The organism is Cupriavidus sp. GW822-FHT06G04, from assembly GCF_058799075.1.
Genome location: NZ_JBXALD010000006.1, coordinates 57,070 through 170,563 on the forward strand (window position 1 = coordinate 57,070; position 113,494 = coordinate 170,563).

Below are 113,494 nucleotides of genomic sequence, written 5' to 3' on the forward strand. Positions count from 1 at the left end.
GCCAGTGGCCGCCGCGCACCGCATCCTCGACCCCACCGCGCTGGGCCATGCCGCACTGGCATTCCTGGCGTTCTGCCTGTGCGCGTCATCGGTCTACGTGCTCAACGACATGCTCGATGTGGAGGCCGATCGCCAGCATCCGCGCAAATCGCAGCGGCCGTTTGCCAGCGGCGCGCTGCCGTTGAAAGCCGGCTTTGCGCTGATTCCGCTGTTGTTGCTGGCCACCGCCGGCATTGCCTGGCTGCTGCCGGTACAGTTCGGCCTGACGCTCGGTGGTTACTATCTGCTGACGCTGGCCTACACGCTGGGCGTCAAGCAACTGGTGATCGTGGATGTGCTGTGCCTGGCCGGGCTGTACACCATCCGCATCGTGGCCGGTGCGGCGGCCGTGGCGGTGCCGCTGTCGCTCTGGTTGCTGCTGTTTTCGCTGTTCCTGTTCCTGAGCCTGGCGCTGGTCAAGCGCTTTGCCGAACTGCAGGTGATGCAGCGCCAGGGCAAGCTGGAAGCCGCCGGGCGCGGCTATCGGCTGGACGACCTGGCTCTGCTGGAAAGCCTCGGCACCGGCGCCGGTTATATGTGCGTGCTGGTGCTGGCGCTCTATATCAACAACCCCGTGGTGGAAACGCTGTATCGCCATCCCGAGGTGCTTTGGGCGCTGTGTCCGCTGATGCTGTATTGGATCACGCGCGTCTGGGTGGTGTCGCATCGCGGTCTGATGCACGACGATCCGGTGATGTTCGCGCTGCGCGACCGCGCCAGCCTGGTGATCGGCGTGCTTGGCGCGATCGTGATCTGGGCCGCCACGTGATATGACGCGCCAGACCGTTTTCTCGTGGGGCCGTACGGCGCCGAGCGAAAGCGATGTGCTGGCCTTGCCGAGCCGCTTCGACACGCTGCCCGCGCTGCGCCCCGATAGCCCGAGCATGCTGCCGTTCGGCAATGGCCGCAGCTACGGCGACAGTTGTCTGAATCCCGGCGGCACGCTGCTTTCCACACGCTATCTCGATCATTTCATCGCGTTCGACGCCGCAACCGGCGTGCTGCGCTGCGAAGCCGGCGTGCTGCTGTCGGACATCCTGAAACTGATCGTGCCGCAAGGCTGGTTCCTGCCTGTCACGCCGGGCACTCGCTTCGTCACCGTGGGCGGCGCGATTGCCAACGATGTGCACGGCAAGAATCACCTGAGCCACGGCACCTTTGGCCGCCATGTGCGCGCGCTTGCGCTGCGGCGTTCCGACGGCGCGACGCTGCAGTGCTCGCCGCACGAGAACGCGGACTGGTTTGCCGCCACCATCGGCGGGCTGGGGCTGACCGGTGTGGTGCTGTGGGCCGAAATCCAGATGCGGCCGATCGCCTCGCCGTGGGTCGAGGAACAGACCGAACGCTTCGCCAGCCTCGACCAGTTCTTCGCGCTGTGCCGCGCCTACGCGGACACGCACGAGTACACCGTGGCGTGGATCGACTGCTCGGCCGGCGCGCATCGCGTGGGACGCGGTCTGTTCACGCGCGCCCGCCACGCCCCTGCCGATGCGCAGCCGCCACGCCATGGCGACCGCCCGAGATCGCGCAGCATGCCGTTCACGCCGCCGTTTTCGCTGGTGAACCGCCTCAGCGTCGGCGCGTTCAACACGCTGCACTACCACCGCACCGGCCGCGCGGAGCCGCCGCGCCTGACCCACTGCGATACGTTTTTCTATCCGCTCGACCATATCCTGCAATGGCATCGCATGTATGGCCCGAAGGGTTTCTACCAGTATCAGTGCGTGGTGCCGCCCGAGGATGCGCGCGCGGCGCTACACGCGCTGCTGAGCGAAATCGGCCGTAGCGGCGCGGCATCGTTCCTTGGCGTGCTCAAGCAGTTCGGCCCGCTGGCGTCGCCCGGGCTGCTGTCGTTTCCGCGCGAGGGGTTCACGCTGGCGCTCGATTTTCCCAACGCGGGTCCGCGTCTGCATGCGTTGTTCGAGCGGCTCGACGCGATAGTGGCCGGCGCCGGCGGCCGGCTTTATCCCGCCAAGGACGGGCGCATGAGCGGCGCATGCTTCCGCGCCGGATATCCGCAATGGGAAGCGCTGACACCCTATATCGATCCGGCATTTTCGTCGGGATTCTGGCGCCGCGTGACGGATGGGGCCACCCATCGGGAGATGAGCAAATGAAGAAGGTGTTGATCGTCGGCGCGACCTCGGCCATGGCCGAAGCCACCGCGCGGCGCATGGCCCAGCGCGGCGATGCATTGTTTCTGCTCGGCCGCAGCGCGCCGCGCCTGCAGGCCATGGTCGACGACCTGCGCGCGCGCGGCGCGCCGCACGTGCATATGGCCGTGATGGACGCCAACGACTTCAGCGCGCACGACGGCATGATCGCGCTGGCCGACGCCACGCTTGGCGGCATCGACATCGTGCTGATCTCGCACGGCACGTTGTCGGACCAGTCCGCCTGCGCGCAGTCGGTGGATCTGACGCTGGCCGAATTGCGCACCAACGCGCTGTCGGTGGTCGCCATGCTGACCTTGCTGGCCAACCTTTTCGAGCGCCGTCGCGCCGGCACCATTGCGGTGATTTCGTCGGTGGCCGGCGAGCGCGGCCGCCAGAGCAACTATGTCTACGGCAGCGCCAAGGCCATGGTCACCGCGTTCATGTCCGGGCTGCGGCAGCGGCTTGCCAAGGCGGGCGTGGCCGTGGTCACCATCAAACCCGGTTTCGTCGATACGCCGATGACCGGCGCCTTCCGCAAGAACGCGCTGTGGATCGGCCCCGACGCCGCGGCGGGCCATATCCTTGCGGCCATCGACCGCGGCGCGGCCGTCGCCTATGTGCCCGGCTTCTGGCGCTACATCATGCTGATCATCCGCGCACTACCCGACGCGGTATTCCGCCGGCTGGCGCTGTGAGATGCCGGCTGGCGCATTGGCGCGGATGCCGGAAAGCCCATAGCGACATCGAAATGCTATAAATGCAAAATCAGACAAAGTCCTACAGCGCGAGGATCGCCACGGCCTTAATCTTCATCTCAGGACTTGACCCGTCCTGATAACCTCCCCTGCAAGCCCGTCAGGCCTACCGCCTGGCGGGCTCTTTTTTTTGCGGCATGCCGGCGACGTTGGCGACGCCACCTCCGCGCACCCGCTTTGTGCGATTCCGCATGTTTTGCCGTTGCCGGCTCGGGCAATCATCGCCTCATCAGCCGACAAGAGAGGAGACATCAGACATGCGCCAACCACCGGATCTGCTCCGCCAGGCGGGCACCTTTGCCAGCATCCGCGCCCTGCCCGAGGCATCGTGTCCGATCGAACCGGGATGGATGCGCAGCGGCACACCGCGCACGCGCTGCAACCAGCATTCGTCGACGCTGGACGGCTTTGCCTGGACCATGGTGTGGGACTGCACGCGCAGCACGTTCGAATGGCACTACACCATCGACGAAGTGGTGGTGGTGCTCGAAGGCAGCGTGCGCGTGACCGACTGCCATGGCGTCAGCCACACGCTGGGCGTGGGCGATGTCGGATATTTTCCCGCCGGATCGTCGTGGTTCTGGGAAGTCGACGACTACGTGCGCAAGATCGCCTTCTGCCGCGATGAGGTGCCGCGCGGCCTGCGTCTGCCGATGCGCGTCGTGCGCCGGTTGCAACGCGAATTCGGCTCGCACCGCAATGCGCTGGCCGTTGCATGGCGCCTGCTGGTTGACGGCTGCCGGCGCGTGGTTCGCCTGGGACGCGCCACGGCGACGATGATGCTGATGAGCTTTCCGCTCTAGGCGCTACGGGCCTGGGCGTTAACGCGCGGGCGCCGCAGAGCCGTTCGCGCCGCCGCCTTCCAGCGACTGAAGGATTCGGTACGCGGCCTCGACGCGCGCCGGGATCGGCAGGTTTCGATTGGCCAGCAGCACGATGCCGATGCGTCGCCCGGGCACGAACGCGGCATAGGCGCCGAAACCATTGGTCGATCCGGTCTTGTTGATCAGCACGTCTGGCGACGCCGGTTGCGGCGGTTGCAGCGCCGTCACCGGCTGCGCTTCCAGCACCATGCGCGCGGCGTTGCCGGCCAGCAGGTCTTCCAGCGCGACCGGCCACGCATAACGTTCCCAGCCAAGCGCCTGCGTCATGCCGCCGCTCTGGAAATAGCCGGTATGCGTGGCGGACAGCGCCCGGCGCAAAGCGTCGTCGCGGATCGTCGCGCCGTCCATATTCAGTTCGACAAAGCGGATCAGGTCGCCCGCCGTGGTCTTGATCCCGTAAGCCTGTGCATCGAACACGCCCGGCGTCACGCGAACCGCCGTGTCGCCGTTGGCATAGCCCCAGGCGTAATCGCTGGCGCGCGCCTGCGGCACGCGGAGCCAGGTGTGCGAAAGCCCCAACGGCGCAAGAATGCGCTGCGTCATCGCCGTCGCAAACGACTCGTGCAGCGCACGCGCCGCCAGTTCGCCAAACAGGCCGATGCTGGGATTGGAATAGCGGCGATGCGTGCCGGGCGCGTAGGTGGGCTTCCAGGTGCGCAGCCACTGGATCATCTGCGGCATGTCGGCGATCTGGTCGGGCACCTGCAGCGGCAGTCCGCCCGCGGTGTAGGTGCCGAGTTCCAGCAGGCGGATGCGATCGAACGCGCTGCCGGCAAGCGCCGGCATATAGCGGGATGCCTTGTCATCGAGCGACAGCGCGCCGCGTGCCTGGGCGTAGGCACCTAGCGTTGCAGTGAATGTCTTGCTGAGCGACCCGATCTCGAAGATCGTGGCATCGGTAACGGGCTGACCGCTAGCCTTCGACGCCACGCCAAAATTGAACACACGATGCTGCCCCCCGGCGGTAATCGCCACGGCCATGCCCGGCACCTTGTATTCGGCCATGACCGGCCGAATCGTCGCACTGACGACATCCGCAATGGCGTCCGGCGCGGCGGCTGCGCTGGCCGATATCGACATGGCCATCGCGCCGATTGCGATGCCAGCAATAGGAACAAGGCGGGAAAGACGCCCGATATGTGGGATCGACGTGCAAAGCTGCGTGTTCATGGCAATTCCTGGCAGGCCACAGGCGACGAATCACTCACTGGCGACGCGGATGGCGGCGCTCGGTGCGGCAAGAACGGGTCAGCATTGTATCCGCCCGCCCGGCACTACAATGGCAGCCTCCCACCCGCCGTCGCCGCCCCATCGTCACGTAGAGCCATGGCTTGCCGAAACCGGCTGGGCCGACCGTGCAGACGTGGCGATCCGACGGACGCGATTCTCCATGGAGCTCTCATGAAACCCCGCATCTCCGTACTGACGATTGGCGTGACCGATCTGGAGCGTGCCGTCGCGTTCTACCGCGACGGACTGGGCCTGCCCACGCCGGGCATCGTCGGCAAGGAGTTCGAGCACGGCGCCGTGGCGTTTTTCGATCTTCAGGCCGGGCTCAAGCTGGCGCTGTGGCCACGGGCCGCTCTGTCGTGGGATACCGGCTTGCCGGCCAGCGCGCCATGCCCGACCGGATTTTCGATCGGACACAACGTTGCCAGCAAGGCGGAAGTCGATCAGGTAATGGCGCAAGTGCGCGCGGCCGGCGGCCACATCGTCAAGCCTGCGCAGGACACCTTCTATGGCGGCTACGCGGGCTACTTCCAGGACCTCGACGGCAATCTCTGGGAAGCCGCGTGGAATCCGCAGATCCTGCCGGACGACGCGGCCTGAGCGCCGGCGTGACTCAGGGCGCCGGCTGGCAGAAGCAGATGCGGTTGCCGAACGGATCCTTCACATTCAGCAGCCGCCCCCAATCTGCGTCTTCCACGCCCGGTTTGGCGTACGTGTACTGGCGCGCCGTCAACTCCCCATGTAGCGCGTCGATATCGTCGACGGTCACATAGATCGCCGATCCGGGCGTGGCGTCGCCGTGATGCTCGCTCAGGTGCAAAGTCAGGCCGGAACGCGTGACCTGCGCATAGAGCGGGAAATCCTCGCCAAACCGATGCTCCCAATCGAGCGTGAAGCCGAGAAAGCCCAGGTAAAACTCCTTGGCCTTGTCGACCGAAAAGATGCGCAGTATCGGAATGGCGGGCGATAGTTGCATGGCGTTTTGACGAGTTTGGGGCCGGAGGGACCTGAATTGTGGCAGCGCCCAAGTCAATGTGGAACATTCACCACCCCTTTGCGCTACATAGATCACATTTACGCCGTCGCGCGTTTTACTTGAAATTATAGGATCCTTATAATTATTGGAATCCCATAATTCCACATAAACCATGAGCTACCTCTACCGGCGCCCTGAACTCGCCCATCAGATGGCCAGGCAGTTGCTGCATCCCAGCGTGCTGGATGAAGGGCTGCGCTCGGGCCTGTTCCTTTCCGGACTGCGTCGCATTGGCAAGACCACGTTCCTGCTCAACGACCTGATCCCGGCGCTGGAAGATCTCGGCGCCATCGTGATCTATGTGGATTTATGGAGCGATACGCAGCGCAGTCCGGCCGCGCTGATCCTGGCGGCGGTCAAGAAAGTACTGGCCGAGCTGGAATCTCCCGGTGCCAGCACCGTGCGCAAGCTCAAGCGGCTGGCAGGCGCCGATGTGGCGGCCTTTGGCTTCAAGTTCGGTTTCAAGCTCGATCACCTCGGCGAGCCGGGCGGTGCCACGCTGGCGCAGGCGCTTGGCGAGATCGTCGACCAGGCCCGCACCGACGTCGTACTGATTGTCGACGAGGTGCAGCACGCGATTACGTCCGACGAAGGCAGCCAGATGCTGCTGGCGTTGAAGGCCGCGCGCGATGCCATCAATCCGCGTCCCGACACGCCCGGCCACTTCCTGTTTGTCGGCACCGGATCGCACCGCGCGCTGGTTGGCGAACTGACGGCACGCCGCAACCAGGCGTTCACCGGCGCGACTTCGGTGTCGTATCCGGTGCTGGACAAGGCGTACGTCGCCTATCTGCTCGATCGGCTGTCGGCCGAGGGTTTCACCGCCCTGCCCTCGCTCGACGTGGCGGTGCAGGCATTCGAGACGCTGGGCCATCGGCCCGAGGAAATGATCAAGGCGCTGCGCCAGCTTCATTTCCACTTGCCGCCGGACAGCAACCCCGACGAGCACTTGCCGATGATCGCCACGACGCTGCGGTCGGCGGCGGCCGATATCGAACTGATGAAACTCGAACAGCTCGGCGGACTGGCCACGGCCATCTTCGACCGCATCGCGTCGGCCGAAGGCGACGCACGCGGACTGTTTTCCGCGGACGCCGCCGCCGCGTATTCACGGGCCATCGGACGCGAGGTCAAGGTCGAGGAAGCCCAGCCGGTGGTCAACGAACTGATGGCGACCAACCTGATCATGCGCAAGGGCCATGGCCTGTACGGCATCACCGACCCGTTCGTGCAGCAGATGTGGCGGGAACGCAAGGCGATCGAGGGCAAGCTCTAAGCGGCGGCGCACCTTCGCCCCCCCTCGACTGGCAGCTTCCGCGCCGGCATCCGCATGTCGTCCGCGCCCTTCGGCGGTCCACGCCGCCGCTGGGTTGCGCGGACGGCCGCCATAGACCGCGCAGTTGGTCGAGCTAGTGGAATTCGTTCGCCCGGAACTTCGATTCGGGCAGCAGCCGCCGCACCGCGCCGATCAGGTTGAAATGGCGCACACTTTCGGGCGGCCGATAGTGGCCGCTGTCGTTCGACCAGTAGAACAGCTCGCCGTGGAGAAAAACCAGTTCGCCGGCAAAAAGCACGTCTGCGCCGCGTGTCAGCGACGTATGCCCCCTGACGACCAGATCGCGGCGCGAGCCTCCCACCACATAGTTGCCACGCGACACCGCGCAATAGATGCGTCCCGGATCCTCGACCAGGACAACGAAGACGAAGCGGCCATGCGGTACCGGTGCCGGCAGCGTCTGCGGCGATTGCGGGATCAGGTAATAAACATTCTGTGCGACGCGCTCAAGCTGAAACACTTGCGCAGCGCGCGCCGGCCTTTGCAGCCGGGTGGTTGGCCGCATGCCGAGCGGCCGCATTTGCACTCGTTGCGCGTACAGCGCGGCAATGGATAGTCGTTGATCTGGTGTGAGCATATGTCGAGTCCTTCCAAACGGGTCCCGAGTCTAGTGACGCCTCGCCGCCTCGCACTGACGCAATGCATATCTGGGTTAGCTCATCGCATAACAAAGGGTTTACACCTAGTTTTCATATAACCAGAAAAGCGTAAGGTTGCGGCTATGCATACCCGGCCGATAACCCTGACCGAGCGCGTGATCCAGTTGCTGCGCGCGGAGATCGCCGATGGGACATTTCCCGTCGGCACACGCCTGCCCACGGGCAAGCAGTTGGCCGAGCGCTATGGCGTGAGCGCGGCCGTGATCCGCGAGGTGTCCGAGCATTTGCGCTCGCAAGGCATGATCGAAAGCCGGCAGGGGCTGGGCAGCACAGTGCGCTCGCGCGTCAGCGACAACGGATTTCGCCTGGCCAGCAGCGCCGACGCCGGCGATCTGGCCGCGATTTTCGAGTTGCGGATCGATCTGGAAAGCGCGGCAGCCGCCATGGCAGCGCGCCATCGCACCGAGCACGATGTGGCGTGCATGCGCGGCGTGCTCGACGCGCTGGCCGCGCAGCTCGACGATCCGGACCACGGCGTGGAGCCGGACATCCAGTTTCACGTCGCCATCGCCACCGCCACGCACAATCCCTATTACGTGCAGTTGCTGCAGTACATGAATCTGCAACTGCACCATGCCGTGCGCACCGCGCGGCTCAATTCGCGCCAGCAGCCGGGCCTGCCCGAGCAGGTCCACGGCGAACACGTGGCGATCTTCGACGCCATCCGCGCGCGCGATGCCGATCTGGCGCGCCGCTGCGCGACCGACCATCTGCGTAACGCCGCCGGCCGGCTTGGCCTGCCGATGCGCCCCTGAATTTCGTAATCGACCGATCGAGTTGCCATCATGTCCGACCCCCTCTTCGCCCAGCGCCTGACCGAATCTCTTGGCCCCGACGTGGTTTCGACCGCCGCCGACGCGGTGGCGCCCTGGCTATCCGACTGGCGCGGCCTGTACAAGGGCCAGGCGCAGGCGGTGATCCGTCCGCGCACCACCGCGCAGGTGGCGCAGGCACTGGCGCTATGCCAGCAGGCAGGCGTACCGGTGGTGCCGCGCGGCGGCAATACCGGACTGTGCGGCGGCGCGGCGCCCGACAGCAGCCAGGCCAACGTCGTGATCAGCCTGGACCGCATGGACAAGGTCCGCTCGGTCGATACCATCGCCAACACGATGGTGGCCGAAGCCGGCTGCATCCTGGGCAACCTGCGCCGTACCGCCGCGGAACACGACCGACTGTTCCCGCTGTCGCTGGCCGCCGAGGATTCCTGCCAGATCGGCGGCAACCTGGCCACCAATGCCGGCGGCGTCAACGTCGTGCGCTACGGCATGACGCGCGAGCTGGTGCTCGGCGTGGAGGCCGTGCTGCCCAATGGCGAGATCTTTCACGGCCTGCGTACGCTGCGCAAGGACAACACCGGCTACGATCTCAAGCAACTGCTGATCGGCTCGGAAGGCACGCTCGGCATCATTACGGCGGCGGCGCTGCGTCTGCTGCCGCGCGCCGATACGCGCGCCGTGGTGCTGGCCGCCGTCGATTCGTCGGAACAGGCGCTGCAACTGTATTCGCTACTGTTCGCGCGTTGCGGCGCGCGCTTGCAGGCCTACGAATTCTTTACCGGCGAATGCCTCGATCTGGTGCTCACGCATGCCGAAAATGTCCAGGCGCCGTTCTCCGAACGTCATCCCGCGTACGTATTGCTGGAAATCGCCGACACGGCATCCGAGGAAGTCCTGAATGCGCTGCTGGAAGCGGTGATTGGCGATGCGCTGGAACAGGGCTTGTGCCGCGACGCGGCGGTCTCCGCATCGCTGGCGCAATTGCAGGGTCTGTGGCGTCTGCGCGAGGAAATTTCGGAAGCGCAACGCGCCGACGGCCTGCACCTCAAGCACGACGTGTCGCTGCCGATCGAGCATATTCCGGCGTTCATGACGTCGATGCAGGCGCGCCTGCAGGCAAGGCACCCCGGCATCCGCCCGTTTATCTTCGGCCACTTTGGCGACGGCAACCTGCATTACAACCTGTCGCGCCCGCTTGGTGCCGATCCCAAATGGGCGCTCGGAGAGGGCAAGGCGGTCAGTGACGAGGTGATGGAAGAAGTGGCGCGCTACAACGGCAGCATCAGCGCCGAGCATGGCATCGGCCAACTGAAGCGCGACGCATTCCTGACGCTCAAGGACCCGCTCGAACTCCGGCTGATGCGCGCCATCAAGCAGGTATTCGACCCCAGCGGCATCATGAATCCCGGCAAGCTGCTGTAAGGCGCGGCCACGACGAACGCCGAACGCGGCCTCCGCACTTCGCGCGCCACCGCCGCCGATACCACGCCGTTCGTCCGATGCGGCTGCAGCAATGGGGCCCCGGACCGGCGTCCGGCCCGATGCGGTTGCCCGACAAATAACCCGACGATGGTCCGGCGGTGGTCCGGCGACGGACCCTACCCAATGCCGTAATAGCCGGGCGACAGCACGCGCTGGGGGTCCAGCGCCGTCTTGAGCCGGGCCAGCACCTTGGCGTAGTCGTCCGCAGGCGCGGCGGCTTCGTCCATGCCTTGAATTCCCTTGCGATACGGTGGGCATCCGGCGGCAATCAGTTCCGCTTCCATCGCGGCCCGGCAAGCTTCGGCGCGCTGGGCCTGGTCCTCGTCGGCACGATCGAAAAAGATCGCGGCCGTACAGGTGATCGCGCGGTCCGAACTCATGTTGTAGCCGATATTCGGCGCGAAGCCGAACCTCCGATAGCTACGTACAAGGATCGCCTGCACGGCTTCCACCTCGCAGCCCTTGAACGGCAAAATCGGCGCGACCCAGGCCAGGCCCACGCCATCGCTTGAAGGATTCGGATTCGGCCCCGGCGGCACGTCCTTGTCCGCGTAGCACATGTTGAGCCCCATTGCGGAAGGAATGCCGCGATACGGACTGTTTTCGTAGTATTCGACCATGCTGCTCACATCGACGCGCGCGAACCTGCGCAGCGGCGCCGCCAGCTTTCCGAGCAGCCGGGCGCGAAAATCGTCGATAAAGACAAGCTGGCTCGTCACCGGCCCCAGCACCGCGCGAATCCGCTTGCGCCGGGCGCGGCCGATCGCCGCCGTGGGCGACAGGATAACGTCCTCGCCCACCCACTGCGCGCCGCGCAAACGCTGGCGCTCGAACTCCTCGATATCGCTGAACGTGCAGCGCCGGTCCGGCGCGCCGCCCTGCATCATCGCCTGCATGCGCGTGCTGCTGGTCAGGCTCGACGTGGTCGAGAGCGTGCCTTCGAGCCGAAGCAGGCGCAGTGCGTCGATCGTGCAGGCCAGGCTGGCGTGACGATCAATGGTGTAGAAGAACGCCTGGAAGTGCGGCATTGCGCGATCGAGCAGGAATGTCGCCTGCGTGACGACGCCCAGGTTCGATTGCGAAAACAAGCCATCGAGCGCCGGACCGAGCCCCCACTTCGCCACGCCAGCGGCCCTGGCATGTGGGAACCTGCCAAAGCCGGTGCGGATGATTTCACCGTCCGGCAGTACCACCTCAAGGTTGCAGGCGGATCCGAAACGGTCGCCGAGCCGGCCTTTGCCGATGCCCCGCTCCAGGGCATTGCCAATCAGGCTTGCATCGGGCGAACTGCCGATCACCGGCCCGATGAACGCGGCGTTGCGCGCTTTCAGGTAGTCGTGCACCTGCCGGAAAGTGACGCCAGGTTCGACGGTCATGCAGCCCAATGCATCGTCGTAATCGACAATGCGGTTCATGCGCTCGAATGACATCACCAGCGCCGCGCCACGCGGCGGCAGGTTGCAGCCATATCCCCAGTTCTTGCCCGTGCTTTTCGGATGCACGGCCACGCCGTGGCGCGCGGCGCATTGCAGCACCGCCCGCACCGTTGGCGCACTGGCGGGCCTGACCACCGCCAGGATCTCGCTCCGGGACGGAAACGTCGACGTCCGGTACGGCGCCAGCACCGCGTCATCGGTCAATACCTCGCATTCGCCCGCGAGGCCGGCCAGCTCTGCCAGGCATGCGGCCGCGGCCTGTTGTTGTGCGATCGATGCCATGGTCATTTTCCCGCTCCCAGGTTCAGCAGCCTGGCGATGGCCGAAGCGAGTCCCTCGGCGTGTGGCGTCTCCAGGATCGAGAAGTGATCGCCGGTGACGCAGGCCGACCTGCCGATTTGCGCGCCGGCGCTTTCCCACGCGGATGCAATATCGGGCATCGCGCTTGCGGATGCCGCCACGAGGTGCACCGTCACCGACTCTGGCCGCCGTGCATCGGCACAAGCCGCCGGATCGTAGGCCATCGCGAGCTGCCCCAGCACGATATCGAAATGTCGAAGCAGCGGACCATCGATTGGATCGCCATCATTGAGGCGCTCCATCACTTCCGCCAGCAATCGCCGCCGGTTCGGATCGATCCGATGCACCAGCGGCTCCAGGTGGTCCCGCAGCAGCGAGGCGCCGCTCGCTACGCGGCCAGCGCGCAATTGCCGCGAGATCGCGCGCGCCGCATCGGCGCCAAGTACCTGCGTCCACGGCTTGCAATCGATCAGGATCACATCGACCCGTACATTGGCCTGGGCATGCAACTGTGTATCGACGGTCGACGCCGAAAGACGACGCGCCATTTCATAGGCAATCGTGCCGCCGAAGGAATGGCCGAGCAGCACGATCGGACCGCCGATCCCTGCGTTGCGCAGGTCCTGCAGATTGCGCTCGACGATCCGGTCCACATCCGCCGCGGCGTCCGTCGTATCGGCTGGCGCAGGATCCAGCGCCACCACCGAAGCCATCGGGCCCAGGGCCTCGGCCAGTGGCCCGAAGCTATCCGCCAGCGCGCCGACGCCGGGCACGCATACCAGCGTGGGAGCCGACGCACCGGATCCACCGAATCGCACCACGCGGCCTTGACTGTCCCGTGCATCATGGTCGTCGATGGCGGCCAGTACGTCCTCGAAGCGCGGATGCCGAAGAATCGTATCGACTCGCAACTCCACGCCAAACTCATCGACGATGGCGCCCGCCATCAGCATGGCTTTGAGCGAGTTGCCGCCCAAGCGCAGAAAGTCGGAGGTCATGTCGACTTGGTCGGTCTTGAGCAAGGTGCGCCAAATCGTTGCCAGTCGTCCGGCGCTGCTGGCGTCGGACACGGCCCGGGCCTCGTCGGCCGGCGTCGACCGCGGTGCTTGGGTTTGCCGCTGACGCAACTGACTCATCAGGCCGCGCTCATCGACCTTGCCGTTTGACAGCCGTGGGATGTTCGGCACGAAGCAGATCCGAGATGGCCAGACGTACGAAGGCAATGTCGCTTCGATCCAGGCCAACAGCCTGCGCTCGATCGCGCGCAAATCCGTGTCCTTGACCATATGGGCGGCCAAATCGGCGACCATATCGGCGGACAAGTCGGGCACCACGAATGCAATCAGCGTCTGGTCGTCGGCCACCGACACGGCGCACGCGCCAACCAGTCCCGAAGCTTCGATCGCGGCGGACAGTTCGCGCGGCTCGACGCGATAACCGCGGATCTTCACCTGCGAGTCTTTCCGGCCCAGGTATTCCAATGTGCCGTCGGGCAGTACGCGGCCGATGTCGCCTGTGAAATATGCGCGGTCCGATGCCGAGCCGTCGTCGTGGGGCAACTGCCGGAACGCGCACGCTTGCCCGGCGCCTTCGCCCGACGCCAGATAACCCAGCGCCAGCCCGGGGCCGCTGACGGCGATCTCTCCATGACAGCCGGTTGGCACAGTTCGCCCACGCTCGTCGACGATGCGCACGGTCATTCCCGCAACGGGCACGCCGATCGGCACACTGGGGCGCTCCGGATCGGACTGCTCAAGCACATGCATCGTGGCGCAAACGGCGGTCTCGGTGGGTCCATATGCATTGATGCAGCGCGTACCGCGCGCAAGAAAGCGGCGCAACGGATCCGCGACGGCGGGCTCCCCGGCGGAAACCAGCGTTTTCAACGCGATCCCGTACCGGTCGATGGCGCCGATCATCGAAGGCAGCAGCGAGGCGATTGCGACACGCTGTTCGCGCACCAGCGCCGCCAGCAGCGCCGGATCGCGTTGCTGCGCGCGTGATGCGATCACAAGACGTCCGCCTGCCAGAAGCGCCGTGAAGATCTCTGACACGGCGCCGTCAAAGCAGGCCGCGAAGTTGTGCAGGCAACTGTCGCCCGCCGCCACCTGGAATGCGTCGATCTGCGCCAGAACGGTATTGAGAGCAGCCGCATGGGACACCACCACGCCCTTGGGCTCCCCGGTGGATCCCGACGTGTGGATTACGTAGGCTGCCGCAGTGCCGTCAATTGCAGGCGCGCATTCGGCCGCCGGATCGGGCGATTGGGGCACTGCTTCCGGTTGGGCAAGCGCGAGCGAGCGTGGGTCAACAGCCATCACATCGACATCCGCCGCCGTCGCTTGCAGCATCGCAAGCCGATCGGCATCGGTGAGCAGCAGCGCCGGGCGACTGCGCGCGATCACGCCTCGGACCCGAGCGGCCGGCGCATCGACATCGAGCGGTGCATACGTAGCGCCAAGCCGCATCGTCGCCAGCATCGACGCCACCATCGCGACGCCGCGGTCAAGATATAGCCCGACAATATCGCCGCGCCGTACCCCGCGAGCCGCCAGGATCTCCGCCAGATGCTGGCCAAGCGCCTGCAACCCGGCGTAGGTGACGGTATGTTCGCCATCGACGATGGCAATCGCATCGGGACTGCGCTTGACGGCTGCATCGAAATGATCGTGCAGCGTCTGGCGCCCGGCAAGCGGTCGAGGCGCGGCCGCGCCTCGCAGCAACGACAGGGCCGGGCTCAAGCGCAGATCGTCCACCCTCCGCACCGTGCCGCTGACAATCTGCGAGATCAACCCGCGGTATCGGCGCAGCAACTCGCCGGCCACCTGAGCATCGTAGTGATGGCAATCGAAATGCAGGCGCAGCTGGAGTCTGTCGCCCGGAATGGCCATGATCGACAGCGGATAGCCGGTGCTTTCCTCCGTGAGATCTTGCCGGATTCGGAAACGCTGTCCCTGCCCCGGCGCCTGGGCGCTGCCCGTTTCGTAGTTCTCGAAGACGAACAGCGTGTGGAACAGATCGCGATCGCCGTCGATGTGTGCGGCGGCCTTGATCTGCCCTGTACCGCACTGCTCGTGCGGCAGCTTTTCCTGCTCCGCCGCAGCCAGTCCGCGCAAGCCGTCATCGATGCGCATCGCGCCCGCCATGGGCACGCGCACCGGTGCGGTGGCGACGAACATGCCGACCGCCTGCTGCGGATTCCCCAGACTGGCCAGTGCAATGCGCCCCGACCGCACCGCACCGAACACCACCTCGCCCGCGCGTTGATGCAAGGCGAGCAGTGCTGCCCATGCGTACTGCAGCACCACTGCGGCGGTCACATCCGTCGCCGCGCTGAAGCGATGCAGCGATGCCGTCACCTCCGCCGGCAGCCAGTCGTCTACGATCGAGAAGTCAGTCTTCGGTCGCACCGCGCCGCTGCACATTCTGGCCATCGGCAATGCGGTGGTCTCTTCCCAGCCAGCCAGATATGTGTTCCAGAACGAAGCGCTATCCTGGCGCGTTTCTGACGATACGTGCGCGCGAACGAACCTGTTGAAGGGCACCGACTCCCGCATCTCGGCAGAGGGTTCGATGCCGGCCCGGCGCGCGTCGTACAGCGCGAACAGGTGGCGCAGCACGTTCATGCTCGACCATCCGTCCAGCGCGATATGGTGGCCCGTCAACGCCACGATGGCGCAATGGTCTGCGCGCACGATCGACAGTTGCGCGAGCGATGGCGACGCCAGGTCAAAGCCCACCTCGCGTCGTGCCTCGACGATGCGCCTTGCGATGGAATCCACCGATGCATCGGGCGTGACGTCGGCAGCGTGGATGTCCACGCGAGGCCGCGCCTCGCGCAGGAAGACCTGCAATGGAGCGCCTACCTTATCCGCAGCGATAAAACAGCTGCGCAGCGCCGCGAAGTGCGCGACGGTGTCCGACCAGCATGCGCTCAGACAGTCGACATCGACGGACTCGTCGAGCTCCACCACCATCTGGCAGATGTAGGGCGGTCGCGCGCCGTTCTCCCGCGCGTACCGGTCTTCCAGCATGATGCCGAGCTGCATGCCGGTCAATGCGGTCACGTCCTCGATCTGGCTGGCATCGTGGCCGACCTGGGCAACATGGTCGATCACGCGCGACAGCGCGTCGGCGCGCAACGGCTCCACACGCGCGATTCGCGACAGCGTCTGGGCCAGATCGAATGCGTCGCCATCGTCGCTGTCGTCGCCCTCGTGCCGGGCGTTACTGGCAGGTGCGCTCCCGGCAATTGCCGCGATCGCCTGCACCGTGCGCAAGCGGAATATGTCAGGCACGCTGACTGCCAGGCCCTCGTCGCCAAGTACGCTGGACAAGCGCATGGCTTTGATCGAATCGCCGCCCAGGCGGAAGAAATCGCTTTCCAGCCCGACATCGGCAATGCCAATGATCGCGCCGAATGCTGCCGCAACCGCGCGTTCGCACGCCGTACGCGGTGGCGTCACCGGGCCAACGGTCGAAACGGCCCTGGGCAGCCGCGCGAGCGCGGCACGGTCGGTCTTGCCGCCCGGTGTCACCGGCATCGACTTCAGCACATTGAACGACTGCGGCACCATGTACGCAGGCAGCCGGTTGCGCACGAAATCTTCGACGAGATCGAGGGGGCCTTTCTGGTGCGCCGCATCTTCGCGGCCGTCACGTGCCAGGCGTTGCTCCAACGAGATCGCGCCACCGAGCAGAATATGGCCAAACGCGGGCGCGGCGCCGCCGCTGGCGGGCGAGCATTCGAACAAGCGCCGGATATGCTCGATAGGCCGGGTGCCGGTAAAGCCGGCCTGGCAGAATCCCAGTCCGTGCGTGTTCATCAGCAGCCGCTGCGCGAATCGCCCGATCTGCACGTGTCCGCGCCAGGTCGTGGCCGCCTCGTCGAAGATGGCGATCGAGAAAGCCGAGCGTTCGAAGGTGGACTGGTTGATGGCCGCAAAGCGCCGTGTCTGCGCAATTTCATCGGCAACGAACGCAAAGCCATCGTCGTCGAACCGGTACAGGCCCTTGCCGGGAAGCCCCATCACGGCGCCGTCCCGATGCACCTGAACCAGCAGGGTGGGATTTGGACGGCGCGCCGCCGCGTTGCACCGAATGCCAAGCGCGATCGTGCCGAAGCTGCAGCCGGGCAACGGCACGCTTGCCGCTTGGTTGGCGATATCGCCGCAACAGATGCCGGCGGCCTCGCATGCGGACTCCAGCAGTCCAAACATGTAGCCGGCTTCCACGGTCAGCAGCGCCGTAGACAACTCCCCGTACACCGCCCCGACCTCTTCCGGATCGGCACGCAAATGCAGCGTGACGCAGGCGTGCGCCGGATCCATGGCGCACGCGGCGGCCGGCATGGGCGGCGCCATCCATCCCAGCGTCAGGTCGTCGCGATCGAGACAATAAAACCCGTCCGGCACACCCGCCAAATTGGCGATCTCGACATAGAGCCGCATCGCGTAGATCGCGCCGGCGGACGGATAAAGGTATTTCGGCAATAACCGCGCGGCGCTGCGGAAGCGACCGAAATGGGCCAGCACATGCGCCAGCGACGCGAGCGTCACCGCTGAATCGCCGCAAACGCCCGGCGTCGCCGCGAGCGCGTCGGCCAATGTCGCATGAAGATCGTCGACGGACGCCTCCCCGCCATCGTAGAAGCGATAGGTTTTGCGCTGGAAGGCCAGTGCCATCACATCGTCAACGTGATCCGCCACCGGCAGGACGATTTCCGTACCATCGGCACCGAGTTTGACCGGCCGGTCTGCCAGCTGGTGCAGCGCCTTGCCGGTGTGCGCGGCGTATAGGTGCATCGAATCGGGCGGCAGATCCGCGCCGTCGATGCCGGCGATTTCGCTCTCGTCCACGCACAGGAAGGCGTGCAGGCCGGTGTGCCCGGTCCGTTCGTCGTCGATCGTCATGACCGCGGCTTCGGTCACCCACGGATGCATCTGTACCGTGCTCTCGATGTCGGCCAGTTCGATGCGGAATCCGCGAATCTTGACCTGATCATCGCTGCGGCCCCGGTACTCGAACTCGCCGTCGGCATTGAGCAGCGCCAGATCGCCCGTGCGATAGGTGCGGACATCGGCAGATGTGAGCGGATGTCGCATCGTCACGAAGCGCTCGCGCGTCATCGGCGCATTGTTGACGTACTCGGTCGCCAGTCCCGCGCCGCCAAGCCTCAGTTCACCGACGAAGCCAGCCGGAAGCACCGCGCCGCAACTGTCGACCACGGCAGCCAGCGTGCCGTCGAGCGGACGGCCCACCGGCACGCTGCGCCCCAGAACCGGCCCGTCGATCACGTGGTTCAACGCGGCCACCGCCGCCTCGGTGGGGCCATAGCCGTTGATACAACGGACGCCGGCCTGTCGATACTGCTCAAGGACGACGGAGTTTGCCACTTCGCCGGCACTGATCAGCGTGCGCAGCGGCAGTTCGTGAAAACCGATGACGTTCAGATACGACGGGATGAACGTCGCGACCTTGACATCGTGCCGCCGCATCAGCGCAACCAGCTCCGCCGGATCCATCAAGGTTTCCTGCGAGGTCAGCACCAGGTAGCCGCCGTTGAGCAACGTGCAGAAGATGTCCAGGATCGCGCCATCGAACGAAATCGACAGATTTTGCAGACAGCCGTAACCCACGCGGAAATCGTAGGTGCGGCGCACGCCATGCACTGTATTGCCGATGGCGCGCTGGCTGACCGCCACGCCCTTTGGCCGCCCCGTGCTGCCAGACGTGTAAACCACATAGGCCAGTTGGTCGGGCCGCGCCGCGAGGTCGGGCAGCGGCGCTGCCAACGCCGGTGCGGAAGCCTCCAGCTGGACGGCGATCTGCCGGCGCCCGCTGTCGTGGTATGGCGCGCCGCCTGCCGTGATGACCGCGACGGGATCGGCGTCGGCAAGCATCTGCTGCTTGCGCTCGGCCGGAAACTGCGGATCCACCGGTACGTACGCGGCCCCCGCGATCAGCGTGCCGAGGATGGCCACAATCAGTTCGGGCGAGCGGCTGACGCAGATCGCGACCAGTTGCCCGCTGCCGATGCCATGACCGCGTAGCTCGCCGGCAAATTGCAAGGCATGCGCGAGAAGATCGCGATAGGTGAGACGCTGCTCGCCGAAGACGACTGCGGGCGCATCGGGCATCGCGCTTGCCACATCGGCAAAGCGCTGTTGCAACGATCTGAACGGCGACTCGGCCGATGTCGCGTCAAGCAACGAGAACGGCAGCGCCAGCGGGTACGGCAACGCATCCAGTGCGGTATCGACATCGCGGACCACGCACTCGGCAAAGGCCGTCATGCATTGCGCCATCGCGTGCATCTGTGCGCCAGAAAAGGCGCCGTTATCGAACTGGAAACGACCTTCCAGCACGGGCGACGATGGATCGTAGAAATAGCCGAGGTCGTGTTGGCCCCGTCCGATGCCCGTCTGCAAGGGTGTGGCCGACACGCCGCTCAACCGCAATAGCACGGCATCGATCATGGTTTCGCCGATCATCAGGTTCAGGTCCGGGCCGGACTCGGTCGTCTGCCCGGACAAGGCGATGTCACGGATTTCGGTGAAGTCGAGAACCGGAAGTCTGGAAATGTCCTTGCGATGCGCGCGTACAACGTCGAGCAAATGCCTGAACGATGTCCGCGAGTCGATATCGAGCGCCATCGGAAAGCGCGAGATGTAGAAGCCGAGCAGGTCTGGCTGGCCACGCGGGCGTACGTTCACCGGGTAGCCAACCGTCACGCTGTCGCGCGAATGCAGTCGCGCGACCATCGCCGCAAAGAGTCCGCTCATGAAAATAAACGGCGTGATGCGCAGCGTCCGGCACAACTGCCGAACGCCCGCTGCCAGCTCCGTTGGGAAGGCGAAGTCGAATTCCTCCATCTGGCCGCTGCGCCGGCGCACGCCCAGATCCGTTGAGAGTCCGCGTCCATGCAGATGCGAACGCCACAACTGGCGCGCGTCTTCGCGCGCCTCATCGGTCACGCGCGCACAGGCATCGAGATAGCGCTGCATGTCGCTGTCGCGCATGACTTCTACGGGCGCGCCGGCCAGCGCCCTGCCGTATCCCTGCTCGATCATTGCCATGCAGCTGCGCGCCGTGGCGGCATCCATGAAAATGTGGTGGTACACGATTGTCAGCACATAGGCGGACGCACCGTATCGCGCCAGCGCAATGACGCCTGCGGCGGCCGTGATATCGAGCGTCTGCCGGTTCTGCTGGTCGATCCACGCCAGCGCCGCGTCACGCGGGCACTGGTCGCCCGAGTCGCGCAGGTCCCGGTATGCAAACCGCAGCCTGCTGAAATCCATCGGCGGCAGCACATGCTGGATTGGCTCCGACGCATCCACGATGACCGACCGGCTTGCTTCCATGTTGGCGTACGCAAATTCCAGCGCGCGCCGAAAGCAATCGTGATCGAGATCTCCCTGCAATTCATAACTGAGGAAGTTATTGAATCGATCAGACTTGTCGATGAGATAGGAAAGCCAAAGTTCGTGCTGCTGTTGCGTGAGCGGAAACTGCCGGTGGGTCAACATGGTATTGATGCGGAATACTGTGAGGGTGAAAGGCCAGACGCGCCCATTGCGCGTGGCTGGCGACAGCGCGATCACGCGCCGTAACAAAAGGTCTTTTGCAGGATCGGCCCCGATGTCAGGACATCGAAACACTGACGATGTGCGGTCGACAGATTCAGGTCGGCAACAGCTTCGGCAACGGGCAACCAGCGCCGCGGGGGCAATCCCGCTAACTCGACCGGTCGGCCCGCCGACGACGGGCGCGCGATGGCAACGCCAAGGCAGATTCCATCGGGCACCTCCGGTGCAAAGAAATCCCAAAGCCGCCCAGCGTTTTCCGGAGGAAGCCGGCATTCCGGCATCAACCGATTGAGGCGGTCGAAGGCAATCGTCTTCGGCGGCACGGAAAGCCCTGTCCCGATCGCCTTCAGATACGCCTCCTTGAGCGTCCACAGCCCTAACATATGCCGCGTATTCAGGGCGCCCGACTGCTGCCGCGGAAGTTCCTGCACTTCGCTGGTGTGGAGTTGGCCAAGCAAGGCGGTCGCCATGCCTGCATCAACATCTGTCGATTCGACATCGACGCCGATACCTTCGACACTCGCCACCGCGATGGCGACAGCCCGTTGGCAGTGCGAGATGCTGAAGTGCAATCCCACGGTGCCGGGCACTGCGTCGATACGCGGCCGACCGGTCGCTTCAATGGCAAAGCACCAGCCCAGCGGCGCAATCGACGGGTGGCAGTGCGTCAGGACGTGCCGCAACATCAGCCGGGAAAGCAGATACAGATTTGCCGGCTCGACCGCGGCGAAGCTGCGCCACCGAGAGATTTCATCGCGCGACAGCACCGTGCCGACCGCCGCCTTGGAGGCGCCGCAGGGCGCACCGGCATCGGACGTACGCACGTACCAGACGCTCGCGAAATGACCTCCATACGGCGGCAACGGCGATCCGTCCTTCCCGAGACTTCGGCCCGCGTGCGCAGCGCCCCCGCCGCCAGTCGATGCGGGAACTGACGCGGGCCTGCCCACGCACGCAGTCACGGCGCGTGGGCGTCCAGATCGTCCACCGAATGCGCGCGCTCGGCCAGGTACGCTTTCATCGCCTCGGCGCAATGCGGTGGAATATCGAGACGGCTCCCGGGCCGCAGCATGGCATTCATCTTGTTCAGCCCATGCTCGCCGTGCCTGGTGAAATAATCGTCGAGAAATGCTCTTTTCTCGGCGAGGAATACCGCGTCCAGCGCAACCATTTCCCGAATCACCAGCAACGGCAATGGCGATTGCAGGGCATGGAAGTTCGCATTCCGAATGCCGGGCTTTTCACATCCTTCGTAAAACTCGCCCAGCATCAGACCCTGCGCCACAAATACCGGCTTCATGCGTTTATGAATTTCCGCAACATCCGCCGGACGGTCGAGTCCGTCGATAATAGTGAGAATGGTTTTGTGGCGCGCCTCGTCACCATCGGTGGGAATCTGGTCCCGATAAATTCCCAGCAGCGCTTCGATGGCATTATCGACGGCCTGGGCGGTTAATCCCGCAACGTCGATCCGGGTGATCCACAACGTGTCCTGCGCAATTGCCACCGGCGTCCACGGGCAGACCACGCCCTTGCGGCCGAGCTCGGGATGGGGCCGGCACAGATATTCCATTACCCATTTCGCGATCGTGCCGACGCCGGCGGATGCGAAACGGTCGTCATCCATTGCTCGGGAAAACGGGATGAGTTCGAATTCGATTGTACTGATTGCACTTTGCATTTCGGGTATTGCCATACGAAAGCCAGACTAAACATGCCAGCGGATTGATGATTAATCCCAAAAATGCCAACGTGCACTGCCCAGCAGTGTGGAGATTACCTGACGTTTCCGGGAAGCATCGGCGATTGCCGGATCGAGATCTTAAATCGAACCGAATAGATGCTAGATGCCGAAGTCTATAGACCCGCTGTCATAGCGAGAATGGCACTTCGTCTAAATAAGGGCGTTGTTTATTCCGTTGTTTCAAATTTAAAAAGGCGATCGTCAATATCTGATCATTCGAATAAACTTCACCATTCCTGAGGTAGATGCAATCCCCGTTTGAATTGCGATTCCTGTATATTTGACGCCCATCGTCGGGAGCGAGAACTCCCGCGGCGCACTTTCGCGCTTTCCATCCGCAGGATCCCAAATTGGCCGATCAAGACCTGAGCAAGCTGAAAATCGACCGTAGCGCCATGGCGCCCGTGCAGCGGCGGCGGCGCCCGTGGCGGCGTTACGCAATCATCACCGTGGTCCTCCTGGCGCTGATCGGCGTGGGTGTCAAATTGATGGGCCCGCAGCCCGTGGAAAGCACCACCGTCACCACCGCCTACCCATCCCAGAACTACACGCTGCTCAATGCCACCGGATACGTGGTGCCGCAGCGCAAGGCGGCCGTGGCATCGAAGGCGCAGGGCCGGCTGGAATGGCTGGGCGTGCTGGAAGGGTCGCGGGTCAAGAAAGACGAGATCATCGCGCGCGTGGAAAGCCGCGACGTCGAGGCATCGGCAGCGCAGGCGCGTGCGCAGGTGGAGGTGGCCCAGGCCAACCTGCAATTGCAGCAGGCCGAACTGCGCGACGCCGAAGTCAACCTGAAACGTTCCGAAATGCTGCTGGAACCGAAGGCCATCTCCAAGCAGCAGTACGACGCCGACCTCGCCCGCTACAACAAGGCGCGCGCGTCGATCAGCAATGCCCAGGCGTCGATCGTCTCGGCCAAGGCCAATGCCCGCGCCTCGGAAGTCTCCGTCGAGCAGACGGTGATCCGCGCGCCGTTCGACGGCGTGGTGCTGATCAAGCATGCCAACGTGGGCGACAACATCACGCCGTTCTCGGCCGCCGCCGACACCAAGGGCGCCATCGTGACGATTGCCGACATGGAAACGCTGGAGGTCGAGGCCGACGTGGCCGAATCGAATATCGCCAGGATCACGGTGGACCAGCCGTGCGAAATCCTGCTCGACGCCCTGCCCGGCCTGCGCATGGCGGGGCGCGTGGCGCGCATCGTGCCGACAGTGGACCGCTCCAAGGCTACCGTATTGGTCAAGATCCGCTTCGTTGACCGCGACCAGCGCGTGCTGCCCGACATGAGCGCGAAGATCGCCTTCCTCTCAAAGCCGGTGCCGCCGCAGGACAACACGCCGCTGCCGGCCGTGCAGCCGTCCGCGGTGGTCGAGCGCGATGGCAAGCCCGTGGTGTTCGTAATCGACAACGGCAAGGTGCGGCAAACCGCCGTCACGCGCGGCGCGAAGATCGGCGAACTGCAAACCGTGCAGGGCATCAAGCCCGGCGCTACCGTGGTGCTGGCGCCGGCTGACAAGCTGGCGGATGGCGCCAGCGTGACACTGGCCAAGAAGTAAGACATGGCCGAACCCCTCGTTTCGATCCGCCATCTGGCCAAGTCTTACCAGCGCGGCGCGCAAACCGTGCCCGTGCTGTCGGACATCTCGCTCGATATCGCCGAAGGCGATTTCATTGCGCTGATGGGGCCGTCCGGGTCCGGCAAGAGCACGCTGTTGAACCTGATCGCCGGCATCGATCGTCCGGACCGTGGCGAGCTGCTGGTCGGCGGCATCGATATCTCCGGGCTGCCCGAAGCGTCGCTGGCCGACTGGCGCGCCGCGCACGTCGGCTTCATTTTCCAGTTCTACAACCTCATGCCGGTGCTGACCGCCTATGAAAACGTGGAACTGCCGCTGATGCTGACGCGACTGTCGCGCGCCGAGCGGCGCGAGCGCGTGGAACTGGTGCTGCGCATGGTCAACCTGGCCGACCGCATGGACCACTACCCCACAGAGCTGTCCGGCGGGCAGCAGCAGCGCGTGGCCATAGCGCGGGCGCTGATCACAGACCCCACACTGATCGTTGCCGACGAACCCACTGGCGACCTGGACCGCTCGTCGGCCACCGAGATCCTGGCCATGCTGCAACGGCTCAACGCCGACCTTGGCAAGACCATCATCATGGTCACCCACGACGCCCACGCGGCCGAGGCGGCAAAGTCGCTGGTTCACCTTGAAAAAGGCGAGCTGCTGCATACCGAACAGCGCCGCCCGGCGCCCCGGGACTGAAGATGTTCGTGACCAAGCTGATCGCGCGCAACGCGATGCGCCACAAGCTGCGCACGATGTTGACCGTGCTCGGGCTGGTGATCGCCGTGCTGGCTTACGGACTGCTGCAGACCGTGGTCGATGCCTGGTACGCCGGCGCGTCCGCGGCATCCAACGCGCGCCTCATCACGCGGAACGCCATCTCGCTGACGTTTGCGCTGCCCCTCAATTACGAATACCGGATCAAGGGCGTGGATGGTGTGACGCTGGTGGCGCGTTCCAATTGGTTTGCCGGCATCTATCGCGATCCCAAGAACTTTTTCGCGCAGTTTGCGGTATCGGACAACTATCTGGACCTGTATCCCGAATACATCGTCCCGGCCGAGCAACGCGCCGACTACCAGCGCGACCGGCGCGGCGCGCTGGTGGGCCGCCAGTTAGCCGATTCCTACGGCTTCAAGGTCGGCGATGTCATTCCGCTCAAGGGCACGATCTATCCGGGCACCTGGGATTTTGTCGTGCGCGGCATCATCGACGGGCGCGACGAAAGCACGATCACGCGCCACATGATCTTTCACTGGGACTACCTGAACGAATCGGTGCGCAAGAGGAACCCGCGCCAGGCCGACCAGGTGGGCGTGTTCGTGCTGGGTGTCGACAATCCCGACAATGCCGCGGGCATTTCCCGCGCGGTCGACAACGTGTTCAAGAATTCGCTGGCCGAAACGCTGACCGAAACCGAGCAGGCGTTCCAGCTTGGCTTCGTGGCGATGTCCAACCAGATCATCGCGGCAATTCGCGTGGTGTCGTATGTGGTGATCGTGATCGTGATGGCGGTGATGGCCAATGCGATGGCGATGAGCGCGCGCGAGCGGATCACCGAATACGCGACGCTCAAGGCGCTCGGGTTTCGCGCCGGCTTCCTGTCGATGCTGGTGTTCGGAGAATCGCTGATCATCAGCGCGCTGGGCGGCGCGATCGGCATGCTCCTGACGCCGCCCGCGGCGAGTTTCTTCAAGCAGGCCGTGGGCGGTGTGTTTCCGGTGTTCACGGTGTCGCATGAAACCATGGCGATGCAGGCTGGCTGCGCACTGGTGGTGGGGCTGGCTGCGGCGATCGTGCCGGCCGTGCAGGCCGCGCGCGTGCGCATCGTCGAAGGCCTGCGGGCAATCGGATAGGCGCAGATGGCGATTCCGCTCCAATACATCGCGCGCAACGTGTGGGCCCGGCGCCTGACCACGGCGCTGACCGCCGGCGGGCTGGCGCTGGTGGTATTTGTCTTCGCCACCATGCTGATGCTCGATGCTGGCCTGAAGCAGACGCTGGTGACCACCGGCGAGCGCGACAACGTCGTAGTGATCCGCAAAGGCGCCGAAACGGAAATCCAGAGTTCGATCACGCGCGACCAGGCGGCCGCGATGGAAATGCATCCGTCCGTGGCGCTCACATCGGAAGGCCGTCCGACGTCGTCGCGCGAGGCCGTGGTGCTGATCTCGCTGACCAAGGCCGGCTCTCAGACCCCGTCGAACGTGGTGATTCGCGGCGTATCGCCGCTGGGTGTATCGATGCGCCCGCAGATCCGGCTGACCGAGGGCCGGGTGTTCAAGCCGGGGTCGGCGGAAATCATCGTCGGCAGCGGCATCGCCAAGGGCTACGGCAACGTGCGCGTGGGCGATCATCTGCGCTTTGCGCAGCGCGACTGGACCGTAGTGGGCCATTTCGACGCCGGCGGCAGCGGCTTCGATTCCGAGATCTGGGGCGATGTGGACCAGTTGATGCAATCGTTCCGGCGCACCTCCTATTCGTCGATGGTGGTACGGCTGACCGAAACCGACGCCTTCGACAAGTTCCGCACCGACATCGATGTCGATCCGCGACTGGCCAACGAAGCGAAGCGCGAGCAGCAGTTCTACAGCGACCAGTCCAAGGCGCTGTCGGCATTCATCAATATCCTGGGGCTGACGCTGACCACGATCTTTTCGGTGGCGGCGATGATCGGGGCGATGATCACGATGTACGCGTCGGTGGCCAATCGCGTCGGCGAGATCGGCACGCTGCGCGCGTTGGGATTCCAGCGCAAGAGTGTGCTGATGGCATTCCTGATCGAAGCGGGATTACTGGGGCTGGTTGGCGGTGTCGCGGGGCTGCTTTGCGCGTCGCTGATGCAGTTTGCATCGTTCTCGACCACAAATTTCCAGACCTTCTCCGAGTTGTCGTTCCGCTTCCTGCTGACGCCGGCAATCGTCGCCAAGACGCTGTTGTTTTCGATGGCGATGGGCTGGATTGGCGGGTTCCTGCCGGCGTTGCGCGCGTCGCGGCTCAATATCGTCGACGCGCTGCGGGCGCGCTAGGCCTGGCCCATAACTTCCTCGCACACGGCGAGCCACGCGCGCGCCGCGTGCGATAGATAGCGCCCCGGCGACCAGATATGGGCCAGCGCCCAGTCCATGGTCGGCTCTGTCAGCCGTGCGACGGCCAGCTTGTCGCGCGTTTCCAGCCGCGACAGCAGCGGCTCGGGCAGGAACGTCGTGCCAAGCCCGGCGGCGGCCATCGATGCGAGGAAATCCCAGTGGCCGCTTTGCGCCACCACATGCGGATCGATGCGGGCCTCCATAAACGCCTGACGCAGCTTGCGCGTCAGCGAGAAATCTTCGGTCAACAGGATCAGCGGCTCGTGGCGCAGCGCTTCGAGCGTGACGGTGCGTCCACTGGCCCACGCCGCGCGATGCGGCCCGACCGCCCAGATCGGATATTTCGCAAACGCGCGCGTTTCCAGCTGCAGGCCGCTGTCGCCGGGCAATACCGTGGCGCCCACTTCCAGTTCCCCGCTTGCCACCTGCTGCTCCACCACCTGCCCGCCATGCTCGGAGAGAATCAACTGCAGATTGGGATACCGCTTGCGAAACGCGCTGACCGCTGGCGAGAAAAACAGGTTCACCATCGGCGGGATGCCGACGGTCAACTGTCCGCGCCCGAGCGACGACAGGTCAGCCACCTCGAGTGTCAGCCGATGTACCACACCCAGCGCTTCCTGGCCCCGGTCATACACCACACGGCCCACGTCGGTCAGCCGCACGGTCTTGCCTTCCCGAATCAACAGCGGTTGTCCCACCTCGTCTTCCAGTTGCTTGACCATCTTGCTGATGGTCGACTGCGTGACATAGAGCGACGCCGCGGCCTGCGTGAAGCTCTTCAGTCGAGCCGTTTCAACGAAGTAGCGAAGCGCGCGGATATCGATCGGCATGAGCGTATTCCATGAATATTCCGAATAGAAGCTGGAATTTTAAATCATGACGTGAATATTTGCAGCGGGGCTACACTTGCCGTCCTACGCCCTCCTATTCACCACAATGCCGGACCACCGGCACATCACAACCATGGCTGGCTGGCCGCATGCCCGACAGTGGCTGTTTTCGCTGAAGGCATTCGCGGCCGCGATGCTGGCGCTGTATATCGCGCTGTTTTTCGGACTGCCGCGCCCTTTCTGGGCCATGGCCACCGTCTATTTCGTCTCCAATCCGCTGACCGGCGCCACGCGCTCCAAGGCGACCTACCGCGTGCTCGGGACATTGCTGGGCGCCACCGCCGCGGTCGTCACAGTGCCGCAGCTGGTGAACATGCCGATCGTGCTGATGGGTGCGATAGCGCTATGGATCATGCTGCTGGTCTACCTGTCGCTGCTGCAGCGGTCGCCGCGCAGCTATGTGTTCTTGCTGGCAGCCTATACATTGCCGATCGTGGCGCTGCCGGCCGTGATGCACCCCGCCGACATCTTCGACATTGCCGTGGCGCGCATCGAGGAAATCGTGATCGGCATTGTCTGCGCCGCGCTGGTTGGGGCCATCGTGTTTCCCGCCAACGTGGCCAGCGCGCTGCGCGAACGCACGCAAGTCTGGCTCGATGACGCTGCGGCCTGGGCTGCCGATATCGTGCGCGCCAATCCCCGTGCGGCCGCCAGCCGCCACCGGCTGGCGGCGGACATGCTGGCGCTGGACCAGTTGATCGCGCAGATGTCATTCGACGCCGGCAGCCAGCAAACGCTGTCGCACGCGCGCGCGTTACGGGCGCGGATGTCGCGTCTGATGCCCGTGCTGTCCGGTTGGGAAAGCGTGCTGTATGCGATGCGCGGCCAGCCCGGACATAAGCTGTCGCACACGGCGCTGGCAGAGACCGCCGCCTATCTGCAAACCCGCCAGGATGCGTTGATGCAGTCTTGCATCGCCCTGCAGCGAGCCATCGGCGATCACAACGGCACGTCACGGTCCGAGTCGCTTGCGGCAAGCGGGGCCACCCAGACGGCCGAGGCCGGTGAGACCGCTGAAGCCGCTGAAGCCGCAGACGCGCAAGCGCTGTACCACGATCACGCGATGCTGTTGTTCGGCGCAGCCTCGGCTGGGCTGGCCGTGTTCTGCGCTGGGCTGCTGTGGATCTTTTCAGGCTGGGAGGATGGCGGCGGCCCGGTGGCGGTAGCGGCAATCGCCTGCTGCTTCTTTGCCACGATCGACGAACCGCGCCCGGTGGCCAGGTCATTTATCCGTTGGGCCACCGTCTGCCTGCTGATCTCGTCGTTCTATCTGTTCCTGGTTATCCCGCATGCGCAGACCTTCGAAGCGCTCACGGGCATGCTGGCCGTGCCGTACCTCGGCATCGGCATGTTGATCACGCGACCCGGCTTCAATCTGATCGCGATGCTGCTGTCGGTCAATACGGCGTCATTCGCCAATGTGCAGAGCGTCTATGACGTCAATTTCGTCGGGCTCTTCAACGCCAATCTGGCCAACGCCGCGGCAATGGTATTCGCGCCGCTGTGGGCGATGCTGGCCCGTCCGTTTGGCGCCCATGTGGCGGCCCGCCGGCTGATTCGCGCCAGTTGGCAGGACCTTGCGCGTGCGGCTACCCGGCGCGGCGCCGACACTCACACCCAGGTTGGTGCGCGCATGTTCGACCGGCTGGGGCAATTGATGCCCCGGCTCGGCGCCAGCCGGGGACGCATTGCATCGGACGGTTTCACCGAATTGCAGATCGGCTATTGCACGCTCGCGTTGCAGCGCGCGTTGCCGGCGCTGCCGCCCCACGCGCGCAAACCCGTCCGTCGCGTCCTGAGCATCGTGGCACGGCATTTCCGCGCGCGCGTGAAGTCGGGAGCGCCTCTGGTCGTGCCGCCGGCGCTGCATCCGTGGATTCAGGCGTCGTTAGCCGAAATGGCCTGCCTGCAGGATCGGAACCTGGCCGCCGACGTTGCCAGCGCGCTGACCGTGCTTGACGTCACGTTGCAGACACATGAAAAAATCGAATGAAAAATTGATTTTTAAATCATCACATGAATGATGCGGCGTGACTACACTTCGTCCCGTGCCGCACCACTCCGATGCGACATCGCCCACAAGGCGTCCAGGACGGCGCATCACCACTCCCCCACCCCCGCACGATGCGCCGTCCACCCAATCAGTTGAAGATCCACATGCACAACTACACGATCAAGACCCTGCTTGCTACCACGATGCTCTGCGCCTGCACATTGGCCTCGGCGCAAACCAGCCAGGGCATGCAAGACCGCGGCGTTCCGGCCGACCGCTACGGCTACGCGACGCACAACGGCACGCGCGACGTCTACACCGAAGGCGCCAACGCCATCGGCAAGCGCGACGTTTATATGGACGGCGCCAACGCGCTGGGCAAACGCGACGTCTATACCGATGGCGCCCACGGTACCGCGGCGATGAACCTGGCCGGCATGGACCTGCATGGCGTTTCCGCCCCGCCGGCGCACACCGCCTGACGGGCTCACGCCCTCCACGCTCGCATTACTGCTTCGTTTTCTTGAGACTTTGTGCCGCGCCCGATTTCCGGGCGCGGCTTTTTTTTCGATCGCGCGCTCAGCCCTGGCGCTTGGCCTGCGCCGTCGCCCATGCACCAAGCGCGTCGAGCAACAGGCCCGTCCCGTGTTCGCGCGATCCGGCGTCGTCATAGCCATCGAGAAACGCGCCATGCTCGGTCAGCGTAAGCTGCGTGCCTTGACCGGCCGGCTTGATCTCGAACGTGGCCAGCGACACCGAGATCTTGCGCGCGCCCATGTGCATCTCATAGCTGTAGACCAGCCGCTCGTTGGGGATCACGTCGAAATACACGGCATCGAACGTCGACACCATGCCGTTATCCCACTTGCCCTGCAGATGCTCGCGCCCGCCGGGCCGTACATCCATCGAGCGCGACACCTCTGTATAGCCTGAACCACCATGAAACCACTGGCCCTTTGCCGCCGGATCGCTCAGCGCGCGGAATACCAGCGCCGGCGGTGCGTCGTAGGTGCGCTGGATCGAGAATGTGCCGTGCGCCACGGACCGCGGCGGTGTTTCCGCGCTGATCCGCGCAACCGTCTTTTCCAGCCGGTCCAGCGTCTGTAACCAGCCTTGCTCCGCGCCGCGCGTGAAATCGCCCGCCGTGGCATCGAGCAAGGTGTATTGCTGGGTCACCGTCATTTCGGTGCCGCCGCAGATGGTTTCAAAGCCGACCGTGGTGTGAGCGTTGAACAGCGGCTTGCCCTCGGTGGTCACTACGGACATGTCGATCACCAAGCGCGCGTGCGGCATGATTTCGACGTAGTGCCCGCGAATCCAGTGCTCGGACTCGCCGCCTTGCGACCGCATGCAGAGGTCGAACTTGCCGCCGGGACGGAAATCGATCTCGCACTCAGGCACGGTGTATCCCTGCGGGCAAAACCACTGCTTCAGGTGTTCTGCGGCGCTCCATGCCTTGAACACCAGATCGCGCGGCGCATTGAAGGCGCGCGATACGGTCAGGGATGGGCTCGGGTCTTGACGCTGTTGCGCGGCTTCGCGCGTTTCAGTTGCGGTTGCCATCGGATGCTGCCTCCTTTTTCATGGTTTCCAGGTACTCGCCCAGTCGATCGAAATGGCCTTCCCATTCCGCGCGCCGCGCGGTGATCCATTGCTCGGCCTCGCTTAGCGCATGTGGCGCCATTCGGCAGGTGCGCACCCGCCCCACTTTCTGCGTGTTGACCAGCCCGGCCTGTTCCAGCACGGACAGGTGCTGCATTACGGCCGGCAGCGACATGGCCAGCGGCCGCGCCAGTTCGGTGACCGACAGCGGCCCGCGAGCCAGTTGCGCGAGCATCGTGCGCCGCGTGGTGTCTGCCAACGCCTGAAAGGTTGCATCAAGCGGATCCGGAGAAGTGGAATAGTTAAGCATGTCCTTTAGTATATAGACGCGCGATAGTTAAGCAAGAACTTTAGTAAAGTATTTACGGAGCGGTCGGAAGAATCAGGAAACGGCCGACGTGGACGCCGCCCCGGCCTGGCGCTGCATCGCGGCGATGCGCGCCAGCACATCGGGCAATTCCGGCGGCGCCTGCAACCGCCCGAGCAGCCATTGCACCGATTCGACCAGCCGGTCGCGGCTGTAGTCGGCAGCGAAGCTGTGCAGCGTGGCGCCGTGCAGGAACAACCGCAACGCCAGCACCTCGGGATCCGACTTGTCGGACGGGCCCTGGCCGAAAAGCCGCTCTGGCACCGTGGCCAGCAGCGGCCCAACGGCGTCGGCCAGGCGCTGGTCGCCGCGTGCCGCCATCCAGACTTCAAGGATTGCCACCGAGGTATGCCGCTGCCGGCGCTGCACCAGCATATGCAGCATCAGGTGCAGGCGTACGCGCGCCGACATCGGGCCCAGCGCGGCCAGGCGTCGGACCTCGGTATCAAGCAGAGCTTCGACCATCGCGGGCAGCAGGTCGTAGCGCCCTTCCGGAAACTGATGGCGCAGCGATCCGCGACTGATGCCGGCGAGCTCGCAGACGCGGGCCTCGCCAAAGGCGGCATAGCCTTGCTCGATCAGCAATGTGGTAGCGGCATCGATCAGCGCCTGACGTGTGAAGGCGCTTCGTTCGGCTTGTGTCGGCATGCGTGGATTGTAGCGATAACGTCATTGCGATGAGTTGAGCATTCAACCAATGCGCCGATGTCACAAAAGAAACATACAAGTTTGTTTATATGTCGTCCGCGCGACTTCCCGGAGCCAACGGGGACTGCGCGCTTCCAAAAACGACAAGGACTTCCACATGTTCAAGCTTCCCCGCACGCGCTGGCCGGCCGCGCTGTGCGCCCTGTCCGCCGTGGTGGCCGCATTGGCCGTCACGGCATGCGGATCCGACGACAACAAGGCGGCGGACAACACCACGCCCGCCGTTGAGACGCCCGCGCCAAAGACGATCCAGTCGATCAAGCACGTGTTTGTGATCACGCTGGAAAACGAGAATTACGCCACGACATTTTCTGCAACGTCGAAAGCGCCGTATTTGTCCAAGACACTCACGGCTCAGGGCGCACACCTGCAACAGTACTTCGGCACCACCCACGTCAGCCTGGGCAACTACATCGCCATGATCAGCGGCCAAGCCATCACCGCCGATACGCAAATGGACTGCATGGTCTACAAGGACTTCGCCTTGACCGGCATGGGCGATCATGGTCAGGCAATCGGCACCGGGTGCGTGTATCCGGCTTCGGTCAAGACCCTGCCCGACCAGCTCAAGGCCGCCAACCTGACGTGGCGCGGCTATATGGAAGACATGGGCAACGATCCGTCGCGTGAAAGCGCCACCTGCGGCCATCCGGCGCTGAATACCACGGACGGCACGCAGGCTGCGCAGGCCGCTACCAGCGGCGGTCTGCCTGCCGACCAGTACGCGACGCGCCACAACCCGTTCATGTATTTCCACTCGATCATCGATTCGCCCGATTGCGCCACCAATGTCGTCAATCTGAACAAGCTCAGCGATGATTTGAAGTCGATCGACACCACGCGGAACTTCACGTTCATCACGCCAAACCTGTGCAACGACGGCCACGACGGCGGCAGCAGCACCTGCGTGAATGGCGATCCGGGCGGTCTGGTTTCCGCCGATGCATTCCTGCAGAAATGGGTGCCGATGATCATGGCATCGCCGGCGTACCAGAAAGACGGGCTGATCATCATCAATTTCGACGAAAGCTCGTACGCCACGCAGTCGCTCGACAACTCGACCACGCCCCCGAAGCTGACCATGGCGTTCTCCGGCAACACCTGCTGCAACCAGCAGGCCGGGCCGAACGTACCGGCATCATCGTTCCCGATCTCGCAAACCTTCCCGGCATCCGTGTCGCACTACCCGTACGACATCGAATTGTTGACGCAGAACTTCGGCGGAGACCGCACCGGCGCCGTACTGCTGTCGCCGTTCATCAAGGGCGGTACGGTATCGACCACGCAGTACAACCATTACTCGATGCTCAAGACGCTGGAGGACATCTTCCAGCTTGGCGGATACCTTGGCTACGCAGGCCAGGAGGGGCTCGCCACGTTCGGCACTGACGTGTTCACCAACCTGTGACGCGCCGCCGCGGCCGGCAACGGCCCGGCGCGCCCAGCCGCCGCGGGACAGTGCGCCCCGGCGGCTTTCGCCATCATGACGTCTCATTCTTCCTTTCTGCGCTGGCTGGGCGCTGGGCTGCTGTGTCTTGGCATGCTTGCCGGATGCCAGCCCCGGCACGGCGCCAGCCATGCCACCAGTACTCCAAGCGGCACCGCCGCATCCGCACCGGGCGGCACCTCCGCAGATGCGCGGATGGCGCCCGCCGCTGCCGACCCCGACGCCGCAACGCTGGCGCGTCTGGGCAAGGCGATGTTTTTCGACCCAACGCTGTCGGCCTCGGGTCGCCAATCGTGCGCCAGCTGCCACGATCCCGATCATGGCTACGGCCCGCCAAACCGCCTGGCCGTACAACTGGGCGGCCCCCACCTCGATCGCCAGGGCAAGCGCGCCACCCCGGCGCTGGCCTATACGCTCAATGCCACGCCGATCTGGACTCATACCCAGGCGGCAAGCCTGACCGAGCGCCTGACCGAAACCGATAACCCGCCCAAGGGCGGCTTGATGTGGGATGGCCGCTTCAACAGCCTGCACGACCAGGCCGCCGGGCCACTGCTCGATCCTGACGAGATGGCCAACGAAAGCCGCGCCGCGGTGGTCGAAAAGCTTTCACGCGCCAGCTATGCCGACGCCTTCCGCGCCGCATTCGGCGCCAACGTGTTCGACCAACCGGAGCAGGCATTTGCGCTGGCGATGCGCGCGCTCGAACGCTTCGAACTGGATGACCCCAGCTTTCATCGCTTTGACAGCAAGTTCGACGCCTATCTGGATGGCAAGGCCGCACTGAGCGCCGCCGAAATGCGCGGGCTCAGGCTGTTTGCCGATCCCGAAAAAGGCAACTGCGCGGCCTGCCATTTGATCGACAAGCGCGCGGACGGCTCGCACCCGCTGCTGACCGACTACCAGTTCGCCGCATTGGGCGTGCCACGGAACCCGGAGATTGCGGCCAACGCCGATCCCGCATATTTCGATCTTGGCCTGTGCGGCCCCAAGCGCGCCGACAAGGCCGAGCGCGCCGATTACTGCGGCATGTTCAAGACCCCCTCGTTGCGCAATACCGCAAAGCGCGGCGCGTGGTTCCATAACGGACGCTTTCACCGGCTGGAAGATGTGGTTCGATTCTATGTGGAACGGGATCTCAAGCCGGGCAGATGGTATCCGGCCGCGGGCAGGAGCCCGAGCGAAGTCACGCTCTACGATGACCTGCCCATGGCGCTGCGCGGCAATGTCGACCACGTCGATCCGCCATTCGACCGCAAGCCCGGCGCCAGGCCAGCCCTGAACGATGCCGAGATCCGCGACGTGGTGGCCTTCCTGAAAACGCTCGACGACGGCTACGTCCCCGCCGCGCGCAAGCGCCTTTAAGGCGTCTTGCTGCGAGCGAACCCGGCCGTGAGGCCATTGACGACTCCGATGGCCGGCTCGACGCGGGGAACATCCAACAGCCCGCGCCCTGCCATCCCTCGCTATATATAGTGAGTGCGCTGCGCACCGTGCCCGACGCCGCGTGTGACGCGCGCGGGTCCGTCCGGCGGCAAGCCCGGGGGAAAGCCCGCTGCCTGACGTCGATCTCCCGGCCTGGCTTTGGGCGCCGCGCAATACCCGGGCGAAACCGCGGCATCAGGTCAAGCCGATGCCGCTGTGCCCCCTGCGCAACGTGCAGCGGCGAGGGAATCGGCGTATTCTGGCGAACTTGTCATTCCTGCGTCGTAGGCGTAGTGTTTCGCATCGCCACGCACCCCCGGGTGCCGCAGCCGCCCCACCTGATTGTCGACGGATGAACCAGAACGCCCCCAAATTCCCGGACGAGCCGCCCTTGCCGTCCACCTGGGATGCCCGCATTGCCCGCCATCTGGTGCGGCCCCTGAAAAATACCCGCATCACCCCGAATCACCTGACCACGCTGCGCCTGCTGATCGGCCTGGCCGGCATCGCCTGCATCGCGTGTGGCGGCTATGCCTGGACCAACTGGGGCGCGCTACTGGTGGTGATCTCGAATTTCGTCGATCACACCGACGGCGAACTGGCGCGAATTAGCGGCAAATCGAGCAAGATCGGTCATTTTTACGACCTCGCCAGCGATGCGCTGATTACCGTGCTGCTGTTCGTCAGCTTTGGCATGGCAACCGCCGCGACGGGCGCCGCCGCTGACGCCTTCGGCCCGGTTTGGCGTGGCACCGTGGCTGGCCTGGCCGTGGCGCTGATCTTCTTCCTGCGCATGCGTATAGAATCGCGGGTTGGCAAAAGTGGCACCAAGCAGGCGTCGGCCGGTGGTTTCGAAACCGAAGACGTGTTGTACCTGCTTCCGCTGGTCACGCTGACGGACGGCATCGGACCGTTCCTGGCGGCGGCTTCGATCGGCGCTCCGCTGTTTGCCGTCCTTGTCATCATCGATTACTGGCGAGTCATGCGGCGCCCCCAGCCAGTGGCCACTACCACCGATCATTGAGATAGCCCATGCGTGAGCCAGTTATCAGCGACATCGCGCTCGATCCGCCCGTATCCCCGCAAGCCGCCCGCACTGCCCCTGCCGCCCAGGCCGGCCAAGCCGCGCGCCGTCCCGATGCCGCTGTCGCCAGCGTCGTCGCCCAGCTCGACACCGCGTCGCTGCGCGCCGATTTCGAGCGCCAGGGCGCGTTCCTTTACCTGGACAAATTTCTCGCGCCGGAAGAGACCGCGCAGCTGGTTGCGCTGGCGCGCTCGCTGCAGGCCGATCTGAACCGCAACTACCTGCCCGGCCACAAGCAGGGCGGCAGTGTCAGCCGGCACACGATCGACGAGAAGGCACCGTTCATTGCCGAGCTGTACCGCTCGAAGGCGCTGATCCACTGGCTCGAACAGGTCACGGGCGACAAGCTCCAGCCCTGCCCCGATTCCGACCCGCACACCTACGCGCTCTATTACTACACGCGCCAGGGCGACCATATCGGCTGGCATTACGACACCTCGTATTACGACGGCCGCCGCTATACGCTTTTGATCGGCGTGCTCGACGAATCGTCGTGCCAGCTGGAATACGAACTGCACACCCGCAACCCCGATGTGGCCGACGAGCCCGGCGCGGTGCGCATCCCGCCGGGCGGCATCGTGCTGTTCGATGGCGACAAGCTGCGCCACCGCATCACGCCGGCCGGGCCCAACGAGATCCGCGTGTCGCTGACGTTCGAATACGTGACCGATCCGGGCATGCGCCCGTGGCTGCGTTTCATCTCGAACATGAAGGACGCGGTGGCCTATTTCGGCTTCCGGCAGGTTTTCCGGCGTTTGCTGGGCGGGAAGTCACGGACGTGAGTCGTGCAGCATTCCTTCTGTTGTCGGTAGGCGCGGCGCTGTTCGTCGGCCTGCTGGCGTGGCAGGGCTTTGGCGCGGTTACCAGCACGCTGCTGTCCGCCGGCTGGGGCCTGGCCGTAGTTGCCCTGTTCCACCTGATTCCGCTGGCGCTCGACGCCGGCGCCATTGCCGTCCTGCTCGACCGCAAGACCCGCCACGGGTCGTTCTGCAGCTCGCTGAAGGCGCGCTGGGCCGGCGAGGCGGTCAACAGCCTGCTGCCGGCTGGCCAGATCGGCGGCCCGGTGCTGATGGTGCGCTACCTTGCGCATCGCGGCGCGCGGATGCGCGATGCCGCCGCGGCCATTACCGTCAGCACCACCACGCAGGCGCTCTCGCAGATGCTGTTCGCGCTGCTCGGCATCATGGTGTTCGGCGCCAACGATGATCTGTCCGACTACCGCGCGCCGATCGTCGCTGTCACGGTGGTGCTCGGCGCTTGCGTGCTGGGGTTCTGCGTGCTGCAGCGCCGCGGCATGTTTGGCCGGGTGATGCGCATCGGCCAGAAACTGTTCGGCAAGCGCGCCGGCAATAGCGAAGGCAATGACGAAGGGGCGGCAGCCGACGCGAAGCCGGGCCGCTGGGCCGGGCTGGCGCTGCGCGCCGATGCCGTGGACGGTGCGATTCGGGAACTGTATCGCGATCGAAAAAAGGTCGCGGCCAGTTTTGGCCTTAACCTGCTGGGGTGGATCGTCGGCACGGGCGAGGTCTGGTTGATCCTGTATTTCCTTGGTCATCCCGTGGGCTGGCACGAGGCCCTGCTGCTGGAAAGCGTGGGCCAGGCGATCCGCGGCGCCGCGTTTGCCATCCCCGGTTCGCTCGGCGCGCAGGAAGGCGGCTACCTGCTGCTGGCGCCGCTGGTCGGCCTGCCGCCGGACGCCGCGCTGGCGCTGTCGCTGGCCAAGCGCGTGCGCGAACTGGCGCTGGGCATCCCCGGACTGGTGTATCTGCATTTCAGCGAGCGCAAGTTCCAGCGCCGCCGTGCCGCAACGGCCCTGTCGACCGAACGGGGCTAGCAAAACCGTCTCAATCTGCATGTGAGAACAACATAATGCGAGCAATCATTCTTGCCGCGGGCCTTGGCCTGCGACTTCAGCAACAGCCGGGCAAGCAGTTCCCGAAATGCCTGTTGCGTTTTGACGGAGTCACGCTGCTGGAGCGTCACCTGCGCATGCTCGACGCCGCCGGTGTGACCGAAGTCGTGCTGGCACTCGGCTTCGAGCCGCAGCAGGTGCAGGACGAACTGGCCCGCATGGGCCGCAACCTCGAAATCGTCATCAACCCGCGCTACGACCTCGGCAGCGTGCTGACCGTGCACACCGTGGCGGACGCCATGACGCGCGGCGGCGATGTCCTGCTGATGGACGCCGACGTGCTGTACGACGAACGCATCATGGCCAAGCTGGTGGCCGGCGACACCGTCAACCGCCTGCTGATCGACCGCGATTTCGAAGCCGGCGACGAGCCCGTGAAGCTGTGCCTCAAGGACGGCGTGCCGGTGGAACTGCGCAAGCAGTTGATGGCCGACCTGCAATACGACACCATTGGCGAATCGGTCGGCTTCTTCCGCTTCAAGGAAGACTGCGCGCGCCGCCTGGCCGAAATCGTCAAGGGCTACGTCGACAGCGGCCGCGCCAACATGCCGCACGAAGAAGCGGTGCGCGACCTGCTGCTGGAACGCTCGCACGTGTTCGATACCGCCGATGTCACCGGCGCGCCCTGGATCGAAATCGATTTTCCCGGCGACGTGGCTCGCGCCGCCGAAGAAGTCCTGCCCCAACTTCTGCCCGTAGGAATCGCACAATGAACGCCATCGACCCGAACCTGCTCGCCACCTCGCGCGCCGCCCGGCTGCGCCAGATGCTGCTGTCCAACGACCTCGAATTCATCATGGAGGCCCATAACGGGCTGTCCGCGCGCATCGTGCGCGAGGCCGGCTTCAAGGGCATCTGGGCGTCCGGGCTGGCAATCTCCGCCCAGTTCGGCGTGCGTGACAACAACGAGGCCAGCTGGACCCAGGTTGTGGATAACCTGGAGTTCATGGCCGACGCCAGCGATCTGCCGATCCTGCTCGATGGCGACACCGGCTACGGCAATTTCAACAACGTGCGCCGCCTGGTGCGCAAGCTCGAGCAGCGCGGCATTGCCGGCGTGTGCATCGAAGACAAGATCTTCCCGAAGACCAACAGCTTCATCGGTGGCGAACAGCAGCCGCTGGCCGATATCGACGAATTCTGCGGCAAGATCAAAGCGGGCAAGGATTCCCAGGCCGATGACAATTTCTCGATCGTGGCGCGCGTGGAAGCGCTGATCGCGGGCTGGGGCATGGAAGAAGCGTTGCGCCGCGCCGAAGCGTATCGCCAGGCCGGCGCCGATGCGATCCTGATCCACAGCAAGCTGTCCAAGGCCGACGAGATCGTCACGTTCGCGCGCGAATGGGCCGGCCGCGCACCGCTGGTGATCGTGCCGACCAAGTACTACAGCACGCCGACCGACGTGTTCCGCAAGGCCGGCATCAGCCTGGTGATCTGGGCCAACCACCTGATCCGCGTTGCGGCATCGGGCATGCAGGCCGTGGCCAAGGAAATCCACGACAGCGAAACGCTGATCAACGTGGAAGACCGCATCGCCACCGTCAACGAGATCTTCCGCCTGCAGGATGCCGACGAATACTCGGCCGCCGAGAAAATCTACCTGACCGGCGGGCAGGCGCCGAGCAGCGCCGTGGTGCTGGCCGCGGGCCGTGGCAAGGGCCTCGAGGCGCTGACCGAGGACAAGCCGAAGGTCATGCTGCCGGTGGCCGGCAAGCCGCTGCTGCGCTGGCTGGTCGACGGCTTCAAGAACCAGGGCATCAACGACATCACCGTGGTGGGCGGCTACAAGGCCGAGGCGATCGACGCCGCGGGCATCAATCTGGTGCGCAACGAACGCCATGCCGAAACCGGCGAACTCGCCTCGCTGGCGTGCGCGGCCGACACGCTGCAGACCGACACCGTGATCGCCTACGGCGACCTGCTGTTCCGCAGCTATATCCTGCGCGACCTGCTGGAAACCGACGCGCCGTTCAGCGTGGTGGTCGATTCGTCGGAATCGGCGCCGTCCAACCAGAGCGTGCGTGACTTCGCCTGGTGCTCGGCCGCCGATGACCGCGACCTGTTCGGCCAGAAGATCCTGTTGCGCAAGATTGCCGACGAGGTGCCCGCCGGCGACGCTCCGCATGGCCGCTGGATTGGCCTGCTGAGCGTGCGCGGCGAAGGCCGTGTGCGCCTGCAGAAGCTGCTGGGCGAACTGCGCCAGCGCGCCGATTTCGACAAGCTCGACCTGCCCGACCTGCTCAACGCACTGGTCGCCGCCGGCGAACAGGTCGAGGTCAAGTACGTGCACGGCCACTGGCGCGGTGTGAATGACCTCGAGGATTTCCGTCGCGCCGGCGATTTCGCGCATACGCAAACGCCGTACGCGCTGGGCAACAACGCTGGCGAGGCCGCTCGATGATCGAGGCGGTTCAATTCGTCCAGGCCGCGCGCGAGCGCGGTTTCGAGTGGTATGCCGGCGTGCCCTGCTCGTACCTGACGCCGTTCATCAACTACGTGGTGCAGGACCCGTCGCTGCACTACGTGTCCGCCGCCAACGAGGGCGACGCGGTGGCGTTCATCGCCGGCGTGACGCAAGGTGCGCGCAACGGCGTGCGCGGCATCACGATGATGCAGAACTCGGGGCTCGGCAACGCGGTGAGCCCGCTGACGTCGCTGACCTGGACCTTCCGGCTGCCGCAGTTGCTGATCGTGACGTGGCGCGGCCAGCCCGGCGGCGCGGCGGACGAGCCGCAGCACGCGCTGATGGGTCCGATCACGCCGCAGATGCTCGATACGATGGACATCCCGTGGGAACTGTTCCCGACCGAAGCGGATGACGTCGGCCCGGCGCTGGACCGTGCCGTGGCGCATATGGATGCCACGGGCCGCCCCTACGCGCTGATCATGCAGAAGGGCAGCGTCGCGCCCTACCCGCTGACCTCGCAGACGCCGCCCGAGGTGCGCGCCCGCGCCACGCCGCAACACGCGTTTGCCGGCGCCGCGCAGCTGCCGAGCCGCCAGCAGGCGTTGCAGCGCGTGATCGCCCATACGCCGGTCGATTCCACCGTGGTGCTCGCGTCCACTGGCTTCTGCGGGCGCGAACTCTATGCGCTCGACGACCGGCCTAACCAGCTCTATATGGTGGGCTCGATGGGCTGCCTGACGCCCTTCGCCCTGGGCCTGGCGCTCGCGCGTCCGGACCTGAAGGTCGTGGCTGTCGACGGCGACGGCGCGGCGCTGATGCGCATGGGCGTGTTTGCCACGCTGGGCGCCTACGGTCCGGCCAACCTCACGCATGTGCTGCTCGACAACAACGCGCACGACTCGACCGGCGGCCAGGCCACCGTGTCGCACAACGTGTCGTTTGCGGGCGTGGCGGCGGCGTGCGGCTATGCGTCGGCCATCGAGGGCGACAACCTCGAGATGCTCGACGAGGTGCTGGCGGGCGCGGCCACGGCCGCCTCGGGGCCACGCTTCGTCTGCCTGCGCACGCGCCCGGGATCGCCCGATGGCCTGCCGCGTCCGTCGGTGACGCCGGTGGAAGTCAGCACGCGGCTGGGCCGCCAGATCGGCGCCGATGCGGGCAACACTCGCCCCGCCTGATCACCGCATGCCGCGCCACGCAACCCACGCCACGCCTCACACGAAAAATCGCCAAGGACCACCATGCTGCTGCTGAACCCGGGCCCCGTCACGCTATCGGAGCGCGTGCGCAAGAGTCTGCTGCAAACCGACCTGTGCCATCGCGAAAGCGAATTCTTCGACCTCCAGGACGAAGCGCGCCAGCGCCTGCTGGAAATTTACGCGCTCGACCCCGCCGCGTGGTCGGCCGTGCTGATGACCGGTTCGGGCACGGCCGCGGTGGAAAGCATGATCGCCGGGCTGGTGCCCGCGCAGGGCAAGCTGCTGATCGTACAGAACGGGGTCTATGGCGAACGCATCGCGCAGATCGCGGCGCAATACGGGATCGCGCACACGCTGGTCACGCATGACTGGATGGAAGCGCCCGATCTGGCACGCATCGACGCCGCGCTGGCTGCCGATCGCGCCATCACGCACGTTGCGGTGATCCATCATGAAACCACCACGGGCCGCCTGAACGATCTGCCGGCCATCGACAAACTGTGCCAGGCGCGCGGCGTGCGGCTGCTGGTCGATGCGGTGAGCAGCTTCGGTGCCGAGGCGATCGACTTCGGCGGCAATATCGACGCCGTGGCGGCCACGGCCAACAAGTGCCTGCATGGCGTGCCTGGCGCGGCGTTCGTGATTGCGCGCCGCGATGCACTGGCCGGCGCGGCAAGCCGCACCTATTACCTCGACATCGCGCGCCACGCCAAACTGCAGGACCAGCGCAACACGCCGTTCACGCCGTCGGTTCATGCGTATTACGCGCTGGTCGAAGCGCTGCGCGAACATCGCGACGAAGGCGGCTGGCAGGCGCGCCACCAGCGCTATGCCGCATTGGCCGAAGAAGTGCGCAGCGGCCTCGCGGCACTGGGCGTCGAGGCGCTGTGGCCCGCCACGCAGTCGTCGGTGGTGCTGCGAGCCTACCGGCTGCCGGCAGGCGTCACTTACGAACAGCTGCACGATGGGCTCAAGGCGCGCGGCTTCGTCATCTATGCCGGACAGGGTGGCCTGTCGTCGCAACTGTTCCGCATCTCGACCATGGGCGCGTTGCACGCATCGGACATGCATCGCCTGATCGCGGGCTTCCGCGAAATCCTGCACCGGTAAAAGCGCGCCGCGTCGGCCGCCTTTTTTGTTTCACGATGACTCCAGCCCGACATTTCGCTGGACTGCGCTGTAGCTCGATACAGCAGGTTTATCAATAACTTACGCGCGTCCATCATATGCCGGTGCTTTCCGAAACCTGACCCGGTTTCCCCTCGCGCCGCTCCTATCTGGCTCCTGGAATCGGGTCGTTCCAAGGAGTCATCATGGCAAAGATCAAGCTCACCAAGACCGCCGTAGAGACGGCGCAACCCCAGGCCACGGCCATCGAACTGCGGGATACCGTGGTGCCCGGCTTCCTCTGCAAGATCACCCCGGCGGGCCGTCGGGTGTTCATGCTTCAGTACCGCACGAACGCCGGGGAACGCCGCAAGCCCGCCTTGGGGTTGTTCGGGGAACTGACGGTTGAACAGGCCCGCGTCATGGCGCAGGACTGGCTGGCCGAGGTTCGCCGGGGCGGCGACCCCGGCGGCGCCAAGGCCGAGGCGCGCAAAGCGCCCACGATGGCCGAGTTGTGCACGAAGTTCATGGAGGACTACTCCAAGAAGCGCAACAAGCCCAGCACGCAGGAAGGCTATCAGGGCGTCATCGACCGCTGCATCATCCCGCTGCTGGGCCGCAAGAAGGTGCAGGACGTGAAACGGCCCGATATTGCGGGCCTGATGGAGAAGCTGGCCTACAAGCCGACCGAGGCGAACAAGGCTTTCGGCGTGCTGCGCAAGATGTTCAACCTGGCCGAAGTGTGGGGCTTCCGCCCGGACGGCACGAATCCGTGCCGCCATGTTCCGATGTACCCGCCTGGCAAGGAAACCCGGCTCATCGTGGACGATGAACTGGTGCGCGTCTTCCGCCAGTTGGAGAAGCTGGAAGCGGAGGAACTGGAGAACTACGTCATCCCACTGGCGATACGCCTCCAATTCGAGTTCGCTGCGCGTCGCTCCGAAATCTGCCCACTCGAATGGACTTGGCTGGACTTCGAGAACCGCCGCGTGGTCTGGCCCGACAGCAAGACCGGCGGCATGTCCAAGCCCATGAGCGCGGAAGCCTATCGGCTGCTTTCGACGGCGCCGCGCCGTGAAGGTTGCCCCTACGTCCTGCCGTCGCCCAACGACCCGGACAAGCACCTGACCTTCGGCGAGCACTATGGCGGCTGGTGCCGGGTGCTCAAGGCCGCTGGCGTGCCGCACGTTGGCACGCACGGCATCCGCCACCGCTCGGCGACGGACATTGCCAATTCTGGTGTCCCGATCAAGGTCGGTATGGAGCTGACCCAGCACAAGACCGTCGCGCAGTTCATGCACTACGTCCACACCGAGGACAAGCCGGTGCGCGATGCGGCCGAGCTGGTGGCCAGCCGGCGCCAGGCCATCACGGGGGCGCGGCAGAGTCAGCCACAGGAGGCAACGGCATGAGCAGCAAGCAATCGTCCGCAGTGGCGGCCAAGGCTGCCGCCTTGCCTGCCGGCTACGCCGGCATCCACGGCGGCATCGTGGAACTGCTCGACGCTGCACGCCGCGCCACGGCGCGCAGCGTCAACGCGCTGATGACCGCCAGCTATTGGGAAATCGGCCGCCGCATCGTGGAGGCCGAGCAGCAGGGCAAACGCCGCGCGGGGTACGGCGAGCAGTTGATCGAGCGGCTGTCGGCAGACCTGACCACGCAGTTCGGGCGCGGGTTCAGCCGCCCGAACTTGCAGCAGATGCGGTCATTCTTCCTGACTTGGCCAATTCGCCAGACAGTGTCTAGCGAATCTTCCCTAGCGCTGTCGCAGGGGCGCCCTGGGCGGCTGGACGAACTGGCTCAGGTCTTCCCCTTGCCGTGGTCGGCCTATGTGCGGCTGCTGATGGTCAAGGACGACCATGCGCGCCAGTTCTACGAAGCCGAAGCCCTGCGCGGCGGCTGGAGCGTGCGCCAGCTTGACCGGCAGATCGGCAGCCAGTTCTACGAGCGCACGGCGCTGTCGAAGAACAAGGCGGCGATGCTGGTCAAGGGCGCCGTGCCGAAGCCGGCCGATGCCGTGACGGTCGATGATGCGATCAAAGACCCGCTCGTGCTGGAGTTCCTTGACCTCAAGGACGAGTATTCCGAATCCGACCTCGAACAAGCCTTGATTCGGCGGCTGGAGGATTTCCTGCTGGAGCTGGGCGATGGCTTCACCTTCGTCGGGCGGCAGCGTCGCTTGCGCATCGACCAGACGTGGTATCGCGTCGATCTGCTGTTTTTCCATCGGCGCTTGCGTTGCCTGGTCATCATCGACTTGAAGCTCGGCGCGTTGACGCATGCCGACGTGGGCCAGATGCACTTGTATTGCAACTATGCGAAGGAACACTGGACGTTCCCCGAGGAAAACCCGCCCGTGGGCTTGATTCTCTGCGCCGACAAGGGGTACGCCTTGGCGCGGTACGCGCTGGAAGGCTTGCCCAACAAGGTGATGGCGGCGAATTACAAGATGGTGCTGCCGGATGCCGAAGTGCTGCAACAGGAACTGGAGAACACGCGTCGGCTGATCGAATCTCGCGTGACCGCGCTTCCCAGGAAGCGCAAGCGATAACCGGGCGTCCCGGCGTGCCGCCGTCGGGCTCGCGGGCTGCGCCCCGCGCTTCGTGCCGAATCGCGGCCATCCGGCTTTGATCCCTGACGCCTCCGGCCCTCTCGGGCCTGCGCGCTGCGCTTGCCCAAAGGCGGGTGTGTGCAGTGGGCGGGGTGTGGGCGGTCTTGCTGTTCCCTTCACCGTATCACGGCGTTCTCGCCGTCAAGGGCGGCGCGCGCGAATGCGCGCTTGCGTCCTGGCGGCCGTCTGCGACCCCTGACTGCTTGCGCTGCGCCGTGCTCCCGACGGTTCCGGGCAATTCCGCCCGAGCAACCGGAGCACGATCATGTCGCAACTGTCCTTTTCCTCGTTCGATGTCTCGCTGATGGTGCGTGATGCGCAGGGCCGCTACCTGCTGGCGACGACTGACCAGATTCTGGAGGCCGCGCGCCAGGCCATCGAGCACAAGATGCAGCGCGGTGAAGCGTTCAGTTCGCCGGCGGCGGTCAAGGAGTATCTGTGCGCCAAGCTGGCCGGCTACGAGCACGAAGTCTTTGCAGTGCTGTTCCTCGACACGCAGCATCGCTTGATCGAATACGTCGAGATGTTCCGCGGCACGATCGACAGTGCATCGGTGCATCCGCGCGAGGTGGTCAAGGAGGCACTGCGGCTCAATGCGGCGGCGGTCATCGTTTCGCACAACCACCCGAGCGGCAACCCCAAGCCGAGCGCGGCCGACAAGGCGCTGACCTCACAGCTTCAGCAAGCGCTGACGCTGGTAGACGTTCGCACGCTGGATCACATCATCGTGGCTGGCTGCGCCACCACGTCTTTCGCTGAATGTGGCCTGCTCTGACCGAGGGGGCTTCGGCCCCCTTTTTGCTGCGTCCGGCAGCGCAGCTACGGCCCATGCGGGCCTGCGCGTGCTTCGCACTTGCCGGAAGCCGGGGTGCGTGGAAGTGCGAGGGTGGCGGTCTTGCTGTTCCCCCCCATCGTGCCACGGCGTGCTCGCCGTCAATGACTGCGCGTGCGGGCACGCTTGCGGCCTGGCGGCCGTCTTCGATCTTTGACTGCTTGCGCTGCGCCGTGCCCCGGAAGGGTCGGGCAATTCCGCCCGGCAACCTTTCAGGAGTTCACCATGAACCACGCATTCATCACCGACGAGCAGCGCATCGTGCTGCTGGCCAACGGCCGCGAATCCTTGGAGAACCCGGACTTCGATCCGGCGCCCGTGGTCAAGCTGTTCACGCCGGATGCCGGCGCGACTTGGCTGTTGACCGAGATTGATCCCGATGACCACGACCACGCTTTCGGTCTTTGCGACCTGGGGTTGGGTGAGCCGGAAATCGGCTGGGTCAGCCTGGGCGAGTTGGCGACGGTGCGCGGTGGGCTGGGCCTGCCGATCGAACGCGACCTGTCGTTCCGCGCCGAGAAGCGGCTGAGTGCCTATGCGCGTGATGCGCGGCTGGCCGGGCGTGTCGTTGTCTGACGTGGCCTGTGGAGCGTCGCAAGGCGCTCCTTGCGTTTTTTCAACCACCGAAGGAAATCCATGCCATGAGCAGCCATCACGACTACATCATCGAAATCACGGCGCAGCACGATGCGCTCAAACCGTTCGCGCCGGAGAACGGCCAGCCCTTGCGCTTCAAGGTCGGCGACGCGGTGATCTACACCAAAGAGTACGGCGCACAGTTCCGGTGTCGCGTCACCGGGCTCTATCAGCCCACCGGGCTTTCGGGTCTGTACGCGCGCGGTGCGCGCTATCTGCTGGACTCGTCGGCACCGTGGATGCCGGTGTCGGAATCCAGTCTGCGCCTTGACGACTCGGCGTGATGCCTTCGCGCCCCTGCGGGGCGCTACGCGCTTCGCTTGCCTCCAGGGGAAAGCCCTGCGGGCTATCCCCGCCGCGCAGGCTTGGCGCCCCTGAACACCGCCGACCCGGCTGCGCCGGATCGGCCAGACCACATTCGCAGCAGATCCACGATGCCTTGCGTGTGCAAGTTCTGATCTTGCTGTTTCTTTGGCATTGAAGGCTGGGCGTCCCCGGCCTCCTGGGAGATGGCCGGTCGCGCTGTCGTGCTGCGCATCGAACCCCCTGCGGGGTTTCGCCCCTGTCGGGCTTCCATCGTTCCCTCGCTCCGCTCGGCTGACGCCTCCGGCCCGGCTTCCAGCTTCGGGCCTGCGCGCTTCGCTTGCCGTGCGGTCGGCGTGTTGAGGGGCCGTTGCCTTGTCCAGCCGTCTCCCCTGACTTCATCACCTTGTCCGCGACTGTAGCCCGCGCCCGTGCGCCGTCAAGGCGCGCAGGGCCGTGTCCTCGCTGCGCTGCGGGCCGCACCAACCCTGCGCTTGTTTCCTTGACGGCACCCGTTCGCGCGCTCCTGACCGTCGCGGGCGATGAACTCAGGAAAGACGGTGGCAACAGGGCCAACCGGGTTCCTCGTGCCGACCGCACCGAACAGCCGAAAGGCTGGGCTCCGAATCTAGGAATCCGGTGTGCGGTGTGAACAGCAAACCTCTTTTTGTCAGGAGAAAGACCATGCAACTCGCATCCCGTTTCGCTTCCCGTTCCCCTTCGCTGCGCAGCGATTACCCGCTGTCCGATGACCAGATTCGCAGCGTGGCCCCGTCCATCTTCGCGGACGCCCCGCACGAGAGCCGTTCCGAACGGTACAGCTACATCCCGACCGCTGCCGTCCTGACCGAGCTTCGCAAAGAAGGCTTCCAGCCCTTCATGGTGACGCAGACCCGCGTGCGCGATGAAGGCAAGCGCGAGCACACGAAACACATGCTGCGCCTGCGCCACGCCAGCCAGATCAACGGCGCGGAGGCTAACGAAATCGTGCTGCTGAACTCGCACGACGGCACGAGCAGCTATCAGATGCTGGCCGGAATGTTCCGCTTCGTGTGCAGCAATGGCCTTGTGTGTGGTGACACCGTGGCCGATGTGCGCGTGCCCCACAAGGGCGACGTGGCCGGTTCCGTCATCGAAGGCGCTTTCGAGGTGTTGAGCGGCTTCGAGCGCGTGAAGGAATCGCGCGACCTGATGCGCAGCATCACTTTGGACGATGGCGAATCCGAAGTGTTCGCCCGGGCTGCGCTGGCGTTGAAGTACGACGACCCGGACAAGCCCGCGCCCATCACCGAATCGCAAATCCTGATGCCGCGCCGGTTCGACGACCGCCGCCCCGACCTGTGGAGCGTGTTTAACCGCACGCAGGAGAACTTGACCAAGGGCGGACTGCATGGCCGCAGCAGCAATGGACGCCGCCAGAGCACCCGGCCCGTGCAGGGCATTGATTCCGACATTCGCCTGAACCGCGCCCTGTGGCTGCTGGCCGATGGCATGCGCTCCCTCAAGGCTTGACCGCTCCCCCGCCGGAGGGGCGGTTTCCCCTCCATTCCCTTGTTTCACTCGATTGGAGATACACCATGAACGCCATCACCCAAACCGAAGCCCGCGCCGTCAATACCGCCGCAGTTATCCCGCTGGAAGCTGCCGACCCGACCAAGAACCTGATTTTGGTTCCACTGTCGCGGCTGGTGCTGCGCCCCACGGGCCGCAACGTGCGCAAGACCGTTCCGCGCATGTCTGTACCGGAGCTGGCAGCATCTATCCAGCGCGTGGGCCTGTTGCAAAACCTGATCGTGATTCCCGCCGCCGATGGCGAGCATTACGAAGTGGTGGCCGGTGGCCGTCGCCTTGCCGCGTTGAAGCTGTTGGCGAAGAAACACCGCATCGCCAAGGATTGGGACGTGCCTTGCTTGCAAGTGGCCGATGGCACCGCACGCACAGCCAGTCTCACCGAGAACGTGCAGCGCGAAGCCATGCATCCCGCAGACCAGTTTGAAGCCTTTGCGGCGCTGGTGGCCGAAGGTCGCCCCATCGAAGACATTGCGGCGGATTTCTCCGTCACGCCGCTGGTGGTGCAGCGCCGTTTGAAGTTGGCGAACGTCTCCCCGCGCCTGATGGCGGACTATCGCGCCGATGCTGTGAGCCTTGACCAGTTGATGGCCCTTGCCATCACCGACGACCACGCCGCGCAGGAAGCCGCGTTCTACGATGCGCCGCAGTGGCAGCGCCATCCCTCGCACTTGCGCGAGCGCCTGACCGAGCGGGAAATCGACGCCTACCGGCATCCGCTGGTGCGCTTCGTCGGACTGGACAGCTACGAAGCCGAAGGCGGCGGCATCCGCCGCGACCTGTTCGCGGAGGGCGATGCGGGCGTGTACCTCAACGACGCCGCGCTGCTGGAACGGCTGGCGCAAGACAAGCTGGCAGGCATTGCCGCCACTGTCCGCGCCGAGGGTTGGGCGTGGGTGGATGCCACGCCGGGCGTGACCCATGCCGACCTGCACGTCTTCCAGCGTGCGCCGAGGGAACGGCGCGAGCCAAACAAGCGCGAAGCGCAGCGCATCGAAAAGCTCCAAGAGAAAATGCGGGCCATCGGTGAAGCCGTGGACGCCGCGATGGACGCCGACGACGAGGAAAAGGCCGATGCCTTGCAGGAGGAAGGCGAAACCCTGGGCGAGCAGTTGCAGGCGCTGGAAGATGGCTTGCAGGACTATGGCGCGAACGTGAAGGCCGCAGCCGGTGCCATCGTCAGCATCGACCGCAACGGCGAGGCGGTCATTCATCGCGGTCTGATGCGCGAGGCCGAGGCCAAGGCGCTGCGCACACTGGAACGGCTGCGCCAAGGGTTCACCGGCGAGGATGCCGAGAACGACGACGAAGGCGAGGACGACGAGCAACCCAAGAGCGCCGCCATGTCCGACCGGCTGGCGCAGCGGTTGAGCGCCCACCGCACCGCCGCGCTGCAAATCGAAGTCGCACGGCATCCGCAAGCCGCGCTGGCCGCCGTGGTGCATGGCATGGTGCAGACCGTCTTGCAGGAAAGCCGCTACAGCCTCAACCGTGATTCCTTACTGCTGGGCGTGAGCCTGAAAGTGCAAGATCGGCTGGAAGGCATGGCCCCGGACTGGCCGGAGTCGTCCGCCGCCGTGGCGCTGCGCGAACTGCAACAGGTGGCGGGCGAAGCCTTGCCGGAGGACAGCGCCGAACTGTTCGCCGCGCTGCTGGCGAAGCCGCAAGACGAACTGGTGTGGCTGCTGGCCGTGTGCGTGGCATCCACGGTGGACGTGGTGACACCCCGCGCTACGCCGCACCAGCCCGGCGCGGAACTGGCGCGGGCCGTAGGCCTCGACATGGCCGCATGGTGGAAACCGACCGCAGAAGGCTATTTCAAGCACGTTTCCAAGGCTGTGATTCTGGATGCCGTGGGCGCGTTTGCACCGGAATCCGTCACCCGGCTGGCGAAGCTCAAGAAGGCCGACATTGCCGGCGAGGCCGAGCGGTTGGCCGATGGCACGGGCTGGATGCCCGCCATCTTCAAGGCCGCAGGCCCGCAGGATGCCGCGCAGAAGGAAAGCCCGGAGCAGGACGCCCCGGACGATGCAGAAGAAATGGCGGATGAACCCGCCGAGGCGCTGGCTGCTTGACCCGCGCCGAAGGCAAGCGCTCCGGCCTCGACCGGGGCGCTTCGCCGCAAGGAGAAGCCCCCATGACCCGCACCATCACCAGCCGCCCGCGCATGGCGGCGATCGACGCCCCCGGCACGGTGCGCGCCCGCCGCTGGCACGGCGATGGCGACGTGCGCGGCTACCGTCCGCCCTCGGGCTGGACGGCCCGCGCAGACCTCACCGACATTCATCCCATCACGGGCCGCGCCTTGGCGCGCGCCGTGTGGTGGATCATCGAGACGAAGGAATAACCGTCGTCAACACCGCGCCCAGGCCGTTCCGCCCTGGGCGCGGTGAACTTCAAAAATCCGGGCGCGGCAGTGGCCGCGCCCGGTGTTCAAGGCCAACAGCCGAATCAGAACGCCGCTGCCTTCGCTCTCGCTAAGGCGGCGTCGTAGGCATCGCGCAGCCGCGATGCCTTTGGTTTGGTAAACAAACGATCTGCGCTCGGCCTAGGTCGCGCCTGGCGTCAGTGCCTTCCAGGCCGCATGGGAGTCCATGTAGTCCCTCCAGTGCGCGATCTTCCGGTTCTCGATCTTGATGATCGAGCAGAACCTGTTGTTGTATTTCGTGCCCGTTGCGAGGATGGTTCCATGCACCTCGTATTCGATGACGCAGCCGTCGCCGGTCTTGTGGGCGATCAAGTTGTCGGCCGATTGCAGCGCGATGTTTTCCACGTAGCCCCGGAATGCTGCCATCAGGTCAGTCCGCCCTTGGATGATGCGCGGCCAGCCGAGGTCGTAGAGCACTTCGTAGATGGTGTCATCGGTGACGATGTCGAAGAAGTGCTCACCATCGACAAGGTCGCCCAAGGCGCTCCGCACCAGATCGAAGTAAGGCTTGGCGGGTTGGAAGACTGAATATTTCTGATTTGGCATTTCTGTGCTCCCTAGCTCAATTCGTGGGGCAGGCTTCATTGGCGCCATGCGACGGCAGTCGCTGCGGCGAAGTCCGTAAAGTGGGTGGGTGCCTTGCCAGTGGCGGCCAGCACATCGTTATTCGGCCGGGAGCCTCGGCCGCTGGCGATCGTCTCGGTCAGGATGCGAAGCACCTCGCCATATTCGGCAGGCACGCCGGCCTGGATCATTGCGTTGACCCAGGCGCTGCGATCCACGTCCCGGTACGCAATCTTGCGGCCGGTGACGTTCGAGATATGCGCTGCGGCTTCCTCGAAAGTCAGCGCCTCGGGGCCGGTGGGTGCATAAGCGCGGCCAGCGTGCCGTGCGGGGTCGCTCAGCGTTGCTGCCGCGACGGATGCGATGTCCTCTGCACTGACAAAGGCTTCGGCCCCCGTGCCGCAGGGCACCACGATTTCATCGTTCACGGGTTTGACGAAGGTTTCGCTGAAGTTCTGCATGAACCAGGCGGGACGCACGATGGAATGGGACAGCGAGGCACGCGAAGCCAGATCCAGCTCCACAGCGCGCAGCGCGACTTCGGCAGGCGCGTGCTCCATGCCGTAGGCGCTGAGATAGGTGACATGGCCCACACCAGCGCGCTCCGCCTCGTCGAGAAATCGGGCCACGATGTCGGCGAAGTCCACGCGCATCACGGGCGACACGAGATAGATGCCCGAGACCTTGTTCAGAGCACCGGCGAAGGTTGATGGGTCGCTCCAGTCGAATCGGACGTCCGCGCCGCTACGCGCTGCGGTGCGGACGGGAATGCCCTGGGCGCTGAGCTTCTGGGCGACGCGGGAGCCGGTCTTGCCGGTGGCGCCGAGCACCAGGGTGAGGTGGTCGCTAAGGTTATTCATGTCGGGGTTTCCGGTAGGTGGGTCGATGAAGTGAATTTAGGCGCATCGAATGAGAGCATCAATAATCTATGCACTCAATAATTTGCGTGATACGCTCACAACATGGACATATTGCAAGAGCATCTGGTGCGCGCCCGCGCTGCTGGCGGCGTGTTCGCGCGATCCATCGCCGTCGCACCTTGGGGGCTTCGGCTACCGGGCACGATCCAGTTGGCCGTTCACGCGGTGATTCAGGGTCATGCGTGGCTGTGGCTCGATGGCGGGGGTGAGCCTGTCGAACTCAGGCCGGGAGACCTGGCACTGGTTCGCGGTGGGCCTGACCACTTCATCGCCCACGAACCAGGGGCGCATTGCGTCTTGCCGGAGGATTTCCAGGTTGCGCACGCCTCTGACGAGGCCGAACGCGATCCGCGAGCGTCGGCATTCCTTTGCGGGGCTTATCGCTTTGCCGGGGACATCGGTGTAGGGCTGGTCAATGCGCTTCCGCCGGTGTTCCTGATTCCCTCGCGTATGGACAACCCCATCCAAGCGGTGGTCGCTCTGCTGTCGAGAGAGCTGTCCCAGTCGGAGCCGGGTCGTCAGACGGTGTTGGATCGACTGCTGGATGTTCTCGTCGTGTTGGGGCTTCGGACAGGGCTGACATCAAGCCCGAATGCACCCGCATGGGTTCGAGGTGCGTCGGATGCACGTCTGTCGAAAGCATTGCAGGCTATGCACGGGGACACCGGCAAGCCGTGGACGGTGGAAGAACTGGCGAGGATGAGCCATATGTCCCGTGCCACGTTTGCGCGCGTGTTCCAGGAGGTGCTGGGCGATACGCCGATGCGGTATCTCACCGACTGGCGGATGACCGTGGCACGTGATCTCTTGCGGACGCAGGACGTTCCGCTGACGGAAGTGGCGGAACGGGTCGGGTACTCGTCTCTGTACGCTTTTGCGACGGCGTTCCGCCGACATCATGGACAGCCCCCAGGACGGTGGCGCCAGAGTGGGCAGGATTTGCCCGAAGCCACGCTGACTCACTAGCGGGGGCGTGTCGGCGCGCAGCGCCGCCGGGCTTTCGGGCTGTGCCCCGTGCCGACTTCGCCGTCACGGCCATTCGGCTTCAATCCGCTCACGCCTTCGCGCCTGCGGCGCTGCGCGCTGCGCTTGCTTCCAGGGGAAAGCCCTGCGGGCTTTCCCCCGCCGCAATGGACGGGGCTGGCGAACACGTTGGAGCTTGCTGCGGCAGGTTGTGCGAATGCGTGCCGTCCTCAACGCTGGTGGTTCTCGCCCATCACGTCACGAAGGACGGTTCACGGGCATCTCGCCCGGCATCGCTATGGAGCTTCCACGCCACGCCTCAAGACCGGCGCCGCAAGGTGCGGCAGGGGCTTTCTCGCCTGTCGTCGGGTGGTTGACCTGGCCCGCGTCAGTGGGCGAGCCGGTGCAGCCTTCATGCGGGGATGCCGAGCCAGCCCTGTCTCCTTTCGATGCGGTTCGGCCCAAGGCGTCCTTGTGTTGTTGTGAACCCTGGCGGTGGCGCGGCTGCGCCTCGGGCTTCATGGCTGCAACCGTCCGGCGAAAACAATTTCCCCTGCGCTGCGCGCATTCCTCGCGGGCCAAATTCTTTTCGCCTCCCGGCCCTCCACTGCGTTGCGGCCGCAAGCGGTGCAGCCAGCCCGTCCCCCGCCGGCCGGATCACAACAAGGACGCGATGGGCGCGAACCTTGTTCCACCAAAAGGAGATCCATCATGGCCAACATCGGCAGCTTCACCGCAGACAAAGACGGCTTCACCGGCACGCTTCGCACCCTGACGCTCAACGTCAAGGTCAAGCTGGTGCCCAACGACAAGGGCGACAACGAGAAGGCCCCGGACTTCCGCCTGCAGGCGGCCGGCCACGACATCGGCGCGGCGTGGAAGAAGACAAGCGAGGCCGGGCGGGAGTACATCTCCGTGACCCTCGACGATCCTTCGTTCCCGGCCACGGTCTACGCCCGCCTGATCGAAGGCGAGAGCGGCACGCACGACCTGATCTGGTCGCGCAGCAAGCCCCAGGCGGCCTGACGGCCGCCGACGCCCCGCCCGCTGCGGCGGGGCGCAGTCCCGCTACGACCGAGCCGCCTCAAGCTGGCCTTCGGTCTCGCTCATCAGCACTGCCGTGCTGCATTCGAGTGCGTTGGCGATCTTGAAGATGATCGCCAGCGTGGGCATGTGCTCGCCGCGCTCGACCTTGCCCATGTGGGAGCGCTCGATGCCGGCGAGGTGCGCCAGCGACTCCTGCGCGATGCCGCGCTCCGTCCGCAACGCGCGCACCGCCGCGCCGAAGGCTTGCGCCAATTCGGCGTCGTAGGTGGTGGCGCCGGCCGGTCGGCCGCGCTGGATGGGTCGCTTCTGCATGGACAGAAGCGTCAAGTCGCAGCACAATTAAAACCACGTTATCTTTAACTCATTCATGCCTTTGGCTCTTATTCGTTCTTTTACGGAAATCCGCTTTTGCGGATTCCGACAAAACCGGAGAACCGCCATCGTGTCTTTCCAGATTTCTACAATTGCGCTTCTGCGCTTTCGTGTTTCCACGGCTTGGATGGAATACGCATCCACGCTTGCGAGGGGAACCACAAAGCCACGATTCCACGCTGGAACAGGAGCACCCCGATGAACGCTCCCCTGGTCACCGAGGAGCAGCGCGCCGCGCTGCTGGTGAACGGGCGGCTTGCCGCCGCCGACGAGCCCAACGACCCGTTGCCGGTCGTGCGGCTGTTCACTCCCGACGCGCACGCCACCTGGCTGCTGACCTCGCTCGATCCCGTCGATGGCGACACGGCCTACGGCCTGATCGACCTGGGAATCAGCATGCCCGAGCTGGGCCGCGTGAAGCTGTCCGACCTCGCTTCCATCGTCGGCCCGAACAAACAGCCCGTGATGCGGGATTTGTATTTCCAGGCGATGCGCCCGCTGTCGGAATATCTACGACTGGCCCAGGAAAACGGTTCAATCGTCGATTGAATCGCCCGCGTCTCAGTTCAGCCGAGCGAACGCATTAAGACTATTCCGGCCTTGTTTCAGACCTGCTTAGTCTGAATCTGCACTCATGCACCGAAACAGTGCTCGCGTGCGTAAAACAGCCACGATCTTTTGCGGGCGTTACGGCACGGTATTTCGTGCCGCATGACATTTTGGAGTCGGGCGGCCGTCGCATTCGGACGAATTTCGCAACACGCCGGAGCCCATCGGTCTTGACACCAGCAGTTACAGCTTAACCGGATTTCTACGTTGATTTGATGCTCCCGCATGTCTGACGCCGTGGCGACGTTCCTGCTATCCGACAGGAGCTTCGTCATGGTCAGCCCTCACCATTTCGCGCACTGGTATCCCACCGCCGCCTATCTCTACGTTCTCTGGCTCGATGCGTTCGCATTGGCCTGGGAGTACCTGCGCCGTCATCCTGACTACCGGCTCGACTGGCTACACCGTCATCGCCGGTCGCACGCGGCACAGCACGCGGCGCATCGCTGGGGCTTGCGCCTGCTGGAAGACCCGGCCCTGGATGCGCGCGACGCGCATCCGGCCTGGCTCCCCGGCCATGCCGGCGTGATCCAGCTCTATCCCGATGCCGATCCACCGCCCGACGCTGCTGCATTCGACTTCTGGCACATCCCAGGCCACAAGCAACTGCTCCATGACGGCAAGCGGCTGGCGCTGATCGCGCACAGCCCCGGCCATTGCCAGCGCTACGCGCTGGCGCCCGGCCTGGAAGACGGCATGGCGGTGGCCTATGCCCATCGCGGCGGCGCTGCCGCGCATGGCCGCGGCCATGCGCTCGGTGCGGCCCAGGCTCAGGCCAATACCAAGCCCAGGCCGTCGCCTGCTGCGCTGCTGGAGCTGCACACCCTGCAGGCGCTCGACGCGACCCTGGCGGGCGCGTCCTTGCGCGAGGTCGCCGAAGGACTGTTCGGGGCCGATGCAGTGACTGCTGACTGGCATGCCGATGGCGACTTGCGAGCCCGCGTGCGCCGCCTAGTGCGGCGCGGCGATGCGTTGATGCGCGGCGGCTATCGCCGCCTAGCACAACTGCCGTCGCCTGAGAAGGGACGTTTTGAAGGGGACGCAAAACGTCCCTGAGCAGGACAGCTTCGTTTTCTGAGACTGCCTCCATCCGGTTGCGCTGTGTGGCCGGAGCCCTGCAACCGATGGAGGTTCACACCATGCGTCCTGCTCCCTTGCGGCCTGCCGCCGCACCCGCAACCACCTCGACCGCTGCCGCGCAACCGCAGCGTTATCTCACCAACGACGAGGCCGCCGACTACCTGCGGCTGTCGCCGCGCACGCTGGAAAAGCAGCGCGTGCTCGGCGGTGGCCCGCGTTTTCGTAAGTTCGGCCGGCGTGTCATGTACGCCGTGGCCGACCTCGATGCCTGGGCCGCCGACCGCAGCTTCGAGACGACTTCCGACCCCGAATACGCCGAGCAGCACTCGGCGGACAGCCGTGCGCGCTGATCGCTGGCGCGCGGGTGGCCTTCGCCATGTCCAGCCCTGCGCTGCCGTCCCGGCAGCGGCCCGTGCCGGAGCGCGAACAGCTCGACCTGTTCCGCGCCCTGCCGGGCGACATGGCGCCGCGCGACAGCCAGGACTTGATGGCCTTTCCGTTCTTCTCGCTGGCGAAGTCGCGGCGCACAGCGCCGATCGACTTCCGCGCCGGCAGCATCACGATCCGCGTGGAGGGCACGCAGGAGCATGGCATCGCCACGATCTGGGATGCGGACGTGCTCATTTGGGCCGCCTCGCAGATCGTGGAAGCACGCGATGCAGGCTTGCGCCCGTCGCGGCTGATGCAGGCCACGCCCTACGAGATCCTGCGCTTCATCGGACGCGGTACGTCGCTGCGCGACTACCAGCGCCTCAAGGCGGCCTTGGATCGCCTGCAATCCACGACGGTGGCCACGTCCATCCGCGAAACGACCGGCCGACGGCTGCATCGGTTTTCGTGGATCAACGAGTGGAAGGAGTTGGCCGATGCCAAAGGCACGCCCTTGGGGCTGGAGCTGATCCTGCCGGACTGGTTCTATGCGGGCGTCATGGACGCCGCCCTGGTGCTGACCATCGACCCGGCGTATTTCCGGCTCACCGGGGGCATCGAGCGCTGGCTGTACCGGCTGGTGCGCAAGCACGGCGGACGGCAGCCTGGTGGATGGCAATTCGACTTCCGGCACCTGCACCGCAAGTCCGGCAGTGCCACGCGCTTCTCGGACTTCGCCTACGACCTGCGCGCGCTGGTCGGGCGGCAGTCGCTACCCGGCTACGTCCTGAGCATCGAGCGGATGCCGGACAACGGCACCGAGCTGCTGACCTTCCGGCCCGTGCCGTTCGCGGCACGGGGATAAACGGTGCGAAGCCTGTGGACGGGCTCGTGCTATTAGGAGTACGGGGTATCGTGCTATCGGGAGTACGACTCTCGTGCTATCAGGAGTACGGATCGGCCGCAAAGCCAATAACGGCGCGGGTTTTCGGCCCCTCTAACTTCCCTAACTTAAATCAACTAACTGATAGTAGAAGCGCCGCGCCACGGTGGACAACCACCGCGCGGCCAGAAAAGCAGCAGCAACAGCCGGGCTTTCCAACGTGGAGGGCCAGGCCATGATCGTTGCGCTGCTCAACCAGAAAGGCGGCGTGGGCAAGACCACGCTCGCCACCCACATCGCCGGCGAGCTGGCAATGCGCGGGCAGTCGGTCATCCTGCTGGATGCCGACCCGCAAGGCTCCGCGCTGGACTGGACGCAGCGCCGCAGCCAGCAAGGCTTGCCACGGCTGTTCAGCGCCGTGGGCCTTGCACGCGAAACGCTGCATCAGGAAGCGCCAGAACTCGCCAGGCGGGCCGATCACGTCGTCATCGACGGGCCGCCGCGCATCGCCGCATTGGCGCGCTCCGCGCTGCTGGCGGCCGAGCGTGTGCTGATTCCCGTGCAGCCCAGCCCCTACGACCTGTGGGCTTCTGCCGAGATGGTGACACTGATCCGCGAGGCGCACGTGTTCCGGCCTGCGCTGCGCGCGGCCTTCGTCATCAACCGGCGCGTGAGCACCACCGTGATCGGACGCGAAGCACGCGGCGCGCTGGCCGAGCAGCCGCTTCCTGCGCTGCGCGCGGAAGTGCATCAGCGCATCGTGTTCGCCGACAGCGTGGCCGCTGGCCGGCTTACCCGCGAAACGGCGCCCGACAGCGCCGCCGCGCGCGAAATCACCGCGCTGGTCGATGAACTGCTGCGGTGGCCGTCATGAGCAGTCCCGCTGGCAAGCGCACGGGCAAGCGCATCGGCATCGGCGCGCGTCCACCCGCGAATCCGCACGCCGAGGCATGGATTCGCCAGGGCGATGCCGATGCGCTGGGCAAGGGCGACCTTTACACGGCACGCCTGACCCTCGACATCACACCCGCCATGCGGGCGCGCATCAAGGTATCGGCCTTCACGCAGGGCGTGACCGTGGCTGATCTTCTGCGCGGCCTGTTGGAGAGGGAGTTCCCAGAACACCGCAGGGAGAACACACCATGACCGCATCCGCTTTGCCTGCCGCTGGTGCGGCCACGGCTGCACCGTCCTCGTCCATCCCAGCACACGCGGCGCGGCCTACCTCAACACCACTGACGCGCGTTTCGCTGGCCTTCCTGGAGCACCGTTTCAAGCTCTATCTGCGCTTTGGCGAACCGGCGCGCACGCAGCGGCTCGACCGCTGGCGCAGTCTCGCCGTGTTCATGCCCAGCGCCGTGTTCTGCCGCATTCGCTGGCAGGCCAACGACTACGGCACCGTCCGCTGGCAGCTCATGGTGATGCAGGCTTGCACGCCGCTGGACGCTGCGCAGCGCATCCCCGGCGTGCAGCCGGGCGCGCGCTTACTGTTGCACGCCGAAGGTGAGCAAACGGTGCGCGCCGTGCTGGAGTGCATCGACGCCATCGAGGCGCTGGGCATCGCGCCTGCTGGCGCTTCGCCCGCGTACTGGCGCACGCTGGGCAACCGGCTCGCTGCGCGCTTGCCGCTGCCTGACTACAGCGCCGAGCGGCACGCCGCCTGGCTGACCGGGAGGGCGCTGCCATGACGCTCCCATCCGCCGTTGCCGGTGCAACCGGCATCCCGCCGCGTCCTCGCTCGCGCCTGCGCGCTCGCTTCGTGCTGACGGGCCTGTCCGCCTGCGGCCTCGCTGCGCTGGCCTGGGCGTCCTTCGTGCATCCGCTGCCGCGCCTGACCTACAACCCGTCCGACAGCGTGGCGGTTGGCTGGTATCGCGTCGATCCGCTCGACCATCGCGCCAGCTCGTCGCCACGTCTGCTACCGCCGTCATTGCACGTGGGCAGCATCGTGCTAGTGCCGCTGCCTGCCGAGGCTGCCGCGCTCGCTGCGCAGCGCGGCTACCTGCCGACGCGCATCCCGCTGCTCAAGCGCGTGGGCGCGGTCGCACCGCAGGAGGTGTGCATCACAGGAGGCAGCGTTCGCATCGACGGCGTGCCTTCGGCCGCCGTGCTGCCTGCCGATCGCTGGGGCCGGCCGCTGCCATCCTGGCTGCAGTGCCGCCGCCTTCGGCCTGGCGAGCTGTTTCTGCTCAGCGTCACCAATCCAGCGTCGTTCGACAGCCGGTATTTCGGGCCGGTCAGCGCAGCCGCCGTGATCGGCGTTGCGCGCCCGGTCTGGCTGGAGAAGCGCCCATGATGGCCGCCGACTCGCTGCGCATCATCGTGCTATCGGGCGTGTCGTTCCGGCTGCTGTTGCCATGTCGTCACGCATGCAGTGCGGGCGCATCCGCGCCGCACTTCGCGCTGCCTCCGGCGCAGCCGTCCAACGTGCAGGCGTCTTGCCTTGAACACGGCTGGCCTTCGGCCCTCGCCGTGTTCGCCGGTGCGCTGGCTGCTGGTGCAGCCTTGCCACCGGGCCGCAATTGCCGGGAGCGGATGCGGGAGGCAAATGCGGAAGGCAAGACAAAAGGACGCGGCACCGGGCCGCGTCGAAAGCCAGTCTGCACGTGGGGGTGGCGCGGCACGCGGCGGCTTCGCCGCCGTGCCGCTGGGGGCGCGAGGCCCGCGCCGATGCGGCCATGTCCGCGTGCTTCGCACGACCGGACACGCTGGAGCATTCAGGGAGAGAAGCCATGAGCAACCGGCGCGATGACGATTTCCGCATCCGTCCCAGTGCCACGAAGAACCGGGGCCAGGGCTTCATCGCCAAGGTGCTCAAGCAGGCCGGCAAGGCCAGCAGCGGCAAGTCCTCGGTGCGTCGCCCTGCAACGGCTGGCGGCGGTAAGACCACCGGCCAGCGGCCCGGCTCGCGCCTGGGGCGCGGGCATACGGCGGCGCGCTTCGCGGGCGCGAAGCTCACGCCCATGTCGCGGCGCGTAACCATCAAGACCTTGCTGGTCAACCAGCAGCGGGCCAGCCCGCAGTCGCTCGCCAAGCACCTGCGGTACGTCGAGCGTGACGGCGTGGGCCGCGACGGCGAGCCCGGCCGAGCCTATGGGCCGCAGACCGACGCCGCCGACCTCGACGCCTTCAAGGAACGCTGCGCCGATGACCGGCACCACTTCCGCTTCATCGTCTCGCCCGAGGATGGCGCCGAGCTGGAAGACCTGCGCACCTACACGCGGCACCTCATGGGTCGCATGGAAGCCGACCTGGGCACGCGGCTGGAATGGGTGGCGGTCGATCACTGGAACACCGACAACCCGCACACCCACCTGATCGTGCGCGGGCGCGACGACACGGGCAAAGACCTCATCATCGCGGGCGACTACATCGCCGATGGCTTCCGGCATCGCGCTGCCGAGCTGGCGACCGAATGGCTGGGGCCGCGCACCGAGCTGGAGATCCAGCAGACCTTGCAGCGCGAGGTGGAGCAGGAACGGTGGACAAGCCTGGATCGCACTCTGAAGCGCGAGCTTGGCGACGACGGCCAAGTGCAGATTGAACGCTTCAACGAACCGCGGCTGCAACGCCAGCGCCTGCTGCTGATCGGCCGCCTGCAGCGTTTACAGCGCCTGGGCCTGGTCGATGAAGTGCAGCCCGGCACCTGGGCCGTCCATGCCGATGCGGAGAAGACCTTGCGCGCCCTGGGCGAGCGCGGCGACATCATCCGTACCATGCAGCGGGCCATGAGCGGCCAGCCGCGCGAGCTGGCTGTTTTCGAGCCGGGCGATGATGGCCGCACTGTCGTCGGGCGTGTCGCCGCCAAGGGACTGTCCGACGAGCTGCACGACCGGGGCTATCTGGTCATCGATGGCGTGGACGGCAAGGCCCACTACGTCGCACTGAATGCCCGCGACGAGCTGGCGAACTATCCGGCCGGCGCCGTGGTGGAGGTGAAGGGATCGGCCGACGTGCGCGCCGCCGACAGGAACGTCGCCGCCTTGGCGAGCGGTGGCCTGTACCGCACCGACCATCACCTTGCCATCGCCCAGGGCCAGGCCGTGCCTGGCCGCGATCCGCAAGAGGTGGTGGCAACCCACGTTCGCCGGCTGGAAGCCCTGCGCCGCGCCGGCATCGTGGAACGAGTGGCCGAGGGTCTATGGAAGGTGCCAGACGACCTGCCCGAACGTGGTCGCCAGTACGACGCGCAGCGTTTGGGCGGCGTCGCTGTGGAGCTGAAATCGCACTTGCCCATCGAGCGGCAGGCCCGCGTGATCGGGGCCACCTGGCTCGACCAGCAACTGATCGGCGGCGGCTCGGGCCTGGGCGACCTGGGCTTTGGCAGCGAGGCCAAGCAGGCGATGCAGCAGCGCGCCGACTTCCTGACCGAACAGGGACTGGCCGAGCGGCGCGGGCAGCGTGTGATCCTCGCCCGGAATCTGCTGGGCACGCTGCGCAACCGGGAGGTGGCGCAGGCTGCCAAGGACATTGCTGCCGACACCGGCCTGGAGCATCGCCCGGCGGCGGACGGCCAGCGCGTGGCGGGCATCTATCGCCGCAGCGTCATGCTTGCCAGTGGCCGCTACGCAATGCTGGATGACGGCATGGGATTCAGCCTGGTGCCATGGAGGCCGGTGATCGAGCAGCGGCTGGGGCAGCAGCTTGCGGCGACGGTGCGCGGTAGCGGGGTGTCATGGGAAATCGGGCGGCAGCGGGGGCCAGCAATCTAGTGTTGTGAGTTAGGGACGCTCTTCACGAATCAAACTTCAGTGCCTACATGCCTTGGGCTCTCGACAAGCCAAGGGCCACATGGACGCAAGGTGACGGCAGGCCTTGGAGCAACCCAGCGTGGGGATGGCCTGCGATGTTCATACAGGCAGGCGCATCGGGATTTTGAGATAGCGCATCCCGTTGGATTCGGCTTCGGGCCACCGGCCCGCGCGGATGTTGACCTGAATTGAAGGCAGCAGCAGCGCGGGCGCTGCCAGCGTCGCGTCACGGCATTGGCGCATGGCCACGAACTCATTCACGCTCACACCGTCGTGAACGTGCACGTTACGTGCGCGCTCCTCGGCGACCGTGCTTTCCCAGGCGTAGCTGTCGCGCCCGGGTGCCTTGTAATCGTGGCACATGAACAGACGGGTCTCGGGGGGCAGTGCGAGCAGTTTCTGGATGGATTGGTACAGGGTGCGGGCACTTCCGCCCGGGAAATCGGCGCGCGCAGTGCCGTAGTCCGGCATGAACAAGGTGTCGCCCACGAACACGGCATCGCCCACGCGGTAGGACAGACAGGCAGGCGTGTGGCCTGGGGTGTGCAGCACGTCCACCGTCAAATCGCCGATGCTCAAGGTCTCGCCATCGCGTAGCAGGCGATCGAACTCTCCTCCGTCGCCGGACACGTCGTCCAAGTTGAACACTGGCCGGAAGATGGCTTGCACGTCGCGGATGTGCTCCCCGATGGCCACCCGTGCGCCTGTGCGCGCCTTGAGGTACGGGGCCGCGCTCAGATGATCCGCATGGGCATGGGTCTCCAGGATCCACGCCACCTCCAGCGCCTGGCCCGCTGCCGCGGCCAGCACTTGGTCAGCCGATGTGGTGGACACCTTGCCGCTGCGGTGGTCATAGTCGAGCACCGGGTCGATCACGGCGGCTTGCCGCGTCGCGGGGTCGGACACCAGATAGGTCACGGTGTTCGTGGCTTCGTCGAAAAACGCCTGGATCTGCGCAGCGGATTGCATGGGAAGTGTCCTGCCTTGGAGGGGATGCCTTGACTTTATATTAGAAAATGCTAAATTAGTAAACATTGAAATAAACGTTGCCATGAAGCTCAACAAGAAGGATCGATCTTTCATGCAGGACGGCGCGGCCAACGCCGCGGCCATGCTGCGCGCGGTCGGCAATGAACATCGCTTGCTCATCCTGTGCCTGCTGATCGAGCACGGGGAGATGACCGTCGGCGCCCTGCTTGAGGACGTGGCATTGAGCCAGTCCGCCTTGTCCCAGCACCTGGCCAGGATGCGCGAGGACGGCCTGGTGGCCTATAGGCGCGAGTCGCAGACCCTGCACTACCGGATTGAAAACCCGGACGTGGCCAAGCTCATCGCCACGCTCAAGACCCTTTTCTGCCCTTGATCCATCAACGGAGGCCATCCCCATGCCCCTGAAACCCATCTCGCCCCAAGACGCCCGCGAACTCCTGAGCCGGGGCGCCGTCCTGGTGGACATCCGCGCGGCGGACGAACATGCCCGCGAGCGCATCGCGCAGGCGCGCCATGTGCCCATGGATCGCCTGCAAGCCGGCAGCCTGCCGCTGGCCGGCGCTTCGGCTGTCATCTTCCATTGCCGTTCGGGCCACCGGACGCAGGTCAATGCGTCGGCGCTGAAGGCATGCGCCGCCTGCGACGCCTACGCCCTCGAAGGCGGGCTGGACGCCTGGAAAAAGGCGGGGCTGCCCATCGTGGCCGATGTATCGCAGCCGCTGGAACTGCAGCGGCAGGTACAGATTGCCGCAGGGTCTTTGATTGTGCTGGGTGCGGTACTCGGCGTCACGGTATCGCCTTGGTTCCATGCGCTCTCGGGCTTCGTGGGGGCGGGGCTCGTTTTCGCTGGCGCCTCGGGGTTTTGTGGGCTGGCGCGTGTGCTGACGCGCATGCCCTGGAACCGCAACGCGCTGGCCGGATGAGCGAAGTCGCCAACGCCCAGCGCTGCCCAAGTTCACTTTTGTTGGATTAATTCAGGAGAAACCATGAAACTCAATGTCGGCGGTATCGACCGCATTCTTCGCATCGTCGTCGGGCTCGTGCTCATCGCACTGGCCGCCACAGGCGCAGTGGGCTGGTGGGGCTGGCTGGGCATTATTCCGCTCCTGACGGGGGTGGTGCGCTTTTGCCCGCTGTATTCGCTGGTCGGGCTCAATACCTGTCCACTGAAGACCGGCAAATAGGCGTCGGGTCACAGTCAGGGCAGCAATTTTCTGCAACGGTGGACAGAATAGTGTTGTGAGCGCGTCCCGCAGCAGGGGCTTTCGATAGGTTGGTGAAGTCTCTTTAGGCAGAGATTCCCCTGACTACTTGAGTCAAAAGCTTGGCCAAAGGTTGGCGCGCCAGAATGTTCTATTTTTCTGATCCAGGGTTACTTTGATCCTGAGAAATAGATGCGCATCTTGATCGTTGAAGACTCCGAAACGCTGTCTGAGGCCTTGAATCGCAGTCTCAAGACCGAGGGCTACGCTTGCGATATTGCAGCGGACGGCCAGGCTGCGCTGCAATTTCTCCAAAGCTACCGCTACGACGCGATCATTCTGGATTTGATGCTGCCTCGTGTGGACGGCTTCGGAGTATTGCGGGCGTTGGGCGGCGATGCCGGAACGGCCCCTGTGCTGGTGCTTTCGGCGCGGGAACAACTCGATGACCGGGTGCGCGCGCTGGATGCGGGCGCGGATGACTACCTGACCAAGCCCTTTGAACTGGCGGAACTGCTGGCCCGGCTGCGCGCCCTGGTACGGCGCCCGGCGCAGCGCGATACGCCCGTTTTGCGCCATGGCGAACTGACCGTCGATCCGCGCTCGCGCACGGCGCGCTGGCGCGGCGATGACCTGAAGCTCACGCCCAAGGAATACGGATGCCTGGAGTTGTTGCTGCGCCGGCAGGGCGCGGTGCTGTCACGCGCACAAATTTTTGAGCACCTGTACGACAGCAGCAGCGATGCATCGGACAAAGTGGTGGAGGTCATCGTCAGTACCTTGCGCACCAAGCTTGCACAGTGCGGCCTGGATGAGTTGATCGTGACCCGGCGGGGTTTTGGGTACGTGCTGGCGTGAGCCGTGAGGACATGCGCATGAAGCCGTTTCTCGCTCCATCCAAAGATACGGCCTGGTCACTGCATCGGCGTCTGGCTGTGGGCCTGGTCTTGTGCATAGGCGGCACCTTCGCCGCCGTATTCCCGGTGTTGGATCGCCTGATCGACCGGGCGATCTACCAGCAAATGGATCTCACGCTTTCGCAGCGTGCCGCTGCCGTCGGGCGCGTACTGCAAGAACCTGATCCGCAGCAGCTCGAACGCCTGATGCCCGAATACGAGCCGGGCGGGCACACCGAGTTCTTCACCGTCTTCAACGAAGACAACGGCCAGGCCGTGTTGCGCTCGCCCAGCAGCGCGGGTGCCACACTTCCAGTGGGACTGGCGGCGCAAGGCACGCCGCGCTATTACGACGTGACGCTGCCCGACGGTCACGCAGGCCGTGCGCTCGCCACCCATGTGGCATTGCATGGCAGCCAGAACCGGCTATTGGTGGTGGCAACGGAGCGCGAGGGGTGGGATCAGACCGAGCGGCGCGTCCACTTTGCGTTGCTCATCGGCATCGCTTTGGCAACCTTGCTGGCAACCGGATCGGCGCTGCTCCTGGTACAGCGCGTCATCGTGGTGTTGCGCCGCACGGGTGCCGCGGCGGCGCGCCTGAATGCAGACCAGCCCATGCAACCGCTGGGCGGCGACTTGCCGCGTGAACTCAAGCCCTTTGCCGATGCCTTCAACCTGGGCCTGCACCACCTGTACACCGCCATCGAACGTGAGCGCCAATTCTCGCGCGACGTGGCGCACGAACTGCGCACCCCTCTGGCGGAAATCCGCACCAGCGCCGAAAGCGCACTGATCGCGGGCGACCCCACCCAGGCCCAGCACAGCCTGGGCGCCGCTGTGAGCGCTACCGCACGCATGCAACGCAGCGTGGACACCTTGCTGCTGCTGGCCCGGCTCGAATCCGGACAACACACACAGGCGCCCGATCCGCTCGATATGGCAGGGTTGGTGCGCGAACTGCTGGCCGCGTTGGCGGGAATACAGGCGCGCCGCGGGCTGACCATGCAGACCGATCTGCCGCCATCGGCCTGGGTGCAGGGCGATCTGGGCGTGATCGAACGAATCCTCTCCAACTTGCTGCGCAACGCCATGGAGTACGCACCCGATGGCGATGCGATCACCTGCCGCCTGGAGCGAGGCGATGCGGGCTGGCTTCTTTCCATCGGCAATGCCGCGCCCGATCTTCATGAAGACGACCTCGAACACCTCGGCCACCGCTTCTGGCGCAAGCAATCCGAAGGCGGCACCGCACACCATGCAGGGCTGGGATTGGCCCTAGCGTTCGCCCTGGCGCGAGCCATCGATCTGCCGCTGCGCTTCAGCCTGCAGGATGGCAGGTTGACCGCATGGCTGGGCCCCTGGGCCGCGCTGGTGTAAACCTACGGCGCCGCGCCAAAAATCGCGCCGACACCCGCCGTCATGGCCATGGCCAAGGTGCCCCACAGCGTTACCCGGGACGCGCTTTTGACTACGGAAGCGCCGCCTATCCTCGCGGCCAAGACGCCCAGCAGCGCCAGAAAGAATATGGCGGTGACGACCGTCCATGAGAGCAAGGATGGCCTCGGTGCCAGCATCACGACACCGAGTGGCAGAACCGCGCCGACGGCAAAGCTGGCGGCGGAGGCGAGCGCTGCCTGCAGTGGCTTGGCGCTGAGCGCTTCCGAGATACCCAGCTCATCGCGGGCATGTGCCCCCAGCGCATCGTGGGCCATCAATTGCGATGCGACGGTACTGGCCAGGGAGGGCTCGATCCCACGCCGGGTGTAAATGGCCGTCAGTTCCCGATGTTCGGCCTCGGGGTCTTCCGTCAGCTCACGATGTTCCCGCGCCAGGTCGGCCTTCTCCGTGTCTGCCTGAGAAAAGACCGACACGTATTCTCCGGCCGCCATGGACATGGCGCCGGCGACCAGCCCGGCCACCGCGGTTGTCATGATGCTGGCGTGACTGGCCTGCGCCGCTGCGACGCCTACCACCAGGCTAGCAGTGGAAATGATCCCATCGTTGGCGCCCAGGACGGCGGCGCGCAGCCAGCCGATGTGTTCCGTGCGGTGGCGTTCGCGGTGCATGAACTTCATGGGAATCCTCTGTTTCTCGGGTTTCTTATTGGGAGCCGTGCCCCGGCAGCATGCGCACAAACGTGTTGTCGTGGATGACGTAGTGGTGCAGCAGCGCCGCCGCCGCATGCAATCCAATCAACGCATAGCCCGCCGTGGCCAGTGTTTCGTGCAGATCCTTCAAGGGATGCGCAAGCGCTTCGTTCGTGCCCGTCAGCAGGGGCAGCGCAAAGCCGAACAGGTTGACCGGCTTGCCTGCCGTGCTCAATGCCAGCCAACCCAGCAGCGGCGCGGCAATCATCAGTGCATACAGCGCGACGTGCATGAGCCGCGCCAGCAAGGCCGGCCACCGGGGCATGGGCGGCTCGATGGGCGGCGCGGCGCCTGCCACCCAGCGCACGCACAGCCTCACCACCACCAACGCCAGGACGGACAGGCCCAGCACGAAATGGAGGGATTTCATATTCGCGCGCAATTCGCTGCCCTTGGGCGCGAAGCCGCGCAGTTCCATGCAGGCATAAACCGCAGCGAGAAGCACCAGCATCAGCCAGTGCAAGGCTATGACAGAAGTGCCATAGCGGTTTCTAGAGTTCTTGAGTATCAATTCACTTTCTCCGACACATTGATTCGATCGACACACGCGAAGCAATGCTGAGGACGCCGCACCTTGTGTGCGTATTGCACGTGTTCTCGCGTCACTCTGGCAGCTCAAGCTTTGGGCAAGCTTTGAGCGAATAAATAAATTTCAATCAAAGCTTGCCCAAAGCTTGGGCTGCAAGCATGTGGCGGTTTATCACCGCAGCAGATCGAACCGCATGCTTGGTATGTCCCCCAATACAGCGCCGCCCGAAGGCGCGCCGCAGAAAAAACATCAGCGCTTCGCCATCCCTGGTGTTGCCGCCGCCATGGTCTTGGCAGTTGCTGCGGGTGCGGGCTGGTGGATGCTTTCACGCCCCGCAAAGGAGTCAGCGGCGGAAACGCCCGCCACGGCCCCCGCCGCTGACGGACACATCACATTGGGCGTGGCGCAACAGCGCGCGCTCGGGGTGGCAACGGCGGCGGCGGACACCGCCACGCAATTGCCGGTGCCTGGCCTGCCCGCGCAAGCCGCAGCGCCGCTGGCCGCCAGCGCGCAGGTCAGCGCGCCCTACGCGGGCGTGGTCACGCGCATCCTGGTCGATGAAGGGGCTCTTGTCCGGCAAGGCCAGCCCCTGGCGCGCATCCAGAGCCGTGACGTGCTGGCCGCGCAGGGCGAACTGGCCCGCGCGCGCAGCGAGGCCACGGCGGCGGCGCTGCAAGCCAAGCGCGATGCGGCCTTGCTGACCGAGGGCATCATCCCCGCCGCTCGCAACGAGCAGTCGCAGGCGCGCGCGCAGGCCACGCAAAGCACGCTGCACCAGGCCACGGGCGCGCTGGCGCAATTGCGTCCTGTGACGGGCGGGCAGGCGGGCGAATACGAGCTGCTGGCGCCGATGGCGGGCCAGGTCGTGCGGCGGCACCTGATGCCGGGGCAGTCGGTGGCTGCGCTTGAAGCCGCCTTCGTGGTGGCCGAGGCGGGCCGCATGGACGTGAACTTCACCGCGCCGCTGCGCCTGCGCAGCGACATCAAGCCCGGCCTGCCCGTGGGCCTGCCCGATGGCAAGGTGGCCAAGGTGGTGGCGGTGGGCGCGGATGCCGACCCCGCCAGCCAGAGCCTGCGCGTGCGCGCCGGCATCGAAGGGCAGACGGCGCTCGCTGTGGGTCAGCAATTCAGCGTGAGCCTGCTGCTGCCCGCGCCTGCGGGCGCATTGGCCGTGCCGCCGTCGGCCTTGCTGCCCGCCGGGCAGAGGCATGTTCTGTATGTGGCGAGCTATGCGGCGGGCGGAGAGAAGGGGGCGATCCGCGTCCGCGCCGTAGCCGTGCAGTTGCTGGGCGGGGACGAAGCCGTCAGCGTAGTGGTGCCCGATTCCAAGGGCGGCCCTGCCTTGCTGATGAGCGGTGAGCAGGTCGTCACGCACGGCACGGCGCTGCTCAAGTCCATGCTGCCGCTGCAGTGAGGGGGCCGGGCATGCTCTCTCGTCTCATCGAGTTTTCCTTGCGCCAGCGGCTGCTGGTGCTGCTGGCCGTGCTTGCCCTCGCGGGCGCGGGCGTGGCCTCGTTCCTGCAACTGCCGATCGACGCCTACCCGGACATCTCGCCCACGCAGGTCAAGCTGATCCTGAAAGTGCCGGGCATGACGCCCGAAGAGGTCGAATCGCGTGTCATCGCACCGCTGGAGATGGAGCTGCTGGGCGTGCCGCGCGGCGTGATGCTGCGCTCCACGGCCAAGTACGCCATCGCCGACATCACGCTGGACTTTGCCGAGGGCAGCGACATCTACTGGGCGCGCCAGCAGGTGGCCGAGCGCTACGCTGCCGTCGCGGGCAGCCTGCCCGAGGGCGTGAGTGGCGGGCTGGCGCCGATCTCCACGCCGCTGTCGGACGTGTTCATGTTCACCATCGAGGGCGGCCCGCTGTCCTTGAGCGAGCGGCGCACCCTGTTGGACTGGACGCTGCGCCCCGCCTTGCGCACGCTGCCCGGCGTGGCCGACATCAACGTGCTGGGCGGCCAGGCCGCCAGCTTTGCTGTGGTGCCAGACCGCGCACGCCTGTCCGCCGCCGGGATGAGCTTCGCCGACGTGGTGACGGCCGTCAGCCGCAACAACCGCAACGACGGCGCAGGCCGCCTGGACGCGGGAGAGAACGCGCTGATCGTGCGCTCGGAAGGCGCGATCCGCAGCGCGGAGGATCTGTCGCGCGTCGTGCTGCGCGCCGCCACGGCCAGCGCGCCTGCCGTGCGCGTGGGCGATGTGGCCGCCGTGCGCATGGAGGGGCTGACCCGCTACGGCGCCGTCAGCCGTGACGGCCAGGGCGAGGCGGTAGAGGGCATCGTCGTGGCGCTGCGCGGCGCTGATGCCTCGACGCTGGTGAAGGCAATCCGCGCGCGCCTGGATGAACTCGCGCCCAGCCTGCCGCCGGGCGTGAAGGTGGTGCCCTTCTACGACCGCAGCACGCTCATCCAGCGCGCGGTGGGCACGGTGGAAAGCGCGCTGATCGAAGCGACGGTGCTGGTCGTCGTGCTGCTGCTGCTTTTCCTGGGCGAGATGCGCGCGGCGCTGGTGGTCGCGCTGATGGTGCCGCTGGCCGCACTGGGCACCTTCCTGCTGATGCGCATCGCGGGCATGAGCGCCAACCTGATGAGCCTGGGCGGGCTGGCCATCGCCATCGGCATGCTGGTCGATGCCGCCGTGGTGGTGGTGGAAAACGCCGTCAGCCGCCTCGATCCGCACGCTCATGGGGAAGGCGGCGCGCAACTGCCGCGCCTGCACCGCGTGTTCGCCGCCGCGCGCGAGGTGGCCCTGCCCGTGGCCTCGGGCATCCTCATCATCTGCCTGACCTTCGTGCCGCTGCTGACCTTGCAGGGGCTGGAAGGCAAGCTGTTCGCGCCCGTGGCGCTGACCATCGTGTTCGCGCTGGGCGTCTCACTGCTGCTGTCGCTCACGCTGGTGCCGGTGCTGTCGTCGCTACTGCTCAAGGCGCATGCGCACCGCGAGCCCTGGGTGATGCGCGGCGCGCTGCGCCTGTACCGCCCGGTGCTGGATGCCGCGCTGGCCCACCCGCTGCGGGCCACAGCCGTGGCGCTGGCGGCCCTGGTGCTGGGCGTGGTGGCCTACCTGGGCACCGGCAAGGCCTTCATGCCGACGATGGACGAGGGCGACATCCTGCTGCAGTTGCAGAAGCCGCCCTCCATCGGGCTGAACCGCTCGCGCGACATCGACCTGGCCGTGCAGAAAGCCATCCTGGCCAAAGTGCCCGAAGTGCAGCACAGCATCGCCCGCGTCGGCTCGGACGAACTGGGGCTTGATCCCATGGGCCTGAACGAAACCGATATGTTCATGCAACTCGGCGACCGCAAGACATGGCGCATGGACAAGGAAGCGCTGGGCGAAGAAATCCGCAAGGTGATGGCGGCCTTCCCCGGCCTGGACTTCGGCTTCACCCAGCCCATCGAGATGCGCGTCTCCGAAATGCTCACCGGCAGCCGTGGCGACGTGGCCATCAAGCTCTTCGGCCCCGACCTGAACACCCTGGGCGAACTGGCCGTGCGCGTTGCGGCCAGCGTCGAGAAAGTGCCCGGCGCGCGCGACGTGCTGACGCAGGCCAGCGACCACGTCGAGTACCTGCAGGTGAAGGTGGATGCACAAGCTGCGGGCCGTGCAGGCCTGGCGGTAACGGCCGTGCAGGACGAGTTGCGCGCGCAGCTCGAAGGCGTGCCAGCGGGCATGGTCATCGAAGCCAACCGGCGCACGCCCATCGTCGTGCGCGGCGATGCGCAACTGCGCGGCTCGGCCGAGCGCTTCAAGGACTTGCGGCTGGCCCGCAGCGGCTCAGCCGGCTCCGGCGACGCTGGCGACATTCCCCTTACATCACTGGCCGCCATCACCACCACCCAAGGCCCGGTGCTGGTGCGGCGCGAGAGCGGCTCGCGCTTCGCGTTGATCCAGTCCATGGTGAGCGGGCGCGATCTGGTGGGCTTTGTGGAGGAAGCCCGCGCCGCCGTGGCGCGCGACGTCCCCCTGCCCGCAGGCTACCGGCTGGAATGGGGCGGCCAGTTCGAGAACCAGCAGCGCGCGGCTGCCCGCCTGGGGCTGGTGGTGCCGGTGTCGCTGGCGATGATCTTCTTCGTGTTGTTCATGACCTTCGGCTCCGTGCGTCAGGCGGTGCTGATCCTGGGCAACGTGCCCTTCGCCCTGGTCGGCGGCATGGCCGCGCTGTGGGTGTCGGGGCAGTACCTGTCGGTGCCCGCATCGGTGGGCTTCATCGCCCTGCTGGGCATCGCCGTGCTCAACGGGCTGGTGCTGGTCACGCACTTCAACCATCTGCACGCGCTGGGCCTGCCCATGGAGCAGGTGGTGCGAGAAGGCTCGCTGCGCCGCCTGCGCCCGGTGCTGATGACCGCTTCCATCACCGCCTTCGGCCTGGTGCCCCTGTTGCTGTCCACCGGGCCGGGCTCGGAGATCCAGCGCCCGCTGGCCATCGTGGTGATCGGCGGGCTGGTCAGCTCCACCGCGCTCACGTTGGTGCTGCTGCCGGTGCTGTACCGGCGCTTTGGGCAATTGACAACAAAAGGAGCCGCCGCATGAGTGCGCCGCACAGCACCGAATGGGTGCGCCTGAACCTGGTGTTCCCCCCTGCGCTGGAAGACGCCGTGACGGACGCCCTGATGGCTGATCCGACGCTGCCCGGCTTCACGCTGCTGCACGCCGAGGGGCACAGCAGCGACTTCGCACACGCCTCCATCCGCGAGCAGGTGCGTGGCCGCGTTGACCGGCGCGTGCTGTGGGTCGTGATCGAGCGCGAGCGCGTGGATGGCCTGCTGGCCGCGCTGCGCCAGCGGATTGCATCCAGCGACGTGCGCTGGTGGATGGAGCCTGTCATGGCAATGGGGCGGCTGGTATGAAGTTTCTCTCCCCTTGCGCGGCAGCGGTGCTGGCCTGCATCCCCTGGTGGGCGCTGGCGCAGGAACCAGCGCCCCAATGGCTCCCCCCGCCCGATCAAGTTCACGCCACCCTGCAGGCGCAACCCACCGTGCGCGCGGCGGCCGAGCGCTTGCAGGCCGCAGCGGCTACCCAGCGCGCCCTGGAGGTGGGCAGCCACGAATTCCAGGCCAATTCGGGTCTCCAGCGCCGCAACGTGACCACCGAGCAGCGCCGCTACAACGAATGGGAATTGGGCATCAGCCGCACGATCCGCCTACCGGGAAAGGCCCGGCTGGATCGAGAAATCGGCAGCAGCACCCGCAGCGTGGCTGAGCTGCGCCTGGAAGATGCCGAACACCAAGTCGCCCGCCGCCTGCTCGATGCCTGGATGGGCTGGTTGCGCAGCAGCGCCGTGGCCGAAGAGACGGCGGCGCAGGATCAACTGCTTTCCCGCGAACGCGACGCCCTGGCCCGCCGCGTGACCCTCGGTGATGCGGCACGGCGCGAGATGGACGTGCTGGACGCCGAGCGCGCCACCCAGGCCGCGCAGGCCCTGATGGCGCGCGACGCCGCACTGGCGGCGCGACAAACCCTGGCCCTGGGGTTCCCCGAGATCACCGTGCCCCCCGCCTTGCCAGCGCTGCCCGAGCCGCAGGAGCTGCCTGACGGCCCGCAGGCCTGGCAGGCGCGCATCGTCCGGGAAAGCGCCGAGATCGCGATTGCCAACGGCGAAACCACGCGCCTGTTCAAGGTGGCCGAACGCACGCGCGCCGAGCGCACGCCCGACCCGACCGTGGGCGTGCGCGTCCTGTCTGATCGCGGCGGCACCGAGCGCGTCGTGGGCGTGGTGCTCTCCATTCCCTTCGGCACGGACTACCGCAGCGCCCGAGCCGCCACGGAGAGCGCCAACGCCGCAGCCGCCGAAGCCGAGGCAGCCGATGTGCGGCGCGCCATCGAGCAAGGCGCGTGGCTGGCCGTCCAAGCCGCGCAAAGCAAGCGCGCGCAATGGCAATCGCACCAGCAGGCGCTGGCTGCACAGGTCGCCGCCAACACCCGCACGCGCCGGGCCTGGGAACTGGGCGAGGCCCCGCTCGGCGAATACCTGCTGTCCCTGCGCAGCCTACGGCAGGCCCGCCTGGCGGAAACACAGGCGCGGGTGGATGCGCTGCAAGCGGCGATGCTGGTGCGCATCGATGCGCATGCGATGTGGCACTCGGAGGGTGAAGGCCATGGTGAAAACAGTGCTCACGCGGTTTCGCCATGACGGAGGGCGCGTCGGCTCAATCACCGAAAGTCGCATCCCGAAATTCCGGGGCCAGCAGAGATCATTCAGGTGAGATGAGAGCACCGTCTGCAGCACACATCATGCTTAAACCACATTGATGGTGAGCCAAGGAGGAAGGAATGGAGCTAAGACTGCGCAGCTTTCTTGCCGTGGCCGAAGAGCTTCATTTCGCGCGTGCAGCCGAGAGACTTCATGTGGAGCAACCTGCGTGTTGCGAGCGAAGACCGCTATATCGGTCGAGTCGGCGGGAGGTGCCATCGCCCAAGGAGATAGCTGATGGAGCTTCGTCATTTACGCTGTTTTCAGGCCGTGGCCGAAGAACTCCACTTCGCCCGTGCTGCCGAGCGGTTGCATATCGACCAGTCGCCGCTGTCCCGCACCATCAAGGAACTGGAGGAGGAACTCGGCGCGCGTCTGTTCGTTCGCACCACGCGCAGCACGCAACTGACCCGCGCGGGACGACTGTTCCTGGAGCACGTCTCGCGTGTCTTCGCAACGCTGGATCAAGCCCGCGATAGCGTCAAGGCCGCAGCCAACGGGTTTCATGGTCAATTGCGCATTGCCTTGTCAGATGGCATCACGCCGTCGCGCTTGCCAGCGCTGTTGGCGCGCAGTCGTGAGGAGAATCCAGAGGTGGAAATCCGGCTGTTCGAGGTGTCGCTGGATCAACAAATTAAGGGACTTCATAGCGACCTGTATGACGCTGGCTTCTCGATGGCTGAAGATGCAGGCGATGGCATCGTGGTCAGTCCCGCGTGGGATGACGAGTTGATGGTGGCGGTGCCGGCCCGCCATCCCGTGCTCGCCTTCAAACAAGTTCCGTTGAAAGAAGTGTTGCGCTACCCGCTGGCGTTGGGCGATCCGGCAGTCTGCGAAGGCCACGCGCGGCAGGTCGATCGTTTCCTGCGCAAGCTCGATCAGGAGCCGCTGATCGCGCAGCGCGTGGCAACCTTCGACGTGATGATGACTTTGGTTTCTGCTGGCTTGGCCTTGGGTCTGGCGGGCGAGGCGCATATCGCTTCCAGTCGCGAGCCAGGTGTCGTGGCCCGCCGCCTGGCTGGCAAGCCCCCCATGCTCACGACCTATCTGCTACGCCGCGATGCAGAGCCATCCGAGATGTTGGCTCGGTTCATCGAACGTGTGGCCTTCATTGATTCGGCAGACGGCATCGACACTGCCGACGACGCCTAAGCCATCCGATGAAAGGACTGGAATCATGAACAGAATGATGCTGCTGATACTCGCCGCCGCACTGACCGCATGTGGCCCGTCTCAACCTTCGGAAACCGTGGATTTCCTCGTGGCTCATCCCGAGCGCATCAAGGAGATTCAACGGCAATGCAAGGAAGATCGCACAAAGGTTGGCGATGAACTTTGCCGCCGTGCCGCCGAAGCCGCCAATCGGCGTTTCTTCGGTGATCGACCTGAACAGAAGTCCAAATAACTTCATCGCAGTCGTCTCGCTGCGACGAAATTCGCACTGTTACCCCATCACGCCGCAACGCGCTCGCGTCTGCGGCGTTTTTATTGTCTTCGCTCCTGCAAGAAATCAGGCTTTTTCGGCCTAAATCACCGCCATAACGGCCTTTGACCGGCCTGTACGCACGCCTTGATCCTCAGTGCTGCGGCACCTCCGTGTGCCGTGATTGGAGGCGAGGTTATGCAAGGGACGAACGTGCTGTTCGGTCAGATTGCCGTCGTATTCGGCATCGTGATCGCCGGCGTGTGGACAGCCACACAATGGACAGCCGCCGCCCTGGGCTACCAGCTACGCCTTGGCTCGCCCTGGTTCGACTTCTTCGGCACGCCGGTCTATCACCCCTGGCGGCTGTTCGAGTGGTGGTTCTTCTTCGACGCCTACGCGCCGCGCGTCTTTGACATCGGCGGCGCCATCGCGGGCGGTAGCGGCCTGGTGGCCGTGCTGGTGGCCATCGGCATGTCGATCTGGCGCTCGCGGCAATCGCGCCTGGTCACGACCTACGGCTCGGCGCGCTGGGCGAACGCGGACGACATTCGCAAGGCAGGGCTCACGCAACCTGCCGGTGTGTTCCTCGGCCAACACGAACGCCAGTACCTTCGGCATGAAGGCCCGGAACACGTCCTGACCTTCGCGCCCACCCGCTCGGGCAAAGGTGTCGGTCTGGTGGTGCCGACCTTGTTGAGCTGGCCTGCGTCAGCCGTCATCCACGACATCAAGGGCGAGAACTGGAGCATCACCGCGGGCTGGCGATCGCGCTTCTCGCATTGCCTGCTGTTCAACCCCACCGATGCGAAGTCGGCGGCCTACAACCCGCTGCTGGAGGTGCGGCGCGGCGCGCATGAAGTACGCGACGTGCAGAACATCGCGGACATCCTGGTCGATCCCGAGGGTGCGCTGGAGCGCCGCAATCACTGGGAGAAGACTTCGCACGCGCTGCTGGTCGGCGCCATCTTGCATGTGCTTTATGCCGGCGAGGACAAGACGCTACGCGGCGTCGCTAACTTCCTTTCCGATCCGGCTTGCCCATTCGAGCTGACGCTGCACCGGATGATGACCACGCCGCATCTCGGCGATGGCCCGCATCCCGTGGTGGCATCCGCCGCTCGCGAAGTCCTCAACAAGAGCGACAACGAGCGGTCGGGCGTGCTGTCCACCGCCATGTCGTTCCTGGGCCTCTACCGCGACCCTACGGTGGCCGAAGTCACGTCGCGTTGCGACTGGCGCATTGCCGACTTGATCGCGGCCGAGCATCCGGTGTCGCTGTACCTCGTGGTACCGCCTTCAGATATTTCGCGGACGAAGCCGCTCATTCGCCTGATCCTCAACCAGATCGGCCGGCGACTCACCGAATCGCTCGACGGCTCTGACGGCATCGCACGCCGCCACAAGCTGCTGCTGATGCTCGACGAGTTCCCGGCGCTCGGGCGGCTCGACTTCTTCGAGACGGCACTGGCCTTCATGGCGGGCTATGGCATTCGCAGCTTTCTCATCGCGCAGTCGCTCAATCAGATCGACAAGGCGTATGGGCAGAACCATTCGATTCTGGACAACTGCCATGTCCGCGTGACGTTCGCCACCAACGACGAACGCACGGCCAAGCGGATCTCCGAAACGCTGGGCACCGCAACCGAACTGCGCGCCCAGCGCAACTACGCGGGCCACCGGCTCGCGCCGTGGCTGGGGCATCTGATGGTGTCGCGCCAGGAAACCGCGCGCCCGCTGCTGACGCCGGGCGAAGTGATGCAGCTTCCGCCTGACGAAGCCGTGGTGATGGTGTCCAGCGTGGCGCCGATCAAGGCCAAAAAGCTGCGCTACTACGCGGACAGCAATTTCAAGCGGCGTGTGCTGCCGCCGCCCGTGCTTGCGGCCGAGCGCTATGCCGACGTGCCGCCATCGCGGGCCGACGACTGGAGCGGGCTGGCGATTCCCGCCGTGCCCGCCGCACCGGCCACTGCACCGGCTGATGGCCTGGAGCACTTGAGTTCGGCCGACGACGGCGGCGGCCCGCGCCGTCAGCCCGAACTCTCCGAAACCGTCGCCTACGACCCCGAACTGGCCGCGTCCGCAGCCGACCTCGGGTTGCTCGATGACGACGACGACCTGCCGCTTCCCCTTCCTCGCCAGCTTGATCCGGCCATGCAGCGCATGGCCCGGCTGGCTTCCCTCGACCCCAACGACGGAATCGAGTTATGAGCCACTACCGCCTCAACCTGTTCATCCAGCCGGAGCACGCCAAGCGTCTGGACGAGCTGGCCGCCAAGAAAGGCGTATCGAAATCCAGCATCGTCGCAGCGGCGCTCGCATCGTGGCTGTCGCCCGATGCTGCCGACCAGCGCGAGGCAGCGATTGCCAAGCGGCTTGATCGCCTGTCGCGCCATGCTGAGCGGCTGGAGCGCGACCAGAACATCCAGATCGAAACGCTGGCGCTGTTCATCCGCTACTTCCTCACGGTCAGCACTCCAGTTCCCGAGGCGCACCAAGACGCGGCGCGTGCCCAGGGCAAGGCGCGCTTCGAGCAGTTCGTGGAGCAGTTGGGCCGCCACCTGCTGCGCGGGCGCAGCCTGGTGCGTGACGTGGTGGAGGAACTGCACCCCGACCCGATGCGGATGGATGACGCGGCGGCAGTTGCCGAAGCGCAGGAGCGTGCCTCATGAGCGCCGTTCCCTCGTCCTTCGCCACCTCGCTCGACCGCCGCATCCAGATGCTCCGCACGGCGATGGGGCCGCTGATCGCCGCCGCGCTCGAAGACCCGGACGTGGTGGAAGTCATGCTCAATCCTGATCGCACCCTTTGGGTGGATCGGCTTTCATCGGGCCGCGCGCCGATGGGCGTTGAACTGTCCGAAGCGGACGGCGAACGGATCATTCGCCTTGTCGCCGCCCACGTTGGCGCAGAAGTCCATCGCGGCCAGCCGTTGCTGTCCGCCGAGCTGCCCGAAACCGGCGAGCGCTTCGAGGGCATCTTGCCGCCGGCAGCGCCGGGGCCGGCCTTCGCGCTGCGCAAGCGCGCCATCGGAGTGATCCCGCTGGAGCGGTACGTCATCGACGGGATGATGACCAGCGCGCAGGCGGGCTTTCTCGTTCGCGCCGTGCGCGAGCGGCAGAACGTGTTGATCGCCGGGGCTACCAGCAGCGGCAAGACCACGCTCGCCAATGCGCTGCTGGCCGAAATCGCCGCGACGGGCGACCGCGTGCTGGTGCTCGAAGACACGGTGGAGCTGCAATGCGCGGCCCGCGACCACGTTCCGCTGCGCACGCGGGCGGGCGTGGTGTCGATGACCGAGCTGGTGCGCTCGTCCATGCGCCTGCGCCCGGATCGCGTCGTCGTTGGCGAAGTGCGCGGCGCCGAGGCGCTGGATCTCATCAAGGTGTGGGGCACCGGCCATCCGGGCGGCATCGCCACGATCCACGCCGGCTCCGCGCTGGGCGCGCTGCTGCGCCTTGAGCAACTGATTCTCGAAGTGGCGGTGAACCCGCCCCGTGCGCTGATCGCGGAAGCGGTCAACGTGGTCATCCACATCGCCGGGCGCGGACGCAAGCGCCGCATCGAGAGCATCGCCCGCGTCGTCGGTTTCGACGGCGTGGGTTACCGACTGGCGGATGCGATGGAAACACCGTTTCCCGAGCTGCCGCCACTTCCCGATGCCGCACCCGCTGCGGCGACTTCCCCATCCCTCGACCTTTCTGGAGAACTGCCATGACGCACGTTGATGCTTTCCGTATTTCTGTAAATCCGCTTTCCCGCCGCTCCAGTCCCGCGCGGCTGGATGGCCTGGCTCGCCCGGCCATGCAGGGCTTGATGCTCGCGGCGCTGATGCTGCTGCTTGCGGGCACGGCCCAGGCCGCCGGTTCTTCGATGCCCTGGGAAGGCCCGCTGCAATCCATCCTCGAATCCATCCAGGGGCCAGTGGCGCGCATCGTCGCGGTCATCATCATCATCGCCACGGGCCTGGCGCTGGCCTTCGGCGATACGTCTGGCGGATTCCGCAAGCTGATCCAGATCGTGTTTGGCCTGTCCATCGCGTTCGCGGCTTCGAGCTTCTTCCTGTCGTTCTTCAGCTTCTCGGGCGGGGCCGTCGTATGAGTGCCCCGGACACCTGCGCGGCCGGGTTCGAGGTGCCGCTGCATCGCTCGCTCACCGAGCCGATCCTGCTGGGCGGCGCACCGCGCACCGTGGCGATCGCCAACGGTACGTTGGCCGCCGCTGTCGGGCTGGGCCTGCAACTGTGGATTCCCGGTGTCGTGCTCTGGATCGTCGGCCATTCGCTGGCGATGTGGGGCGCGCGCGTCGATCCGCAGTTCATGGCCGTGTTCGCGCGGCACATCAAACACCGCCCGCTGCTGGACGTGTAGAGGAGGACGCCGCGATGCTGAACCTCGCCGAATACCGCCAGCGCCCGGCCTTGCTTGCCGACTGGCTGCCCTGGGCCGGACTGGCGGCGCCGGGTGTCGTCTTGAACAAGGACGGCAGCTTCCAGCGCACGGCGCGCTTTCGTGGCCCCGACCTCGATAGCGCGACGCAGGGCGAGCTGATCGCCACATCGGCGCGCTTGAACAACGCGCTGCGCCGCCTGGGTTCGGGCTGGGCGCTGTTCATCGAAGCCGAGCGCCGGTCTGCCGCCGACTACCCGCACTCCGATTTCCCCGAACCGCTGTCCTGGCTGGTCGATGAAGAACGCCGCGCCGCTTTCGAGGATTCGGGCAACCACTTCGAGAGCGGCTATCACCTGACGCTGGCCTACCTGCCGTCCGAGGAATCCCGTGCCCGCGCCGCGGGCCTGCTGTATGAAAACCGTCCGACCGAAGGCGTGGATTGGCGCGAACGGCTGCACGCCTTCGTCGCTGAAACGGATCGCATCTTCGATCTGCTCGATGGCGTGATGCCGGAAATCGCATGGCTTGATGACAGCCAGACGTTGACCTACCTGCATTCGACCGTCTCGACGCGCCGCTACCGCGTCGGCGTTCCCGAAGTGCCGTTCCACATCGACGCGCTGCTGACCGATTCCGCATTGGTCGGCGGCCTGGCGCCCATGCTGGGCGACCAGCACCTGCGCGTGGTGTCGGTACGGGGCTTCCCGACCTCGACCTGGCCGGGGATTCTGGACGACCTCAACCGCCTGGGATTTGCGTATCGCTGGTCAACCCGATTCTTGTGCCTCGACAAATCCGAGGCGGAACGGGAGTTGGGGCGCCTGCGCCGCCAATGGTTCGCCAAGCGCAAGAACGTCATCGCGCTGTTGCGCGAAACGATCTTCCAGCAGGAAAGCCCGCTGGTCGATACGGACGCCAACAACAAGGCCGCCGACGCCGATGCTGCCTTGCAGGAGCTGGGCAGCGATCAAGTCGCCTTCGGCTACCTGACGGCGACCGTCACCGTCATGGACGCGGACGCCGCCGTGGCCGACGAGAAGCTGCGCATGGTGGAGCGCGTCATCCAGGGCCGGGGCTTCGTCACCATCCCCGAAGCGCTCAACGCCGTGGATGCGTGGCTTTCGTCCATTCCGGGCAACGCATACGCCAATGTCCGCCAGCCCATCGTCTCGACGCTGAACCTGGCGCACATGATGCCGGTGTCGGCGGTATGGGCCGGCCAGGAGCGCAATGCGCATCTCGATGGGCCGCCGCTGATCGTCACGCGCACAGACGGCGCCACGCCGTTCCGGCTGGTGACGCACATCGGCGACGTGGGCAACACGCTGGTGGTTGGCCCCATCGGCATGGGCAAGTCGGTGCTGCTGGCGACGATGGCGATGCAGTTCCGCCGCTATCGCGGCTCGCGCATCTTCGCCTTCGATATGGGGCGCTCGATCCGTGCGGCCATCCTGGGCATGGGCGGCGAGCACTACGACCTGGGCGCGGATGACGAGATCGCCTTCCAGCCGCTGGCCCGCATCGACCGCGAGGGCTACCGCACCTGGGCCAGCGAATGGGTCGAAGGCCGCCTACTGCACGAAGGCGCGGCCGTCGGCCCGGACGAGAAGGCGGCCATCTGGTCTGCGCTGGGGAGCCTGGCCAGCGCGCCGGTGGAGCAGCGCACGCTCACGGGCCTGACGGCCTTGCTGCAATCGAACACCTTGCGCCAGGCACTCGCGCCCTATGTCCTGGGCGGTGCGCACGGCAGGCTGCTGGATGCCGACCACGACCGCCTCGGCACGGCCGACGTGCAGGCGTTCGAGATGGAGGAGCTGATGCACAGCAAGGCCGCTGTGCTCGCGGTGCTGCGCTATCTGTTCGCGCGCTTCGAGGAGCGGTTGGATGGTGCGCCCACGCTGCTGATCCTCGATGAAGCGTGGTTGTTCCTCGATGACCCGGTGTTTGCGGCGCGCATCCGCCAGTGGCTCAAGACGCTGCGCAAGAAGAACGTCAGCGTCATCTTCGCCACGCAGTCGCTCGCGGACGTGAAGGACTCGGCCATCGCTCCGGCCATCATCGAAAGCTGCGCGAGTCGGATTTTCTTGCCGAACCCACAAGCGACCGAACCGCAGATTCGCACGATCTACGAGGGCTTCGGCCTCAACAGCCGACAGATCGAGATCGTCGCCACCGCGCAACCCAAGCGCGACTACTACTACCAATCCCGCCTCGGCAACCGCGTGTTCGACCTCGACCTGGGGCCGACGACGCTGGCCTTCGCGGGCGCTTCCACGCCGCAAGACCAGCGCGACATAGACCGCGTGCTGCTGGACGCCGGCGTGCCCGGCTTCGCGGGCGCTTGGCTGCGCCATCGCGGCCTCGATTGGGCGGCTGACCTGCTGCCCTCGTTCCCCGGCCTCGCGCCGGGTTCCCTCCGTACCGCTGACCACCCCCAGGAGAACCAACCATGAAATTGCATACCCCCAAGCTCGCCGCGTTGACCGCCGCCTGCGTGCTCGCCTTCGGCATCGCACAGCCTGCGCACGCGCTGTTCGGCGTCGGCGACATCGTGCTCGACCCGACCAATCTGGTGCAAAACACGCTCACGGCGGTTCGCACACTGGAGCAGATAAATAACCAGATCCGCCAGCTCCAGAACGAAGCGCAAATGCTCATCAACCAGGCGCGCAATCTGGCCAGCCTGCCGTCCAGCGTGGTCGGCCAGTTGCGCGCGAACCTGGCGACCACCCAGCGACTGATCGCGCAGGCCAAGGGCTTGGCCTACGACGTGACGAGCATCGACCGCGAGTTCGCGCGTCTGTATCCCGAGAAGTACGCCGCCACGGTGAGCGGCAATCAGATGTACCTCGATGCGCAAGAGCGTTGGAAGAACACGCTCAATGGCCTGCAAACCACGATGCAGATGCAGGCCCAGGCGTCGCAGAACCTGAGCGACGACGAAAGCGTGCTGGCCGACCTGGTGGGCAAGAGCCAATCGGCCGAGGGTGCGCTGCAAGCGATGCAGGCCATGAACCAGTTGCTGGCCTTGCAGGCCAAGCAGTCGATCCAGACGCAGCGCCTGCAGATCACGCAAGACCGCGCGGCCTCGCTGGAGCTGGCACGGCAGGCCGCGGCCACGGAACGCGGGCGCGAGGTGACGCGCCGCTTCCTGGGCGAAGGCACGCCGTACACGCCGCAGCCCGTCAATTTCTACAACCGCTGACGGAGGCTGCCATGCAACGCACGCCCGTCGTGTTCGCCTTCGCCGTTCATGCGCTGGTGCTGGCCGGCTGTGACCGGCCGCAGCAGTTGCCGGTGAATGCGCTCGCCGCCGACCCGGCCCGGCTGCACGCGCTGCGCGCGCAGTGCCGCACGGGCGCGCACGACGGCGCGTTTTGCGCGCAGGTGGCTCAAGCCGACCTGCGGCGCTTTCTCTCCGGCCAGGCCGGGCCGGGCGAGTACCAGACGCTCGCCGACCTGCCACCGATTCCGCCCAGCTTCGATGAACCCACCGATGCCGATGCGCCTGGGCAGGAGGACTCGCCATGAACGACGTAACGATCATCGACCGTTTCCTCGACACCTTCTCGCGCTACATCGACTCGGGCTTTGGCCTGTTGCACGGCGAAGTGGCGTTTCTGACCGCCACGCTGATCGTCATCGACATGACGCTCGCCGGGCTGTTCTGGGCGATGGGCCATGCCGCCGGCCAGGGCGAGGACGTGATTGCCAAGCTGATCCGCAAGGTGCTGTACGTCGGCGCCTTCGCCTACATCATCGGCAACTTCAACTGGCTGGCCGGCATCGTGTTCCGCTCATTCGCCGGGCTGGGCCTGACGGCCAGCGGCTCGACGTTGAGCATGGAGAACTTCCTGCAACCGGGCCGGCTGGCGAAAGTCGGCATCGACGCCGGGGCGCCGATCCTGAAACAGATCGGCGACATGGCGGGCTTTCCCGAAGTGTTCGTGAACATCACGCCCATCGTCGTGATGTTCCTCGCGTGGCTGATCGTCCTGCTGTGCTTCTTCGTGCTGGCGATCCAGCTTTTCATCACGCTGATCGAGTTCAAGCTGACCACGCTCGCGGGCTTCGTGCTGGTGCCGTTCGCGCTGTGGAACAAGACGGCGTTCCTCGCCGAGAAGGTACTGGGCAACGTGGTGTCGTCAGGCATCAAGGTGCTGGTGCTCGCGGTCATCGTGGGCATCGGTTCCGGGCTGTTCGCCGAGTTTCAGGTGCAGCCGGCCGAGCCATCCATCGACCACTCCGTGGTCGTGATGCTGGCCTCGCTGACGCTGTTGGCCTTGGGCATCTTCGGGCCGGGCATTGCGACCGGGCTGGTGTCCGGCGGGCCGCAGCTCGGCGCGGGTGCGATGGCCGGTGCCGCGCTGGGCGCGGCCGGTGCTGCTGTTGCCGTGGGCGCTGCGGCCACGGGCGTCGGCGGCGCAGTAGCCGCCGGGGCGCGCATGGCGCCCGCAGCCGCCAAGTTGGCGGGCAGCGGAGCGCGGGCCGCCACCGGAGCCGCCAGCAGCGCCCGGTCAGCGTTTCAGGCGGGTTCTGCATCCGCCGGCGGCGGCCTCAAGGGCGCTGCCGCTGGCGTGGGCAATGTCGCCAAGACCGGCGCGCAGGCAGCCGGGCAGAAGGTGGCCGAGGGCGCACGCTCGATGAAGGAGCGTGTCGCCGCTGCCTTCCGGCCCGACGACGCCGGATCGGCGTCGGGGGCCGGTGCCGCGCAGGCGGCGAACGAGCCGACCCCATCCACTGCGCAACCCGCCTGGGCCAAGCGCCTGCATCGCAGGCAGCAGCTCACCCATGCCGCGACGACCGCCGCCCACACGCTGCGCGGGGGCGACGGCGGCAGCTCCAGCCAGGGGCCAAGCCTTCGTGATTCCGATTCCTGATCCACAAGGAGAACTCCCATGCGATTCAAAAGACCGCAGGTGCGCTATGCCGATACACCGCAGCCTGCCACCCCGTACCAAACCGCCGCCCAGGTCTGGGACGAGCGCATCGGCTCGGCGCGCGTGCAGGCGAAGAACTGGCGCTTCATGGCCTTTGGCTGTCTCACGCTGGCCGTGCTGATGGCTGGTGGCCTGGTTTGGCGTTCGGCGCAGTCCATCGTGACGCCCTACGTCATCGAGGTGGACAACGCGGGCCAGGTGCGTGCTGTCGGCGAAGCCGCCACGCCGTACCGGCCCAGCGATGCGCAGATCGCGTACCACCTGGGCCGCTTCATCGGCCTGGTGCGCTCGCTGTCCATCGACCCGATCGTGGTGCGCCAGAACTGGCTCGATGCCTATGACTACACCACCGACAAGGGCGCCGTGGTGCTCAACGAGTACGCCCGCGTGAACGATCCGTTCGCGCGCATCGGCAAGGAGTCGGTGACGGTGCAGATCACCAGCGTGACCCGCGCCAGCGACACGTCTTTCAACGTGCGCTGGACGGAGACGCGCTTTGTGAACGGCGCGCTGGATCGCACCGAACGCTGGAACGCCGTGGTTTCCATCGTGCAGCAGACGCCGCGCACCGAGCAGCGGGTGCGCAAGAACCCCTTGGGCATCTACGTCAACGGGCTGTCGTGGAGCCGCGAACTGGAAGGAAACGAAGGAACCAAGCCATGAATACACATTTCCGTAAATCCGCCTTGCCGGTGATCCTGCTGGCATCCACCGTCCTGTTTGCAGGCTGCGCTTCGCAGGGCAAGCCGCCGCCGTCCATTTCGCTCGATGAGCCGGTGCAGGCCCAGCCGCTGCCGGAGCCGCCTGCGCCTGTGGAAGTAGTGGCCGCGCCGCGGGTGCTGCCGATGCCGGCGCAGATGAAACCTGTGCCGGATGCCAAGCCCACGCCGGAACCCGCCGATGAAACCTTGCGCGTGACCCGCGCCAACGCCGAGGCGCGTATCGCGCCCACGCGCGAGGGCTACGTCAACGCGATCCAGGTGTGGCCCTTCACAGACGGCGCGCTGTACCAGGTCTATGCGGCCGTGGGCCGCGTGACGGTGATCGCGCTCCAGCCCGGTGAGGAACTGGTGACGGTGGCCGCCGGCGATACCGTGCGCTGGATCGTGGGCGACACATCGAGCGGCAGCGGTGATGCGCTGCGCGTCAACGTGATGGTCAAGCCCATCCGCTCGGGCTTGAAGACCAATCTCGTCATCACCACCAGCCGCAGGACGTACCTGCTGGAGCTGACCTCGACCGAGAAGACGTGGATGGCTTCAGTGTCCTGGGAGTACCCGAAGGACAAGATGCTGGCCTTGCAGCGCCAGTCGCAGGCGGCCAGCGCCGCCGCACCGGTCGATGCCGGCCTGTCGCTGGAGAAGATCCGTTTCCGCTACGCCGTCAGCGGTAGCAATCCGCCGTGGAAGCCGCTGCGCGCCTTCGATGATGGCGAGAAGGTCTACATCCAGTTCCCACCAGGCATCGCCCAGGGCGAGCTGCCGCCGCTGTTCGTGATCGGCGCGCAGGGCGACGGACAACTGGTGAACTACCGCTTCCGCGCGCCGTACTACATCGTTGATCGCCTGTTCGGTGCGGCCGAACTGCGCCTGGGCGGGGACAAGGGCGATGTGGTGCGGATAGAGCGCACAGATGGCGTTTCCGGTGGCACGCGGAGGAACTGACCATGAGCCAGGACGACACTCCTGACCTTGCCGCGCCACAGGCGGGCAAGGTCGCGCCCGAGGCGGTGGCGCTGCGCGCCCAGCCGCGCCCGGTCACGCGCCTGAACCGGCGCACGCTGGCCATCCTCGTCGGCGGCCTGTCGGTCGCCGTGCTCGGAGCCACGATCTGGTCATTGCAGCCGCATCGGCGCGGCGCGGGCGAGCAGACCGAGCTTTACAACGTGGATCGTGTCTCGAAGTCCGAAGGGCTGGACGGCCTGCCGGCCGACTACTCGAAGCTGCCGCCGAAGGTGCCCGAGCTGGGGCCGCCGCTGCCGGGCGATCTCGGCCCGGCCATCGTGAAGTCGCAGCAGCCGGTGACGCCGACGTATGCACCACCGGGCCACGACCCGGAGGATGCGCGGCGCAAGGAGGCCGATGCGGCGGCGGGTTCGTCGGTGTTCTTCCGCTCGGGCAACCAAGGCAAGGCCACCGCGCCGGTCACGGCGCAAGCCGCTGCGGCTGCGCCCGGCAGTGCCTTGGCGGGTTTCGACCCGCTGGCCGCTGGCCCGGCTTCGACGGCGGCCCAGCCATCCGACCCGACCGCCGTGCAGAACCGGCAAGACCAGAAAGAGGCGTTCCTGAAAGGCGGCTCTACGGAAACCCGCAATTCCGGCAATCTGCAAATGCCGTCCTCGCCGTATCAGGTCATGGCGGGAACAGTGATCGCCGGGGCGCTGGTGACGGGCATCAAGTCGGACTTGCCGGGCGACGTGATCGCCACGGTGACGGAGCCGGTCTATGACACGGCCACAGGCAAGTTCCTGCTGATCCCGCAGGGATCGCGCATCCTGGGCAAGTACAACAGCCAGGTCAGCTATGGGCAGAGCCGCGTACAAGTGGTGTGGAACCGCGTCATCCTGCCGGACACGTCATCGCTGAAGCTCGACAACCTGGCGGGCACCGACCCTGCCGGCTACGCCGGCCTGGAGGATGGCGTCGATTGGCATTGGGATCGCGTCTTTGCCGGTGCGGCGCTGACGACGCTGCTGGGCGTGGGCGCCGAGCTGGCCGCGCCGGAGAACCGGCAGAACGGCAATCGCATCGTGATCGCTGGGCGCGATAGCGCACAGGACAGCATCAATCAGGTCGGACAGGAGATGACCCGGCGCAACATGAACATCCAGCCGACGCTGACCGAACGGCCGGGCCTGCCGGTTCGCATCATCGTCAACCGCGATCTGGTGTTGCGGCCGTACCAGCCGATGTTCTTCCAGCGGGGAGCAATGCAATGAGCACGACCAAGAAGCTGCGGCTCGGCCCGCTGCCCAAGACCGAGAATGTGAAGCTGACCTTCGCTTGCCCGGCCAGCCTGAAAGCCGATCTCGACCGCTACGCCGCGTTGCACGCGCAGGCGTATGGCGAGGCGGTCGATGCAACGACGTTGATTCCGCACATGCTGGAGGCGTTCATGGCGGGGGATCGGGGATTCAGGAAGGGCACGGCGACACGGAGCGCGCCAACGAAGCCAACATGATGGCGTTGCGTACCAATGGCATCCGTCGAACGCGCAGCCCCAGGCTGCGCGTTCTTCGTTCTGGATGTTGCGAAGCCTCTTGGGCTATCATGGAGTAACAAGCCCGCCGTCTCCCGGCAACTCAGCACGATCAAGTGCGATCCGGCTTTCTCTTCCGACGCTCTTATGTGGCACCTAGCCCACCAAGCCGCAATCCTTCAAAGCGGCCCCGAAAAGAGCTAACCTGCTGTCTCATATACGGTTTCAAGTCCTACGTGCTTTGCACGACAAACTTGACACCGGCACTTTTTTGTTGCGACGATGGCGCAACGATCAAGGCGGCGGCAGGCGCGGTCGCTGCGTCGCACGGCCGGCGCGGCCCGCCGGCCGCTACAGCTCGCCCTCCACCGGTAGAATCCGCATCACGCCCTGCTTGAACTTGTCCCAGGCGTTCATGTCGGGCTCGCTGGTGTACGTGCGCAGCACGCCGCCCTCGCGCGTGATCCACTGCATCGCCCCGTTTTCGAGCACGACCTGGTACGCCGCATCGAGCAGCGACTCGTCGACGCCGCTGCCGAGCATTTCGCACAGCTCCTTGCTGTCGACCACGATCCCCATTTCCGTATTGAGTTTTGCCGAGCGCGGGTCGAGATTCAGCGAGCCGATGAACAGGCGCTGCCGATCCACCATATACGTCTTGGCATGCAGGCTGGCGCGACTGCTGCCGCCCGGCCCGCGACGCTTCTTTTCCTTGGCAATCTCCGCATAGGCGCTCGGCTTCAATTCGTACAGGATCACGCCGGCCTCCAGCAGCGCGCGGCGCTTGGGCGCGTAGCCGGCATGAACGATCGATACATCGGTGGCGCCATAGGAATTGGTCAGGATCCGCACCTGCACGCCGCGTTTCTGCAAGTCGATCAACCAGGCCATGGCCGCTTTCGATGGCACGAAATACGGCGAGATCAGCGTGAGGTCGTGCCGGGCGCTGCCGAGAAACTGCACGAGCTTCGGGATCGCGTGGGTCGAATCGTCATCGGGCGGAGACAGCACCTTGGCCGCGCGGTCGGCGATCACCGTTGCGTCGCCCCAGAATTCGGGCAGCCGATCCTGCTGGATCAACTGCACGATGCCGGTTTCCAGCACCGACTTGCCGTACGGCGTGGCGCGCATGGCCACGGCGTGTTCGTCCAGATAAGTGCGCAGCTTCTGCTGTTGCGCCTCGGCCTCGTCGCCGCTCAGGGGCCGGGCCAGCGCCGACAGCGGATAGGCGGCCTCGCTGTTCCAGTAGTCGTCGAACACCGTGGAGACCTCCGGCACCACCGGTCCGGCCGCCAGCAGATCGAGATCGGTGAAATCGGTCTCGGACGCGCCGTAGTATTCGTCGCCGACATTGCGCCCGCCGACGATCGTCAGCTGGTTATCGGCGGTCAGCGACTTGTTGTGCATGCGCCGGTCAATGCGCCGGAAATCGGTCACGTATTCGAACAGACGCACGTCGCGGCTGGCGAATGGATTGAACAGCCGCACCTCGACATTGGGATGCGCATCGATCGCGGACAGCGCCTGATCCAGCCCGGCCAGGTGAATGTCATCGAGCAGCACGCGCACGCGCACGCCGCGGTCGGCGGCGGCCATGATCTCGGCCAGCAGCGTGAGGCCCGTGTTGTCGGGCTCGAAGATGTAGTACTGGACGTCGAGGCTGCGCTGCGCGGTGCGCGCCAGGGCGATGCGCATCGCGAACGCGTCGGTGCCCGACAACAGCGGATAGAACACGGCCTGCCCCGAATGGCTTGCCAGCCGCGGCGCCAGCCCACGCGCCAGCGCGGTGTCGCTGGTGTCCTGCAGCGCGTGCTCCGGCGGCAGTTCGGGCCGCGGCGGCAGCCCCGCGCATGCCGCGGTCAGCAACGCCAGCAGCAGCATTAGCGGCCGCGCCAGCCGGCCCAGCGCCGTGTCGTAAGTCGCATGCGTACCGTGAGTCATTCCGCCCTCCGAGATTGTTCCAGTGGGAACAACGTAGCGATACTAAATCGCCGCTTGCGATAGTACCGCGCACTGCTATGCTTTCGTTACTTTCAACTTGATAGCTATATAGCTTTCGCACATATCGTTATGCCGACACTTTTCGACCCCCTGCAGATTGGTAGCCTCCGCTTGCCCAACCGGATCGTCATGGCGCCGCTGACGCGGCTGCGCGCGGCCGATCCGGTGCATGTGCCGAATGCGCTGATGGCCGAGTACTACACGCAGCGGGCGAGCGCCGGCTTGCTGATCTCCGAAGGCGTGCCGGTGTCGCCCGATGGCGTCGGCTATCAGAATGTGCCTGGTCTGTGGACCGACGAACAGGTGAGCGGCTGGAAACAGGTGACCGATGCTGTGCATCGCGCCGGCGGCCGGATCGTTGCCCAGTTGTGGCATGTCGGCCGCGTGTCGGACCCGAGCCTGCTGAACGGCCGCACGCCCGTGGCGCCGAGCGCCATCGCGCCGGCCGGCAACGTCAGCCTGCTGCGTCCGCAACGGCCGTTCGTCGTGCCGCGCGCGCTGACGGTCGACGAAATCCGCCAGGTGGTGGCCGATTTCGGCCGCGCCGCCGCCAACGCCCGCGCGGCCGGCTTCGATGGCGTGACGATCCACGCGGCCAACGGCTATCTGCTCGACCAGTTCCTGCAGGACGGCAGCAACGTGCGCGACGACGCCTACGGCGGCTCGATCGAAAACCGCGCGCGCATCTTGCTGGAAGTGACGGACGCGGTCACGGCGGTGTGGGACGCCAGCCGCGTCGGCGTGCATCTGGCGCCGCGCTCGCCCAGCCATTCGATGGCCGACAGCCAGCCCGCGCAGACCTTTGGCTACGTGGCGCAGGCGCTGGGGCAACGCGGGATCGGTTTTCTGTTCGTGCGCGAGGCGCCGGGAGAAGGCGCGCTGCTGCCGCGACTGAAGCAGGCATTCGGTGGCGCAGTGATAGCCAATGACGGATTCGACCAGGATGCCGCCCAAGCCGTGCTGGACCGCGGCGATGCCGACGCCGTGGCGTTCGGTCGTGCGTATATCGCCAATCCGGATCTGGTGGAACGGCTGGCCCAGCGCGCGGCACTCAATGCGCTCGACCCGGCCACGCTGTACGGCGCGCCAGACGGCTCGCCAGCGCGCGGCTACGTCGACTATCCGACGCTGGACGCGCTGCAGGCGGGCTGAACCTGGCCGCAGGCATCAACCCTGAACGGGCTGGATTGGAATCACGGTGCGCGCGCCGCATTCGCGCAGCAGGTCGCGCAGTTCCTTGATGACCGGGAAGACCTCGTGGTTCCAGTCCTCGCCCTGGCGGTCGTGCGCGGCCTGCTCCATTTCCACGATCTCGCGGTCTTCCTTGAAGATGCGCTCGGTAAACCAGACCAGCAGCGGCCAGGCGATGTCGAGCGCGAACGGCACGCCCGGGCGGCGGATCGACAGCATGCCGAAGGTGCGGTTGGTGCGCTGCGCGGCGTCCAGCGGCACATAGGCGATCCACAGGTCCATCACCAGCGTGCCCGACCCGGAGCGAATCTGCAGCGTCTGATACGGATAGACGGTGCGCACCGTCATCACATCCTTGTTGTTCTGGCCGCCGTCGTTGCCGAACACCAACGCCTCGCCTACCGGCTGCTTGCCGCCTTCACGCGTGAAGGTGTAGTCCACCTCGACAAAGCCCTCGCCGCGCCGGCGCCCCAGCGATCGCGCGCGCATCATGCCCATCTGCTTGCGATGCAGAAACTGATGGTTCATATCCATCAGGTTCTCGTGCATGAACGAGTAGTGACATTTCACCTCGCGGCCGAAGCGGCGCGTCTTGTACTTGGGATCTGCAACCGAGGCAAATTCCGGCAGCGGCGTCTGCTCGGCCAGCATCGGATTGCCCGGGAACACGAAGATCAGGCCGGCGCGTTCCTCGCACGGATAGGCGCGCACGCCGTTGGGCAGGCGTTCCTTGCCCAGGTAAGGCACGTCGATGCAGCGGCCCGTGCAATCGTAGGTCCAGCCGTGGTAGCAGCATCGGATCGATTCTCCATCGACCACGCCCGCGTGTAGCGGCACCTGCCGGTGTGCGCAGCGATCTTCCAGCGCGAAGATCTTGCCGGTTTGGGTGCGCACCAGCACAATCGGATCGCCGGCGAACTGCACGCCATGCGCGCGCCCGGGCTTGACCTCGCGCGACCATGCCAGCGGATACCAGTGATCAGGATGAATCGGGACACGACGCAGATCTCGCGGCGGCGCTTCGGGCAACACGGGCGCGCCGGGCGCGCTGGCGGGATCGGTGGCACGGCGGTCAAGCGCGGACTCTGCATACATGCGGGGCGTCTCCTTCGTCGTCCTGGAAACTCGCGCGGGGCCGGTACGGCCGTGCCGGATACGTCGAGCGAGTGAATCCCGACGAGTCTAACCCAATGCCGCACGGCTGGTCTGTCGGCTTTTCTCCGACTGGCGCCAAATGACTCAGACATGAGGGCGGGCGGCGCGGCGCTGGGCGCGCATTGGCACGCCGCGCCGCCGGGCCGCGGGACCGGCCGTGCGATGGATGGCGCGGCGCGCCGATTCGGGGTTATCCTTACCGCCACCATACAGAGACATGCCACAACGATCATGTCCCGATCCAGCCGGACAGTGACCCCCGACCCCGCCCCTGCGCCCGCCGCCGACACCGGCAACGCCCCCGCCTCATACCGCACGCTGGTCGAATCGATCAGCGACTACGCCATCTTTTCGCTCGACGCCCGCGGTTACATCACCAGCTGGAACGCCGGCGCGGCCCGCATCAAGGGCTATACGCGCGAGGAAATCATCGGACAGCATTTCTCGCGCTTCTACACTGACGAAGCCAAGGCGCGCAACTGGCCCGCAACCGAACTCGAAGCCGCCGCGCGGCTGGGCCGGTTCGAGGACGAAGGCTGGCGCGTCCGCAAGGACGGCGGCCAGTTCTGGGCCAATGTGGTGATCACCGCGCTGCGCGACGAGCATGGCCGCCTGATCGGGTTCGGCAAGGTCACGCGCGACATGACCGAGCATCGCCGCACGGTCGAGGCGCTGCGCCAGAGCGAGGAGACATTTCGCTTGCTGGTGGAAAGCGTCAAGGACTACGCGATCTTCATGCTCGACGTCGACGGCCATGTCATGAGCTGGAATGCCGGCGCGTCATATATCAAGGGATACCGGCGCGACGAAATCGTCGGCAAGCATTTCTCCGTGTTCTACACGCCCGACGACATGGCCGCGGGCAAACCCGAGCGCGAACTGGCCACGGCCCGCGCGATCGGCCGTGTGGAAGACGAAGGCTGGCGCGTGCGCAAGGACGGTTCGCTGTTCTGGGCCTACGTGACGATCACGGCGGTCTACGATGGATCGCGCGAGCTGCGCGGCTTCGCCAAGGTCACGCGTGACATGAGCGAACGCAAGCGGCTGGAGGAACTGGAACAGTCGGAGCGACGCATGAACGAATTCCTGGCCACGCTCTCGCACGAGCTGCGCAACCCGCTGGCGCCGATGCGCAACGCGCTGACGGTGATGCAGATGCGTCGCGACGATCCCGCCATCATGCAGCGCAGCGTCGAACTGATCGATCGGCAAATGTCGCACATGACCCGACTGGTCGACGACCTGCTGGACGTGGGCCGGATTGCCGCCGGCAAGATCCAGCTGCAGCTCGAACACCTCGACGCGGCCGAAATCATCGCGCATGGCATCGAGGCGGCCGAGCCCGCCCTGATCGAAAAATCGCAGACCGTGCAAGTGACCAGCGACACCGCGCCAATGCCGCTGATGGCCGATCACACGCGGCTGGTTCAGGTGATGCAGAACCTGCTGCTCAACGCCTCGAAGTTTTCACCGCCCGGCACGGCCATCGACATCTCGGCGACGGTGCGCGACCGCATGCTGATCATCCAGGTGATCGATCACGGCCGCGGCATCGGGGCCCACGCGCTGGAATCGGTCTTCAATCTGTTCGCGCAGGAAGACCGGCCCGGCAGCAGCGCGCAAGGCGGTCTCGGCATTGGCCTGTCGCTGTGCCGCTCGCTGGTGGAAATGCACGGCGGATCGATCGCGGCGGCCAGCGAGGGCGCCGGACTGGGCGCCACCTTCACGGTGCAGTTGCCGCTGGCGGCGGCATCGGAATCCGGCCGCCAGTCCGACGAGACGCCGCCCAGCCACGGCCGCACGCGGCGCGTGCTGCTGGTCGACGACAACCGGGACGCAGCCGACAGCATGGCGATGCTGCTCGAGATGTCGGGACACACGGTCGTCACCGCGTACGACGGCATGGAGGCGCTGCACGTGGCCGCACGCGTGCGCCCCGATATCGCGCTGATCGATCTGGCCATGCCGGGCATGGACGGTTTCACCGTGATCCACGCGCTGCGCGCCATGCCCGCGCTGTCCGACACGCGCTACGTGGCGCTGACCGGCTTCGGCCAGGCGTCGGACCGCGCACAGACCGCGGCGGCCGGCTTCCATGTGCACCTCGTCAAGCCCGTGGAAGTGGACCTGCTGCTGAAGATCGTCGCAGGCGACGCGGACGCGCCGTGATTGGCCGCAGTGGCCTCACCCACGCCGCCGTCGCCGATCCTTCCACCCTAGCCACCCTCCCCGCCCGGCGTGCTGCCGGTTTCCCCGCGCCATCCAGCCAGCCGCGTCAGCGCGGCGGCAAAGCCCACACCCGTCCACCGCCCACCGCATAGAGGCGCTCGCCCGCGCCGGCGCGCATCGTGGCGTGGCCCGTAAACGCCCCGAATGCAGGCAGGATCATGCCGTGCGGCGCGACGACGAAACATGGCAGGCGCAACGAATCCGCGCCCGCGCCGCGCAGCACGCAGGCCGGATGCAAATGGCCCGCCATCACATAGCCATGCGGCGACGCGCCCGGCGTGTGACACAGTGCGAACGGCGCGACGATCAACGGTTCGGCGACCACCTCGATGCCCAGACCTTCGGGCGGATCGCCGGCATGGGCGTCATGGTTGCCGCGCACCAGCGTGCAATGCACGCGCGACGGCATCGCGCGCCGCCAGTCGTGCAGCGCCAGCAGCACCGCCGCGGTGCGTGCCGCGCGCGCATGCAGGAAATCGCCCAGAAACACCAGTTCACGCGCCGGGTAGCGGCGGACCAGATCGGCCAGCCGGGCCAGATTGTCGGCGGTCGTGCCGTGCGGCACCGGCTGGCCCAGCGCGCGGAATGCCGCCGCCTTGCCAAGGTGGACATCGGCCACCAACAGCATCGCGGCGCGGGGCCACCAGACCGCATGCTCGGGCAGCAGCCAGAGCGTCTCGCCAGCAATCTCGACGATCTGCGCGCCGGCTTCCCGCACGGCCGGGTCCTGGTTTGTGGCGGCGCTCATAGCAGCGGCAGCGGTTTGGACGGCTTGCGCGGACGGCGCGCGCCGCGCGGTTTTCGTGTGCCATCCGCCGTGCGCGCGCCCGGCGCCCGGGCGTGATCGGCCATGCCAAAGCGCGCCAGTTCGGCCACGCGCTCGGCATCCACCGCGGGCGGCGAATCGTGCATCGGCCCGCGATAGCGGCTGGCATCGGCACTGGCCCGCGCGGGGCCTTGCCGGCTGGCGCGGGCCTCGCCGCCGGCGTCGGCATCGGGCTGCGCCGCGGCCAGCTCAAGTTCGGCCAGCATGCGCGCGATGCGGTCGGCCAGCTTCTCGGTACTGAGCTTTTCGCGCAGGAATTCCACGATCAGCGGAAACGACAGCGGCGACGGGCGTAGCAGCGCGCGCAGGTCCAGCCGCAGCGCAGCCAGCCGCGTCAGCGTATCGGCCAGCCGGTGCGCGTCCAGTTCCTGCATCAGCACTTCGCGTTCGGCCTGGCCCAGCAGCAGGTTGCCGGGATCGTGCTTGCGGAACACCTCGTAGAACAGGCTCGACGACGCCTGCAACTGCCGCGCGCTGTGATGCGCACCGGGGTAGCCCTGGAAGATCAGGCCGGCCACGCGCGCGATCTCGCGAAACCGTCGCAGCGACAACTCGCCCACATTGAGGCTGCCCATCACGTCGGCAGCAAGATCGCGCTGGCGCTCCTCGGCCAGCACCTGCGGCAGCCAGCGCGCCCAATCCATCGGCACCGACGACAGCAATTCCAGTCCGTAGTCATTGACCGCCACGGAGAACGTGGCCGGCACCTTTTGCCCGAAGCGCCATGCCAGCAGGCTGCCCAGCCCCAGATGGACCGAGCGCCCCGCGAACGGGTAGAGAAACAGATGCCAGCCTTCGCGCGAATGGAGCGTCTCGGCCAGCAACGTATTGGGCGATGGCAGCGCCGACCAGCGCGCCTGCAATTCGACGATCGGCGCGATCAGTGGCAGCTCGGGCGTGCTGGCCGGATCGAGCCGGCCCGCTTGCACCGCGTCGAGCGTCGCCACCACGGCATCGGCCAGTTCGGTCGACAACGGCATCTTGCTGCCATTCCAGCGCGGCACCGCCGGGCGTTTGCCGCTGGCGCGCCGCACATACGCAGTCATTTCCTGCACGCGCACCAGTTCCAGCAGGCGCCCGCCAAACAGGAAGCAGTCGCCGGGCGCCAGCCTTGCGATGAATCCTTCCTCGACCGTGCCCAGCGACGCGCCGCCACTGCCGGCGCGCGTCCAGAAACGCACCTGCATGGTGGCGTCGCTGACAATGGTGCCGACGCTCATGCGATGGCGCCGCGCCAGACGCGCATCGGGCACGCGCCACACGCCATGCTCGTCGGGCATGGCGCGTCGATAGTCCGGATACACGGACAGCGTTGGGCCGCCCTGCCGCACGAAATCGAGACACCAGCGCCACTCGTCGTCGGTGAGATCGCGATAGGCCCACGTGCGCCGTACCTCGTCGCGCAGCGCTTCGGCCTGGAATCCGCCGCCCAGCGCCACGGTGACCAGATGCTGCACCAGCACGTCCAGCGGCTTGTCCGGCGATTCGCGCGCTTCGATGCGCCCGGCCTCGATTGCCATGCGCGCCGCCACCGACTCCACCAGTTCCAGCGAATGCGTGGGCACCACGGTCACGCGCGAGGCACGGCCCGGCGCGTGGCCCGAACGCCCCGCGCGCTGCAGCAGCCGCGCCACGCCCTTGGGCGAGCCAATCTGCAGCACCCGTTCCACTGGCAGAAAATCGACACCGAGATCGAGGCTCGATGTGCAGACCACCGCGCGCAACGCGCCGTTCTTCAGGTTCAGTTCCACCCACTCGCGCACCGCGCGATCGAGCGATCCGTGATGCAGCGCGATCTGGCCGGCCCAGTCGGGCCGCGCGTCGAGCATCGCCTGATACCAGATTTCCGCCTGCGAGCGCGTATTGAGGAACACCAGCGAGGTGCTGCTCGATTCCAGTTCGCGCAGTACATGCGGCAGCATCGACAGGCCCAGGTGCCCAGCCCACGGAAAGCGCCCGGCGCTGTCGGGCAGGAGCGTATCGACGATCAGCGTCTTGGGCGTGTGGCCGTGCACCAGCACGCGCCGCGCCTCCGGCACACCGGCCAGCAGCACGTCGCGCGCGTGATCGAGATTGCCGAGCGTCGCCGACAGGCCCCACACGCGCAGATCGGGCTGCCAGCGATGCAGCCGCGCCAACGCCAGTTGCACTTGCACTCCGCGCTTGCTGCCGATCAGTTCGTGCCATTCGTCGACCACCACCAGCCGCACGCGGCCCAGCGCTTCTCGCGCATCGGCACGCGTCAGCAGCAAGGACAGGCTTTCGGGCGTCGTCACCAGCGCCGTGGGCAGCCGCCGCGCCTGCGCCGCGCGCTCGCTGCTGCCGGTGTCGCCGGTGCGCAGCGCCACGGTCCAGTCCAGCCCCAGTTCGGCCAGCGGCGCCTGCAGCGCGCGCGTGGTATCCGCCGCCAGCGCGCGCATCGGCGTCAGCCACAGCACCGTCAGCGGCGGCGGCAGCGCGTTGGCCCGTGCCGGCGGCTCGGCGAATGCCAGCAGCGCGCCGAGCCACGCCGCATAAGTCTTGCCAGTGCCCGTGGTGGCGTGCAATAGCCCGCTTTGCCCCTTGCCGATGGCGTCCCACACCTCGCGCTGGAAGTCGAACGGTTGCCAGTGGCGCGCGGCGAACAGCGCCGGCAGCGATTGCGCCACCGGCGGCGCCTGCACAAAAGGCGTATCGCCGGCGCTCATGCGGCGTCCCTGGCCTGCGGCGCGGGCAGCATCGCTTCGAGCGTGGCCAGCGTATCGGCTTCGTCGACCGGCTTGTCGGTGCGCCAGCGCAGCATGCGCGGAAAGCGCACGGCAATGCCGCTCTTGTGCCGGCCGCTGCGCGCGATGCCCTCGAATCCCAGCTCGAACACTTGCGTCGGCGTGAGGCTGCGCACCGGGCCGAACGACTCCACCGTGGTGCGCCGCACGATGGCGTCGACCGCACGGATTTCCTCGTCGGTCAGCCCGGAATAGGCCTTGGCGAACGGCACCAGCGCGCGCTCCGGCGAACCGGGCGGCGCATTCCACACTGCGAACGTGTAATCGGTATAGAGGCTGGCGCGCCGTCCGTGTCCTCGCTGGGCGTACACCAGCACCGCATCGACCGTGTAGGGATCGATCTTCCATTTCCACCAGACGCCGACGTCGCGCGTGCGTCCCGCGCCGTACGCGGCGCTGGCGGCCTTGAGCATGAAGCCCTCGACGCCCAGCGCGCGCGATGTCTCGCGCAGACGGGCGAAGTGCGGCCAGTCATCGGCCTGGACCAACGGGCTGAGTTCCAGCGCGGGATGCACGTGATCGGCGATCACGCGCGCCAACTGCGCACGGCGCTCGGCCTGCGGGCGCGCGCGCCAGTCCTGGCCCTGCCATTCCAGCAGGTCATAGGCCATCAGGATCGCGGGCGCCTCGCGCAGCAGCTTCGCATTCAGCGTCTTGCGCCCAATCCGTTGCTGCAACAGCGCGAACGGCTGCACCTGGCCGTCGATCCAGACGATGATTTCGCCGTCGAGCACGGTGCCGTCCGGCAGCATGCGCGCGGCCTCGGCGAGTTCGGGAAAGCGCTCGGTGATCAGCTCTTCGCCGCGCGACCACAGCCACGACTGGCCGTCGCGACGCACCAGCTGCGCGCGGATGCCGTCCCATTTCCATTCCACCAGCCATTGCGCCGGATCGCCGAGCACCGTGTCGAAATCGTCGACCGGCGCCTGCAGCGGATGCGCAAGGAAGAACGGATACGGTTGGCCGCCGCGCGGCGTCGCCTCGCCTGTCGCCGAGGTTGGCGCGATCAGCGCCAGAAAGCGCTCGGGTGTGGGCCGCGCGGAGATGTCGGTATAGCCGACCAGCCGCTCGGCAACGCGCTTGGGATCGACGCCCGCCACCTCGCCCAGTGCGCGCGTGACCAACAGCTTCGACACACCGACCCGAAACGCGCCCGTGATCAGCTTGAACAGCACCAGCCGCGCACGCGCGTCCAGCGGGCGCCACAGCACGTCGAGCGCCGCCGATAGTGTCTCGGGCGGTTGCCCGCGCAGCGGCAGCAGACGCTGCTCGACCCATTGCGCCAGTCCCGCCGTATCGGCGTGCTCGGCCTGCGGCAACAGCAGCGCGATGGTCTCGGCGAGGTCGCCAACGGCTTGATAGCTTTCCTCGAACAGCCACTCGGGCAATCCCGCCGCGCGTTGTGCAAGCTCGCGCAACGCAGCGACGGGCACGATCTGGCGCGGCTTGCCGCCTGCCAGAAAATAGACCGCCCACGCGGCATCGGCAGGCGGCGCGGCGCGAAAGTACTCGACCAGCGCGGCCAGCTTGGCGTTGCTCGATGTGGTGCCGTCCAGCGCGCTGTAGAGATCGGCGAACGCCTTCATGCCGTCACCTCCGCGGCGGCGCCGGTGCCATCGTCATCGTCACCGAATTCCGTCGTAAACGCCTCGGCCGACAAGCCCTGCTCCGACAGGTAGCGCACCATCACCGGCACGTTGCCATGGGTGACGATCACGCGCTGCGCGCCCGTGGCGTCGATGGCCGACAGCAGGCCCGGCCAGTCGGCGTGGTCGGACAACGCAAAGCCACGATCAACGCCGCGGCGGCGGCGCGTGCCGCGCAACTGCATCCAGCCGCTGGCGAAAGCATCGGAAGCGCTGCCGAAGCGGCGCAGCCAGGTGGAGCGCTGCGCCGACGGCGGCGCAACGACCAGCGCGCGCTGCAACGCCGGGCTGCGCGCGGGTAGATCCGCGGTGGTGAGCGTTGGCGGCAGGGCCACGCCGGCCTCGGCATAGGCGCGGTTCAGGTTGGCCATCGCGCCATGGATCACGATGGGGCCAGGCATCTCGAGCGCCGTGCCCGCGTGGCGCATTAGTCCATGCAGGATGCGCTGCGCCTTGCCGAAGGCATAGCAGTACAAAACGCTGGCGCGCCCCGCCGCGGCGTTGACTTGCCACCAGTGAAAGATTTCGGCCATCAGCGTGGCCTGCGTGGGCCACCGATAAATCGGCAGGCCGAATGTGCTTTCGGTGATAAAGGTGTCGCAGCGCACCGGCTCGAATGGATCGCAGGTGCCGTCGGCTTCCACCTTGTAGTCGCCTGACGCCACCCAGACCTGACCGCCATGTTCAAGCCGCACCTGGGCCGACCCGAGCACATGTCCGGCGGGATGCAGGCTCAGCGTCACGCCATGATGCGTCATGCGCTGGCCGTAGGGCAACGTGTCGAGCGAAATCCCGGGCAGCCGCGCCAGCAGCACGCCGCGACCGGGTTCGGCGCAAAGGTAGTGCGCGTGGCCAAAGCGGGCGTGATCGGAATGGGCGTGCGTAATCACGGCGCGCGCCACGGGCCGCCAGGGGTCGATATAGAAATCGCCGGGCGGGCAGTAAAGCCCCTCCGGCCTTGCCACGATCAGGTCCGCCGCCATCGCCGCCGTTGCTGTCTTTGCCGCCAGATGCCTTGCCGCATTCGTCCTCCGGATCAGCCCACCGGCCCGCTTGCCGCCGCGTCCGGCCCGCGTTGGTCACCTTGGCCGTCACCTTGGCCGTCACCCGGTCCGCCATCGCGCCGCGCCTTGCGCGCTTCGGCCTGGCCTCGCAAGTTCAGTGCCGCCAGCGCAAACTGCAACACCACCAGCGCCCAGGCGCCGGTATGCAGGCCCCATCCCACCCATAGCGCGTTGCTGAACAGGAACACCCAGAAGCCGATTTTGCGCTTGCGCGGCGACTGGCACCCCACCAGCCATGTCGCCAGCACCGTCACGGCCATCGCGGGCCACTGCAATGCATCGAGCCAGTCCACCCTCGCCTCCGCCTGTGTCTACGTCTACGGCCTTTTTGCGGCCTGATGCTCACAGGCTAGGCGCAGCGCAGCGCTTTCGTCACCGGCCCCGGTCCGCTTCGCCTGTCGGCGCATTCTCACAGGTGCACCAATTCTGGCGCTAACTACACCCGTTTTGGTTGTTTCGTCAATCAGCCGGAAGCCGATAGTGTGATCTAGCCATCTCTCCTACAATGATTCGATCACCTCCTGCCGACGCTGTCCTGCGGCCGGCGTCCCCAACCCCATTCGATACTCGTCATGCGCCCCGAAAACCAGCGACTTGCCGATCTCCTGCGTAACGAGCAGGACAATGTTTTGCGCGGCTGGGCCGCGGAATACCAAAGCGCCGCCGATGGCCGCGGACTGACCCAGAATCTGGCCGGCGACCAGCAGGCGATCCTGCGCGGCTTCGAGCGCGGCCTGCAGGCGGATGGGGCGGCCACCGGCTTTGCCACGTCGCCGGCGTGGTCGGCGCTGCGCGACACGCTCGCGCAGTTGTCGTCGGCGCGCGCCGCGCAAGGCGAAACTGCGGACGTCACCAGCGCCTTCGTGCTGTCGCTGAAACGGCCGATCTTCGACGCGCTGCAACGCCAGGCCGCCACCGGCGGGCTGGACTCGCAGATCGACGCGATCTGGGCCACCTCGGCGCTGGTCGACCGCATGGCGCAATGGACCGTTTCCACCTACACCCGCACGCGCGAGGACATCATCACGCGCCAGCAGCATGAACTGCTGGAACTCTCGACGCCGGTGATCAAGCTCTGGGAAGGCGTGCTGGCGGTGCCCGTGATCGGCACGCTGGACAGCAGCCGCGCCCAGATGGTGCTGGAGACGCTGCTGGATCGTCTGGTCGAGACCAGCTCCGAACTGGCCATCATCGACATCACGGGCGTGCCCACCGTCGATACGCTGGTGGCGCAGCACCTGATGAAAACCGTCACGGCCATCCGCCTGATGGGCGCCGAATGCATCATCAGCGGCATCCGCCCGCAGATCGCGCAAACCATCGTCCATCTGGGCATCGATCTGCAGGGCATCATCACCAAGGCAAGCCTGGCCGACGCGCTTGGCGCCGCCATGCGCATGACCGGCCACACCGTCGTGCGCAACGCCAGCTAACCGGGAGCACGAGGTAGCCATGGAACGGATTCCAATCTTGCGGATGGGCAAGTATTTGCTGGTGACGATCCAGATCGACATGCAGGACCAGACCGCGCTGCTGCTCCAGGAAGACCTGGCCACGATGGTGGAAAAAACCGGCGCGCATGGTCTGCTGATCGACGTATCGGCGCTGGAAATGGTGGACTCGTTTATCGGACGCACGCTGGTCGGCATTTCCGATATTTGCCGCATCCTCGGCGCGACGACCGTGGTGGTCGGCATCCGCCCGGCGGTGGCGATCACGCTGGTGGAGCTGGGGCTGTCGCTGGGCGGCGTGAAGACGGCACTTAACGTGGAGCGCGGCATGGCGATGCTCAACGCTGCGCAGGACGCCTGACGTGGCCGGCGAACTGGCCCCGACCGGCAGCGCCCCGGTCCGCGACGAACGCGACATCGTTCAGGCGCGCGCCGTGGTGCGCACACTGACGGCCCAGCTGAAGTTCTCGCTGGTGGAGCAAACTAAGATGATTACGGCGGCCAGCGAGTTGGCGCGCAATGCGATGGTGTACGGCGGCGGCGGGGAAATGCGCTGGGAGATCGTCCAGGACGGCATCCGGCGCGGGCTGCGCCTGCATTTCGAGGATCAGGGCCCGGGCATTCCCGATGTCGAACAGGCGCTGGTGGATGGCTGGACCACCGGTGGTGGCCTGGGCATGGGCCTGTCGGGCAGCAAGCGGCTGGTGAACGAATTCGCGATCCGTACCAAAGTTGGCGAGGGAACCTGTGTCAGCATCACTCGGTGGAAGTAGCAACCACGGACCCCATATCGTCGTGCCGATGGGCGATGCGAGCCGCGTGGGCGAGGCGCGCCGCCTGGCCGCCGAGTTGTCCACGCGCCTCGGGTTCGACGCCACGGTGGCCGGACGGCTGGCGGTGGCGGTCAACGAGCTGGGCAACAACCTCGTGCGTTATGCGCAGGGCGGTCGCCTGTTGCTGGCCGCGCGCGAGGTCTCGGGCAATCTGGCCATCGAGCTGCTGTCGATCGACGACGGCCCCGGCATGGACGACCTGCAGGCCTGTCTGCGCGACGGCCATTCCACGGGCGGCAGCGCCGGCCAGGGGCTCGGTGCAGTGAGCCGGCTGGCCGACGATTTCGACATCCACACCAGCCCGGGCCAAGGCAGCCTGATCCTGGCGCGCTTCTACCGCGACCGCGTACCGGGCGGCGCCGCGCGGCGTCCCGGCGGCGGCTTCGCGGTAGGCGCCGTCTGCCTGGCCGCGCCAGGCGAAAGCGTCAGCGGCGATGGCTGGGGCGTGGCCGTGCACGACGGGCGCGCCGACGTGGTGGTGGTGGACGGCCTCGGACATGGCCCCGACGCCGCCCACGCCGCCACGGCCGCCCTCACCGCCTTCGACGCCACGCACGGCGGCGCGCCGGGTGCTTACGTGGAACGGGCGCACGGCGCACTGCGCGGCACGCGCGGCGCGGCGGTCGCGGCATACCGGATCGACGCGGGCGCCAACCGCATCCGCTTTGCCGGCGCCGGCAATATCCTGGGCCGCGTCATCTCCGGCATCGGCGACCGCACCATGATCAGCCAGAGCGGCACGGCCGGCATCCAGGTGCGCAGCGTGCAGGAGCAGGAGCTGGACTGGCCCGCGCATGCGCTGGTCGTCGTGCATTCCGACGGCATCCAGTCTCGCTGGCAGTTGGACGATCCCACCTTGCTGCAGCGCGACCCGGCCATCGTGGCGGCATTCGTGCTGTGGAAGTTCTGCCGCGGCCGCGACGACGCCACCGCCGTGGTGATCAGACGTGCAAAAGACTGATATGAACGCGCCCACCTTGCCCCCATCGCCCATGACTTCCGACGATATTGCCGCGCTGCAGGCCACGCTCGAAGCTCGCACGCAGGAAGTGCTCGCGTTGCGCGCCGAACTGGAAGAGACCAATCGCGGCGTGGTGGCGCTGTACTCGGAGCTCGACATGCAGGCCGAGCAGCTGCGCCAGGCGACCGAACTCAAGAGCCGCTTCCTGGCCTACATGAGCCACGAATTCCGCACGCCGATCGTGTCGATCCAGAGCATCACGCGGCTGCTGATCGACCGCGTCGACGGCCCGCTGACCGCCGAGCAGGAAAAGCAGGTCAAGTTCGTGCGCGACACGGCGGCCGAGTTTGCCGAGATGGTCAACGACCTGCTCGACCTGGCGCGGCTCGAAGCGGGGCGCGTAGACGTGTCGCCGGCCTGGTTCGACATGGTGGCGCTGTTCGACGCGCTGCGCGGCATGTTCAAGCCCGTGCTGACCAACCCCGAGGTCTCGCTGATCTTCGAGGAACCGCATGGCGTGTCGAAGCTGTTCAGCGACGACCGCAAGGTATCGCAGATCCTGCGCAACTACATCTCCAACGCGCTGAAATTCACGCCCAGCGGCGAAGTGCGCGTGTCGGCGGTGTGCGAGGCGCCGGACACCATCACGTTTTCCGTGCGCGACACCGGCATCGGCATTCCGGCCGCTTCCCACGGCGAGGTTTTCCAGGATTTCGTGCAGATCGATTCCCCGCTGCAGCGGCGCTACCGGGGCTCTGGCCTGGGCCTGGCGCTGTCCAAGCGGCTGGCCGAACTGCTCGGCGGGTACGTCGGCTTCGAAAGCGAGGTCGGGGTGGGTTCGCGTTTCTACGTGACGCTGCCTACCACGTACCCTGCCGCCACGCCTGTTTCCGGAGCCGATCATGCCGGATGATCCGCAGCGCGACTCTTCCGCACCGGCCGGCCGCGACGCCGCCTGGCTGGCCGCCCCACATAGCCCAGGCGCAAGCGGCGCCGATGCCGCGCACCAGTTGGTGCTGGTGGTGGACGACAATCCGGTCACGCGCTACGCGACGGTGCGCGTGCTGGCCGCGGCGGGATTTCGCACCGCGGAGGCCGACAGCGGGCAGCAGGCGCTGCAACTGGCCGACACCAGCGTGTCGGCAGTGGTGCTCGATGTGAACCTGCCAGACATCGACGGCTTCCAGGTGTGCCGCATCCTGCGCGAGCGGCCCGATACCACCACGGTGCCCGTGGTGCACCTGTCGGCCACCTACGTCGCCGATTACGACAAGGTGCGCGGCCTGGACGCCGGCGCCAGCGCCTATCTGGTCCATCCGGTCGAACCGACGGTGCTGGTCGCCACGATTTCGTCGCTGCTGCGCGCCAGCGCGGCGGAACGCTCGATGCGCGAAAACGAGGCGCGCCTGCGCGCGATCTACGACCAGGCGATCGGCGGCATCTGCACGCTGGACCTGGACGGCCGGCTGGTCGACGTGAATCCAGCCATGCTGACCATGCTCAAGCGCCCCGCGTCCGAACTGGTGGGCCAGCCGGTGTCCGCGTTCGCGCCGCCGTCCTGGCGCGAGCGCGTGGCCGACGCCACCGGACACTCGCGCCAGGGCGGCTGGCAAGGCACCTTTCCGCTGGAAGACGCCCACGGCGAGACCATGCACCTGGAGTGGAGCATTTCGCCCGCGCTGGAAACCGGCATCAAGGTGGCCGTGGTGTCCAACATTACCGACCACGTCAACCTCGAACGCCAGCGCGAACAGTTGATCGAACGCGAGCAGGCCGCGCGCGCCGCGGTGGAGCGGCTCAATCGCATGAAGGACGATTTCATCGCGATCCTGTCGCACGAGCTGCGCAATCCGCTCAATGTGATATCGGTCTGGACCCACGTGCTGACGCGCCATGTCAACTCCGATGAGGGCCGGCGCGGACTGGCCGCCGTGGAGCGCAATATCGCGATCCAGCGGCGGCTGGTGGCCGATCTGGTCGACGTGTCGATGCTCAACGTCGGCAAGATGAAGCTCGAACGCGAGCGCGTGGATCCGGCCGACGTGGTACGCGGCGCGATGGAGAGCATGCAGGCGCAGGCCGAGGAGCGCCAGGTAACGCTGGCGATCGAACTGGCGCCGACGCTCACGCACACCGCGTGGCTGGACGCCGCACGCTTCCAGCAGATTCTGTGGAACCTGATCTCGAATGCGATCAAGTTTTCGCCCGAAGGCGGCACGGTGCGCATCCAGGTGTCCTCCGATACCGAATCGCTGCATGTGCGCGTGATCGACAACGGGCGCGGCATCCCGGCCGAATTCCTGCCGCTGCTGTTCGACCGCTTCACGCAGAGCGAAGACGCTAATCGCCGCAAGCACGGCGGACTGGGACTCGGGCTGGCCATCGTCAAGCATCTGTCCGAAATGCATGGCGGCACGGTGCGCGCCTTCAGCGCTGGACTGGACCAGGGCTCCACGTTCGACGTGACCATCCCGCTGATGGGCCGCGCCGAGCCCAATTCCGCCGACACGCTGGCCGACCCGCCCCCGCTGCAGCAACCGGCGCCGCTCAGTGCACTGGACGTGCTGGTGGTGGAAGACGACGCCGATGCCGCTGCTGCGCTGTCCGCGATCCTGGCCGACTATGGTGCCCGCGTGCGTACCGCGCGCGACTGCGAGGAAGCGCTCGACCACGTCTCGCGCAGCCGGCCGGACCTGATGATCAGCGATATCGGCCTGCCCGGCCGCGATGGCAACGACCTGATCCGCGATGTACGGGTGCACGAGGCGCTGCAAGCGCTGCCGCGCATGCCGGCCGTGGCGCTCACCGCGTTCACGCGCCAGCAGGACCGGCGCGCCGCAATCGAATCGGGCTTCGACGCCGTGTGCGGCAAGCCGCTGCGCCTGCAGGAACTGATGGACGCCATCGAGGCCGCGCTGGCGTTGGGCCGGTAGCGCGGTAGCGCGCGGCAGCCGGGAGTCCACGGCAGGCGCGCAGAAGCCCGGCCCGCACGTCGGCCATTCAAAACGAAAACGCGATGCGCGAAGCGCGTCAGACCACGCCTGCCTCGCGCAGGCCCGCGAGATCGGCCTGCGTCAATCCCAACGCGCAATAGACTTCCGCATTGTGTTCCCCCACCGACGGACCGCTGCGTGCCGGCACGGCCGTGTAGCTCGAAAAGCGCGGCACCACGCAGGGCGCCGGGATCGAACCGAGATCGGGATCGGGCAGGCGCACGATGGCTTGGCGCGCCTGGAAATGCGGATCGTCGACGATATCGGCGATCGAAAAAATCTTGCTGAACGGGATTTCGTGCGCCTTCAGCGCCTGCGCCACGTGCGCGTGCGGATGGGCCGCAAACCACTGGGCGAGCACGGCGTCGAGCGCCTCCAGATGGCGCACGCGCGCGGGGTTGCTGGCAAAACGCGCATCGTCGGCCAACTCCGGCTGGCCGATCGCATCGCACAGGCGCCGGAAGATCGCGCCGGACGACGCCACAAGCGAAATCCATTGCCCGTCGGACGTTGCGTACATGTTCGATGGCGCGGTGTAGGTGGCGCGGTTGCCGGCGCGCTGACGGATCTGTCCCAACTGCTCGTATTCCACGGCCAGCGGCTCCAGCACGCGGAACAGCGCCTCGGTGGCCGACAAGTCGATGTCTTGCCCCGGCATGTCGGCGTTGCCCGGCCGGCGGCGTTCGGCCATCGCGCTGGCAATCGCGAACGCGCCGAACAGGCCCGCCACCATATCGCCGATCGGATAGTTCATGTGCAACGGCGGGCCGTCGGCATCGCCGGTCAGGTTCGTAAAGCCGCTCATGGCCTCGAAGATGCGCGCAAATCCGGCGCGCTGCGCATAGGGCCCGGTCTGCCCGAAACCGGTCAGCCGCAGCACCGTCAGGCGCGGATTGGCGCGTTGCAGCGTGGCGAGGTCCAGGCCCCAGCGGTCCAGCGTGCCGGTGCGGAAGTTCTCGATCAGCACATCGAAATCGGGCAGCAGCCGCAGGAACAGTTCGCGCCCGGCCGGTTTGCGCACGTCGAGCGTGATACCGCGCTTGCCGCGGTTGGTGACCTTCCAGTACAGCGCCAGGTCGTCCTTGACCGGGGACAGGCCGCGCAGCGGATCGCTGCCGTCGGGCAGTTCCAGCTTGACCACATCGGCGCCCATGTCGGCACACAGCGTGCCGGAAAACGGTGCGGCGATGACGGTGGCCATGTCGAGGATGCGCACGCCCGCCAGCGGGCCTTGGGTATTGCCTTGCATATCGTCGCGGTCCTGTCGATTAGTCCAGCGTGGTGCCGGTAGATTTGACCAGCGCGCCCCACCACGCGCCATCGGCCTTGATCTGCTGCGCGAACTGTTCCGGCGTATTGCCGACCGGCTCGGCGCCCTGCTCGATCAGCCGCTTGCGGATATCGGGCCGTGCCAGCACCTTGACGACCGCGTGGTTGAGCTTGTCGATGATTGGGCGCGGCGTGTTGGCCGGCGCCATCATGCCCTTCCACGCCGTCACCGTATAACCCTTGAGCCCGGCTTCCTCGGCCGTTGGCACGTCCGGTGCGCCCGAGGCGCGCTTGTCGCTGGTCACCGCCAGCGCGCGCAGCTTGCCGGACTGCACGTGCGGCCACAACGCCGGCATGTTGTCGATCATCAGTGTGATATGCCCGGCGATCAGGTCCGCCACGGCCGGGCCGCTGCCCTTGTATGGCACGTGCTGCATGCGAATGCCGGCGGTCTGGTTCAGCAATGCGCCGGCCAGTTGCGCCGGGCTGCCGTTGCCGGGCGATCCGAACGTGACGTCGTTCGGGTGCGCCTTGGCATAGGCGATGAACTCCTTCACGTTCTTCACCGGCAGCGACGCATTGACCGCCATCAGGTTGTGATCGCGCGCGATCATCGTCACGGGAGCCAGATCGCGCGCCGGGTCGTAGCTCATCTTCGCGTAGAGGCTCGGATTGATCACGATCTGGCCTGCCGCGGCCATCAGCAGCGTGTAGCCATCCGGCGCCGCCTTGGCGACGATATCGCCGCCGATATTGCCGCCCGCGCCGGGACGGTTGTCGACGATTACGGTTTGCCCCAGCTCTTCGCGCAGCGGCTCGGCGATCAGCCGCGCCACGATGTCGGTGGATCCGCCCGGTGCGAACGGCACCACCAGCCGGATGACTTTGCTCGGATATGCGGCATCGGCGGCGTGCGCGGGCAGCGCCGCCACGCCGCCCAGCAGCGCGGCGGCTGCCAGCAGGGGCTTGAACATGGGTGTCTCCTCGTTGTCTGGGTGCGGCGGCGCGTCAGCGGCCACCCGCCTGCGCAAAGGTGCGCTTGGCGATGTTGAGTTGATGGATCTGGCTGGTGCCTTCGTACAGGCGGAACAGGCGGACGTCGCGATAGAAGCGCTCGATGCCGTAGTCGGCGATGTAGCCGTAGCCGCCAAACAGCTGCACGCAGCGGTCCGCCACGCGGCCGCACATCTCGGAAGCGAAGTACTTGCAGATCGACGCTTCCATCGTCACGTCCTGCCCCTGGTCCCGCTTGCGCGCGGTTTCCATGATCAACGCGCGTGCGGCGTGGATATCGGTCTGGCAGTCGGCGATCATCGCCTGCACGAGCTGGAAATCGGCCAGCGGCTGGCCAAACTGCTTGCGCTGCGTGACGAAGCGCACGGCGTCGTCGAGCATGCGAATCGCCGGCCCCGTGCACAGCGCAGCCAGATGGATGCGCTGCTTGTTAAGCACCTTCATCGCGGTGCGAAACCCCTGCCCTTCCTCGCCGCCGATCAGGTTGGCGGCCGGCACGCGGCAATTGTCGAAATGCACCTCGGACACCGGCGACCCGGCCTGGCCCATCTTCTGATACGGCTGCCCGGTGGTGAGCCCGAGCGTGTCGCGCGGCACGATAAACGCCGAGATGCCGCCCGCGCCGGCGCGCGCCGGATCGGTACGCGCCATCACGGTAAACAGCCCGGCGATCGGCGCGTTGGTGATGAAGCACTTGGTGCCGTTGAGCACATAGTGATCGCCGTCGCGCCGGGCCGATGTGGCTAACGCGGTGGCATCGGACCCGGCATCGGGCTCGGTCAGCGCAAACGCGCCGGTGACGGCGCCGCTGGCCAGCAACGGCAGCCACGTGCGCTTCTGTTCGGCCGTGCCGTCCGCCACCAGGGCCTCCGATCCGATTCCGGTATTGGTGCCCACGCGGGCGCGGAACGCGACCGAGCATTGCGACAGCTCGATGGCCGCCAGCACCAGTTCCTCGGTGGTCATGCCGGCGCCGCCGTACGCTTCGGGAATCGAATAGCCGAACATGCCCTGCGCAGCCATCGCGTCGACGAGATCCTGCGGCACCTCGTCGCGTTGCGCCACTTCCGCTTCACGCGGAACCAGTTGTTCGCGCACGAAGCTGCGCAGCGTGTGCAGGAATGCCTGGAAGGATTCTGCGTCTCGGATCATCTTGTCTCGCTCCTGAGGTGGATGTTGTCGTCGTTGACGGAACGCGCCGGCTGCGCGCCAGCGGTTCAACGCGTTTTTTGATGGCCCCGAGCGTACGCCTGGCTTCGAAATACCGGCACGCTTGTTTCGCTATCTTGAACATCGGCCGGGATAAAAGGCGGCCGCTTCGGTAAGATCGTCGCCAATGACCACGTTGCCGTCTCATTCGCCTGATGCGCCTGATGGGCCGCGCAAGCCGCGCCCGCGCCACCCCGACCCCGCCTTCGCCACGACGCTGGCCCACGGGCTGGCGCTGCTGCAGTGCTTTGGCGTGGGCGACGCCGCGCTGAGCAACAAGGAACTGGCCGAACGCACGCAGCTGTCGAAGGCCACCATCAGCCGGCTGACGTACACGCTGGCGGCGCGCGGGCTGCTGCTGTATGACACGCGCCTGCGCCGTTACCGGCTGGGATCGACCGCGCTGTCGCTGGGCTATCCACTGCTGGCCAGCCTGCGCATTCGCCAGGTGGCCCGGCCGTTGATGAAGGCGCTGGCCGACCGCGTCGGGGGATCGGTCTCGCTGGGGCTGCGCGACCGGCTGCGCATGGTCTATGTGGAAACCAGCCGCGGGCACGATGCGATCGCGTTCCGGCCCGATATCGGCGCATCGCTACCGATGCTGACGTCCGCAATGGGCCGCGCCTGGCTGGCGCAGGCGCCGGCGGACGTGCGTGCCGCCGTGGTCGACGCCTTGCGCGAGGCCGATCCCGGCGACTGGCAGCGCCATGCCGAGGCCATCGCCAGCGCCGTGCACGATCTTGCCGCGCTTGGCTTCACGCGGTCGGCCGGCGACTGGCTGCGCGACGTGCATGCCGTGGCCGTGCCGATGCGCCGGGCGATCGACGGCGAAATCCTGGTGTTCAATTGCGGCGTGCCGATTGCGCGCATGTCGCCGCGCAAGCTCGAACGCGAAATGGGCCCACGGCTGATCGCGCTGGTGGAAGACGTCGAGGCGCTGCTGACATGACGCGCCGTACCGTTCCGGGCGGACCGGCCGATCCCGTCGATTCCGCTGGTCCCGCCGACGCAGCTGATCCCGGCGATGCAGCCGACCCAGCCATTGCGGGCGGATCAGGTCGATCTGGCCGCAATGACTGCTCTGGCGACTCCGACACCATGGTGCATGCGATCGGCTTGGCCGATCCGAACGCACCGGCCGACGCGCCTCCGAAGGATCGCCAGTTCGCCACGACGCTGGCCAGCGGCATCGACATCCTGCTGGCATACCGGCCCGGCGACGCGCTGCTGGGCAACAAGGACTTCGTGCAACGCACCGGGCTATCGAAGTCAACCGTGGCGCGGCTGACCCATACGCTGTGCGTGCTGGGCTATCTCCGTCATGAGGCGGCGCTGGGCAAATACCGGCTCGGCGCGCCGGTGCTGGCGCCCGCCTATCCGCTGCTGGCCAGCATGCAGATCCGGCAGGCGGCGCGCCCGCTGATGAAGGCGCTGGCCGACGAAGTGGGCGGCGCCGTGTCGCTGGGCATCCGCGACCGCACGCAGATGATCTACGTGGAAACCGCGCGATCGACCGACAACCTCGTGGTCCCGCCCGATATCGGCGCCGCGCTGCCGATGCTGACCACCGCCATCGGCAAGGCATGGCTGTGCCGCGTGCCGGCCGCCCTGTGCGACCCGGTGCTCAACCGGCTGCGCCTGCAGGATGGCGACGCGTTCCGCCGCGCCGCGCCCGGTCTGGCGCAGGCGCGCGAAGATCTGGAAACGGTCGGCTTCTGCTCGAATCGCGCCGAATGGCGACACGACGTATTTGCGTTTGCCGTGCCGCTCTGCAAGCCGGTGGACTCGCAGTGGTTCGTCATCAACA

At 66.2% G+C, this 113,494-nt stretch carries 103 protein-coding genes and 1 pseudogene (2 of these 104 running past the window's edge); 77 read left to right on the plus strand and 27 right to left on the minus strand.

The features are described from left to right. The 4 genes from AC1RKI_RS14990 to AC1RKI_RS15005 form a co-directional block, all read left to right on the plus strand. Window positions 1–808, plus strand: partial view of a UbiA family prenyltransferase gene (locus AC1RKI_RS14990; protein WP_061955091.1) — the 3' portion only. The gene continues 617 nt to the left of window position 1, outside the view; 808 of the gene's 1,425 nt are visible here — the last part of the coding sequence; its start codon lies beyond the left edge, outside the window; its stop codon occupies window positions 806–808. A gap of 1 nt (window position 809) precedes the next feature. Next, a complete protein-coding gene (locus AC1RKI_RS14995; RefSeq protein WP_492796430.1) occupies window positions 810–2,156 on the plus strand; it encodes an FAD-binding oxidoreductase in 1,347 nt (448 codons plus the stop codon). After that, the gene (locus AC1RKI_RS15000; protein ID WP_244787414.1) at window positions 2,153–2,890 is read left to right on the plus strand and encodes an SDR family oxidoreductase; all 738 of its coding nucleotides are present in this window, start codon (window positions 2,153–2,155) and stop codon (window positions 2,888–2,890) included. The genes AC1RKI_RS14995 and AC1RKI_RS15000 overlap by 4 nt, the downstream gene beginning before the upstream one ends. Before the next feature lie 317 nt (window positions 2,891–3,207). Beyond that, window positions 3,208–3,753 carry a cupin domain-containing protein gene (locus tag AC1RKI_RS15005; protein WP_492796428.1) on the plus strand — a complete coding sequence of 182 codons (546 nt, stop codon included), beginning with the start codon at window positions 3,208–3,210 and terminating at the stop codon, window positions 3,751–3,753. Window positions 3,754–3,771: 18 nt separating this feature from the next. Here the strand turns inward: AC1RKI_RS15005 and ampC are convergent, their stop codons facing one another. Beyond that, the gene (gene ampC / locus AC1RKI_RS15010) at window positions 3,772–4,920 is read right to left on the minus strand and encodes a class C beta-lactamase (protein ID WP_492796486.1); all 1,149 of its coding nucleotides are present in this window, start codon (window positions 4,918–4,920) and stop codon (window positions 3,772–3,774) included. 315 nt (window positions 4,921–5,235) lie between these two features. Between ampC and AC1RKI_RS15015 the strand changes: the two genes are divergently transcribed. Continuing rightward, complete coding sequence (locus AC1RKI_RS15015) at window positions 5,236–5,664, plus strand: VOC family protein (protein ID WP_492796427.1); 429 nt, start codon at window positions 5,236–5,238, stop codon at window positions 5,662–5,664. Window positions 5,665–5,677: 13 nt separating this feature from the next. Here the strand turns inward: AC1RKI_RS15015 and AC1RKI_RS15020 are convergent, their stop codons facing one another. Further along, window positions 5,678–6,040 carry a glyoxalase superfamily protein gene (locus AC1RKI_RS15020; RefSeq protein WP_061955081.1) on the minus strand — a complete coding sequence of 121 codons (363 nt, stop codon included), beginning with the start codon at window positions 6,038–6,040 and terminating at the stop codon, window positions 5,678–5,680. Between the two features lie 172 nt (window positions 6,041–6,212). On the opposite strand from AC1RKI_RS15020, the gene AC1RKI_RS15025 reads away from it, so the two are divergent. Further along, window positions 6,213–7,376 carry an AAA family ATPase gene (locus tag AC1RKI_RS15025; protein WP_150979073.1) on the plus strand — a complete coding sequence of 388 codons (1,164 nt, stop codon included), beginning with the start codon at window positions 6,213–6,215 and terminating at the stop codon, window positions 7,374–7,376. Window positions 7,377–7,509: 133 nt separating this feature from the next. On the opposite strand, the gene AC1RKI_RS15030 is transcribed toward AC1RKI_RS15025, so the two are convergent. Next, window positions 7,510–8,013: a hypothetical protein gene (locus AC1RKI_RS15030; RefSeq protein ID WP_492796425.1), complete on the minus strand. Its 504-nt coding sequence runs from the start codon at window positions 8,011–8,013 to the stop codon at window positions 7,510–7,512. Between the two features lie 144 nt (window positions 8,014–8,157). On the opposite strand from AC1RKI_RS15030, the gene AC1RKI_RS15035 reads away from it, so the two are divergent. Then, the gene (locus tag AC1RKI_RS15035) at window positions 8,158–8,850 is read left to right on the plus strand and encodes a FadR/GntR family transcriptional regulator (protein ID WP_227459488.1); all 693 of its coding nucleotides are present in this window, start codon (window positions 8,158–8,160) and stop codon (window positions 8,848–8,850) included. A gap of 30 nt (window positions 8,851–8,880) precedes the next feature. Then, a complete protein-coding gene (locus AC1RKI_RS15040) occupies window positions 8,881–10,293 on the plus strand; it encodes an FAD-binding oxidoreductase (RefSeq protein WP_227459489.1) in 1,413 nt (470 codons plus the stop codon). Between the two features lie 176 nt (window positions 10,294–10,469). Here the strand turns inward: AC1RKI_RS15040 and AC1RKI_RS15045 are convergent, their stop codons facing one another. From AC1RKI_RS15045 to AC1RKI_RS15060, 4 genes are all read right to left on the minus strand, one after another. Next, entirely contained in the window at window positions 10,470–12,071 is a 1,602-nt protein-coding gene (locus AC1RKI_RS15045) for an FAD-binding oxidoreductase (protein ID WP_492796423.1), read from the minus strand. A 2-nt stretch (window positions 12,072–12,073) separates the two neighbouring features. Further along, window positions 12,074–20,620: an amino acid adenylation domain-containing protein gene (locus AC1RKI_RS15050; protein ID WP_492796421.1), complete on the minus strand. Its 8,547-nt coding sequence runs from the start codon at window positions 20,618–20,620 to the stop codon at window positions 12,074–12,076. A 71-nt stretch (window positions 20,621–20,691) separates the two neighbouring features. Beyond that, window positions 20,692–21,447 (minus strand): 4'-phosphopantetheinyl transferase family protein, encoded by a 756-nt coding sequence (locus AC1RKI_RS15055; protein ID WP_492796419.1) that lies wholly within the window; start codon window positions 21,445–21,447, stop codon window positions 20,692–20,694. Between the two features lie 191 nt (window positions 21,448–21,638). Further along, window positions 21,639–22,361 carry a DUF6875 domain-containing protein gene (locus AC1RKI_RS15060; protein WP_341248724.1) on the minus strand — a complete coding sequence of 241 codons (723 nt, stop codon included), beginning with the start codon at window positions 22,359–22,361 and terminating at the stop codon, window positions 21,639–21,641. A gap of 413 nt (window positions 22,362–22,774) precedes the next feature. Between AC1RKI_RS15060 and AC1RKI_RS15065 the strand changes: the two genes are divergently transcribed. Genes AC1RKI_RS15065 through AC1RKI_RS15080 form a run of 4 tightly spaced genes read left to right on the plus strand, consistent with a single transcriptional unit; the run spans window position 22,775 to window position 27,024 of the window. Beyond that, complete coding sequence (locus AC1RKI_RS15065) at window positions 22,775–23,983, plus strand: efflux RND transporter periplasmic adaptor subunit (RefSeq protein WP_150979066.1); 1,209 nt, start codon at window positions 22,775–22,777, stop codon at window positions 23,981–23,983. A 3-nt stretch (window positions 23,984–23,986) separates the two neighbouring features. Continuing rightward, complete coding sequence (locus AC1RKI_RS15070; RefSeq protein WP_150979065.1) at window positions 23,987–24,694, plus strand: ABC transporter ATP-binding protein; 708 nt, start codon at window positions 23,987–23,989, stop codon at window positions 24,692–24,694. 2 nt (window positions 24,695–24,696) lie between these two features. Beyond that, window positions 24,697–25,851 (plus strand): ABC transporter permease, encoded by a 1,155-nt coding sequence (locus AC1RKI_RS15075; RefSeq protein ID WP_061955042.1) that lies wholly within the window; start codon window positions 24,697–24,699, stop codon window positions 25,849–25,851. Window positions 25,852–25,857: 6 nt separating this feature from the next. Beyond that, a complete protein-coding gene (locus AC1RKI_RS15080; RefSeq protein WP_061955040.1) occupies window positions 25,858–27,024 on the plus strand; it encodes an ABC transporter permease in 1,167 nt (388 codons plus the stop codon). On the opposite strand, the gene AC1RKI_RS15085 is transcribed toward AC1RKI_RS15080, so the two are convergent. Next, window positions 27,021–27,917, minus strand: coding sequence for a LysR family transcriptional regulator (locus AC1RKI_RS15085; protein ID WP_061955038.1), 897 nt, complete (start codon window positions 27,915–27,917; stop codon window positions 27,021–27,023). The genes AC1RKI_RS15080 and AC1RKI_RS15085 overlap by 4 nt on opposite strands. A gap of 133 nt (window positions 27,918–28,050) precedes the next feature. On the opposite strand from AC1RKI_RS15085, the gene AC1RKI_RS15090 reads away from it, so the two are divergent. Both AC1RKI_RS15090 and AC1RKI_RS15095 read left to right on the plus strand, forming a co-directional pair. Beyond that, window positions 28,051–29,970 (plus strand): FUSC family protein, encoded by a 1,920-nt coding sequence (locus AC1RKI_RS15090; RefSeq protein ID WP_492796415.1) that lies wholly within the window; start codon window positions 28,051–28,053, stop codon window positions 29,968–29,970. Between the two features lie 164 nt (window positions 29,971–30,134). Then, a complete protein-coding gene (locus tag AC1RKI_RS15095) occupies window positions 30,135–30,452 on the plus strand; it encodes a hypothetical protein (RefSeq protein ID WP_341248720.1) in 318 nt (105 codons plus the stop codon). Between the two features lie 97 nt (window positions 30,453–30,549). Here the strand turns inward: AC1RKI_RS15095 and AC1RKI_RS15100 are convergent, their stop codons facing one another. The 3 genes from AC1RKI_RS15100 to AC1RKI_RS15110 all read right to left on the minus strand — a co-directional run bounded on the left by AC1RKI_RS15100 (window position 30,550) and on the right by AC1RKI_RS15110 (window position 32,587). Next, window positions 30,550–31,533 (minus strand): SRPBCC family protein, encoded by a 984-nt coding sequence (locus AC1RKI_RS15100; RefSeq protein ID WP_341248719.1) that lies wholly within the window; start codon window positions 31,531–31,533, stop codon window positions 30,550–30,552. Further along, the gene (locus AC1RKI_RS15105) at window positions 31,517–31,882 is read right to left on the minus strand and encodes an ArsR/SmtB family transcription factor (RefSeq protein WP_061955032.1); all 366 of its coding nucleotides are present in this window, start codon (window positions 31,880–31,882) and stop codon (window positions 31,517–31,519) included. Before AC1RKI_RS15105 ends, AC1RKI_RS15100 begins: the two co-directional genes overlap by 17 nt. A gap of 72 nt (window positions 31,883–31,954) precedes the next feature. Beyond that, window positions 31,955–32,587, minus strand: coding sequence for a TetR/AcrR family transcriptional regulator (locus AC1RKI_RS15110; RefSeq protein ID WP_341248718.1), 633 nt, complete (start codon window positions 32,585–32,587; stop codon window positions 31,955–31,957). 157 nt (window positions 32,588–32,744) lie between these two features. On the opposite strand from AC1RKI_RS15110, the gene AC1RKI_RS15115 reads away from it, so the two are divergent. From AC1RKI_RS15115 to AC1RKI_RS15195, 17 genes are all read left to right on the plus strand, one after another. After that, entirely contained in the window at window positions 32,745–34,055 is a 1,311-nt protein-coding gene (locus tag AC1RKI_RS15115) for an alkaline phosphatase family protein (protein WP_492796412.1), read from the plus strand. 75 nt (window positions 34,056–34,130) lie between these two features. Further along, window positions 34,131–35,459 carry a cytochrome-c peroxidase gene (locus tag AC1RKI_RS15120; protein ID WP_492796410.1) on the plus strand — a complete coding sequence of 443 codons (1,329 nt, stop codon included), beginning with the start codon at window positions 34,131–34,133 and terminating at the stop codon, window positions 35,457–35,459. Between the two features lie 412 nt (window positions 35,460–35,871). After that, complete coding sequence (locus AC1RKI_RS15125; RefSeq protein WP_492796408.1) at window positions 35,872–36,543, plus strand: CDP-alcohol phosphatidyltransferase family protein; 672 nt, start codon at window positions 35,872–35,874, stop codon at window positions 36,541–36,543. Between the two features lie 8 nt (window positions 36,544–36,551). Then, complete coding sequence (locus tag AC1RKI_RS15130) at window positions 36,552–37,385, plus strand: HalD/BesD family halogenase (protein ID WP_492796406.1); 834 nt, start codon at window positions 36,552–36,554, stop codon at window positions 37,383–37,385. Continuing rightward, window positions 37,382–38,437 carry a lysylphosphatidylglycerol synthase domain-containing protein gene (locus tag AC1RKI_RS15135; RefSeq protein WP_061955020.1) on the plus strand — a complete coding sequence of 352 codons (1,056 nt, stop codon included), beginning with the start codon at window positions 37,382–37,384 and terminating at the stop codon, window positions 38,435–38,437. The genes AC1RKI_RS15130 and AC1RKI_RS15135 overlap by 4 nt, the downstream gene beginning before the upstream one ends. Before the next feature lie 35 nt (window positions 38,438–38,472). Further along, window positions 38,473–39,228, plus strand: coding sequence for a phosphocholine cytidylyltransferase family protein (locus AC1RKI_RS15140; RefSeq protein ID WP_150979059.1), 756 nt, complete (start codon window positions 38,473–38,475; stop codon window positions 39,226–39,228). Continuing rightward, complete coding sequence (gene aepX, locus AC1RKI_RS15145) at window positions 39,225–40,916, plus strand: phosphoenolpyruvate mutase (RefSeq protein ID WP_061955016.1); 1,692 nt, start codon at window positions 39,225–39,227, stop codon at window positions 40,914–40,916. The genes AC1RKI_RS15140 and aepX overlap by 4 nt, the downstream gene beginning before the upstream one ends. Continuing rightward, the gene (gene aepY, locus AC1RKI_RS15150) at window positions 40,913–42,100 is read left to right on the plus strand and encodes a phosphonopyruvate decarboxylase (protein ID WP_244787390.1); all 1,188 of its coding nucleotides are present in this window, start codon (window positions 40,913–40,915) and stop codon (window positions 42,098–42,100) included. The genes aepX and aepY overlap by 4 nt, the downstream gene beginning before the upstream one ends. Window positions 42,101–42,163: 63 nt before the next feature. Further along, the gene (locus tag AC1RKI_RS15155) at window positions 42,164–43,231 is read left to right on the plus strand and encodes a 2-aminoethylphosphonate aminotransferase (RefSeq protein ID WP_061955012.1); all 1,068 of its coding nucleotides are present in this window, start codon (window positions 42,164–42,166) and stop codon (window positions 43,229–43,231) included. Between the two features lie 203 nt (window positions 43,232–43,434). Beyond that, a complete protein-coding gene (locus tag AC1RKI_RS15160; protein ID WP_104656818.1) occupies window positions 43,435–44,640 on the plus strand; it encodes a tyrosine-type recombinase/integrase in 1,206 nt (401 codons plus the stop codon). Next, the gene (locus tag AC1RKI_RS15165; RefSeq protein WP_104656817.1) at window positions 44,637–45,779 is read left to right on the plus strand and encodes a PDDEXK nuclease domain-containing protein; all 1,143 of its coding nucleotides are present in this window, start codon (window positions 44,637–44,639) and stop codon (window positions 45,777–45,779) included. The genes AC1RKI_RS15160 and AC1RKI_RS15165 overlap by 4 nt, the downstream gene beginning before the upstream one ends. Window positions 45,780–46,104: 325 nt before the next feature. Then, the gene (gene radC, locus AC1RKI_RS15170) at window positions 46,105–46,614 is read left to right on the plus strand and encodes a RadC family protein (RefSeq protein WP_104656816.1); all 510 of its coding nucleotides are present in this window, start codon (window positions 46,105–46,107) and stop codon (window positions 46,612–46,614) included. Between the two features lie 282 nt (window positions 46,615–46,896). Beyond that, window positions 46,897–47,247: a DUF2958 domain-containing protein gene (locus AC1RKI_RS15175; RefSeq protein ID WP_104656815.1), complete on the plus strand. Its 351-nt coding sequence runs from the start codon at window positions 46,897–46,899 to the stop codon at window positions 47,245–47,247. Between the two features lie 65 nt (window positions 47,248–47,312). After that, a complete protein-coding gene (locus AC1RKI_RS15180) occupies window positions 47,313–47,591 on the plus strand; it encodes a hypothetical protein (protein WP_104656814.1) in 279 nt (92 codons plus the stop codon). 703 nt (window positions 47,592–48,294) lie between these two features. Continuing rightward, complete coding sequence (locus AC1RKI_RS15185; protein ID WP_104656812.1) at window positions 48,295–49,122, plus strand: DUF932 domain-containing protein; 828 nt, start codon at window positions 48,295–48,297, stop codon at window positions 49,120–49,122. A gap of 65 nt (window positions 49,123–49,187) precedes the next feature. Further along, entirely contained in the window at window positions 49,188–51,254 is a 2,067-nt protein-coding gene (locus AC1RKI_RS15190; protein ID WP_104656811.1) for a ParB/RepB/Spo0J family partition protein, read from the plus strand. A 62-nt stretch (window positions 51,255–51,316) separates the two neighbouring features. Next, complete coding sequence (locus AC1RKI_RS15195; RefSeq protein ID WP_104656810.1) at window positions 51,317–51,526, plus strand: hypothetical protein; 210 nt, start codon at window positions 51,317–51,319, stop codon at window positions 51,524–51,526. Between the two features lie 201 nt (window positions 51,527–51,727). Here the strand turns inward: AC1RKI_RS15195 and AC1RKI_RS15200 are convergent, their stop codons facing one another. Beyond that, window positions 51,728–52,153, minus strand: coding sequence for a nuclear transport factor 2 family protein (locus AC1RKI_RS15200; RefSeq protein WP_104656809.1), 426 nt, complete (start codon window positions 52,151–52,153; stop codon window positions 51,728–51,730). Window positions 52,154–52,188: 35 nt separating this feature from the next. Further along, a complete protein-coding gene (locus AC1RKI_RS15205; protein ID WP_104656808.1) occupies window positions 52,189–53,031 on the minus strand; it encodes an NmrA family NAD(P)-binding protein in 843 nt (280 codons plus the stop codon). Between the two features lie 102 nt (window positions 53,032–53,133). Here AC1RKI_RS15205 and AC1RKI_RS15210 point away from each other — a divergent pair, with 102 nt between their 5' ends. After that, the gene (locus AC1RKI_RS15210; protein ID WP_104656807.1) at window positions 53,134–54,057 is read left to right on the plus strand and encodes an AraC family transcriptional regulator; all 924 of its coding nucleotides are present in this window, start codon (window positions 53,134–53,136) and stop codon (window positions 54,055–54,057) included. Window positions 54,058–54,765: 708 nt separating this feature from the next. After that, window positions 54,766–55,080: a DUF736 domain-containing protein gene (locus AC1RKI_RS15215; RefSeq protein WP_104656806.1), complete on the plus strand. Its 315-nt coding sequence runs from the start codon at window positions 54,766–54,768 to the stop codon at window positions 55,078–55,080. Window positions 55,081–55,122: 42 nt separating this feature from the next. Here AC1RKI_RS15215 and AC1RKI_RS15220 read toward each other — a convergent pair whose 3' ends face one another. Next, window positions 55,123–55,413, minus strand: a complete 291-nt coding sequence (locus AC1RKI_RS15220; RefSeq protein ID WP_104656915.1) for a helix-turn-helix domain-containing protein — start codon at window positions 55,411–55,413, stop codon at window positions 55,123–55,125. A 258-nt stretch (window positions 55,414–55,671) separates the two neighbouring features. Here AC1RKI_RS15220 and AC1RKI_RS15225 point away from each other — a divergent pair, with 258 nt between their 5' ends. The 9 genes from AC1RKI_RS15225 (at window position 55,672) to AC1RKI_RS15265 (ending at window position 63,126) form a co-directional block, all read left to right on the plus strand. Then, window positions 55,672–56,022 carry a DUF2958 domain-containing protein gene (locus AC1RKI_RS15225; protein ID WP_104656805.1) on the plus strand — a complete coding sequence of 117 codons (351 nt, stop codon included), beginning with the start codon at window positions 55,672–55,674 and terminating at the stop codon, window positions 56,020–56,022. A gap of 333 nt (window positions 56,023–56,355) precedes the next feature. Further along, a complete protein-coding gene (locus tag AC1RKI_RS15230) occupies window positions 56,356–57,138 on the plus strand; it encodes a DUF2285 domain-containing protein (protein WP_104656804.1) in 783 nt (260 codons plus the stop codon). Window positions 57,139–57,221: 83 nt separating this feature from the next. Then, entirely contained in the window at window positions 57,222–57,512 is a 291-nt protein-coding gene (locus tag AC1RKI_RS15235) for a helix-turn-helix transcriptional regulator (RefSeq protein WP_104656914.1), read from the plus strand. 26 nt (window positions 57,513–57,538) lie between these two features. Then, window positions 57,539–58,396, plus strand: coding sequence for a replication initiator protein A (locus tag AC1RKI_RS15240; RefSeq protein ID WP_104656913.1), 858 nt, complete (start codon window positions 57,539–57,541; stop codon window positions 58,394–58,396). A gap of 253 nt (window positions 58,397–58,649) precedes the next feature. Beyond that, window positions 58,650–59,288, plus strand: a complete 639-nt coding sequence (gene parA, locus AC1RKI_RS15245) for a ParA family partition ATPase (RefSeq protein ID WP_197622094.1) — start codon at window positions 58,650–58,652, stop codon at window positions 59,286–59,288. Beyond that, entirely contained in the window at window positions 59,285–59,560 is a 276-nt protein-coding gene (locus AC1RKI_RS15250) for a chromosome partitioning protein ParB (protein ID WP_104656801.1), read from the plus strand. The genes parA and AC1RKI_RS15250 overlap by 4 nt, the downstream gene beginning before the upstream one ends. After that, window positions 59,557–60,102, plus strand: a complete 546-nt coding sequence (locus AC1RKI_RS15255) for a DUF2840 domain-containing protein (protein ID WP_104656800.1) — start codon at window positions 59,557–59,559, stop codon at window positions 60,100–60,102. Before AC1RKI_RS15250 ends, AC1RKI_RS15255 begins: the two co-directional genes overlap by 4 nt. Beyond that, a complete protein-coding gene (locus tag AC1RKI_RS15260; protein ID WP_104656799.1) occupies window positions 60,099–60,710 on the plus strand; it encodes a S26 family signal peptidase in 612 nt (203 codons plus the stop codon). Before AC1RKI_RS15255 ends, AC1RKI_RS15260 begins: the two co-directional genes overlap by 4 nt. Before the next feature lie 436 nt (window positions 60,711–61,146). Next, complete coding sequence (locus AC1RKI_RS15265; protein WP_104656797.1) at window positions 61,147–63,126, plus strand: relaxase/mobilization nuclease domain-containing protein; 1,980 nt, start codon at window positions 61,147–61,149, stop codon at window positions 63,124–63,126. A gap of 138 nt (window positions 63,127–63,264) precedes the next feature. Here the strand turns inward: AC1RKI_RS15265 and AC1RKI_RS15270 are convergent, their stop codons facing one another. Next, complete coding sequence (locus AC1RKI_RS15270) at window positions 63,265–64,134, minus strand: MBL fold metallo-hydrolase (RefSeq protein WP_104656796.1); 870 nt, start codon at window positions 64,132–64,134, stop codon at window positions 63,265–63,267. 82 nt (window positions 64,135–64,216) lie between these two features. On the opposite strand from AC1RKI_RS15270, the gene AC1RKI_RS15275 reads away from it, so the two are divergent. From AC1RKI_RS15275 to AC1RKI_RS15295, 5 genes are all read left to right on the plus strand, one after another. Then, window positions 64,217–64,528: an ArsR/SmtB family transcription factor gene (locus tag AC1RKI_RS15275; RefSeq protein ID WP_104656795.1), complete on the plus strand. Its 312-nt coding sequence runs from the start codon at window positions 64,217–64,219 to the stop codon at window positions 64,526–64,528. Window positions 64,529–64,550: 22 nt separating this feature from the next. Next, entirely contained in the window at window positions 64,551–65,078 is a 528-nt protein-coding gene (locus AC1RKI_RS15280; RefSeq protein ID WP_104656794.1) for a rhodanese family protein, read from the plus strand. Between the two features lie 63 nt (window positions 65,079–65,141). Continuing rightward, window positions 65,142–65,339, plus strand: coding sequence for a YgaP family membrane protein (locus AC1RKI_RS15285; protein WP_104656793.1), 198 nt, complete (start codon window positions 65,142–65,144; stop codon window positions 65,337–65,339). 210 nt (window positions 65,340–65,549) lie between these two features. After that, window positions 65,550–66,215: a response regulator transcription factor gene (locus tag AC1RKI_RS15290; protein ID WP_104656792.1), complete on the plus strand. Its 666-nt coding sequence runs from the start codon at window positions 65,550–65,552 to the stop codon at window positions 66,213–66,215. Window positions 66,216–66,232: 17 nt separating this feature from the next. Further along, a complete protein-coding gene (locus tag AC1RKI_RS15295; RefSeq protein ID WP_104656912.1) occupies window positions 66,233–67,630 on the plus strand; it encodes a sensor histidine kinase in 1,398 nt (465 codons plus the stop codon). A gap of 2 nt (window positions 67,631–67,632) precedes the next feature. Here the strand turns inward: AC1RKI_RS15295 and AC1RKI_RS15300 are convergent, their stop codons facing one another. Continuing rightward, window positions 67,633–68,328 carry a VIT1/CCC1 transporter family protein gene (locus AC1RKI_RS15300; RefSeq protein ID WP_104656791.1) on the minus strand — a complete coding sequence of 232 codons (696 nt, stop codon included), beginning with the start codon at window positions 68,326–68,328 and terminating at the stop codon, window positions 67,633–67,635. A gap of 25 nt (window positions 68,329–68,353) precedes the next feature. Then, window positions 68,354–68,911 carry a cytochrome b gene (locus tag AC1RKI_RS15305; protein WP_104656790.1) on the minus strand — a complete coding sequence of 186 codons (558 nt, stop codon included), beginning with the start codon at window positions 68,909–68,911 and terminating at the stop codon, window positions 68,354–68,356. A 220-nt stretch (window positions 68,912–69,131) separates the two neighbouring features. On the opposite strand from AC1RKI_RS15305, the gene AC1RKI_RS15310 reads away from it, so the two are divergent. The 20 genes and pseudogenes from AC1RKI_RS15310 (at window position 69,132) to AC1RKI_RS15405 (ending at window position 89,062) form a co-directional block, all read left to right on the plus strand. Then, window positions 69,132–70,343 carry an efflux RND transporter periplasmic adaptor subunit gene (locus AC1RKI_RS15310; RefSeq protein WP_197622091.1) on the plus strand — a complete coding sequence of 404 codons (1,212 nt, stop codon included), beginning with the start codon at window positions 69,132–69,134 and terminating at the stop codon, window positions 70,341–70,343. Window positions 70,344–70,354: 11 nt separating this feature from the next. Then, window positions 70,355–73,468 carry an efflux RND transporter permease subunit gene (locus tag AC1RKI_RS15315; RefSeq protein ID WP_104656788.1) on the plus strand — a complete coding sequence of 1,038 codons (3,114 nt, stop codon included), beginning with the start codon at window positions 70,355–70,357 and terminating at the stop codon, window positions 73,466–73,468. After that, window positions 73,465–73,785: a DUF3240 family protein gene (locus AC1RKI_RS15320; protein WP_104656787.1), complete on the plus strand. Its 321-nt coding sequence runs from the start codon at window positions 73,465–73,467 to the stop codon at window positions 73,783–73,785. The genes AC1RKI_RS15315 and AC1RKI_RS15320 overlap by 4 nt, the downstream gene beginning before the upstream one ends. Beyond that, window positions 73,782–75,068 (plus strand): TolC family protein, encoded by a 1,287-nt coding sequence (locus AC1RKI_RS15325; protein ID WP_104656786.1) that lies wholly within the window; start codon window positions 73,782–73,784, stop codon window positions 75,066–75,068. The genes AC1RKI_RS15320 and AC1RKI_RS15325 overlap by 4 nt, the downstream gene beginning before the upstream one ends. 140 nt (window positions 75,069–75,208) lie before the next feature. Continuing rightward, window positions 75,209–75,292: pseudogene (locus tag AC1RKI_RS15330) on the plus strand (LysR family transcriptional regulator); the annotation flags it as partial. Window positions 75,293–75,365: 73 nt separating this feature from the next. Then, window positions 75,366–76,280, plus strand: coding sequence for a LysR family transcriptional regulator (locus AC1RKI_RS15335; RefSeq protein ID WP_104656785.1), 915 nt, complete (start codon window positions 75,366–75,368; stop codon window positions 76,278–76,280). Between the two features lie 25 nt (window positions 76,281–76,305). Continuing rightward, a complete protein-coding gene (locus tag AC1RKI_RS15340) occupies window positions 76,306–76,533 on the plus strand; it encodes an EexN family lipoprotein (RefSeq protein WP_104656784.1) in 228 nt (75 codons plus the stop codon). Window positions 76,534–76,749: 216 nt separating this feature from the next. After that, complete coding sequence (locus tag AC1RKI_RS15345; protein ID WP_104656783.1) at window positions 76,750–78,762, plus strand: conjugal transfer protein TraG; 2,013 nt, start codon at window positions 76,750–76,752, stop codon at window positions 78,760–78,762. Beyond that, entirely contained in the window at window positions 78,759–79,223 is a 465-nt protein-coding gene (locus tag AC1RKI_RS15350; RefSeq protein ID WP_041104112.1) for a ribbon-helix-helix protein, CopG family, read from the plus strand. Before AC1RKI_RS15345 ends, AC1RKI_RS15350 begins: the two co-directional genes overlap by 4 nt. After that, complete coding sequence (gene trbB, locus AC1RKI_RS15355; protein WP_041104114.1) at window positions 79,220–80,269, plus strand: P-type conjugative transfer ATPase TrbB; 1,050 nt, start codon at window positions 79,220–79,222, stop codon at window positions 80,267–80,269. Before AC1RKI_RS15350 ends, trbB begins: the two co-directional genes overlap by 4 nt. Then, window positions 80,266–80,652, plus strand: coding sequence for a TrbC/VirB2 family type IV secretion system protein (locus tag AC1RKI_RS15360; protein WP_041104116.1), 387 nt, complete (start codon window positions 80,266–80,268; stop codon window positions 80,650–80,652). Before trbB ends, AC1RKI_RS15360 begins: the two co-directional genes overlap by 4 nt. Next, window positions 80,649–80,921, plus strand: a complete 273-nt coding sequence (locus AC1RKI_RS15365; RefSeq protein WP_104656782.1) for a VirB3 family type IV secretion system protein — start codon at window positions 80,649–80,651, stop codon at window positions 80,919–80,921. The genes AC1RKI_RS15360 and AC1RKI_RS15365 overlap by 4 nt, the downstream gene beginning before the upstream one ends. A gap of 14 nt (window positions 80,922–80,935) precedes the next feature. After that, the gene (gene trbE, locus AC1RKI_RS15370; RefSeq protein WP_104656781.1) at window positions 80,936–83,395 is read left to right on the plus strand and encodes a conjugal transfer protein TrbE; all 2,460 of its coding nucleotides are present in this window, start codon (window positions 80,936–80,938) and stop codon (window positions 83,393–83,395) included. Further along, a complete protein-coding gene (gene trbJ, locus AC1RKI_RS15375; protein WP_059400476.1) occupies window positions 83,392–84,147 on the plus strand; it encodes a P-type conjugative transfer protein TrbJ in 756 nt (251 codons plus the stop codon). Before trbE ends, trbJ begins: the two co-directional genes overlap by 4 nt. Window positions 84,148–84,158: 11 nt before the next feature. Continuing rightward, window positions 84,159–84,473, plus strand: coding sequence for a hypothetical protein (locus tag AC1RKI_RS15380; RefSeq protein WP_104656780.1), 315 nt, complete (start codon window positions 84,159–84,161; stop codon window positions 84,471–84,473). Then, complete coding sequence (trbL, locus tag AC1RKI_RS15385) at window positions 84,470–85,822, plus strand: P-type conjugative transfer protein TrbL (protein WP_104656779.1); 1,353 nt, start codon at window positions 84,470–84,472, stop codon at window positions 85,820–85,822. The genes AC1RKI_RS15380 and trbL overlap by 4 nt, the downstream gene beginning before the upstream one ends. 18 nt (window positions 85,823–85,840) lie before the next feature. Then, a complete protein-coding gene (gene trbF / locus AC1RKI_RS15390; RefSeq protein WP_104656778.1) occupies window positions 85,841–86,545 on the plus strand; it encodes a conjugal transfer protein TrbF in 705 nt (234 codons plus the stop codon). After that, on the plus strand, window positions 86,542–87,546 hold the full coding sequence (gene trbG, locus AC1RKI_RS15395; RefSeq protein WP_223724219.1) for a P-type conjugative transfer protein TrbG: 1,005 nt from the start codon (window positions 86,542–86,544) through the stop codon (window positions 87,544–87,546). The genes trbF and trbG overlap by 4 nt, the downstream gene beginning before the upstream one ends. Before the next feature lie 2 nt (window positions 87,547–87,548). After that, window positions 87,549–88,820 carry a TraB/TrbI/VirB10 family type IV secretion system protein gene (locus tag AC1RKI_RS15400; RefSeq protein ID WP_104656776.1) on the plus strand — a complete coding sequence of 424 codons (1,272 nt, stop codon included), beginning with the start codon at window positions 87,549–87,551 and terminating at the stop codon, window positions 88,818–88,820. Continuing rightward, the gene (locus tag AC1RKI_RS15405) at window positions 88,817–89,062 is read left to right on the plus strand and encodes a DUF2274 domain-containing protein (protein ID WP_104656775.1); all 246 of its coding nucleotides are present in this window, start codon (window positions 88,817–88,819) and stop codon (window positions 89,060–89,062) included. Before AC1RKI_RS15400 ends, AC1RKI_RS15405 begins: the two co-directional genes overlap by 4 nt. 369 nt (window positions 89,063–89,431) lie before the next feature. Here the strand turns inward: AC1RKI_RS15405 and AC1RKI_RS15410 are convergent, their stop codons facing one another. Continuing rightward, a complete protein-coding gene (locus tag AC1RKI_RS15410) occupies window positions 89,432–91,021 on the minus strand; it encodes a phospholipase D family protein (protein ID WP_492796388.1) in 1,590 nt (529 codons plus the stop codon). A gap of 129 nt (window positions 91,022–91,150) precedes the next feature. Between AC1RKI_RS15410 and AC1RKI_RS15415 the strand changes: the two genes are divergently transcribed. Next, the gene (locus AC1RKI_RS15415; RefSeq protein ID WP_492796386.1) at window positions 91,151–92,233 is read left to right on the plus strand and encodes an alkene reductase; all 1,083 of its coding nucleotides are present in this window, start codon (window positions 91,151–91,153) and stop codon (window positions 92,231–92,233) included. A gap of 15 nt (window positions 92,234–92,248) precedes the next feature. Here the strand turns inward: AC1RKI_RS15415 and AC1RKI_RS15420 are convergent, their stop codons facing one another. Beyond that, window positions 92,249–93,367 carry a Rieske 2Fe-2S domain-containing protein gene (locus tag AC1RKI_RS15420; RefSeq protein ID WP_084003903.1) on the minus strand — a complete coding sequence of 373 codons (1,119 nt, stop codon included), beginning with the start codon at window positions 93,365–93,367 and terminating at the stop codon, window positions 92,249–92,251. A gap of 291 nt (window positions 93,368–93,658) precedes the next feature. On the opposite strand from AC1RKI_RS15420, the gene AC1RKI_RS15425 reads away from it, so the two are divergent. Continuing rightward, the gene (locus tag AC1RKI_RS15425; RefSeq protein WP_492796384.1) at window positions 93,659–95,596 is read left to right on the plus strand and encodes a PAS domain-containing hybrid sensor histidine kinase/response regulator; all 1,938 of its coding nucleotides are present in this window, start codon (window positions 93,659–93,661) and stop codon (window positions 95,594–95,596) included. Between the two features lie 106 nt (window positions 95,597–95,702). Here AC1RKI_RS15425 and pdeM read toward each other — a convergent pair whose 3' ends face one another. From pdeM to AC1RKI_RS15450, 5 genes are read right to left on the minus strand one after another with little or no spacing between them, the layout of a single operon-like run. Then, window positions 95,703–96,404, minus strand: coding sequence for a ligase-associated DNA damage response endonuclease PdeM (pdeM, locus tag AC1RKI_RS15430; protein WP_492796382.1), 702 nt, complete (start codon window positions 96,402–96,404; stop codon window positions 95,703–95,705). Continuing rightward, a complete protein-coding gene (locus tag AC1RKI_RS15435; RefSeq protein WP_492796380.1) occupies window positions 96,401–99,169 on the minus strand; it encodes a ligase-associated DNA damage response DEXH box helicase in 2,769 nt (922 codons plus the stop codon). Before AC1RKI_RS15435 ends, pdeM begins: the two co-directional genes overlap by 4 nt. Continuing rightward, on the minus strand, window positions 99,166–100,833 hold the full coding sequence (locus AC1RKI_RS15440) for an ATP-dependent DNA ligase (protein WP_244787376.1): 1,668 nt from the start codon (window positions 100,831–100,833) through the stop codon (window positions 99,166–99,168). Before AC1RKI_RS15440 ends, AC1RKI_RS15435 begins: the two co-directional genes overlap by 4 nt. After that, window positions 100,830–101,876 carry a ligase-associated DNA damage response exonuclease gene (locus AC1RKI_RS15445; RefSeq protein WP_492796378.1) on the minus strand — a complete coding sequence of 349 codons (1,047 nt, stop codon included), beginning with the start codon at window positions 101,874–101,876 and terminating at the stop codon, window positions 100,830–100,832. The genes AC1RKI_RS15440 and AC1RKI_RS15445 overlap by 4 nt, the downstream gene beginning before the upstream one ends. Before the next feature lie 53 nt (window positions 101,877–101,929). Further along, the gene (locus AC1RKI_RS15450; RefSeq protein WP_200899005.1) at window positions 101,930–102,250 is read right to left on the minus strand and encodes a hypothetical protein; all 321 of its coding nucleotides are present in this window, start codon (window positions 102,248–102,250) and stop codon (window positions 101,930–101,932) included. A gap of 279 nt (window positions 102,251–102,529) precedes the next feature. On the opposite strand from AC1RKI_RS15450, the gene AC1RKI_RS15455 reads away from it, so the two are divergent. Genes AC1RKI_RS15455 through AC1RKI_RS15480 form a run of 6 tightly spaced genes read left to right on the plus strand, consistent with a single transcriptional unit; the run spans window position 102,530 to window position 108,135 of the window. Next, entirely contained in the window at window positions 102,530–103,390 is an 861-nt protein-coding gene (locus AC1RKI_RS15455; RefSeq protein WP_061954998.1) for an STAS domain-containing protein, read from the plus strand. Window positions 103,391–103,409: 19 nt separating this feature from the next. Continuing rightward, complete coding sequence (locus tag AC1RKI_RS15460; protein ID WP_061954996.1) at window positions 103,410–103,769, plus strand: STAS domain-containing protein; 360 nt, start codon at window positions 103,410–103,412, stop codon at window positions 103,767–103,769. 1 nt (window position 103,770) lies between these two features. Next, window positions 103,771–104,181, plus strand: coding sequence for an ATP-binding protein (locus AC1RKI_RS15465; RefSeq protein WP_227459510.1), 411 nt, complete (start codon window positions 103,771–103,773; stop codon window positions 104,179–104,181). Next, window positions 104,156–105,202 (plus strand): ATP-binding SpoIIE family protein phosphatase, encoded by a 1,047-nt coding sequence (locus AC1RKI_RS15470; protein ID WP_244787370.1) that lies wholly within the window; start codon window positions 104,156–104,158, stop codon window positions 105,200–105,202. The genes AC1RKI_RS15465 and AC1RKI_RS15470 overlap by 26 nt, the downstream gene beginning before the upstream one ends. A 31-nt stretch (window positions 105,203–105,233) precedes the next feature. Further along, window positions 105,234–106,115 carry an ATP-binding protein gene (locus tag AC1RKI_RS15475; protein ID WP_150979050.1) on the plus strand — a complete coding sequence of 294 codons (882 nt, stop codon included), beginning with the start codon at window positions 105,234–105,236 and terminating at the stop codon, window positions 106,113–106,115. Further along, a complete protein-coding gene (locus AC1RKI_RS15480) occupies window positions 106,105–108,135 on the plus strand; it encodes a hybrid sensor histidine kinase/response regulator (protein ID WP_492796375.1) in 2,031 nt (676 codons plus the stop codon). Before AC1RKI_RS15475 ends, AC1RKI_RS15480 begins: the two co-directional genes overlap by 11 nt. Window positions 108,136–108,232: 97 nt before the next feature. Here the strand turns inward: AC1RKI_RS15480 and AC1RKI_RS15485 are convergent, their stop codons facing one another. From AC1RKI_RS15485 to AC1RKI_RS15495, 3 genes are read right to left on the minus strand one after another with little or no spacing between them, the layout of a single operon-like run. Continuing rightward, the gene (locus AC1RKI_RS15485; protein WP_492796373.1) at window positions 108,233–109,444 is read right to left on the minus strand and encodes a CaiB/BaiF CoA transferase family protein; all 1,212 of its coding nucleotides are present in this window, start codon (window positions 109,442–109,444) and stop codon (window positions 108,233–108,235) included. A gap of 19 nt (window positions 109,445–109,463) precedes the next feature. Then, window positions 109,464–110,438: a Bug family tripartite tricarboxylate transporter substrate binding protein gene (locus tag AC1RKI_RS15490; RefSeq protein WP_150979047.1), complete on the minus strand. Its 975-nt coding sequence runs from the start codon at window positions 110,436–110,438 to the stop codon at window positions 109,464–109,466. 34 nt (window positions 110,439–110,472) lie between these two features. Beyond that, on the minus strand, window positions 110,473–111,630 hold the full coding sequence (locus tag AC1RKI_RS15495; protein WP_227459515.1) for an acyl-CoA dehydrogenase family protein: 1,158 nt from the start codon (window positions 111,628–111,630) through the stop codon (window positions 110,473–110,475). Window positions 111,631–111,814: 184 nt separating this feature from the next. Between AC1RKI_RS15495 and AC1RKI_RS15500 the strand changes: the two genes are divergently transcribed. Both AC1RKI_RS15500 and AC1RKI_RS15505 read left to right on the plus strand, forming a co-directional pair. Beyond that, window positions 111,815–112,636, plus strand: coding sequence for an IclR family transcriptional regulator (locus AC1RKI_RS15500; RefSeq protein ID WP_492796370.1), 822 nt, complete (start codon window positions 111,815–111,817; stop codon window positions 112,634–112,636). Between the two features lie 149 nt (window positions 112,637–112,785). Beyond that, window positions 112,786–113,494 carry the 5' portion of an IclR family transcriptional regulator gene (locus AC1RKI_RS15505; protein ID WP_492796484.1) on the plus strand. The gene runs 107 nt beyond the window's last position, so only the first 709 of its 816 coding nucleotides appear in the window; the start codon lies at window positions 112,786–112,788; its stop codon lies beyond the right edge, outside the window.

Bases quoted from the DNA above. Each gene is read 5' to 3' on its own strand.
- AC1RKI_RS14995 (WP_492796430.1), top strand. From the start codon at position 810: ATGACGCGCCAGACCGTTTTCTCGTGGGGCCGTACGGCGCCGAGCGAA.
- AC1RKI_RS15000 (WP_244787414.1), top strand. From the start codon at position 2,153: ATGAAGAAGGTGTTGATCGTCGGCGCGACCTCGGCCATGGCCGAAGCC.
- AC1RKI_RS15005 (WP_492796428.1), top strand. From the start codon at position 3,208: ATGCGCCAACCACCGGATCTGCTCCGCCAGGCGGGCACCTTTGCCAGC.
- ampC (WP_492796486.1), bottom strand. From the start codon at position 4,920: ATGGCCATGTCGATATCGGCCAGCGCAGCCGCCGCGCCGGACGCCATT.
- AC1RKI_RS15015 (WP_492796427.1), top strand. From the start codon at position 5,236: ATGAAACCCCGCATCTCCGTACTGACGATTGGCGTGACCGATCTGGAG.
- AC1RKI_RS15020 (WP_061955081.1), bottom strand. From the start codon at position 6,040: ATGCAACTATCGCCCGCCATTCCGATACTGCGCATCTTTTCGGTCGAC.
- AC1RKI_RS15025 (WP_150979073.1), top strand. From the start codon at position 6,213: ATGAGCTACCTCTACCGGCGCCCTGAACTCGCCCATCAGATGGCCAGG.
- AC1RKI_RS15030 (WP_492796425.1), bottom strand. From the start codon at position 8,013: ATGCTCACACCAGATCAACGACTATCCATTGCCGCGCTGTACGCGCAA.
- AC1RKI_RS15035 (WP_227459488.1), top strand. From the start codon at position 8,158: ATGCATACCCGGCCGATAACCCTGACCGAGCGCGTGATCCAGTTGCTG.
- AC1RKI_RS15040 (WP_227459489.1), top strand. From the start codon at position 8,881: ATGTCCGACCCCCTCTTCGCCCAGCGCCTGACCGAATCTCTTGGCCCC.
- AC1RKI_RS15045 (WP_492796423.1), bottom strand. From the start codon at position 12,071: ATGGCATCGATCGCACAACAACAGGCCGCGGCCGCATGCCTGGCAGAG.
- AC1RKI_RS15050 (WP_492796421.1), bottom strand. From the start codon at position 20,620: ATGTTGACCCACCGGCAGTTTCCGCTCACGCAACAGCAGCACGAACTT.
- AC1RKI_RS15060 (WP_341248724.1), bottom strand. From the start codon at position 22,361: ATGCAAAGTGCAATCAGTACAATCGAATTCGAACTCATCCCGTTTTCC.
- AC1RKI_RS15070 (WP_150979065.1), top strand. From the start codon at position 23,987: ATGGCCGAACCCCTCGTTTCGATCCGCCATCTGGCCAAGTCTTACCAG.
- AC1RKI_RS15075 (WP_061955042.1), top strand. From the start codon at position 24,697: ATGTTCGTGACCAAGCTGATCGCGCGCAACGCGATGCGCCACAAGCTG.
- AC1RKI_RS15080 (WP_061955040.1), top strand. From the start codon at position 25,858: ATGGCGATTCCGCTCCAATACATCGCGCGCAACGTGTGGGCCCGGCGC.
- AC1RKI_RS15085 (WP_061955038.1), bottom strand. From the start codon at position 27,917: ATGCCGATCGATATCCGCGCGCTTCGCTACTTCGTTGAAACGGCTCGA.
- AC1RKI_RS15090 (WP_492796415.1), top strand. From the start codon at position 28,051: ATGGCTGGCTGGCCGCATGCCCGACAGTGGCTGTTTTCGCTGAAGGCA.
- AC1RKI_RS15095 (WP_341248720.1), top strand. From the start codon at position 30,135: ATGCACAACTACACGATCAAGACCCTGCTTGCTACCACGATGCTCTGC.
- AC1RKI_RS15100 (WP_341248719.1), bottom strand. From the start codon at position 31,533: ATGGCAACCGCAACTGAAACGCGCGAAGCCGCGCAACAGCGTCAAGAC.
- AC1RKI_RS15105 (WP_061955032.1), bottom strand. From the start codon at position 31,882: ATGCTTAACTATTCCACTTCTCCGGATCCGCTTGATGCAACCTTTCAG.
- AC1RKI_RS15110 (WP_341248718.1), bottom strand. From the start codon at position 32,587: ATGCCGACACAAGCCGAACGAAGCGCCTTCACACGTCAGGCGCTGATC.
- AC1RKI_RS15115 (WP_492796412.1), top strand. From the start codon at position 32,745: ATGTTCAAGCTTCCCCGCACGCGCTGGCCGGCCGCGCTGTGCGCCCTG.
- AC1RKI_RS15120 (WP_492796410.1), top strand. From the start codon at position 34,131: ATGACGTCTCATTCTTCCTTTCTGCGCTGGCTGGGCGCTGGGCTGCTG.
- AC1RKI_RS15125 (WP_492796408.1), top strand. From the start codon at position 35,872: ATGAACCAGAACGCCCCCAAATTCCCGGACGAGCCGCCCTTGCCGTCC.
- AC1RKI_RS15130 (WP_492796406.1), top strand. From the start codon at position 36,552: ATGCGTGAGCCAGTTATCAGCGACATCGCGCTCGATCCGCCCGTATCC.
- AC1RKI_RS15140 (WP_150979059.1), top strand. From the start codon at position 38,473: ATGCGAGCAATCATTCTTGCCGCGGGCCTTGGCCTGCGACTTCAGCAA.
- aepX (WP_061955016.1), top strand. From the start codon at position 39,225: ATGAACGCCATCGACCCGAACCTGCTCGCCACCTCGCGCGCCGCCCGG.
- aepY (WP_244787390.1), top strand. From the start codon at position 40,913: ATGATCGAGGCGGTTCAATTCGTCCAGGCCGCGCGCGAGCGCGGTTTC.
- AC1RKI_RS15155 (WP_061955012.1), top strand. From the start codon at position 42,164: ATGCTGCTGCTGAACCCGGGCCCCGTCACGCTATCGGAGCGCGTGCGC.
- AC1RKI_RS15160 (WP_104656818.1), top strand. From the start codon at position 43,435: ATGGCAAAGATCAAGCTCACCAAGACCGCCGTAGAGACGGCGCAACCC.
- AC1RKI_RS15165 (WP_104656817.1), top strand. From the start codon at position 44,637: ATGAGCAGCAAGCAATCGTCCGCAGTGGCGGCCAAGGCTGCCGCCTTG.
- radC (WP_104656816.1), top strand. From the start codon at position 46,105: ATGTCGCAACTGTCCTTTTCCTCGTTCGATGTCTCGCTGATGGTGCGT.
- AC1RKI_RS15175 (WP_104656815.1), top strand. From the start codon at position 46,897: ATGAACCACGCATTCATCACCGACGAGCAGCGCATCGTGCTGCTGGCC.
- AC1RKI_RS15180 (WP_104656814.1), top strand. From the start codon at position 47,313: ATGAGCAGCCATCACGACTACATCATCGAAATCACGGCGCAGCACGAT.
- AC1RKI_RS15185 (WP_104656812.1), top strand. From the start codon at position 48,295: ATGCAACTCGCATCCCGTTTCGCTTCCCGTTCCCCTTCGCTGCGCAGC.
- AC1RKI_RS15190 (WP_104656811.1), top strand. From the start codon at position 49,188: ATGAACGCCATCACCCAAACCGAAGCCCGCGCCGTCAATACCGCCGCA.
- AC1RKI_RS15195 (WP_104656810.1), top strand. From the start codon at position 51,317: ATGACCCGCACCATCACCAGCCGCCCGCGCATGGCGGCGATCGACGCC.
- AC1RKI_RS15200 (WP_104656809.1), bottom strand. From the start codon at position 52,153: ATGCCAAATCAGAAATATTCAGTCTTCCAACCCGCCAAGCCTTACTTC.
- AC1RKI_RS15205 (WP_104656808.1), bottom strand. From the start codon at position 53,031: ATGAATAACCTTAGCGACCACCTCACCCTGGTGCTCGGCGCCACCGGC.
- AC1RKI_RS15210 (WP_104656807.1), top strand. From the start codon at position 53,134: ATGGACATATTGCAAGAGCATCTGGTGCGCGCCCGCGCTGCTGGCGGC.
- AC1RKI_RS15215 (WP_104656806.1), top strand. From the start codon at position 54,766: ATGGCCAACATCGGCAGCTTCACCGCAGACAAAGACGGCTTCACCGGC.
- AC1RKI_RS15220 (WP_104656915.1), bottom strand. From the start codon at position 55,413: ATGCAGAAGCGACCCATCCAGCGCGGCCGACCGGCCGGCGCCACCACC.
- AC1RKI_RS15225 (WP_104656805.1), top strand. From the start codon at position 55,672: ATGAACGCTCCCCTGGTCACCGAGGAGCAGCGCGCCGCGCTGCTGGTG.
- AC1RKI_RS15230 (WP_104656804.1), top strand. From the start codon at position 56,356: ATGGTCAGCCCTCACCATTTCGCGCACTGGTATCCCACCGCCGCCTAT.
- AC1RKI_RS15235 (WP_104656914.1), top strand. From the start codon at position 57,222: ATGCGTCCTGCTCCCTTGCGGCCTGCCGCCGCACCCGCAACCACCTCG.
- AC1RKI_RS15240 (WP_104656913.1), top strand. From the start codon at position 57,539: ATGTCCAGCCCTGCGCTGCCGTCCCGGCAGCGGCCCGTGCCGGAGCGC.
- parA (WP_197622094.1), top strand. From the start codon at position 58,650: ATGATCGTTGCGCTGCTCAACCAGAAAGGCGGCGTGGGCAAGACCACG.
- AC1RKI_RS15250 (WP_104656801.1), top strand. From the start codon at position 59,285: ATGAGCAGTCCCGCTGGCAAGCGCACGGGCAAGCGCATCGGCATCGGC.
- AC1RKI_RS15255 (WP_104656800.1), top strand. From the start codon at position 59,557: ATGACCGCATCCGCTTTGCCTGCCGCTGGTGCGGCCACGGCTGCACCG.
- AC1RKI_RS15260 (WP_104656799.1), top strand. From the start codon at position 60,099: ATGACGCTCCCATCCGCCGTTGCCGGTGCAACCGGCATCCCGCCGCGT.
- AC1RKI_RS15265 (WP_104656797.1), top strand. From the start codon at position 61,147: ATGAGCAACCGGCGCGATGACGATTTCCGCATCCGTCCCAGTGCCACG.
- AC1RKI_RS15270 (WP_104656796.1), bottom strand. From the start codon at position 64,134: ATGCAATCCGCTGCGCAGATCCAGGCGTTTTTCGACGAAGCCACGAAC.
- AC1RKI_RS15275 (WP_104656795.1), top strand. From the start codon at position 64,217: ATGAAGCTCAACAAGAAGGATCGATCTTTCATGCAGGACGGCGCGGCC.
- AC1RKI_RS15280 (WP_104656794.1), top strand. From the start codon at position 64,551: ATGCCCCTGAAACCCATCTCGCCCCAAGACGCCCGCGAACTCCTGAGC.
- AC1RKI_RS15285 (WP_104656793.1), top strand. From the start codon at position 65,142: ATGAAACTCAATGTCGGCGGTATCGACCGCATTCTTCGCATCGTCGTC.
- AC1RKI_RS15290 (WP_104656792.1), top strand. From the start codon at position 65,550: ATGCGCATCTTGATCGTTGAAGACTCCGAAACGCTGTCTGAGGCCTTG.
- AC1RKI_RS15295 (WP_104656912.1), top strand. From the start codon at position 66,233: ATGAAGCCGTTTCTCGCTCCATCCAAAGATACGGCCTGGTCACTGCAT.
- AC1RKI_RS15300 (WP_104656791.1), bottom strand. From the start codon at position 68,328: ATGAAGTTCATGCACCGCGAACGCCACCGCACGGAACACATCGGCTGG.
- AC1RKI_RS15310 (WP_197622091.1), top strand. From the start codon at position 69,132: ATGTCCCCCAATACAGCGCCGCCCGAAGGCGCGCCGCAGAAAAAACAT.
- AC1RKI_RS15315 (WP_104656788.1), top strand. From the start codon at position 70,355: ATGCTCTCTCGTCTCATCGAGTTTTCCTTGCGCCAGCGGCTGCTGGTG.
- AC1RKI_RS15320 (WP_104656787.1), top strand. From the start codon at position 73,465: ATGAGTGCGCCGCACAGCACCGAATGGGTGCGCCTGAACCTGGTGTTC.
- AC1RKI_RS15325 (WP_104656786.1), top strand. From the start codon at position 73,782: ATGAAGTTTCTCTCCCCTTGCGCGGCAGCGGTGCTGGCCTGCATCCCC.
- AC1RKI_RS15335 (WP_104656785.1), top strand. From the start codon at position 75,366: ATGGAGCTTCGTCATTTACGCTGTTTTCAGGCCGTGGCCGAAGAACTC.
- AC1RKI_RS15340 (WP_104656784.1), top strand. From the start codon at position 76,306: ATGAACAGAATGATGCTGCTGATACTCGCCGCCGCACTGACCGCATGT.
- AC1RKI_RS15345 (WP_104656783.1), top strand. From the start codon at position 76,750: ATGCAAGGGACGAACGTGCTGTTCGGTCAGATTGCCGTCGTATTCGGC.
- AC1RKI_RS15350 (WP_041104112.1), top strand. From the start codon at position 78,759: ATGAGCCACTACCGCCTCAACCTGTTCATCCAGCCGGAGCACGCCAAG.
- trbB (WP_041104114.1), top strand. From the start codon at position 79,220: ATGAGCGCCGTTCCCTCGTCCTTCGCCACCTCGCTCGACCGCCGCATC.
- AC1RKI_RS15360 (WP_041104116.1), top strand. From the start codon at position 80,266: ATGACGCACGTTGATGCTTTCCGTATTTCTGTAAATCCGCTTTCCCGC.
- AC1RKI_RS15365 (WP_104656782.1), top strand. From the start codon at position 80,649: ATGAGTGCCCCGGACACCTGCGCGGCCGGGTTCGAGGTGCCGCTGCAT.
- trbE (WP_104656781.1), top strand. From the start codon at position 80,936: ATGCTGAACCTCGCCGAATACCGCCAGCGCCCGGCCTTGCTTGCCGAC.
- trbJ (WP_059400476.1), top strand. From the start codon at position 83,392: ATGAAATTGCATACCCCCAAGCTCGCCGCGTTGACCGCCGCCTGCGTG.
- AC1RKI_RS15380 (WP_104656780.1), top strand. From the start codon at position 84,159: ATGCAACGCACGCCCGTCGTGTTCGCCTTCGCCGTTCATGCGCTGGTG.
- trbL (WP_104656779.1), top strand. From the start codon at position 84,470: ATGAACGACGTAACGATCATCGACCGTTTCCTCGACACCTTCTCGCGC.
- trbF (WP_104656778.1), top strand. From the start codon at position 85,841: ATGCGATTCAAAAGACCGCAGGTGCGCTATGCCGATACACCGCAGCCT.
- trbG (WP_223724219.1), top strand. From the start codon at position 86,542: ATGAATACACATTTCCGTAAATCCGCCTTGCCGGTGATCCTGCTGGCA.
- AC1RKI_RS15400 (WP_104656776.1), top strand. From the start codon at position 87,549: ATGAGCCAGGACGACACTCCTGACCTTGCCGCGCCACAGGCGGGCAAG.
- AC1RKI_RS15405 (WP_104656775.1), top strand. From the start codon at position 88,817: ATGAGCACGACCAAGAAGCTGCGGCTCGGCCCGCTGCCCAAGACCGAG.
- AC1RKI_RS15410 (WP_492796388.1), bottom strand. From the start codon at position 91,021: ATGACTCACGGTACGCATGCGACTTACGACACGGCGCTGGGCCGGCTG.
- AC1RKI_RS15415 (WP_492796386.1), top strand. From the start codon at position 91,151: ATGCCGACACTTTTCGACCCCCTGCAGATTGGTAGCCTCCGCTTGCCC.
- AC1RKI_RS15420 (WP_084003903.1), bottom strand. From the start codon at position 93,367: ATGTATGCAGAGTCCGCGCTTGACCGCCGTGCCACCGATCCCGCCAGC.
- AC1RKI_RS15425 (WP_492796384.1), top strand. From the start codon at position 93,659: ATGTCCCGATCCAGCCGGACAGTGACCCCCGACCCCGCCCCTGCGCCC.
- pdeM (WP_492796382.1), bottom strand. From the start codon at position 96,404: ATGAGCGCCGCCACAAACCAGGACCCGGCCGTGCGGGAAGCCGGCGCG.
- AC1RKI_RS15435 (WP_492796380.1), bottom strand. From the start codon at position 99,169: ATGAGCGCCGGCGATACGCCTTTTGTGCAGGCGCCGCCGGTGGCGCAA.
- AC1RKI_RS15440 (WP_244787376.1), bottom strand. From the start codon at position 100,833: ATGAAGGCGTTCGCCGATCTCTACAGCGCGCTGGACGGCACCACATCG.
- AC1RKI_RS15445 (WP_492796378.1), bottom strand. From the start codon at position 101,876: ATGGCGGCGGACCTGATCGTGGCAAGGCCGGAGGGGCTTTACTGCCCG.
- AC1RKI_RS15455 (WP_061954998.1), top strand. From the start codon at position 102,530: ATGCGCCCCGAAAACCAGCGACTTGCCGATCTCCTGCGTAACGAGCAG.
- AC1RKI_RS15460 (WP_061954996.1), top strand. From the start codon at position 103,410: ATGGAACGGATTCCAATCTTGCGGATGGGCAAGTATTTGCTGGTGACG.
- AC1RKI_RS15475 (WP_150979050.1), top strand. From the start codon at position 105,234: ATGACTTCCGACGATATTGCCGCGCTGCAGGCCACGCTCGAAGCTCGC.
- AC1RKI_RS15480 (WP_492796375.1), top strand. From the start codon at position 106,105: ATGCCGGATGATCCGCAGCGCGACTCTTCCGCACCGGCCGGCCGCGAC.
- AC1RKI_RS15485 (WP_492796373.1), bottom strand. From the start codon at position 109,444: ATGCAAGGCAATACCCAAGGCCCGCTGGCGGGCGTGCGCATCCTCGAC.
- AC1RKI_RS15490 (WP_150979047.1), bottom strand. From the start codon at position 110,438: ATGTTCAAGCCCCTGCTGGCAGCCGCCGCGCTGCTGGGCGGCGTGGCG.
- AC1RKI_RS15495 (WP_227459515.1), bottom strand. From the start codon at position 111,630: ATGATCCGAGACGCAGAATCCTTCCAGGCATTCCTGCACACGCTGCGC.
- AC1RKI_RS15500 (WP_492796370.1), top strand. From the start codon at position 111,815: ATGACCACGTTGCCGTCTCATTCGCCTGATGCGCCTGATGGGCCGCGC.